The organism is Pseudoalteromonas sp. QJM3NY_22 (genome assembly GCF_056173065.1).
This window is the reverse complement of record NZ_JBWBTZ010000002.1, coordinates 806422-921764: the sequence shown is the minus strand read 5'-3', so window position 1 is coordinate 921764 and position 115343 is coordinate 806422. Positions and strand designations below refer to the sequence as shown.

Sequence of the window (115343 nt, the reverse complement as noted above, 5' to 3'; positions counted from 1 at the left end):
GGGAGCCGACTGCATCAATTACTTTATTTGAGTGTTACACATTATATATTTACGAAATCGTTGTAGCTAAACTCGGCAGTTATTTTCCAGAAACTCAAAAAGTAACATTTACGTCAGGATCGACTGGGCAACCAAAGGGCGTGTGTTTATCTGCAAAGAGTCAAATGCAGGTAGCTCAATCTCTGTGCGATAAAATTAACATTAAAAAGCCTGTTCATTTGTGTTTATTACCGCTTGCTGTATTGCTTGAAAATATAGCCGGTGTGTATGCCCCTTTAAAAAGTGGCGGTACAGTGCATTTAATGCCGTTAAATGAATTAGGCTTTGTTGGAACTGCATTAAAACATCCCGCACAGCTTATTGCTGCGATTGATAAAGTTAAGCCAAATACGCTTATTTTAGTGCCTGAACTATTAGCATGCTTAGTTACTTTTGCAGAAGATGGGTGGCAACCGCCTAGTTCGTTACAGTTTATTGCGGTAGGTGGTGCGCTTGTCAGCGAAATGCTAATAGTTAAAGCGCGTAGCTTAAACTTACCGGTGTACCAAGGTTATGGACTTTCTGAGGCGGCATCTGTCGTTAGTTTAAATACACCCACAAACGATAACCTCCACAGTGCCGGCTCTGTGTTACCTCATATTCAAACCAAAATTGAAAATGGTCAGCTTTTTATAAAAGGCGATTTGTTTTTAGGTTACTTAAACCATCAACCTCACAACAAAAACCAGTGGTATGCAACCGGTGATCTAGTCGATCAGCATCAAAATACCTTATTTATTAAAGGCCGATTAAAAAACCTAATTATTACCAGCATGGGTCGCAACATCAGTGCCGAGTGGCCTGAATCACTATTACTCAGTCAAAGCGGTATTTTACAAGCCGTTGTGTTTGGTGAGGGGCGACCTTTTCTCAGTGCCATTATTTACGCCGATACAAAGCTAAGTAACCCAGTGTTAGCGCAATACATTAACGAAATTAATAAACAACTACCCGACTATGCTCGAATTCAAAAGTGGCATCGTTTAGCTGCCCCATTAAGTGTGCAACAAGGATTATTAACAACAAATAATCGCCCAAAACGAGATGCCATAAGTAAGCAGTACTATGCTGTGTTTGATCAATTTTACCGACTTGGAGAAGTAATTAATGAGTGATTTTTTTAACACCCTTAAAGAGCAAACTAAACAAGAGCAAAACTACCTGCTTACAGCGCCGATTATTCAGCGTGTTTTTAAAGGCGAAGCATCACTTGAAGAATACGCCTCGTTTTTAGCACAAGCGTATCACCATGTTAAGCATACTGTGCCATTAATGATGTCGGTTGGTGCACGATTAACCGACGATCAAGAATGGCTGCGCGAAGCCGTCGCAGAATACATTGAAGAAGAAATAGGTCATCAAGAGTGGGTGCTTAATGATATTGCAGCCTGTGGTTTTGACAAAGAAACAGTACGGTGTAGTCAGCCGCAATTTGCTACCGAAATGATGGTGTCGTATGCGTACGACTCCATTGCACGTAAAAACCCGTTGAGCTTTTTTGGCATGGTGCATGTGCTTGAAGGCACTTCTATAGCGCTTGCTGATGGCGCGGCTTCAAACATTGCGAATACTGCGGGCTTACCTAAAAAAGCATTTAGTTATTTAACCTCTCACGGCGCACTTGATATAGAGCATGTAAAGTTTTTTGAAAACCTTATGAACCAAATAACAGACGAGGCGGATCAACAAGCCATACTTCATGGTGCAAAGCGCTTTTATCGTTTATACGGCGATATATTTCGTGGACTCGATGACGAACCATTTTTTAAAGCAAGTGCACAAGGCAAATTGGCATGAGTAGTTCTTTATGTGTATTAACTGGTGCAACAGGCGGAATAGGGCAAGCGATTGCTAAAGCCCTATATGCAAAAGGGTGGAAGTTACTGCTTGTAGGGCGAAATACCCAAACCCTTGAAAAACTGAGCCGTGCATGCCCAGACAGTGAAGTATTTTCGGGCGATTTAACCGACGATACAACACGTACTAACTTAGCAATAAAAGCCAAGCAACTCGGCGGCGTTAAATTACTTATTAATAATGCAGGTATTAATACAATGCAAAGCCTTGAGCACACAAGTAATGAGCAAATAGATAATATGCTCATTACTAATTTGTCGGTGCCTATTAAATTATGCCAGCTATTTTTAGGACAGTTAGCGTATACCAAAGGCACCATTGTTAACGTGGGATCATCGTTTGGCAGTATTGGCTACCCGTTTCAAACGCTTTATTGCGCCAGTAAATTTGGTTTACGTGGCTTTACAGAAGCGTTATCACGTGAGTTGAATGGTTCAGGCGTTAAAGTGACCTATTTAGCACCAAGAGCAACAGATACATCCATTAATAGCAGTAAAGCGCGGGCAATGAATAAAGAGCTCGGCAATAAAATGGACTCGCCAGAATTAGTTGCTCAAGAGTTATTAGCACTTATAAGTTCAAACCAAACAAGGCGCTTTATTGGTTTTCCTGAAAAATTATTTGCACGCATAAATGGCGTATTCCCAAACGTTGTTGATAACGCTATTGCAAAGCAACTACCTAAAATTAAACGTTTTTTAAGTTAACAAACACACAAGGGCAAAATTATGTATAAATTTACACTCGCATTTTATTTAATACTAACCTCTGTATTTGCAACTGCAGTACACGCAGATGAAGCGCAAGACTTAACCGATATTCAACAAAAGTGGGCAATTGCTAATTACGAACTTGAAAACGATGCGCAAATAGACGCGTTTACGCAACTAAGTGAGCAAAGCGCATTATTTGTTAAAAACTATCCAAGCTCAGCGCAAACACATATTTGGAATGGCATTGTGTTAGCTAGTTTTGCTGGCGCAAAAGGGGGCTTGGGCGCACTTGGTTTAGCAAAAGAAGCAAAAGCGTCACTCGAAAATGCACTCTCGATTGATGGCACTGCATTAAATGGCTCAGCTTACGCAAGCCTTGCAACGCTTTATAGCAAAGTACCTGGTTGGCCAATTGGTTTTGGTGATGACGACAAAGCTGAAAAATTATTTAAACAAGCGCTCGCTTTTAATCTCGAAGGCATTGATACTAATTACTTATACGGTGAATACTTGTATGACGAAGGCGATTATAAACAAGCTAAAGCGCGACTACTTGTAGCGCAAGCTGCTGGGATTCGTGATACTCGGGCAAAAGCAGATAAATATCGTCAACAAGCAATAAGTCAGTTATTGGCAAAAGTAGATAAAAAATTAAAAAGATAAACACATAATGCATTTATTACTCGTTGAGGACGATCATTTAGTGGCGCAAGGGCTTATTCGCTCTTTGCGCCAAGAGGGCTACAGCGTAGAGCACAGTGGCACAGTAAAACATGCCTTAGAGTGCCTTTCTAGTGGTGAGATTGAGCTTGTTATTCTCGATTTAGGATTGCCTGATGGCGACGGCTCGCAAGTTTTAAAGCATATTAAAGCGCAAAAAAAAGTAATTCCGGTAGTTATTTTAACTGCTCGCGGCAGTATTGATGACAAAGTCCAAGGGCTCGATATGGGAGCAGATGATTACCTTGCAAAGCCGTTTGACCCTGCTGAGTTATTTGCTCGATTACGTGTAGCAAGTCGGCGCATTAATCAAACACAATCAAGCTTATTACGCTGTGGTGATGTAGTAATGGATACTTCTGCTCATACAGTTAAACTAAGTGGGCAGTCACTTACACTGCCGCGAAAAGAATACATGCTTTTAAAAGCGCTGATGGAAAATCAGGGAAGGGTACAATCAAAACAACAACTCGAAAACAAACTTTACCAATGGGGTGAAGAAGTTGGCTCTAATGCCATAGAGGTGCATATTCATCATCTTCGTAAAAAATTCCCTAGTGATTTTATTAAAACCTTACGTGGCATTGGTTACGTGGTTGGTAAGCGTTAGAGTGTATTTGTTTTTCGAGGTTGAAAATGTCAATTCGTAAACGTCTGACGTTAATTTTACTTTCAATGATGGTGCTAACTTGCTTTTTAGCATTAGTAAAAGGCTATCAAAAAAGTATGCACCACGGCGAAAGTTTGCTTGATGATGAACTTAAAATAGTGGCTGGCGTTTTAATTGAGCAACCATTGGCACTAAGCACAGATGCAGTACAAGTAAGTAATAATAGCGCTCAGTTATTGTATCAAATTTGGCAAAATAATAATTTACTTAGTGGCTCATCGAGTTTAACGAATAACCAAATTAGTTTTAGCGAGGGCTTTCAAACGGCCAATGTAGCAGGGCAGCGTATGCGGGTATTTGTGATGAGTAAAAACACCCGTAGAGTCATCGTTGCTGAACCTATGGCAAAGCGGTTTGAATTAGCTGAAGCCGTTATTTTATCTGCAATGTTACCAATGCTATGGGCAGTCCCTCTGCTTGCTATTTTTATTAGCTTTTTTGTTAAATACGCATTAGCCCCTCTTACTCGATTATCTAAGCAGTTGGCGTCTCGCCAAGCGAACGACTTTACGCCAATTAACTGGCAAGTAACCGACGAGGAAATTAAACCGGTTATTAATCGTTTAAACGACTTATTTAAACGCGTAGAAACTGCCTACTTACGGGAGCGATTTTTTGCCTCTGATGCAGCCCATGAGTTACGTACCCCGCTTAGTAGTTTAAAAATTAACGTACATAATTTGGCTAATAAACAAAGTAATCTGCAAGACCATCAAGAATTACAAGCTATGTCGCAGGGCATTAATCGCTTAAGTAATATTGTCGAGCAAATGCTAATTTTAGGGCGCACTCAGCCTGAACAATGGCAGAGGCAGTTTAGCGAGCAATCATTGCTAGCGATTACTCAGCAAGTCGTATCGGAGCAATACGACAAAATAGATGAAAAAAACCAAACCATTAGTCTTGAAGGCGATGACTTTATTCTTAATGGTGATGAGTTTACATTAACCACACTCATCGCTAATTTACTTAGCAACGCCATAAAGTACACACCCAATAATGGTCAAATTATAATTAAATTAGTATCAAGTAATGACGACTTTAGTTGGCAAATTGATGATTCTGGTGCGGGTATGACTGAAGAGCAAAAAGAGCGAATATTCAATCGTTTTTATCGCGTAGGTGGCGATCAGCATCCATCAGGCGAGCAAGGTGCCGGTTTAGGTATGGCGATTGTTCAACACATAATTGCTATTTATGGCGCAACTATTCATTTAGCGAATAGCCCTTTAGGCGGACTAACCGTTAAGGTTACTTTTACGGGAGTAAAAAGTGACTAAACGTTTATTTAATCGGTGCCTTTGTTGTTTGCTATTCTTGTCGTTTAACGCGGCGAGTAAAGAGTACCTTATTATTTTAAAAGATCATTTGTTTTATCCCTCGCAAATTACCATTCCCGCGAATAAAAAAGTCAAACTATTGATAGAAAACCAAGATAGCACACCAGAAGAGTTTGATAGCTTTGATCTAAACAGAGAAAAAGTACTCTACCCAAACCGTAAAAGCATTATTTATATAGGGCCGCTTAGTAAAGGGCATTACGAATTTTTTGGTGAGTTTTCGCCCAATACAGCAAGGGGCGTTGTAATAGTTGGTGATGAGGAGGCGCAGCATGCTAATAACTAGTTTAGTCATGAGCCTTAATCAATTGCTACCTGTGGCTATTTTATTAGTGCTACTACAAGTAGTTAAAAAACAAAGCGCTTTAAAAATAGGATCTGCTTTATTAATTGGCGCGCTCATGTCGTTTTTGTACATGCAAAGTGCATCATGGGTGAGCCAGTGGTTTGAACACCAAGGGCTAGAGTACTCACAAATAGGGCTATGTATTACTATATTTATAGCTGTATTAGTATTTGCAATAAAGCAAAAATCAGCGGCTTTTTATATTGCGGTTATAAGCACAATAACAATGTATTTAAGCCACTATATTATTTACCTCACCAGCTTTTGGCAAAGTAATGATGCAGGGCAAAGCTTATTTATTGGCACTTTATTAGGTGTTGGAATTTGTTTAAGTTTTAGCGTATTGCTGTACTTTTTAATGAATGCAATTAAGCACCGTTTTGGTATGTATCCGCTTTTTACTTTGCTTGCTTTTAACAGCGCGGCTAAGTTATTAGTTGCACTGGATTTGGCAAGCCAAATAGATTTAATTACCAACACCGCAACCGTGTGGGATTTACGTGATTTGTTAAACGAAAACTCTGAGCTAGGCCGCGTACTGCGTGCTCTTGTTGGTTACGAGGCTACCCCTGATCTAATGAGTGTACTTATATATAGTACAAGTAGCGTGATATTTTTATCACTTTGTTATGTTATTTCAGCTTCAATATCTAAGGAACGTGTATGAAAGCACTCAACCTATATTTAGCGCTTAGCTTTACCGTTTTTTGTTTGTTGGTATTCTCAATCCCAGTTAAGGCCGATGGTATTGTTGTTGATAAGGTATATCACCCCTATGTTTTACCTTTTGAGCGAGAGTTTGAATGGCGGTTGGTGTCGCACCAAACATATAGTGGCAACATACTAGCGCAGCGTTTGGGTGGTGGCGGTGCTATTAACGATACAATGGCACTAGAAGGTTATATAGTTGGTGAGCGAGACGATAACGGCGACTTTGGTTTAGAAGCTTATGAGCTTGAACTACGCTGGCAATTGATTGAGCAAGGTAAATTATGGGCCGATTGGGGGGCATTATTTGAGTTTGAAAAAAAACATAATGAAGACGTATATGAAGCAACTACGGGTTTTGTGATCGAAAAAGAGTTTGGCAAAACAAGCTTAACTATGAATGCCTTTTTAGTATACGAGTGGGGGCAAGACATTAAAAATGAATGGGAAAGTGAGTTTAGAGCACAATATCGCTATCGATATCGCTCTGCTTTTCAGCCTTCTCTTGAAGTTTACGTAGGTGAAGACTTTGTGGGTATAGGGCCAGGTTTTATAGGTTTACAGCGTTTTGATGGACAAAAACAGTTAAAATGGGAAGCGGGTTTTATCACTGAGGTAAGCCAATCAAAAAAAAATCATAGCTTTAGGCTCGCATTAGAGTTTGAATTTTAATAACGAATAAAAGCGACTTTGGTTGTTTATTACTCTGATTATAGATAGGTACTTGACATGTTTTAAAAAATCTATATAGTGGGCTGCAGCTAGAAAGAAAGCATGTAAGCTATAAATCTCCATTTCGATGTTGTATAAGTAATACTTGTAGTACCGTCCTGAAGTTTTTAAAGTACCATCTCATTTTTTGCTACACCCGCTCTTATGAGCATATTTTTTATTTTATATCAGGATATTACAATGTCTAACATCGTATCAGGTACAGTTAAGTGGTTCAACGAGTCTAAAGGTTTTGGTTTCATCGAGCAAGAAAATGGCCCAGACGTTTTCGCACATTTCTCAGCAATCAAAAGCGAAGGTTTCAAAACTTTAGCTGAAGGCCAACGTGTAGAGTTCACTCTTTCACAAGGTCAAAAAGGTCCACAAGCTGATAACATCACAGCTGTATAATTTTACTTTTTAAGTAAAATGAAAAAAAGCGCTTAAGGCGCTTTTTTTGTGTCTAAATTTTGATGAAAGTTACCTGCGTTTATTAGATTAGATCAACTCCACTTATTTACTCACTATACCAACCTGTATAAATCTTTGAGCAATTTAACGAATTAAACTGCATTATAGCGTCGTTAAATTTTTATTTAGAGCAACTAGATACAAAAATTTTTGCCTAGTTCTAGCGTAATTTTCTTAACGTTAAATAGAACCCATATAGAAATTAATTACCCTGAATTCCATAAGGTAACGCACTTGTTTTTTCCATTTCAGTGAACGCCTTCTGAAGTGCATTAACAACATTAACGTCTGCTTTTTTATTCGCTGCTAAGTAAGCGCCTACAGTGAGTTCGTTTATTCTATATACAAACTTTAAATGGTTGGGTTCAAGTTTTAAATAATCACTTAGCTGTTGCATATAAAGTGGATCGTCTACAACTAAGTCTACTTTTTTAGCGAGCAATAAATCATATGACTTTTGAATGTCGCTAGTGAATACTGCTTCAAAACCTAGTTTTAAAAGAGTCTGTGTAGAGAAGTCATTGCGTTGCATCGCTATTTTGTAGTTTTTAGCTTGCTCGGTACCTTCAATAACTATATCAGTGCGCTCTGAGAGAGCTATAAACCCCAAATCAAATCGTCCCACTTGTGCAATCCAATAAAATTGTTCTTCTCGCTCTGGTGTTCTTGCTAGGCTGTAAATAAAAACGTTGCTTTGCTCGGTTGCTAACTTATAAGCACGCGCCCACGGATACATTTGTATATTAGGTGTTAGCTTAGCCTCTGCAAAGATATCTCGAATTAATTGAGTGCCTTCTCCTGTTACTTCACCATCAACCAATACCTGATTCGGTGGTGCTAATTCTGTAACAACAAGCAGTGTTTCTGTTGCTTGAATATGCACAGAGTAAATAAAAAAAAGAAAATAAATAATATATTTCACAATAGCGAATCGTCATTCAGTTAAATATAGTGATATAAGTGTGGCTTAAAATATTGAAAATACAAAAAATTAATCATAAAAATTAGTGACTAAGATATTGGTTTATTTAAATTTGAGTGTAAATATAAATTGTGTGCTGAGTTATGTTTTCACGTTGTAGCAATCAGCCTAGGAGGCTGTGTAACGACGTTCCAAAATGATTTAACCCGCATGATTTTTATGCCAATTGAACTTGGTATGAAGTATTAAGGGATTGATAACTTGAAATATAAAGTACTAAAACGATAAAAGGGCCTTGCGGCCCTTGGTGAAGTATCGTTCAAGTTAGATAGTACTTTAACCCCTTAAAGCAGCTATCTTCTTGTTTTGCAACACCGGTTTCATCTCAATAAGTTTCTAAGCTAGCGAGAGGAAAAACCCAGCAATTGCTGCGCTCATTAGGTTAGCCATAGATCCTGCTAACACTGCTCTGAGCCCTAAGCGCGCGATATCCTTTCGCCGACTAGGCGCCATACCGCCTAATCCACCTAGTAAAATGGCTATCGATGATAAGTTAGCAAACCCACATAAAGCAAAAGTAACAATTGCTTGTGTGTGCGCGCTTAACGTATCGCGATAATTTATAAAGTCTAAGTAAGCAACAAACTCGTTCACTACTATCTTTTGACCAATAAAGCTGCCGGCTATAATTGCTTCATCCCATGGCACACCTAGTAACCATGCAACAGGAGCAAATACATAACCTAATATTTCTTGAAGCGTTAATGTTGGGTAATCAAACCACCCGCCAATACCGCCTAATAAACCGTTTAACAGTGCAATTAGCGCTACAAAAGCAAGTAACATTGCACCTACATTAAGTGCTAAATGCATGCCGTTTGCCGCACCTGATGCAGCTGCATCAATTACATTTACTGGCTTATCTTCATCATCTAAATCTAAATCAGCTAAGTTATCTTTAGGCGTTTCAGTTTCTGGCACAATCATCTTGGCCATTAAAAAACCACCTGGAGCTGCCATAAAGCTCGCTGCTATTAAATACTTAAGCTCAATACCAATAATAACGTAACCGGCCATTACAGAGCCTGCTACCGTGGCTAAGCCACCTACCATAACTGCAAACAATTCCGATTTAGTCATCGTTGCAATAAACGGTTTAACAATAAGAGGGGCTTCAGTTTGGCCAACAAAAATATTCGCCGTTGCTGAAAGTGATTCAGTACGTGAGGTTTTCAATAATTTTTGTAAACCACCGCCTAATATCTTAATAATCCAATCCATAATGCCAAGGTGATATAGCACAGCAACTAATGCTGAGAAAAACACGATAACGGGCAAAACTTGAATTGCAAAAATAAAACCTAATGTATCTTGTGAGGCAAGTGGACCAAATAAAAATCCAATACCATCATTCGCATAACCAATTACCGATGAAACGGCCGCTGACATGCTCGTTAATACATTTTTTCCTGCTTCAAAAAACAGAACAAAACCGCCAATAACAATTTGCATCGCAAATGCTATGCCAACGGTTCTTAAATTAATTGCCTTGCGATTAGTTGACGCAGCAAAGGCAATGCTTAGCAGCACGCACATGCCAACTAAGCTCATAAATGTTGTCATACAAATGTTTCCCGTTGTTATTCTTGTAGTAAATATTTTATCTTACTTTTAATTATATCAATCGCAACACGGTTCATACCGCCTCGAGTCACAACTAAATCGGCGTTATGTTTCGAAGGCTCAATAAATTGATAAAACATCGGTCTAACAGTTGCTTGATATTGCTCAACAACAGATTGTAAAGTTCTGCCTCGTTGTTCCATATCACGCTGCATACGGCGCATTAAGCAAATATCTAAAGGTGTATCTATAAACACCTTAATATCAAATTCTTTATTAAGCGCTTTGTCACTCAATAATAAAATACCTTCAACAATGAGTATTTTTGCAGCAGGCACTCGGCGAGTTTTTTCGCTGCGTGTATGCTGTGCATAGTCATAGGTTGGTACTTCAACTGAGTTACCACAACGAAGTTGCGTTAAATGCTCAAGCATCAACGCATGTTCAAATGCATCAGGATGGTCGTAGTTCGTTTGCGTACGATGAGCCATCGGCAAATGCGACTGATCCTTGTAATAAGCATCTTCTTCAATAATGGCGATAGCGCCTGGTTCAAGCTCGTTAACCAATTCATTGTATATAGTTTGGCTAAAAAGAGATTTGCCCGACGCAGACGCGCCTGCAATAGCTATAATAGTAGTTCGTGTCACTAAAGTTCTCACCCACACAGAAGGATATATTGTTGGTAGATCACAATAGCAAAAAAGACACGATTAATCTCTTTTGCTTCGCTCAAGAATGCAAATTTATAATGTTTAGGTTTTATGAAACAGGACTTTTGTCCTGTACGGAAAATTCAAAGAGCGGATAAAGTAACCACCTAGAAACAAAGTGAGGTCAAAATGGCAAAAGCAATTATCTTAATGGCAGATAGCCTAGGAATCGGTGCAGCACCAGATGCAGATAAATTTGGTGATCTTGGCGCTAACACATTTGCTCACTTACTAAAAGCATATTACGACGAAACTGGCAGTGCACTGTCGCTTCCTAATTTATCTAAATTAGGATTAATAGACGCATGTGAAGCTGCAGGTGGAGAAACCTGTTTAATATCTGATCGCCAAACACCACAAGGTGCATGGGGTTACGCTAAAGAACTTTCTAGCGGAAAAGATACACCATCAGGTCATTGGGAAATGGCAGGCGTACCTGTGTTGTTTGATTGGGGATATTTTCCAAAAACACAGCCGAGTTTTCCACAAGAGTTTATTGACGAGTTTATAGCTCGCACAGGTATTCCTGGTATTTTAGGCAACTGCCATGCATCGGGAACGACCATTTTAGAACAGCTAGGTGAAGAACACGTAAAAACAGGTAAACCAATCTGTTACACCTCAGCTGATAGCGTGTTTCAAATAGCCGCGCATGAAAAATCATTCGGCCTAGAGAAGCTTTATCAAGTTTGCGAAATCGCACGGGCGCTACTTGATGAAATGAATATAGGACGAGTGATTGCGCGGCCATTTTTGGGTTCAAATAGCCAAGACTTTGCTCGAACGGGTAATCGTCGTGACTACTCAGTACTTCCGCCAGCACCCACATTGCTAGACGTATTAGCAAAAGACGGCGGCGAAGTAATTAGTATTGGTAAAATTTCAGATATTTATGCGCATCAGGGCATAACCCAAAAGCATAAAGCACCTGGGCTTATGAACTTGCTAGAAAAAACCAGCGAAGTAATGAAAAGCGCGCCAGATCGCAGCTTAATTTTTACTAACCTAGTTGATTTTGATGAAAAATTTGGTCATCGCCGTAACCCAGTAGGTTACGCAAAAGCATTAAAAGAGTTTGATGACTATTTACCAACTATACTAAATCAGTTAGACGCAGATGACATATTAATGATCACTGCAGATCACGGTTGTGACCCGACCTTTCCAGGTTCTGAGCATACTCGTGAATACGTACCTGTTATTGCATATAAACCAGGTATGATTAATACACCGTTAGGTGAACGCAACAGTTTTGCAGATATAGGCCAAACCCTAGCACAGTGGTTTAGTTTACCTGCACTTGATTACGGCGACAGCTTTTTAAATGAGCTAACAATGCCAAATAAAAAGGAAAACAATTAATGAGTACTCCGCATATCAGTGCAAACGTTGGTGATTTCGCCGAAACAGTATTAATGCCAGGCGATCCGCTACGTGCGCAATATATTGCTGAAAACTTTTTAGATGATGCAGTACAAGTTACAGGCGTTCGTAACATGTACGGTTTCACTGGTACTTACAAAGGTAAGCCAGTAAGCATCATGGGTTCAGGTATGGGCATTCCATCAATGTCTATTTATGCTCGTGAGCTAATTGTAAGCTTTGGCGTTAAAAATATTATACGTATTGGTACGTGTGGCGGTATTGGCACAGATATCAAAATCCGTGACGTAATTTTTGCACAAGGTGCAAGCACAGATTCTAACGTAAATCGTGCACGTGTACGTGGCTACGATTTTGCTGCAATTGCTAACTTTGATTTACTTTTAAACGGCGTAAACGCTGCAAAAGAGCTAGGAATTGAAGCAAAAGTAGGTAACGTATTTACAACCGACACTTTCTATCAAGCAGACGACTCGTTCTATAGAGATTTAGACAAGTTAGGCATGCTAGCAGTAGATATGGAAACGGCGGGTTTATATGGCGTTGCAGCTGAATACGGCGCAAACGCAATGGCATTATTTACAGTAAGCGACCACGTAATCACTGGTGAAGCAACACCTGCTGATGAGCGTCAAAGCACGTTTAACGAAATGGTTAAAATTGCATTAGAGTCAATAGCTTAAATAATACATAACAGTTCCTTGGTAACGTATTCACTAAGTTTTGGAGACACGCCCAAAGTGAAGTGAGACTAACCTCCAAAGCCGCATCTAATGCGGCTTTTTTTATGCGCGTCTACAAGGCAAAATCTAACTTTTTGTAGACGTAGAGCTTGCTCACGTTAGAAGCGCAGCTTCTCATTACTCTATTACTGATTTAATAATATTAAAGCCAAACGTATTTACAAGGTGCATATTGTTTTGTATAAAAATTATCAGCGCTTTGTATAACTATTACCTAGTTAATGCTCATAGCTTAGTTCTTAAGGAACACAGACCGTGTGACTTCCTATCTTAAAACGGCAAATATCATTGTTTTTCTCAATGCTTTGCCGCTTACAATTTACCGCTAGTAGCTTAAGTACACGGTGTACCTTACGATTACACTGTGTTTGCTCTATGCAATCCAGAATATCATCCAGCCAAAGATAACTGCACTTACTCGCTCTAAATGTCGAGATCGCACACTTAAATATCGTCGCTGCACTATGGCAGATAAAACGCTTGATAAGTGTTTGCAGTATGCTCAGCCAAACCAGCGATTCTGCAATGTGTGGGTCTCTTGTGATGAATCCCTTAAGGTTATTCCATGACTTTAGCTCTTTGAAAAGTAACTCGATTTGCCAACGAGTCGCGTATATATCGAGCAACTCATCAAAGTTAAACTGTGTTTCTTTTAAATTGGTAACAAGGAAAACAGGGCGCTTTTCATCGGGTAGATAAATAAGCCTGTACTCGGGTCCATTTTTCTTCCAGCGTACTGTTAACTCAAGTGGCTGACTAGCACACTTCTTGAGCAAGGTTTTGAGTTTAATATACTTTTCTTTAAGTTCTACACCCGCGCAATAAGCTGATGTGACGGTTGGGTTGATGTTTTTATTCGCTCTGACCAAAAAGTAGCCGCCATCTTGAGATACTTGCTCAAAGTAATCTAAGTCAAAATACCCTGCATCAGCAAGTAATAACGTATCTTCAAGTGTGTGACTACCCGGTAAAAAGGCTCGCTCAGTTTCAACATCAGGACGGATATCTATTTCACAAGGCTGTTCGTTAAATAGGTCATAAGTAAGATGCAACTCAATTGCGGCAGGACTTATCGCAGTAAAGCGACCAGCAAAAACCTGCGCTAATTCATCATGTAGAGCAAATGATGAACCATCTTGCAATAACACTCGCTGTATTCCTCGCTGGGTAAAAAAGGTTTTATCCAGCGTGTTTACAGTCAATTTAGACATCGCTTGAATAACGAGCTCACGGACAAGCTCAGTCAAGGCTGGTTTTCGAATTTGATTATGAAAGGGTTTATAACTTATCGTGCAATTGGCCTGCGTTCGCAGGTTCTGATGGATATCTGACAAGTTAGCGTCTTGCAGGCAAGATAAGCTTTTGAACACAGCTTTGAGCAGAGAAACGATCGACAGGCAACGGTGTCGAACTTGAAATCCGGAGGTTTTTGCAAGCTCAATGAGGTGTTTTTCTGAGATAAGGGCTTTTAATTGATTTGAAACTTGGTTAATCTGCATGTGAACTCTGTTTTTGGTCATGTTTTTATTGGCGTAACTATTTGATCATTAACAGAGTTCAACTTCAAGCTTTCTTAAGATCCAACCTATGAGTTAATGCTAGTGTTTAAAGCACATACATTTTTATAATTTACTGGGTTAACCGCTAAATTGTGGAGTCAAATATGTCTAACTGGGTTGATGCAACTGTAAAAAAAGTAACATGGTGGAACGAAACGCTTTTTAGCTTAACGGTTAATGCCGATGTAGAGCCATTTAAAGCAGGGCAGTTTACTAAGCTTTCAATAATTGAGGGTGATAAACGCATAGCGCGTGCATATTCATACGTTAATTCACCCGATAGCTCAGCTCTAGAGTTTTATCTTATCAACGTAGCTGACGGACTTTTATCACCGCGCTTAGCAAAACTACAGCCAGGCGACAACATATTAATTGAGCGCCGTGCAACAGGTTTTTTTACGCTTGACGAAATTCCACAAAGTGAGCAGCTGTGGATGTTATGCACTGGCACAGCCATCGGGCCATTTTTATCAATATTGCAACAACCTGAGGTATGGCAAAAGTATCAGCATATAAACTTAGTGCATGGCGTACGTTTTAATAGTGATTTAAGTTACCAGCCGCTTATAAATGAGCTTTTAAAAGCTTACCCAGCACAACTTAATTATATACCTGCTGTGAGCCGAAAAGAGCCGTTAGAGGGCTTACATGGGCGTATTACTGATGCAATTCAAAGTAGTCGCCTATTCGATAAAGTAAAGTTAAATCCAGCACCAAATAATGCCCAATTTATGATTTGTGGCAATCCACAAATGGTAAAAGACACAACCGAACTTCTTATAGGGAAAAGCTTTAAGCGTAACAGGCGCAGAGAGCCTGGACATATAACAGTCGAACAGTACTGGTAAGTGGCTGAATGACTACCCGCAAACTCTAAAATTTGTTATGTTGCACCACATTACGCGTTTAGTGTTCATATTAGGAAAGTTATGAAACCGTTATCAATTATTTTAGCTTCATTAATCACCACAGTTGCATTGATTAGTTATGCCTCAGATCAACAACCTGAAGTAACCGAGCCAAAACTCAAAAGTGCAGAGCAAGTTGTTACAAATAAAGGTGACTCAGTCTCAAAAAATACCAACACAGATAACTTTGCAACTGAAATAGAAACTAACGATAAAATTAATACTCTTGAATACAAAGCGCCCGAACTTAAAAAACCGGTAATCGACACCGCTAAAACAGATGATTCAAAAGTATTCGGTAACGAAGCACCACAGCCAGTAGAAAAGCCAAAAAATAAAGTAGAGAAAGCAGTGGCTGTTGCTGAGGCCGAAAAAGCAGTTACGCAAGCTAAAGAGGCACTTACTACTAAGCAGCAAACTAAGGCAAAGCAGTCACGTGAGTCACTTGCCGTGGTTGAGCAATTGGTCAACGCTTACAACGCACGTAACATTGAAGAGTTTATTCGCGTGTACTCTGAAGATGTAGAGTTTTATATTTTCCCAAATGAGCTATTATTTAAAGGTAAAGAAAAACTAATCGCACGTTATGGGCTAATGTTTAAAAAGCTCAAATGTATTCACTCATCGCCAATTAAGCGCATAGTGCATGGTGACATAGTAATAGATCATGAGTTATCAGAAACATGCTCCACTGATAAAAACGTTGTAGATAAACGTTCAGAGTTAATTTCGAGCTATCAAATTAAAGACGGCAAAATAATACGCGTCTTATTTTTCCGTTAAAGGACTGTTATGCAAATAAGTGACGAAAGAAAAATTCGCTTAATGTACCGAGTTGAGCCAGGCTGCTTAGGGCCTGATGGTGCTAACCATATAGAAGATTTTTGCCGTTTTGCTAACAAGCATATTAAATCGCCTTATTACGGCTTGTTTGTCTTTTTACCTCGTTACGATAAACAAAAAGATGAGCGTCAATACAGTGTAAATAGCCGTAACTTATCGCAAGTACAAGCTAAGGCTTACTTAAATCATTTTGATATTGATATAGATAATTTTGAAGAGCAGCTCGACGAGCTGCTCGCTAAAGCAATAGATTTATATTTTAAACGTTAAAATGCACTGCATGCAGCATACTATAAATTTAATTGTATTCCAGACGCTTCACCAGCCACAATTGTATTAAAGCTCTCGTTATCGTGTAAGCTTGCAAATGCACTTTCGTGTAATAGTTCATTACGTAAATTAGGCGAGTAATCTAGTGCCATTTTAATATCGGCTAGGGCATCTGCATGCTCATGTATTAGGGCAAAAGCACAGGCTCTTTGCCAGTACGCGTAGCCATAATCACTATCTATATCAATGGCTTGATTGCATAGTTCAATTGCTTGCGCTGTTTCGTTAATTTCCAGTAGTGCGTCAGCTTTATAAGCTATTGCTTCTACATCTTCTGGTTTACGTTTTAAAATTTCATCAAATATTTCAATTTTATTTGCAAAATCACTTTCTAAATTGGCGCGCATCCATAGCGAATGAACCTCGTTGGTAACCGATATACGTTCTTGGTTACTGAGTATTTCTTCAGAGCGTACACGCAGTTTTTCTTCAAGAATTTTTAATCTGTCTTCGTATTCATCCGTAATTACACTTACGCGTGTATTTACAATATCTTCTACTTTATTTTTAACATCACGTAGCGAGTTCCAACCCACTAAAACCAAAATAGATGCCGTGGCAGTAATAATAAAAAACACATTATTAATGGTATCGGTTGTGTATGTGAGCGCACGATCAGCGGTATCTAGTTGGGCGTGGGTAACTTGTTTAGTTACATCTTCACGTAGCTTTTGTTGATCTTGTCGTACTGCTTTTAGTTCATCTAAAACGTAGCGTTCTAAAAGTGGTTTATACATAGGCTCTTTTAGTTGGCTAAGGGCATGTTGTTGTTCTTGCGCAGTGAGCACTTCTGGCCTTTGTTCTGCTGCGTTCACAGTAGCCAAAAAAAATGTAAAACAAACAAAAAGTAAGGATATGTAATAACGCATTGGTATGCCTAGTTAAATTAATTACGAGTGTAACTTTAACACGCACAGCTAAAAGGCACAAAGCTAGTGAAGCCAAAAATTTTACAAAAAAAAGCCAGTTCAAGGTGAACTGGCCAAAACTGCTAAAACAACAAAAGTTGCAGGGAAATACAGGAGATAAATTGCATACTAACTGAATTTAGCTGAACAATTACTTAACTCAATTCAGTTAGTTAAAATAAGAAGATACACAAGGTATCTGGTTTATAAAGTAAAGGTGTATTGGGCTTAAGTAATACACCTTTATCGTTATGACTATAATTTCATGGTGAAGGGGGATATTCCAATGTGCGCTTGAGTAAATCAAAGCCACTTTTGAGCCCTTCACTGACTAATACGCCGAAATTTTTCAGTGCGATCACAGGTCTTCTAAAAAAGTTAAGATAAATATTTTAATCTCGTATTTTAAATACAGTTAGAAAGTGCAGTAAAAAATATGCACAACTAACTATCCATCAAAATTATAAATGACAACAATCGTTTTAAACAGCCGTTCGGTGCTGGTATAGCATAATTTATAAGCCTATATTAAATACACATAAGTATTTAGGCTGGTGTACTAAGTCATAAACCAACTAAATAAAATAACCGTTACTTTTGTACTATAAGGATTTCAGAATGAGCAACCCTAAAGTAGGCCAGTGTCCGGTCATGCATGGTAGTAATATTAAAACGTCTAATCCAAATACCGATTGGTGGCCAAACGCCCTTAACTTAGACATACTTCATCAACATGATACAAAAACGACTCCATATGACAGCGATTTCAACTACGCTGAAGCATTTAAAACGCTAGATTTAGAAGCCTTAAAAACCGATTTAAAACACTTAATGACACAAAGCCAGCAGTGGTGGCCAGCCGATTGGGGCCATTACGGTGGTTTAATGATTCGCATGGCATGGCACTCAGCAGGATCATACAGACTAGCTGACGGGCGTGGTGGTGGCGGTACAGCTAATCAGCGTTTTGCTCCGCTAAATTCATGGCCTGATAATGGCAATCTCGATAAAGCGCGTCGTTTATTATGGCCAATTAAGAAAAAATACGGCAATAAACTTTCATGGGCCGACTTAATTATTTTAGCGGGCAACGTGGCATACGAATCAATGGGTTTAAAAACCTTTGGATTTGCAGGCGGGCGCGAAGATATTTGGCATCCTGAAAAAGACGTATATTGGGGAGCTGAAAAAGAATGGCTCGCACCAAGCGACGGGCGCTACGCCAATGTAGACAAGCCAGACACAATGGAAAACCCGTTAGCCGCAGTACAAATGGGCTTAATTTACGTTAACCCAGAAGGTGTTAATGGTGTACCCGATCCACTTAAAACCGCAGCACAAGTTCGCGAAACGTTTGCGCGTATGGCAATGGACGATGAAGAAACAGCAGCACTTACCGTAGGTGGGCATACCGTAGGTAAAACGCATGGTAACGGTAAAGCCGAAAACCTAGGGCCAGAGCCAGAGGCTGCCGATGTACACGAGCAAGGTCTTGGTTGGAACAACACCACAACACGTGGTATTGGTCGCGATACAGTAACTTCTGGTATTGAAGGGGCATGGACTACCCACCCAACTAAATGGGATAACGACTACTGTAAACTACTGTTAAGCTACGAATGGGAATTAACAAAAAGCCCAGCTGGCGCTCATCAGTGGGAGCCTGTAAATATTAAAGAAGAAGACAAGCCAGTTGATGTAGAAGATCCATCAATTCGTTTAAACCCAATAATGACTGATGCCGATATGGCCATGAAAATGGATCCAGCGTATCGTAAAATTATTGAGCGTTTTTATAACGATTTTGATTACTTCTCAGATGTGTTTGCTCGTGCTTGGTTTAAATTAACTCACCGCGATTTAGGTCCTAAATCACGTTATTTAGGTGCCGATGTGCCAAGCGAGGATCTTATTTGGCAAGACCCAGTACCTACCGTTGACTACACACTCACAAACGCCGAAATTAGTGATTTAAAAGCAACATTACTTAGTTGCGGCGTTAGCGCTGCTGATTTAATTAGCACGGCATGGGACAGTGCTCGTACTTATCGTGGTTCTGATCACCGTGGTGGCGCAAATGGCGCACGTATTCGTCTTGCACCACAAAAAGATTGGCAAGGTAACGAACCAACACGTTTAGAAAATGTACTAGCTGCACTTGAAAAAGTACAAGCAGGTTTAAATAAGCAAGTTAGCATCGCCGACTTAATTGTTTTAGGCGGAACAGCCGCAGTAGAACAAGCAGCTAAAAGCGCTGGTGTTGATGTAACTGTACCGTTCGCGCCAGGACGAGGGGACGCAACAGACGACATGACCGATGCCGAATCGTTTGATGTGCTTGAACCCATTCATGACGGCTTTAGAAACTGGCTGAAAAAAGACTATGTAGTATCCGCAGAAGAGCTTTTACTAGAGCGTAGCCAGTTGATGGGCTTAAGTGCACCAGAAATGTCAGTATTACTTGGTGGCATGCGTGTGCTAGGCACTAACCACAATGGCAGTCAGCATGGCGTATTTACAAGTAATGTCGGCACCATAAGTAATGACTTTTTTGTAAACTTAACGGATATGGCGTACCGCTGGGAGCCTACTGAAAAAGGGTTGTACAATATTGTAGAGCGTACAAGCGGCGCAACTAAATGGACTGCAACACGTGTTGATTTAGTATTTGGCTCAAACTCGGTTTTACGTGCACTTGCTGAGTTTTATGCGCAAGACGACAACAAAGAACGCTTTGTTCACGACTTCGTAAATGCATGGGTAAAAGTAATGAACACCGACAGGTTTGATATTAAATAATCTGTGCGATGAACATAAAAAAGGGGGAGTAATTAATTACCCCCCTTTTTTATTTATAACGCAGTGGCAAACATATATTTGCAGACGTCGAGCTTGCTCACGCGAGAAGCGAGAGCTTCTAATCATTGAATCACACAACCTAAAAACTACGTTTTACACGCCAGCAAGCTGCGCGTCTACAGGGGTTATGCAAAAATGCCCAAATTCACTATTTACCACCCATAAAAAAACGGCGCTAAATTTAGCACCGTTTTTAAAAGTAATGAGAAAAATTTACGCTTTTTTCTCTTCACAACTTGAAAGGTATTCGTCAAACGTACCCTGGAAGTCGATTACTTTTTTATCTTTAATATCAATGATACGCGTCGCTAATGACGATACGAACTCACGGTCATGGCTTACAAAAATTAGCGTGCCTTCAAAGTCTTTAAGCGCATTGTTAAGCGCTTCAATGGCTTCCATATCCATGTGGTTAGTTGGTTCGTCCATAACAAGAACGTTAACGTCTTGCATCATTAACTTACCGAATAACAAACGGTTTTTTTCACCACCCGAACAGTTGCGCGCTTTTTTATTTGAATCGTCAGCTGTAAACAACAAACGACCCAGCATGCCGCGTACCATTAAATCGTTATGATTAACTGTGCGCCACTGCGACATCCAATCAAACAAGGTTAAATCGTTATCAAAATCTTTAGTGCTGTCTTGCGGGCAGTAACCAAAGGTCGCATTTTCAGACCATTTAATTTCACCCTCTAAACTTTTAAGCTCGTTAACTAAACAACGTAAAAAAGTAGTTTTACCTACCCCGTTTTCGCCAATAACAGCAAGCTTAGCGCCAGCTTCTAGTAGTAGGTCGCCGCCAGTGAATAACTTTTCGCCATCAAAACCATGGCCAAGCTTGTTAACTTCAAGCGCTTGACGATACATTTTTTTACCTTCGTCAAACGAAAGCGATGGACTCATACGACTCGACGATTTAACTTCATCAAGTTTAATTTTATCCATTTTTTTAGCGCGTGAACTTGCTTGTTTTGCTTTTGAAGCATTAGCACCAAAACGGTTAACAAAGTCTTGTAGCTCGTCAATTTCAGCGCTCTTTTTAGCATTTTCAGCTAAAAGTTGCTCGCGCTGCAGCCCTGCTGCTTCTAAAAACTTCTCGTAGTTACCAGGATAAATACGCAGCTCGCCATAATCTATATCGGCCATATGTGTACATACAGAGTTTAAAAAGTGACGGTCATGCGAAATAATAATCATCGTACATTTACGCTTGTTAAGCTCGTTGGCAAGCCACGTAATTGTATGAATATCCAAGTTATTGGTAGGCTCATCGAGTAGCAGTATGTCTGGGTTTGCAAATAACGCTTGTGCTAAAAGCACACGTAACTTCCAACCAGGTGCAACGTTTGCCATTAATCCATAATGAAATTCTTTATCGATACCCGCTTCTAGCAAAATTTCTTCAGCGCGGCTTTCTGCCGTGTAACCGTCCATTTCAGCAAATACGCTTTCAAGTTCAGCTACTTTCATACCATCGTCTTCGCTCATTTCTGGCAAAGAGTAAATACGTTCGCGTTCTTGCTTTACTTTCCAAAGCTCAACGTCACCCATAATTACAGCGTCTACAACGCTATACTCTTCAAAGGCAAACTGGTCTTGGCTTAGGTTACCTACTTTTAACCCTGGAGTAATAGATACATTACCCGCGCTTGGCACAAGCGCCCCGCTTAAAATCTTCATGAAAGTCAACTTGCCGCAACCGTTAGCGCCAATTAAACCGTAACGGTTACCGTTACCAAATTTAGCTGAAATGTTTTCAAACAACGGCTCTGCGCCAAACTGCATCGTAATATTTGCGGTGGAGATCAAAAAAGGTAATCCTAGATAAGTACTGACAGGAGTACGCTGCAGCAACACGCCACAAACAAGAACCAGACAATAGGGTAAATTAGCTGGCGAATTATACAGATCAGCCAAGAGGAAGGGAAGATAAAAGGCGCTTTAAATTAAAGCAAAAACAGATAGCGATAAGTGATTTTACAGCTCAAAACAGTTAATAAGTTTGGTAAATACGTTCTGTGGCCTTTTTATTTTTTTGAATTAATTGATTAATAACCGATAGTTCATCAAGCGTAACCGTTTTTTTACTCAGCATTAAATGCACAGGGGCTTTATTAAAAAATGCCATATTAGTAACCGGTTCAATATTTAATGATTGTTTCAAAAAAAACAGCCCCGACAAAGCGTCTTCAATCACAAAATCTACCCGCTGTTTATTAAGCATTTCAAAGCGTTTATCGGCAGTCGAAATAAGCACAACTTGCTTAGGATATGCTTTTTTAAGTTGCTCGAACTGCGCGCCATAATAACTACCTCGATTAACGGCAATACTAAAGCCTTGGCTAAATAGTTGTTCAATTGAACTTAAATTAGGGGAAAGCGTATTTTTATAAAGCAGCATAACCTCGTCACGGTAGCTTTGGCTAAAATACGCAAATTCGCTTCGTTTTTTAGTTTTAGTTGCCGCAAACATAATATCTATACGGCCTTGCTTTAACTCTTCTTGTGCGCGTAAAGAGCTAGGTAATACGCTAAATTTCAAGCAAAAAGGTGAGCCTTTAAACAACGTTTTTATAACGTTAATTTCAATACCCGACAACACCCCGTTTTTTAGCTCAACATAAGGTGGCCAGTAATTTTCATTTGTGCCAACTTCAAAAGTTTTATTACATGCGTGCGTATTAAAGGTACTTAACAGTAATACAGCAAAAACGACTATTATAGTTTTCATTACACTCCAATTAATTGCGCTTGCGGTTATAGCTGGCAATTAAACATTACTCAAATAGCGCCTTAAGTGCCGTTTGATTGTTTTTTATGTGTTTATTTATTACTTCAAGCTCTTCAACCGACACCGTATCTTTGCTTAGCATTAAATGTATTGCGTCTTTATTTATAAATTTGATATTTTTAACCGGTGCTAAGTTTGAGCTTCGTTTAATAAAATAAGCACTCGCTAGCTCATCTTCAATTGCAAAATCAATACGTTGCTTATTAAGCATTTCGAAGCGCTTGCTCACTGCGCTGGTGTACTCAATTTGTTTTTTATACGTTGTTTTATATTGTTCAAATTCTTCACCGTAATAACTACCAAAGTTAGCGCCTACAGTAAGGCCTTGTTTAAAAATATCTTCTAAGCTATCAACATTGTGCTGGTTATTTTTGTTTTCGTATAAACGCATTACCTCCGTACGGTAACTTTCACTAAAATGAACATATTTAGCACGATTATCGGTATAGCTAGCCGCCCAGCCTAAATCAATTCGGCCATGTTTAAGCTCAACAAAAGCGCGCTTTGAATTAGGCAGTAATTCAACCTCAAAACAAAAAGGTGAGCCGGCAAATATAATGTTAAGTGCATCTACCTCTGCGCCTTGTAATTCACCATTAATACCTAACACATATGGCGGCCAAAATGCATCGTGCGATGCAACACTTAAAGTTCTTTCGCAAGCAAACACAGTAGGCGACACGTTAAAAAGTAAGCAAAGAAATAGGGTTATTAGTTTATTCATTACGCTTCTAACACAATCAATTATTGTTTATTTTTAACACAGTATAAACTAGCTTGAGCATTTTAGTGCTGGGGTTGTATAAAAATGTAAATAGCTCACCAAGCAGAGAAAGGTAGCTGAGCGTTTAAGTTTAAAAATTACACTTATTTTATAAACTTAAGAAATAATATTGTTGCAAACTTTATCAATCTGTACACTACAAATAAATTTATGTATAGCAGAGCAAATTATGTCGCCAACCAAAATACGCAACGATGTTGTAAAACTCAGTGAATTGAGCACTAAAAAACCAGATTATTACTTTATTCAAGGTTATTTAATGGGGTTGGGTGTATTACCACAAATGCTTAACCCTAGTGAGTGGCAACCAGATCTATTTGGAGATCTTAATGTTCAAAATGCGACTGAACTAAAATATTTAGAAAGCTTAATGGCTCTGTATAACCAGTGCATGGAAAAAGTAATTCAAAACGAATTAAAAATGCCTGCTAAGTGTAGCCTATCTAAACAAGATTACCGTGATTCACTAAAACCTAATATGCCCTTACCAAGTTACTGTAAAGGGGTTTTACAGGCGCTTAAACATATAAATAAACGCATGCTCGATGCAGAGCAAAAACAGGCCCTTAATAACCTGAACAGCGTTTTAAAAGCATTTTCTAATGAAAAAGCAGCAGCAAAAGAATTTGGTGAATTTGCCCAATATAACGCCCAAGAATATAAACGTAATTATGTTTATTTTATGGCCGACGCTATTTTTGAACTCCGATTTAGTAACGACCTAACTTTAAGTGATGAAGATGAGGCTGTATTTAACAACAGCTTTTTAGACGAAGAACCAAATGAATTAGATGAGCTTGATGAATTACTTGGACTTGTACTCGCCGATACAGAGCTAAAAGCACTTGAGCCAATGCAAATGTTGCTAGAAATCATGGAAGGTGGGCTTATAACCAAGCAATTTATTAAAGACAACGCTGGGCATTTTTGGGGCTTGCACGAAACTCGTCCTTATATGATGCTTCGCGCGCATCGAGCAAAAATACACGCACTGCATGGTTATACCGTAAAAGCACAATCAGAACTCGAAGAGTTACTAAAGCTAAACCCAAACGATAATCAAGCAAACCGCTTTTTATTAATGAACTGCCTAATTATAAATAAAGAGTGGGAGAAGTTAGAGGCTTTATTAGCCGACTTTGATTTTCAAGAACTACACGCAACAGCAAGCCGTGCGCTAAGTGCTTTTGTAATGCATGGCGATTCAAAACCCGCAAACGATTACAAAAAAATGCTCCAGCAGCAAAATAAACACTTTACCAAAATACTCACAGGGCAAGAAAAACTAAAAGAACAACAGCCATCATATTACAGCCCAGGCAGTAAAGAAGAGGTGGGTGTTTACCTTGAGTCGTTAGGTAAACAGGCATGGATTTCGGTTTCCGCGAGTCTTTTTTGGCTAAGAAAAAAGTAATAACTAAACGCGTAAAAAGTGCTAAGCGTGATTTATGTCGCGCTTAGTACTCACATCAGCGCTTAATAATAACAGCGTATTAATTTAAAAATTTCTACTTATTAAACCTGTATTTAATGCACTTGTTCCTGTAGATTGAACAAATAATGAATGCAGTATTAACAGTGCCTTAGCTGTTAGACGATTAGCCAAGGAGCGGTGAGTCTCGTGTCAAACGCCACACTTACTTATTACGACCAAAATGCCAAAGCCTTTAGCGACTCAACACTAAACGTTGATATGTCGGCGCTTTATGCTGAGTTTTTACCGCACGTTGCACAACACGGGAGTATTTTAGATGCCGGTTGTGGCAGTGCACGCGATGCCGCATTTTTTAAAGCGCAGGGTTTCACTGTAAGTGCGTTTGATGCAAGCCCAGAGCTGGCAGAGTTGGCAAGCAGTTATTTACAACAACTTGTAGCGGTTAAAACATTCCAACAGCTAAATTGTGTAAATCAATACGACGGTATTTGGTGCTGCGCTAGTTTATTGCACGTTCCAAAAGCTGAGTTACCGCAGGTGTTTTTAAACCTACAAAATGCGCTTAAACCCAATGGTGTTTTGTATGTATCGTTTAAATATGGCGAGTCAGAGCGTGTGCATAATGGTCGTGAATTTACCGATTTAAACGAAAATGCTTTAACGCATTTACTTAGCCATACGCAGTTAAAAGCGATTAAACAATGGCAAAGTGTTGACAAGCGACCAGAACGCGAAAGTGAAGTGTGGTTAAATGCGCTTATTAAAGTAGTGCACGTTTTATGATTGGAGCAATGCAGCAACAGCTCGACTTTATTGCATATATACAACGTATGTTGGTCGAAGGTGAATTCACAGCTACTTATAAATATGTGTTACTACATGCAATTGCCGATGTGTGTGTGGAGCAAAAAGAACATAATCCCAATACACAAATGGAAATAAAAATCGACACCTTAGTCGATAAATTTATTCAACTTTATTGGAATCACTCAATACCTTATTCAATCGATTCATCGTCGCTCATTACTAACAGTGAAGACATGCTGCTTAAACAAAACAGCAAAGGCCAAGCAAAATTTATTACCGAGATATTTAAATTACAAAATGCGGGCGTTAAAAGCTATACCGCTTTTAAAAATGCAGATCAATACGAAAAGGTAATAAGTTCACTGCGTGATACTTTCATAAAAGGGCCATTGTGGCGTTTGCAGTTATTATCAGGGCAAGAAGAGTGCTTTTTATATTCCCATACATTAATAGGTGAGGCGCGAAAGCCTAAAAGTATTCGCTTAAATGTGGGTATTGATCAGTGCTTTAGGCGTTTTTACGATTTGGTTGTGCATTTAGCTACAACTGAGTGGTTAGAAAAAGTACAAACAATAAAATCTAATCAATCGTTAATTGGCCCGCAAAGCCAGTTACAAGATTTTTTATTTGGAACTAACCGAACAGCCTTAAAGCAGGTTGCACCACTACTGATAGATATACAAAAAGGATTATGTTTTTACTGTCAGAAACCATTGAACCTTACAAAAAGCAAGGCTAAACCTGATAGCAAAGCACTCGAAATCGATCATTTTATCCCCTTTAAACGTTATCCAAACGACTTAGCTCATAACTTTGTGGCAGCACACTCAGATTGCAATAATAGCAAACGCGATCATCTTGCAGCATTAATTCATCGTGATCGCTGGGTTGAGCAAAACCTCGATATTTATTCGCATGAAATAACCAAACAACTGAAGCCATATTTTTATTGCGATGCAGATAAATCACAATCGGTAAGTAATTGGGCATATCAGGTTGCACAGGCTAACAGCGCAAATTATGGGTCGCGAAAGGTAGTTTTGAAGAAGCGGCTGGTTTTAAATATCAGCAACCAATTTCTGGGCTTAATTTAGTGGCTGAAGAAAAGCCAAAGTATGACGTGTAATACAGAATTTGTAGTTCGTGTTGTAGGCGTGAGTTTATCTCGCGCTGTGTATTGTAGACGCTCAGCTTGCTGGCGTTAAAAGCGAAGCTTTTAAACTTCGGTGTAATTAATGTGTAGGTGCGATTTTATATCGCGCTGTGTATTGTAGACGCGCAGCTTGCTGGCGTTAAAAGCGAAGCTTTTAAACTTCGGTGTAATTAATGTGCAGGTGTGATTTTATGTCGCGCTGTGTATTGTAGACGCGCAGCTTGCTGGCGTTAAAAGCGAAGCTTTTAAACTTCGATGTAATTAATGTGTAGGTGCGATTTTATATCGCGCTGTGTATTGTAGACGCGCAGCTTGCTGGCGTTAAAAGCGAAGCTTTTTAATTTCGACGTAATTAATGTGTAGGTGCGATTTTATATCGCGCTGTGTATTGTAGACGCGCAGCTTGCTGGCGTTAAAAGCGAAGCTTTTAAATTTCGACGTAATTAATATGTAGGTGCGATTTTATATCGCGCTCATAAATTGGTGCTTTGGCGTATGGATTCAATGGATTAAAAACCTCTATTCGAGGTTATATCGCGTTGGCGATGGCAACCAAAGGGCGGCATTTGAGAGATATTTTGACATTGTACGAGGTAATTCGTCCATGAAGCAGGGTTCCTGTCAGCATCCATGCTTCCACTTCCTCGTGCTGCGAAGCTTCGCTTCGGTCACTCGTCACCCACGGCGCACCCGAAGATCACACAGTGTCTTCAACTTACGTTAATGATGTGAACGTAATCAGCGTAGATAAGCCATCCATGGCCAAGCTACGCTTTGTACAGCATCCATGCTGTAAATTACTCATCATCAACTAAGTTTCAGGTGTGATCACGGGGAGTTGGAGTGTGTTGGTAGATTGGTGTTTATAATCAACCGAGTTTATTATTTAAAATTGAAAAATTAATATTAGATAATGGCATTCTAAATGTCATTCAAATTAAAATAAGATTAGTAACAACTACTCTTATATGAATCAATAAGAGGTTTACATGGCAAAGTTTAAACCAAGAGCTAGATTAATAAGATCTATTGGGGATAAGTTAATTAGTGGTCCAGTAGCGGCAATTTTGGAATTAGTTAAGAATTCTTATGATGCTGATGCTGAACAAGTTGATATCAAAATAGAGCCAGGTAAATACAAAAAAGAAGCTCTAGAATATGGTGGAAAAATCACTATTAAAGATAATGGTCATGGAATGAGTTTAGATGATATTACAGGAATTTGGTTAGAGCCAGCAACCGATATAAAATCAAAAAATTCAAAATCTAGATCTGGTAAAAGAAGTGTATTAGGAGCCAAAGGTGTTGGTAGGTTTGCTACTTCCAGAATTGGTCACACTGTTGAGCTAACCTCACTTGCTGAAGTTAATGGTAACTTACAGAAAAGTAGACTTTTTATTAATTGGGAGATATTCGAGCAGGCCAATTACTTGGAAGATATAGATATTATAGTTGAGGATCTAGAAGTATTAGACTCTGATATATCTCCAGGTCTCACAATTGAAGTCAAAAACTTAAAAGATATCTGGGATAAAACACAGATTAGTGATCTAATTCAAGAATTAAGGAGGCTAGCTAAACATGATAAATATTGCATCGACTCATTTAATATAAAGCTTGATTTATCTAGCTTTAAACTTTCTGAAGAAAGGGCTAAATATTTAAAATTGAAGAATAAAAAATCAAAAGAAGTTGATTTTTCGCCTTATGATTTTGACGGAGCAGAGCTTTTTGAACAGTGCAATCGTACTTTAGATAGTTTATTAGACGATGAAGAGTTATCGGACAAAGATCAGTTTATTATCAATCCTTATACCTTAGGAGAGCATTCTGATTATTATGTAAAAGGATCGTTTGATAGTGATGGTCATTTTACAGGTTATTATCAAATAGTAAGAGGTGATAACGAAAAAAAAGATATCACGCTAGAAGCTCCGAGTTACAAAATTAATGAAACTTCGTGTGGTGTTACTGAAGTAACTTTAAAGTTATTCGACTTGGAACCCGAGTCACTTAAACGCTTATTTACACAAATGGGGTTGAATACAAATAGCTTTTCTGTAAAAGAAAAAAGAGAGTTTATAGCTCAAAATACAGGTATCGGTATTTATAGGAACAATTTTAGGGTACGGCCATATGGCCATCACGACCACGATTGGCTTAACCTGGAGAAACGAAGAGTACAAAACCCGTCCTTTCGTGTTGGCCATGGCCAAATTGGTGGTGAAGTAATTATACAAGATGAAGCACAGTCTAGCTTAGTTGAAAGAAGTAGCCGTGAGGGCTTAGAAGAGAACGGCTCATTCAAAAGGCTCAAGAGGTTGTTAAATGAACTGCTTAAGCATATAGAAGCAGAACGCCATACATTTAGAGAAAAAGCTGGCATAAGCCGAAAACCAAAGAAAGACTTTGACTCAGCTTTTGAAATTGCAAAGTTTAATAAAGTTAATGCTGCCATAGATTCAATTGCAAATTTATCAAAAGAGGATAAAAAAGCTATCCAGGCTGAAGTGAGTAAAACTTCGAATGAAATGGAAAAAGTTTTAACAGGGATGAAGGAATATTTACAACTTCTTGAAACGAGGGCTGCATTAGGTAATGTCGTAGCTGAGCTATTGCATGAAGGAAGAGCCTACCTAAGTTCAATTAATGAAACTAAAGAGTTTTTAAATCAATTTGGTTCATATTTTATTGAAGATAATGAATTAGGTGATATTGCAAGAACAGATTTACCAAATGCACTACAGGTACTAGACGGTGGCACACAAGGTATTACTAAATTATTTAAAGATATAGATCCTATATCTGGTAGAAAACGAGGAAAGCCATCTTTTTTTAACGTTTTGGAAGTTATAGAGAATACCCAAAGATTAACGTAACTATTCACCATGGTAAATTATTTTCAAAGGATCTTTTTTAACTATTGACCGATCCCGCCAGTATGCCAAGCTAGGGCTATGACCTAATAGCCCTAGCTTCAATGAATTTAAACAGCATCAACATCGACGAAATCGTTGAGAAAACCAAAGCTCAATTACAAGAAGGTAAAACTCTCACGCCTGCGCTGAAGATGTCTATTGAACTCATTCTGGTTGTCGTTGTTATGTTAGCAAGTAAATTAGGACTTAACAGTAACAATAGCAGTATCCCGCCATCAAAAGACATCAACCGAAAAAAACAAAACAAAGAGAAATCAGCCAAGTCAGCGGGTGGTCAAAAAGGCCGTGCAGGTAAAACACTAACCCAAACACAGACGCCTGATGAGATCAAAATCATCCTAGTTGAACGTGATTTTTTACCGAAAGGTCACTACCGTGAAATTGGCTTTCAAAAACGACAGGTTGTCGATATAGATATCAGGAAAGTGGTCACTGAATACCAAGCACAAATTCTGGAAAATGAGCAAGGTAAGCGTTTTATTGGTGAATTTCCAGAAGACGTTAACAGTCCTATTCAATATGGGGTTGGTGTAAAAGCCCATGCAGTTTACCTATCCCAATATCAATTACTCCCTTACAACCGCATTGAAGAATATTTTTGTGATCAACTCGGTATTCCAATCAGTGCGGGTAGTTTATTTAACTTTAATGAACAAGCAGCGGCCTTGGTAAAGTCCTCCGGCGCAGAAGCCGCGCTCAAGAAAGCCCTGAAAACGACTTATCAAGCCTTACACGTTGATGAAACGGGGATTAATATAGGTGGTAAACGACGATGGCTTCATGGTGCATCAACGACGTGGTGGACGTATTTTTACCCGCATGAGAAAAGAGGGAAAATAGCGATGGATGACGCCGATATTTTACCTCACTTTACTGGGGTACTATGCCACGACCACTGGAAACCGTATTATCAATATACACAGTGCCAACATGCCTTGTGTAATGCACATCATATCCGAGAGTTAGAAAGGGCATGGGAGCAAGACGGTATGCAATGGGCAAAGGATTTGCAAACCCTACTGACTGAAATCAATAAACATCAAATAGATAACCCCGAGCTAGATGCAGACACAAAAGCTCACTATATAGAGAAATATCAACAAATATTGGCTCAAGGTGACATTAAATGCCCTCCACCGGATAGAAACAGCCGAGTAAAAGGCCAGCGAGGCAGATTGAAACGAACAAAGTCTAGAGCGTTGTTAGAGCGGTTAAGAGGTTATCAAGATGATGTCTTACGGTTCATGACGGAAACGGCGGTGCCTTTTAGCAACAACCAAGGTGAGAATGATATTAGGATGACCAAGGTTCATCAAAAGATATCTGGGTGCTTCAGAAGCATGCAAGGTGCAGAGATGTTTTGTTTAATCAGAAGCTACCTCTCGACTTGCAGAAAACAGCATGTATCAGCAAGCCTAGCCCTTGAATTACTCTTCAAAAATCAGTTACCTGATATATTTATTGAAAATGTGGCTGAATAGTTACAGATTAACTAATTATATTCGCAAAGAAAATGATGTTATTTTAGAGATTAGCTGCCCTGATGACATTTTTTGTTACGGTTTTAATGCTGACTTACAAGCAGCTTTAATGAATGTAATTATAAATGCAGCTCATTGGCTTGGTATTATTGAATTGGCAGATAAAGTTATAACGGTTCAAGCTCGTGTAGAAGCTAATAAAGTTATACTTATCATTGAAAATAATGGGCCAATAATAAATGAAATGCATCATGAAAAGTTATTTGAGGCTGGTTTTTCTCTTAAAACACATGGGCACGGATTGGGACTTGTAATAGCAAGAGAGGCTATTAGAAATAGTGATGGCGATATGTATTTTGATAAAGAAGCAGAAATGACTAAATTTGTAATTGAGTTCCCAAGTGTGAGTAAGGAAAGTAGCAATGAAAAAAATTAATCTTTTAATCATTGAAGATAAAAATGAGGAAATTACATCTTGGCAAACTTCAATAAAGCAATTTAACGCATTAGCAACTAATGCAGGTAATAAGTATATTTTCTATGCTGAGTATGCAAAGTCATTTTCTGAGGCAGAAGGTAAGTTAGAGACATTCTCTTTTAGCGCTGCTGTTGTAGACATTCGTTTAGAGGAGGAAGGTGATGCCTCGAATCATGGGAATACGGATGGTTTAAAAGTTATCAAGTCAATAATGACTCGAAAAAAAGCTATAGTCGCTATATATACGGGACAGGAGAAAGACGCTGAGGACGATATTGAGATTAGGCATAAAAAATTTATAAAAGTTTTTGGTAGAGATAGCAAGACCAAGAATCAATTGTTAACTTGGTTTGTAGAAGAGCAACTACAAATATTAGAGTCAATTCTTCATGTAAAAGAACAGTTTAACAATACAATGTCTAATCTATTTTATGATTCTATTTGGCCTCGTTGGGAAGAGTGGGTCGGTAAAGAGGAGGTGAATATTGATGAAATGAACGCTTCGTTAATTAGGCATATGGCTACACACCTCCACGCCTCATATCTAAATAAAGTTACTAATGTACATCCTGAAGAATATTATTTTGTACCCCCATTAAAACAGAGTTGGGATACAGGGGACATTACTGTGTTTGAGGATAAGCACTATATACTCGTAACTCCCCGATGTGAAATCGCTAATAAAAAAAATAATACTTTTCAATTTGTCGAACTGAAATCTGTAGCAGCTGAACTAGAAAAAATAGATCAGAAAATCATAGATAAAAATAATGAATTACTTGAAGTTAACGATGATAAAGAAAATATTGAAAGAGCAATTGCAAAGGAAGAAAATAAGAAGCGAAATATGTTTTCGCATGGTGGTAACAAAAGCTCTTTACATTTCTTACCTAAGATAAAGAAGGACATTGATAATAGTTATGGTCCTTTTCATGCACAATTTGATCACATGATTTTTATTAAAAAAAATGGCGATGAAAAATTGACTAGTTTTAGAGAAAATAAATATGCAAGCCTTTCAAATGAGTTTGTTCCTTCATTAGTGCAGAGGCTTGGTTCTTACTTTAACCGTATTGGTTCTCCTGATTATTCTCATTACTAAGTTTCAGCTAAACGAAGTCAATAAAATAAGGAAGAACTTTGTAAGAAAAAGTCAATAACTGAATGAGTTATCAAAAACTATTCTGAGTGAAACTCTAGCTAAAATTCCAAAAGATAGATGTTATTCCACTTAGTAATCTTTGGAATAAGTTTTTGGACCAATTGATTTTATTAGGTTGATGATAATCTTACCTATCTGCTGTGCCAAATAAGGTGGCACAGCATTTCCTACCTGCACATATTGATTCGTTCTAGTTCCCTCAAAGATATAGTTGTCGGGAAACGTTTGTAAGCGTGCAGCTTCACGAACACTCAAACTTCTACATTGTTGAGGATCGTAATGTACAAAGTAATGCCCATCCTTCGAGATATGGCTTGTAACTGTCGTAGCATATTTACTGGCAACTTGTACCCTAAAGCGGTCTGCGTGTGTTCCTGTATCCCAATTTGCATGGGCTGGAGCTAACTCTTTGGGGAAGTGACGAGATTTAGGTGATGAGCCTTCAATTTGAGCATATGCAGCGCAGTATGCGTAGCGGAGTAAATCATCGACCATGTGCCCTCTGGTTTCATGGTTTAGTACTACGTTTAAGTTAGGGTCTATATACCAAGCTTTTAGTGGATCTGGCATGGTTGGAGGTTTATCGCTTAATTCAGTCTCTATTCTAGACAAACCGGTTTTTGGCTTAAGGCTTAAAGATTTGGTAGATTCTGAGTCAAATTGTTTTTTCAGAATTCGCTTTAACTTAGCTGCATTTTTAGTAACAGCTGTTTCCCAATCTTTTGCGTTATCTTTTTGCTTTGAGAAGCCGCTGCGTAAATTTGGTAAGTCACTAATAGCTTGTTCTACAGTAACTTGGTGTTCGCATAGTTTTAGTGTTTCTGGGGTTGCTTTAATATCCTCACGTACACCAAGTAAAATTACACGATGCCTAGCTTGAGGTATACCGTATTGCTCACAACGAATTAAAAAATCAGCTGTATCTTTGTATTGTGGGTCTTCTGGATTCTCCGCATCAACTACTAATGAGTAGATTTTATATTTTGGAATTTTTTTATGCTTTGTTATTGAACCAGGGCTGCGCAAATCTTCTAATATTTGTGGAAACATGACTTGGCCGTTAACTTTTGCTGTAAGTATTCCTCTTACATTTTCCATCACAAAAATATCAGGCTTCGCTAGGCAAATTACTTCTAAGTATTCTTTATATAAAAAGTGGCGAGTATCCTCTTCTGCAATGTAACTTTTATTCCCAGCATTTCGAGAACGCCCTGCAAGTGAATAAGCTTGGCATGGAGGCCCACCAATTAGTAATTTTGGCCCTTTATGCTCTTTTACAAGATCTTTAATACGCTTATGAATAAGCTTATTATCTTTACCAAGTTCTTTAGCACCATTGAGAGTTTCTTGATTGGCTTCTGTTGCAACATCGGGGTGAAGTTTAAACAACTCATCACGTGTAATTTTTCCGTGCAGATAATTATAGTAATTATCTAATGGCTGAGATTTTGTTTTGAGTGAGCGAAAGAAAGCACGAGTAGTAAGAGTTTTATGGGCATGGAAATCTTTTTCAACAGAAATACCTATTTGAAAAGGTGATTTTCCATCGGAAGTTTGGGCTGCTGAAATCCCTTCGCCAAGACCACCCGGGCCTGCGAATAAATCTATAACAAGAATTTCACCGTTTTCCATAACTTTACTACTAAATAAATTAATGACGTGGGATGATACCAGGCTTATACATAGTCTTAAAGTTTTAAATAGTAGCACTACTACTAATAGAACAAATTAGCAGCACTAATTTAAATTGAGGAAATAATGTGACCCTCGGGACGCCGAGAGATTCCAAAGAGAAGTCGGCGGTTACTTCTCTTTGGTTGCCATCGCCAATGCGATATAAGTAAATTATTTTAAAAGCTTCGCTTTTCGCGCGAGCAAGCTGAGCGCCTACAGCAAATTTTAAGGCTGCTGCTAAGAAAATTTCATTGAGAGTACCCTCGACATTTAATTAGTTTATTACAATTTTTTAATGTATAAATCATATTCTGCAATAAGGTCTTAATAGGAAAAAAAGGAATAAATATGGATATAGGGATTAAGAAGGAACAGCTGCTAGGCATAGCTACACAACAATTTGGTCATTTATATAACCGCTTTGGTGAGGGGATTTATAGCTCGCATGAAACCTTAAAAAAAGGAGATGTGTATTTATTAGGTTTAAACCCGGGTGGATCTGGTGAATGCAAGTTAGGTAATTTTATGGCAGATACACTAGTTCGCACGAGTAATGCTTTTTTAGATGAAGAATGGGAAAAACCCAAAAAGAAATCGACTTCTAAGCAAGGCAACAATAAATATGCAAAAGGATCCGCTCCACTTCAAAAGCGAATTCAAGGTTTACTTGAAGGACTGGACCAAAGTGTGGCTGATGTATGTGCTAGCAATTTAATTTTTACCACTTCAAAATCATCATCTCACGAAGATTATAACTTTGGCTTTGCAGGTACTTTTTGGCCTTTTCATCAAGCTGTTATAGAAATAGTGAGACCAAAAGTAATCATCACTTTTGGAAATGGCAAACTTCACTCACCGTTTGGCTTTTTAAAATCGATGTACTGTGATGAAAGTAATTTAAATACTTTTGAAACCATTCCAGCAGAGCATGGAGAGAGGCAATGTTATGGTTTTAAAGCTGATATTAATGGTAGGTCAACTGCAATAATAGGCTTGCCGCATTTAAGTTACTATAGCCCAAACAAAGAGCCTATTTTAAAATGGATGAAAGAATTTTCAGGTATATAAAGCTGTTGAAATAATGTATTTCAATAATGAACACATGGCGCTATGCGCCCCTTGGTTGCCATTGCCAACGCGATATAAGTAAATTATTTTAAAAGCTTCGCTTTTCGCGCGAGCAAGCTTTGCGCCTACAGCAAATTTTAAGGCCGCTGCTAAGACATTCCCCCTTTCAACTTCACCTGCAAACACATAATTAATGAGTAATTACCTCGCATGGATTCGAGGAAAGCGATGCTTTCATGGCGTTTACGCTCATAATAATTTTGTGTTTAAAGATAAGTGAAATTGAGGGGCTGTGTGATTCTAAGGGGGGACAGCGCTATGCGCCCCTTGGTTGCATCGCCAATGCGATATTCTGAAATCAACGTCATCAATATCATCAGGTTCAGAATTAAACGTAATATAGGGTGTTAAGGAATCCTATCGCAATACCCTCGAAATTTATCAATCATAATAACAAAATCTAAGGATCAACTTATGTTTTGAATTGATTTTTGAATCGTAGGAATATAGAGTGAACCTAAATTAGGAAATTCAAAAGGATTTTGATATGTTAAAAGTACACGTCTGGTTACCTCACGGGAGTATGGTTGGTCATGCTTCAATATCATTTGGTACTACTTACATTAGCTTTTGGCCAGCTGATGATGCTGGTAAAAAAGATTTAAAAATAAAGCGACGCCGTCCAGGGCACTTTATGCAAGCTTTGGAGTTTGATATTGAAAGTGAGGGTAACTGCCGTCCAATAACTGTTACTATTTCAGACGCTAACACTAGTGCCCTAGAAGATTACGTTGTTTCTTTGATGGAAAACATACCACAATACCAGCTAGCTAAATTCAATTGTTCAAATGTTGTTGCGGATTGCTTAAAAGTAGCCTGTGATAAAGAGCCTAGTTTTAAACCTAATGCCGGTGCATATGGTAAATTAGCAAGAACATTAGGGGGGGGCATATGGACACCCCATGAAGTATTACGTTACGCTAAGGAACTTGCAGAAACGGAAAATGCATAGACATGAAAATTATTTATGAGCCCCGCTTTAATTATCAATTAGGGTTACTAAAATACTTGCACCCGTTTGATGGTGAGAAGTTTGCAAAAGTAATTACAGAGCTTGATAGCTTAAATATTGAAATAATCCATCCAATGGGGCCTGTTTCATCTGTCGTGATCAATGAATACCTCAATGAATTAATGAGAAAGTTGGTTTTAAGTAAAACGCTTGTATTTAGGGCTTTGGAAGTTCCTAAAATTCCTTTTGTTAGCTTTGATTTTCTCGATAATAAAATTTTGTTACCTATGCGCTTAGCTGTTGCGGGAACTTTACTTGGGGCTGAAAAAGCATTGGGCTCTGGCGATATTATGTGGAATTTATCAGGGGGCTTTCACCACGCTAGCAACGTTAATATGGAAGGCTTTTGTATTTATAATGATATTGGAATTAGCTATCAACAATTACGTAAGAATGGTCAGTTAAGTGAAACTGATAAAGTATTGATTATAGATGTTGATGCGCATCACGGTAACGGTAATGCCTATTCTTTCAAAGACAATGAAAATATCCATTTATTAGATGTATATAATGCAGATATTTATCCAACCTCTGATTTTACGCGTAACAGAGTCAATTTTTCTGTTCCATTGAAAAGTGGTGTTGAAGGCCATGAATATTTAGAGAAGTTAAATCAAGCACTCAAGTTAGTAAAAGCTGATTATTCCCTAGCATTTGTTATTGCCGGAACAGATGTGTTGGCTATTGATAAATTAGGTGGTTTTAAACTTACCGTTAAAGATGTTGCTGAACGGGAGAAATTCATACTTTCTCACTTGAAAAGTCTTGAAATACCAACTGTTGTCACTGGTGGCGGAGGGTATTCTAAACAAAGTGCTTTAGCTATAACTGCTGCGATTAAAGCATGCTCAGTACTATAAAATACAAATCCAACTAATATCTTTGATTTTGTTACTATTTTACAAGATACTAAAGCCTTTCATTCATTATTCAGATTTTCTAATATAAGTTTTTGCCACAATTTTTAAAACATAATTATCTGGAGTTGACAATGGTTTTTATGGGGGGCCTATAAGCTCCAACTTAAGCAGGGAGTTACTTGCAGTAAAACTTATCTGTATATCAGATCAATATTTGGTTGCCGTCGCCAATGCGATATAAGTAAATTATTTTAAAAGCTGCGCTTTTCGCGCGAGCAAGCTTTGCGCCTACAGATGTTTGAGTGAGCTTTGTTTAAAAGCCAAAGCGCGATGTAAAATCGCACCTACGGTTTCGTTGAGAGTGGTGTTTACATTATTGTAGGTGAGGTTTTATACCTCGCATGGTGCTTTATTAAAACCAAGAACAAAGCGCGATGTAAAATCGCACCTACGCTTTTGTTGAGAGTGGTGTTTAAATTAATGTAGGTGAGGTTTTATACCTCGCATTGTGTTTAGGCGTGTACAAGGTTGCAGCGAGTAAACCCATCTACAAATTAAAAGCTGCGCTTTTCACGCAAGCAAGCTTCGCGTCTACAGCAAATTTTAAGGCTGCTGCTTAGGTAATTCTCCCCCTTTCGACTTCACCTGCAAACACATAATTAATGAGTAATTACCTCGCATGGATTCGAGGGAAGTGATGCTTTCATGGCGTTTACGTCCATATTGATTTTGTGTTTAAAGATAAGTGAAATTGAGGGGGCCGTGTGATTCTAAAGGGAGACAGCGCTATGCGCCCCTTGGTTGCCAACGCCAACGCGATATTAAGTCAATTATTTTAAAAGCTTCGCTTTTCGCGCGAGCAAGCTTCGCGCCTACAGGTGTTTGAGTGAGCTTTGTTTAAAAGCCAAAGCGCGATGTAAAATCGCACCTACGCTTTGTTGAGCGCGGTGTTTGCATTGTTGTAGGTGAGGTTTTATACCTCGCATTGTGTTTAGGCGTGTACAAAGTTGTGGCGATAAAGCCCATCTACAAATTAAAAGCTGCGCTTTTCACGCAAGCAAGCTTTGCGTCTACAGGTGTTAGGTGAGCGTTAAGGTTATATAAGCCAAAGCGCGATGTAAAATCGCACCTACGCTTTTGTTGAATGCGGTGTTTACATTATTGTAGGTGAGGTTTTATCTATGAATCTTTGTTTAGCTCTGTAATCGCTTTAATACTAAATGCGTGCATAGTTATGTAGTGTTGCTTTTTAATGATTGTTTTAACGATACTTTTATCAATATTTAAGTAATCGTGAACAAGAGCATTTCGTAAGCCTATAATTTTACGCCATGACAGTAGTTCTGCCTCGCTCAAAAAGCCTAAATTAGTAAGTTCGCTAAATGTTTGATAGGCGTTGCTACTGGTACTACTTTTGTGCTGCTTAAGCCAATGCTTTGATAAACCAATACACACCTCGGCCATTAACTGTAGTAATCGCTCTGCGGCTCGGTAGTCTCTGCTATTAAGTGAATCGATTTGACTGAGTTCGTCGAGTTCTTGCATATATTCGTCAATATGGCGTGTTACTTCACTTAAATAAAGTGTAATTCCGGTATCAGTCATGTTTACTCGCTATGGTTTCAAATTCGAACTGGCTATATATACGCTGCTGCTCTTTCATCGCTCTAACACTATTATTGCTTATAATTATTTTTCCATATTCAATAACGTTGAAAGCTAAATAACTTGGAATAATATTTATATCAACAATCGAAATAAGTTGTTCGTTAAGGTTGAGTGCATTACTTATTTCAAGCTCAAGCTCTTTTGGTCTAAGGCGCTTATCAAAGAACTCCAGATCAAAGTTTTTAAATGCTACGGCTAAGTCAATGTCACTATGGGGTTGGGCCGTCCCTTTTGCGTGGGAGCCATATAACCAAACCACGTCAATGTCGGTGTTTTGCTGCAAGTACTTAATTATTTTCTGTATAACTTCATTTGCCACGAAAAACTAACCATTGATAAAAACTGTAATAATAACCTATCAGTTTTCTAGTGAACATTAAAATTGATATTTGTTTTATTTAGGGCGTGTTGACCTTTGTGGGGTGAAATTTGTTCAATCTAGGGGCTATTAAATCGCGCCGCGAGGTTTGTAACCTAGTGGGCTCGGTGACTGCTTCTGCTTTACCCTACTGGCTTACATCCATGCAAGAATAAGTAAAAGCCGAGCAACAAAGAGTTAATTGTCCCTAAAAAAACCAAAAGGCAGTGCATGTTTGGTATTTATGCTGCGTTATCGCCTATTTATGGGGAATAACCACACCACACCACACCACATAGACTCTGCCTTGCCTGAATACCAAACAGTCTGCTGCAAAATTAATCACGAAAGGTCACAAGCCCTAATAGCAAGCTGGGCTTCTGCAGTTGCTTAAGTGAGCTATCAATCTCAAAGTGTCATTAACTTAGCTTAAGTAATTTATATTTTAGATTCGATTCTATTGTTTATAAATAAGGTAAAGTTAACTTGTGGACGATAAATATACATTTAAACTCAAAAATAACTTATTTACTTCTGAATTATCCCACATTCATTTATGCATAAAAATAATTAATAAAGTTGCAAATAAGCTGAGTGAGCAAATAATACAATTACCAAATATGGATGCGTTTATTTAGGTTCGAAAAATAAATTAAAACCAAAAGCGCGATGTAAAATCGCACCTACGGTTTTGTTGGGTGTGGTGTTTACATTGTTGTAGGTGAGGTTTACACCTCGTTTTAAATTGCTTGTTTATTTCTTCTCTGTGTAGCGCTTAAAAGTAATGAGGCAATTAACACAATTATTTGCCTCATTGTATGAGGCGAATAATTGACGTAGACTGAAGCTAATCAATTTTAGGACATAAAGACTATGTGGATATGGCAACAGCAAAACTGGCCAAACTTTACGTGGGATTATGCGGCGCTTGCTCCTTTGCTAAGGGAGCTTTCATATAATCAAGGTTTATTAGTAGGGCGTATGGGCGTGCAAACTGCTCATCAAAAGCAGCAGGCCCTTGATACCTTACTTGCAAATATTATTCACTCCAGTGCGATTGAGGGCGAAAAGCTTAATGCATTTTCGGTTCGCTCTTCACTTGCAAAAAAGCTCAATATTGATGAGCAGCCTTACCCAACAACTGTGCAAAGCGATAATCTTGCAGAGATTATGCTTGATGCGATAAATAACACAGACTCAGCGCTTAATTTAGAGCGAGTGCTTAATTGGCATCGCTTATTGTTTGCAGGTGAGCAAAGCTTGTTTACTAAAATTGAAGGCGGGCAATTGCGTGGTGACGAGCCTATGCAAGTAGTGTCGGGGCGCTTAGATAAACCGATATTACATTTTACAGCGCCTCCTAAAGAGCGAGTAAATAAAGAGCTTTCGCTATTTTTTAACTGGTTTAACAAAGCGCAAAATGAACCTCAAATAGACCCTTTTATTCGGGCAGCTATCGCACACTTATGGTTTGTAACAATACATCCACTTGAGGATGGTAATGGGCGTATTACACGGCTTATAACCGATCTGGCATTAGCGCAAGAACATGCTGAGTCAATTCGGTTTTACGCTATGTCGGTGGCTATTTTAGAAGACAGAAAAAGCTACTACGAAGTGCTTGAAGCAACTCAGCGTGGAGAGCTTTGTATTACAAAGTGGATTAAGTGGTTTTTACGTACGCTCAATAATGCGATACACCATACGCTTAATAATATTGAGCAAACAATTTTTAAAACCAATTACTGGGCAAGTAAAGATCAAACAAAGTTAGGTGAGCAGCAAGTAAAAGTGCTTAATAAGTTACTTGATGGCCAATTTGAACAGGGTATTAGTGCGAGTCAGTATCAAAAAGTGGCTAAGGTTAGCCGTGCAACCGCAACACGCCATTTATCGGACTTGCAAACGCTTGGATTCATGATAAAAACCGCCGCAGGTGGGCGTAGTACACGTTACAAGGTTGTCCAATGAGGCAATTAAACACCTATTCACCTCGCCATGTGAGGCGAATAGGGGGTTTAATTGTTGTAGGTGCGGTTTTATACCTCGCATGGTGTTTTATTGAAACCAAGAACAAAGCGCGATGTAAAATCGCACCTACGGTTTTGTTGAATATGGTGGTTTAATTATTGTAGGTGAGGTTTTATACCTCGCATGGTGTTTTATTGAAACCAAGAACAAAGCGCGATGTAAAATCGCACCTACGCTTTGCTGAGCGCGGTGTTTGTATTGTTGTAGGTGAGGTTTTATACCTCGCATGGTGTTTTATTGAAACCAAGAATAAAGCGCGATGCAAAATCGCACCTACGCTTTGTTGAGTGTGGTGTTTGTATTGTTGTAGGTGCGGTTTTATACCTCGCATGGTGTTTTTGTTAAAGCCAAGACCAAAGCGCGATGTAAAATCGCACCTACGGTTTTGTTGAATATGGTGGTTTAATTATTGTAGGTGAGGTTTTATACCTCGTGGGCGCTTTATTAAAGCCAAGGCTAATGTGAACTCCCACCCATAGCTTTAATTTTTGCTTTTTTGATTAGGGGCTGTTGATCTTTCACATTGGTAGCCAAATCATTGCACATGCCAGCGCTAACATACTCTCAAACTGTAATTTCAATTTATCGTACCTTGTCGCTATAGCACGGAAGTGCTTTAGCCTTGCAAAGGCATTTTCAACTAAATGCCTATATTTATATAAGCACCAATCAATATCACCATTACCTGTTTTTGAGTTTTTCTTTCTAGGGATCACTGGGCTTGAGTTTCTCTCTCGAACCTTATTTCTAATGACTTCACTATCATAGCCTTTGTCTGCGATAACAAAATCGCCTTGGGGCAATAATTCAATCAGTTCATTTGCCACTTTACTATCATGAACATCGCCGCCTGTAATAATAAATTCAATTGGTAAGCCATAACTATCAACAGCTAAATGAATTTTACTTGTATTACCGCCACGACTTAATGCTATCGCTTGTTCTTGTTGAGACGCAGCACCTGTACTGTGTTGATGTGCTTTAACATAACTGCCATCAATGAATTCCCACTCAGTGTCACTATTGGCGGATAATGATTTGAACAACCTTATTAATATTCCTTTTTTAGACCAAAGTAGAAATCGGCGGTAAATAGTATTCCATAAACCAAAACACTCAGGGAGGTCACGCCATGGGCAACCAACACGTAAGCGATATAAAATTCCTTCCATCGTTTGTCTGTGTTCAAGCTTGTTATAAACTCTATCTTCAAGCAAAATTGATTTTAGCTTCGACCACAACTTATCAGTGAGCATTAATCGGGGCATGGTAATCTCGTAAGGTTTGTTTTTGGCGAAGTAAATTATACGAGATTACCGCTTACGCACAAAATTCAAACAAAGATCAACAGCCCCTAATTTTAACCACAGTATTTACTACAAAACTATATGCTGATGAGGCCTACTTCCAAACTCGTTGCGATAGCATTAAAAAAGAACGCGAAACTATTCGGTCTAAGTTTAGACATGGATACAGTATTAAAGAAGGCGAGTATTTAACCTCACGCGATAAATTCTTATTTACCCAGCTTGCTAATCACTGCAGTAAGCCTAAAAAGAGTGGTAGCGCTTATCAGGCTACTTCTTCTACCTCAACTCGTACGCCTAATAGCAATTGGTTACTCAATCAAAAAGTATCAAACATGTCTTTGCACAGCGATAGCTATAAAGATGCTGCTAAGCTTGATGCTTGGTCAACATTTTATAAACTACCTAAACGTTGCCGTAAAAAAGGGATAGGGTCGGCCGACTTTGTGTGGTGCAGCGAATATAGGGGTAAGCAAAAAGATCTTTTTGAAGCACAGTGGAAAGAGCACCCATAAATATGTTTAAAACTAAATTACGCGTGGTGTTTGTATTTTTTGTGCTGCTAATTGCGTCGGCGCTTATTGCTAATCATTTTACTGGACGGGTATTTAATTATAGTGACCCGATTGGTGAGGTTAAACGCATATATAACTATCTAGCATCGCAAATAGTTACTGAGCCTTTAAGTACAAAACGGCCCGAAAAAGTAAGCACAACGACATTGCAACATACGTTAGTATCTGCCGATAATCACTTATCACAAGTTAACAATACGCGTTGCGTAGATGTATCGTTAGGTGAGGTTAAATATAAACGTAATGGCGATATATTTACGTGGACCGACAGTGAAGGCGTTCCTCATTTTAGTGATAAAAAGCCTGACTTTGCAGTAGCAACTTACAATCCTGATTTTGTTGAATCGCTAGATTATTTTGATCTTACTTTAAATACACCTAATTTACCGTCGTCATTTAATCAAGAGTTGCGCATTAAGCTCAATACGGTATTTAAGGCGTATGGCCAAGTAATTGGTGTGCATGCGCTTAAAAAGGTGAAACTAAACCTAACGGTTTTGGCTACTCGCAGTGCTTACGAGTCGGCAATAAAGCATCGCGGTGGTGACCCTAAAAACACTGCGGGTATGTATTTTTACGGGAGTAATTCTGCTTTTATTCATTATGATAATGGACAAAGTGCAATGCGTACGTCGGTTCATGAAGCGGTGCACGCCATAAATAAGGCTGTATTGGGCTACACACCAAGATGGCTAAATGAAGGGTTTGCGGAGTACTTTGAGCTGACTAAAAATAATATGCAAACAGGTATTGTTGAACCAAATAGATCGTGGACAAAGAATAACAATATTACTAAAAGTGTATTTACAATTAATTGGTTAATCGGCTTAGAGGATACGTGGAAAAAAGGCGATAACAGCAAGCTTTATGCAAGTAGTTGGGCTGCTATTTATTTTTTAATGGATACACAAGCAGGTAGAGCTTTACTAAAAAATATAATGCTTACTGAGCAACAATCACCGTGTAGTAAGTTGTCTGCAAAAAAGTTAAAAAAAATGCTGTATACGCAATTACCAAATCTTAAGCGTGAGTATTCTCAGTGGTTAAAAATGCCTTTTAGGGCTCATAATTTTTAACTTGTCTGTATATTGATGAGGTTAATGAGCGGATTACGGTTATTTATGCGTCATTCGCAGTAATTTGAAACTAAAACCAAAGCGCGATGTAAAATCGCACCTACGCTTTGTTGAGCGCGGTGTTTACATTATTGTAGGTGAGGTTTTATACCTCGCATGGTGTTTTATTGAAACCAAGAACAAAAGCGCGATGTAAAATCGCACTTACGTTTTTATCGCAGTCAGATCATTCTTTGGTTTGCATTTTTTTAGCGCGTTCTTCTGCGTCAATGAGTGCTTGTGATTTAGGTGCGCGTTTTTTTTCTTCTATAGTTGGCATTTCTGCCGAATTTGGATCCCAGCTTTCATCAAGCGATAAGTTTGCAAATGGATTGCTGCTTGCTTTGTTTACTGTTTCTTTTTTTTCAGCTGCACTCTTTGTTGTTTCATGTTCTGCGTTTATAGGCCTTGGTGCTGCTTTAGGCATTACTTTTTCGCCTGGTAGCGGAGCATTTGGATCGAAGGTGCGTATTTCTGGTTCTTTAAAATTGTGCGCGGAACTAAAGTTGGTAAACTCTGGGGTCGCTACTTTTTTAGGTGTATGTAAATCGTCAGTAGTTTCGCTAGGTTTTAACGGTTCTGGGCTTGCGATAACCGGTTTTAGCTCATTATTTATGAGTGGATTACTGTGCACGGTTGCAGAAGATTGTGTTGTTTGTTTAGGTTGTTTTTTTATAGGCTGGGCATGGGGGTCAAGTTCTTGTACTTGTGGCTCAGTGAAGCGATTGGCCTTGTTAACTTGCGCTTCAGTGGTTTTAGCGGCTGCTGCAAATTCGGTGTAGTTTGGTTCTGATTTTGGTTTTATTTCAGTAAATGTTGCTTCGTTTGTTTGCGCTAATGTTGTAGGCAAGACTTCGTCAATATTATTGTGATCGGTGTTTATTTTTTGTGTTTTATTGGCTTTTAATTGTGGCTGGTTGCTCTTTATTGTTTTATTTTCATCTATTATTTCAGGCGCATTGATTGGCGTTTGCTTGGTTGGCGCATCTTTCGTACTTACGTTTAATGGTGGGGCTATTTTTTGTGATTTAAGTACCTGTGTTTCAGTTACCACAGGCGCAATAATTTCGGCTTTACTTTGTTTAGTGCGACGTAAACGTATTAATACCATCACAGCAATAAGTATTACTATTACAAATAATAAGCTAGGTAAAAGCAGCGAACTTTGATCTATTGGTACAGGTACAATAACCGGTGCTGGTTTTGCTACGGGAGCAGTTATATTTGCTGGTGTTTTAACCTTTACATGTACACTGCTTTTTAGTGGCTGTGTACTTTGTTGATCAATAACTGATTTGGCTTGAGGCTCTGCATTTATTATTACTTCATTATTAATATTTGGCTGTTCAATCGTGTTTTGTTGTTGCTCATTTTCAATACTAACAGGCAGTGGCGTTTGTAGTGTTGCTGGATTTTGTGGCGTGTTAAGTGTTGGCTCCACAACTTGAGATTGCACTGGTGTTATAACCGGAGCTGTTTCTATTGGCGGCTTTGGGTATGTTTGGGCTTGTTTGGGTTTGTTACAGTTATTGTTGTAGTCGCGTATTGCGTTTCTGTATTTTCGACTTGTTTTATCACCACTATTTTGCTGTATTTCTTGTTTTATAAGTATGCACATGGCTTCGTTATATGCTGCGCTGTTAACGCTATAAAATAGGGCAAAACAAAAGGTAAGGCGTGTTAGTAAAGTGATCATAAAGGTAAATAGCGCTTAAACATTAATAGTTCGATTTTAAGCGCAAAACTAAAATTTATCTAGGGGCTGGTTATCTTTCGAGGTTGTATGTCTGGTATTTAGGCAAGGCAGAGTCTATGCAGTGTGGTTGCTCCCCATAAATAGGCAATAACACAGCATAAATGCCAAACATGCGCTGCCCCTAAATTGAACAAATTTTAATCCTGAAAGGCGACAGAGCCTAAAACTTACCGCGTTATTAGTCTATTACCATTAAGCTGCGATACTCGTCGTAGGCAAATTGGTCGGTCATGCCGCTTATGTAATCTTGAATCAATCTACAACGGTAATAAAACTCGTATGCGGCAAAGTGATCAGGTTCCTCTTGCATGGCGTTAATGGCATGTGAGTAGCTGTTTAAGTGCTTTTTAGATAGTTTTTTAACTAATCTTGACTCGATTAACAATCGTGAATCGCCATTGAGCGCACGTTTAAAATCGTCGCTATTTAATAATAGTAATGGTTTATAGCAATCAAGTAGGCCGTTAATGATTCTATAGCCTTGCAGTTCGAGCTTTTCGACTTCTTTGTTTGAAAATACATATTTAAGCGCTACATTTTTTAATGCTTTGGTAACAGCATGCAGGTGGCTTCTGTCCTCTAAAAGGGCATGATTAAAGTCGCCATGATAAATCGGCTCTATGTTTTCGATAAAGCGTTTTGCCGCATGACTCACCAGCGGGTGCAGGAGTGAAACGCGCAAGTATATAAAAAATTCACTGTTAAAGTTATATGGTTGTGCTTTGGCGCGTTCGAGTGCGTAGTCTACGGCTTTATCTACAAAATCTAGGTGTTCAGAATCGTCAATGGTGAGATTTATAAGTGCTTTTTTATAGTGACTTTTAAGCTGAGTGCATAATAGCTCAGTGCTTATAATATCTTTTTCTACAGCGTCTTCAATGTCGGCAAGACAATATGAAATATCATCAGCAGCTTCCATTATATAACTGGCAGGATGACGGCAATAAAGCTCTATGGTTAATTCTTTTTGTAGTGTTTCTACGAAGCTTTTTTCGCTGTAGTAATACCCAACTTTTTTCATTAAGTAGTTTTTATTTTGTGGTATGTCTTTTGTATCAAGGCCTGCTGGGCGGGTGTACTTTAAAATCCCCGCACTTTGACTGTAGGTTAGATTGAGTGTTTGCAAAGAGTGAATAATACGTATGCCTTGCGCATTACCTTCAAAATTACAAATATCCAGTGCAAGGTGTTTAAAAACAACGCCAATGCCTGTATTTGGCTCTTTACAACGTTCGGGTGTAACGCTTAGCAAATTATTATTAAACCAATGATTTATAGCTGCTTCGCCAAAATGTCCAAATGGCGGATTGCCTATGTCGTGCATGAGGCAGGCCATTTCTACTAGGCTTTCTAGTGGGCGTTCTAGTCCTGTTAGGCCGTAGTCTTTTTGTTGTTGGTAGCTTAAATTAGCAAAAATACGCTGCACTATAAAACGACCAACTTGTTGTACTTCAAGCGAATGAGTAAGGCGCGAACGAACGGCTGCATTACGCTCAAGTGGAAATACTTGTGTTTTTTGTTGCAAACGACGAATAGCAGCGCTGTTTATTATACGACCTCGGTCGCTTTCAAGCGCCATTTGCAAGTTAGATGTTGTGCGATACATGCGCGCAGGGGTTATTTTTTTACTAAAATCAATAGTCATCGTTGTCCTTTTTTATTGTAGATGACTGGCAAAGTGAGTGTGCGGTGTCATTCTTTTTTAATATACTTACGTTAATATATACACCTAGATGAGTTAGGTACAGGCGCTTGTATCATTTGCTGGCAGTCAATTGTATTATCAAATCATTATTTTCAGTATTTAGCGCACTTTTAACTAGGCGGGTATTTATAATGAAGCAGTGGATCTTAAAGGTAATATCAATTTGCCTATTAACAGGAATGAGTAATGTTGCACTTGCAGCAAAAGAGCAAACGGTGGTGCTTGTATCAATTGATGGTCTGCGTTGGGATTATATTGAAAAGCACGGTGCGCCAAACTTAAAGGCAATGGCCGATCGCGGCGTTCGCGCTCAAAAGTTAATACCTGTTTATCCTACTAAAACGTTTCCTAATCATATTTCTATTATTACGGGCTTACTTCCTGTCAATCACGGTATTGTTGATAATAACTTTTGCGATAAAGCCCGCAAAAATGAGTGTTACAGTATGGGTAAAGCACTTGGCGATAGCACTTGGGTAAAAGGTATCCCTCTTTGGAATTTAGCAAAAATGCAGGGGCTTAAATCAGCAACGTACTTTTGGCCTGAGTCGGATGCGTTATTTAACGGCATGACCCCCGATTACTTTTACCATTATTCTAAATATAGCGATTACCAAAGCCGTGTAGATCAAATTATTCAGTGGTTAAGCTTACCAAAAGCACAGCGCCCGCGTTTTATTGCAAGTTACTTTTCGTTGGTTGATAGCATGGGTCATGAATTTGGGCCAGACGCACCACAAACTCGAGATGCGGTTAAACAGCTTGATGAGTTGATGGGGCAATTACAAACTCGCTTACGCAAATTAGAGCAAGACGTAAACCTAGTAATTGTATCAGATCACGGTATGACGAGCGTAAACCCAGATAAAAGCATTGATGTAACAACATTGCCTCAAGATGAAAACTTTTTAGTTAAAAATACAGGCCCTCGTTTACTTATTTATACACAACCGAATGCTAAAAATGCTGATATAGCAGGCTATAAAGCGCGTTTAGAAAAAGCGGCTAAAGGACGTTATACCGTTTTAACTGATGAACAATTAGCAGGCTATCATTATAATAAAGGTACGCGTGTGGGCGATATCGTTGTACAAACCACAGCACCTGCGGTGTTTACTAATACTAAAAAGCCGATGTATTTAGGTACGCATGGCTATGCCTATACCGATGACATGGCTGCTACGTTTATAGCTAGTGGCCCTGCTTTTAAAGAAGGAATTAGCTTAGATAAAGTAAGTAATCTTGATATTTACCCTGTGCTTGCAAAAGTAATGGGTCTTAAATTATTAAGCAAAGTTGATGGTGACGGTAAAACGTTAATGCCCGCTATAAAGCAAAAAATGGTTGTACATTAAGCTTTACCAAAAAAGAGCGCTAAGCGCTCTTGGGGGAAGGTTATAATGTTTATTTTTTAAAAGTGGGTAATGGATAACCCACTTTTATAAGCATTTATTTAAAATTGGCAATGCTTGTTTTAGTTGCTGTTACAGTGCGAATAGCATACGACTGGTTAGTTACACCAAATGGTATGTTATTTACACTCCAATTAGGATTAGAGAAGTAGTCGTATTGTGTTGCACTTCCATATACATGTGGATAGGCCATAATACTTGCAAACTCATTTTGTACACCGTGACCCATACCGTCAGTGTATACACCACCAGAAGTATCACCCTGTTTACGTGAATGTGCTAAGCCTTGGTTATGACCAAGTTCATGTACAAACGTAGTTGCACCACAATCAATAGCTGTAATTGAATACATGCGGTCGCTCATTGAGTTGTATAGGTTGCCGTTAGTACCTTGTCCAACCCATGCTAAACCACATGAAATAAGTCCATTTCCAGCACTTTCGCCAGTACCTAGTACGGCAATCATATCGGCTTTCCAATCGCTGCGTAAACCATCTACATAGCTGCTTTCGGTTACCGAATCAAGCCACTGCTCTGATGGTGTAATGGCATAGTCACCTAGGTTTTGTGTACCCGCTAAACGCAGCGTAATACCTACACCATTTTGGCTATAAACCTGATTTGTGAAGGCAATTAGCTGATTGATTTTAGTGTTGATATTACTAGTAGCCGCTGCTGACTGATCTGTATATAAAATACCGATATCAATAGTCTCTGCTTGTGCAACACTTGCTACACATAGTGCTGCTGCAACAGCGGTTGTAGTGATTACTTTTTTCATTATTGTATTTCCTTACTCTTAGTGTGGTTGATTTTTGGTGTTTAAAATATTGTCGCAACGGGTGCGCTCAAATTTTTAATTTGGTTAATTAGCCATCTATTTTTGGTGCAAATATGTCTACACCTTTGTCAATTTTAGGTTTAGGTGCCGTTACGTCATGCTCTATATGATTTTTATATAAATCACGTTTTGCAGCTATCCAGCCATACTTACCTTTACTTTCAAATACGTAATTACCCGAAGGTGCCGTAAATTGCCCGTATACGGCGTCTTTTCCTACGGTTAATACTGTGTTGTGCATTGCGCCATCTACGCCAACTACGCGGCCAAATATACTTTTATCACCGTTGCTTGATTCAATAACATTAGTGATCTCTGCTGTGAACGTTTCGGCTGTTTGAGGAATTGCTAAGTCGAAGTTTTCGCCCGCTTTTAATGCCTGCAATGAAGCTAAGTCAAATTCAATGTAAGCTTCATTATGTAAGTCAGTTGGTAACACTTTTGCATTTATAAGTACTTGTTTTGCTTTATTTGAGAGGCGGTTTACAGCATCGAATTCATTAAATGTCATATTTTGTTTTGGGGCTGAAACCGCTTTGACATTAATAGGATCTTTACTCATATCAATAGGGGCTGGCGCATGTGTATTTTGTGTACGAAGAGTACTAACCGGCACTAAGTCAATTGCTACAGGTGCAATTGGTTCTGCAGTGTGGTCGGTATGAATAAATAGTTCATAAAGTGCAAATGCCGACAAGGGAATGGCAATAATTAAGGCTGCAACTTTTTTCATCTGTTTCTCTTTTAGTGTTTTAAGTTAACTATTTGTTACTTTTTATGGCATAAACTAGATTAGATCAAGCGAATAAATGTAATCAAAAAGTGTTAAGCGCTTTATTTCTAAATCCCTTATTAAACTTATGGTTATTTTTTATAGGTACAAATATTGAGTGATTATGTACTGGTTTTGTCAGTGTTTTAGCGGGCTTTAGATTGTTTGTGATAACTTTTTTATTCTGTTTAATACAATAGTTTTATGTTGGTTTTGTCATTAATTTAGGTAAAAAATAAAAATGAATTTATTTCACTTTTTGTAGCGTAATAGTTAATTGCAAAGAAAATATTAGCCACGTATGTTGTGTACATAAAAATAAATATTAGAGGGATTTATGGCGGTTTCTGATCAGTTGCTTAATCGAATTACAGCAGGACTCGTAGCGGTTATTATTGGTTTTTCGAGTTCAATTGCGTTGATTTATCAAGTAGTAATTACCCTAGGAGGCACTCCTGATTTAGTTGCCAGCTGGATTTTAATGCTTGGTTTGGTTATGGGGCTTAGTTCCATTGGTTTATCGTATTATTATAAAGTGCCGGTATTAATTGCATGGTCTACTACTGGGGCTGCATTGCTTATTTCAAGCGCTCAAGGGTATAACTTGAATGAAGCGATTGGTGCATTTATGTTATCGGCGTTGTTAGTTTTTTTGTCAGGCATAACGGGCTGGTTTGAAAAAATAATGAACCGTATTCCCAGTGAACTAGCATGTGCCATGCTTGCTGGTGTACTTGTTACGTTTGGCATTGACGTGTTTAATTTCATGAACGACATGCCTTTAGTGATTGGCTTAATGGTACTTATGTACTTTGTAGGTAAGCGATTTTTTGCCCGCTTTGCAATGCTTAGTGTACTTATTGTGGGTGTGTTACTGGCGTGGAGTATGGGAAATATTGATACGACTGCATTGCATTGGAAAATGAGCCAATTTACTTACACCGCTCCCATGTTTAACTTACAAGCATGTATTAGCATTGGTTTACCACTTTATATTGTCACCATGACGTCGCAAAATTTGCCCGGTATAGCCGTCCTCAAAGCACATAATTATAAAGTACCTATTTCTGCATCACTTAATGTGACAGGCTTCATTAATATTATAACTGCACCATTTGGGGCATATTCTATAAATTTAGCTGCAATAACCGCCGCTATTTGCATGAGCGAAGAAGCGGATAAAAATCCTGATAAGCGTTATTGGGCAAGTATTGCTGGTGGTGTTTTTTATATAATAATGGCGTTATGTGCAGCAACGTTAGTTGGGCTAGTTGCAAGTTTACCACAAGCACTTATTTTGGCACTTGCAGGTATTGCACTGTTTGGCACTATTGCTAATAGTTTGCAGCAAGCATTGAATGGCTCGCAATATACTGAAGCTGCCATTGTAACATTTTTAGTTACAGCGTCAGATTTAACGCTGCTCTCGGTCGGTTCTGCTTTTTGGGGAATTATCGCAGGTGTGTGCACGGTAATGATTACCCGAAAGGATTGAGTTAATACTTAATTGTTGTAGGTGAGGTTTTATACCTCGCTAATTTTTAAATTTTTACAAGCGCGAAGTAAATTCGCACCTACAAGTTGGGTGTTTGATTGTTGTAGGTGAGGTTTTACACCTCGCTAATTTTTAAGTTTTTACAAGCGCGAAGTAAATTCGCACCTACAAGTTGGGTGTTTGATTGCTGTAGGTGAGGTTTTATAAAATAAAAAGCGGTGTTAATGCTAACACCGCTTAAAAGTCACTATTTATGCGCAGTTATGAACGTTTATAACATCGGTTTTAGTACATCATATATGGCTTCAATGTGATCGTCTCGGTCATTGAGTGCCGCAATGTAACGGTATTTTTCGCCACCAGCTTCTTCAAAAATTTCACGATTTTCGCCTTCAAGTTCTTCAAGTGTTTCGAGGCAGTCAGCACTAAAAGCAGGGCTTATAATCGCTATGTCTTTAATTCCCTCACTTGGTAGGCTTTGAAGTGTTGCATCGGTATAAGGTTTTAACCATTCAGCTTTGCCAAAGCGGCTCTGAAACGTACTAATTACTTTATCTTTATCCAAGCCTAACTTTTCAACTACTAAGCGGGTCGTTTGTAAACACAAACAATGATACGGATCGCCTCGTTCTAAGAATAGTTTAGGCATGCCGTGATACGAAAAAACCAATTTTTGTGGCACGCCGTTGGCTTCTAAATCTTCACTGATGCTGTTTGCAAGCGATTCAATATAGCGTGTATTTTTATGATAGCCGTTTATAAAATGTAGCTCTGGTACCCAGCGCCATTTACGCAGTACGTTTGATACAGCATCAAACGTAGAACCCGTAGTTGGGCTCGAATATTGTGGATACATTGGCATTATAACAATACGTGTTAATCCCTTTTCTCGTAAGGCTTCAAGGCCAGCTTCAATAGATGGATTACCGTAGCGCATTGCCATAACAACTTCGGTATTGGTGTAGCCTTTTTCTTTTAGTAGGGTATTTAACTTAATACTTTGCTGGCGTGTAATATGGGTTAGTGGCGATCCGTTTTCGGTCCATATACTTTCATATAATTTGGCTGAACGCTTAGGGCGGACTCGTAAAATAATACCATGCAAAATAATCATCCATACTAGGCGTGGTATTTCTACAATACGAGGGTCTGATAAAAACTCTCGTAAGTAAATACGCAGTGCTGCAGCCGTCGGCGCATCAGGGCTACCTAAGTTGGTAAGCAATATTCCCGTTTTTTGGTTAAAACGCTGATCGTGGGGATTGTCGGTAACGGCAGAAAATCGCGACACTGTGTGCTCCTTCAAGTAAAGTCATTAATTTATTTTAGACACATTGTAACGAAAAAAACTGCGATTTAGATCAATCATTTAGCGGTTTTAACCATTATTCTAAATGGAGTCGGCTTTTTGGCTTCAAGCTGTTGCAGTTTTTCGATTGATTTGCGGCTAAATACATGGTCTTTTGGTAATAGCATTATGCCTGTGTGGCTATGCAGAGCATGTCCTAAAATCATGTTCTCTTTCAGTTCGCTAGCGTTACAAATAAGTATTGAGCCAGCTGAGCTTTTTTGCTCACGCATTTTTGTTTGACTAGCCTCAAGAGCACGTACAATTTTAGGGTGATAAAATGTACCGCTATAAAGCTTTACAGTATCGAGCGCATGTACATGGCGGTCTTGTTCATTTGCGGCATTACTTTGTTCAAAAGCATCCCAGTAATCACGCGCTAAACCCAACACCATTGCGCCAATCGGTATATCGTTACCGGCTAAACCTTTTGGCATGCCATTCCCGTTATAACGCTCAAACTGATGGTAAATAGCGTCAGAAACATCATGTAAATGTGTTGCTGGCATTAGCATTAATTGTGCTGTGCTTGGGTGCGTATAAAATGTTTTACGCTGCGACTCGCTTAATTTATTGACTGGTTTTTTATAAAGATCAGGATCCATGGCAAGTAACCCTATTTGCGCTAAGTAGCCAGCCATCGGCGCAAGATCGATACTTTTCTGCGATAAATTTAAATAAAGCGCTATTTGGGTGCAGGTATTGGCAATGTTTTGTGCCCTATTTCCATCGAGATAAGGGTTTGCATTTATAAAGTTATATAAAAGCTCGACGGTTGATTTATGCTCTATCTTTTCTCGTTCACTTGCTTCTTCTAATTGTTTTAAAACTTGTTTGATTTGTTTAGTTCGTTTTTCTACGCGTTGTTCAAGATCATTGTTTAATTCGATAAGTTCTAAGTTTTGAGTTTTTACTTGTTCTTCAAGTATTTGATTTTGTTTTTTTAGCTGAAATTTTTCAAGGCTATTATTAATGCTGCCAAGTAGCAGATCGTTTTGCCAAGGCTTTTGGATATAACCGCTTATTTGACCTTGGTTAACTGCGGCTAAGGTTGTTTCTATGTCGGCATACCCTGTTAATAAAATACGCTGTGTGTCAGGCGCTAGCTTACGGGCTTGCTCTAAAAACTGTGCGCCATTCATTTTTGGCATGCGCATATCGCTGATGATTAAGCCAAATTCGTGGCTTTTTAAATGTGTTAAAGCTGTTTCGGGGTTACTGCACGCGATCGCCGTTAGTTTGTTTGTTTTTAGTAAACGGGTGAGTGAACGCAATACTATTTCATCATCGTCAACGCATAGTACATCAATGTGAGTCATGGCAGCTTTTTTAGCTGTGTCTGTCATAGCTTTATCCTTACAAGTCAATAATGTATTTTTTATTTAAGATTACTTTATTAAAGCGTAGCTCAAAAAATCACTCCAGTTACATAATTGTCAAAGATGATTAGGGCGCGTTGAACTTTGTGGATTAAAATTAGTCCCTAGAAAGAACCTTTCGGGCAGCGCATGTTTGGTATTTATGCTGCGTTATCGCCTACTTATGGATAATAACCACACTACATGGCCTTGCCTAAAAACCAAGCAGTCTACTGCAAGTTCAACCACCAAAGAGCAACACGCCCTAAATGTTTATGCTTAAAGTTAATTGCTGAGTAGTCGGCAAGTTAAAAATGCTTGTTTACGCTATATGCTATTTTCGACGAAGAAATAAAAGTAAATAGTGCCTAAGACTAAGTTACGAGTATTTTTTGTTCATTACCCGTCAAAACAGACAATAACCATTATAATTTACATTGTAAACAAAACGTTAAATATGGTAATTTGAAAATTAATACCTGTTTTGTATGTATTTAACGCACTTTTAAGTGTTTTTTTCTTATGTTATAAAATATTTGCATAATTACACCATTTTTGTTTCTTTTTATTTGTATATGTTGCTAGGATGTTTGCACAGGCTGCTAATAAAGTGGTTTAAATAATTTATAAGAACACACAAAAAAACAGGGTCGTCACTATGTCAACATACCGTTTAAATACACTTGCTGTAGCCGTTGCTTTTGCGTTTAGCGCACCAAGCATTGTTAACGCAGAAGAAGCACCAGTGCAAGCTGCTAAAAACATAGAGCAAATATCTGTATTAGGATCGCGTGTATCTAACCGGAGTTATTGTCAAATCTGGTGTATGAGCTCATCTTGATGCTCTGTTTGATCTTGAGTTATTCTTTCGCCGTCTTTAAATTTTACCCCTGTAATTACTTCAGCCAGTAACTTAAACCCTCGCAAGCGGTACCATTTTTTCTCTGCCGACTGCGCGAGTTTAAAAACCATCATTAAGGTGGTTGTCCGGCTGCCACAACTCTTCACTTTATGCGTTCTCAGCCTTACCGTCGCAAACGTTGACTCTATCGGATTACTCGTTCTTATGTGCATCCAATGCTCAGCAGGATAATCATAAAATGCCAGCATTTCATCTTTATCCTTCATCAAGCAATCCGTCGCTTTTGGGTATTTGACTGAGTAATTTTTAACAAATAAATCATACGCTTTATAAGCAGAAGCTCGACTCTCTGCCATCCAGATATCTTGTAAATTCGCTTTGATTTTAGGTTGCATTGATTTCGGCACTTTGTTTAGCACATTCGCGATTTTATGCACCCAGCAACGTTGATGTTGGGTTGTTGGCCATACTTTGGTGAGGGCATTCCAAAACCCCAGCGCACCATCCCCTATGGCCAATTTTGGTGGTATTGTTAGACCCTGTGAGCGCAGTTGATTTAACACTTCAGTCCAGCTCTGCTCAGACTCACGAACCCCGTCAACCACCGCCAATAGCTCCTTTCTGCCCGTTTCATCTACCCCCATAATTACCAGTAAGCACAGCTTATCATCCATTCGAATTTTACTGTAAATCCCATCGGCCCAGATATACACATATCGACGTTTAGCCAAGGAACGTTTAGACCACTGCTGATACTCCGTTTCCCAGGTGGATTTCAACCGAGAGACACTATTGGCCGACAAACCTTTGGCTTGCTCGCCTAAAAGAGACACTAAAGCGGGCTGCATATCACCCGTCGAAATTCCTCGTAAATAGAGCCATGGGATCAGCTCTTCGATATTTTTTGTCCGTTTCAGATAAGGCGGGATCAAGGCACTATTGAATTTAATGCCTTCCTTTTTTCGATCCCTGACTTTAGGTATTTTGACCTCAATATCACCAAGGCCTGTTTGGATCGTACGCTCAGGCTGGTGACCATTTTTGACGATCCGCTGAAGTCCCTCGACGGTCTCATGCTGGTATTGAGCCAATAAAACAGCCAACTCAGCCTCAATCGCTTGAGCTAACAACTGCTGCGCCCCGCTTTTAAGCAACTGCTCTAACGGATTGTCTGGTTTTTCAATGGAAATAACATTATCATTTTCAGTCATTGCGATGTCTCTCTGGTTAATTGTTGATCTGGTCAAGATCAATTAACAGATTACATCGCAATGACTTTTTCTCATACACCAGAAACGACTATAGCTCATCTAACCGCACCTCTACAGAGTCTTCTTCTCCTATTGATTTAATTGACGCGGATGATTTAACTAAAGGTGGTTTTACCGAATTAGGCCAAAGCCTTCAAGCGACAGCGCCTTCATTTAACTTTTCGCGTACACAAGTATCAGACGGTTCTGATTTATTTAGACCCGCAACACTTCGCGGCTTACAACCAGATCAAACCCTTGTATTAGTAAATGGTAAACGTCGTCATAACCAATCAATTTTTGGCCTTAACGGTACAGTTGGTGCAGGCGCTGCGGGTACTGATATGAATGCCATTCCGTTAACGGCGCTTAAAGGCGTTGAAGTATTACGCGACGGCGCTGCAGCGCAGTATGGCTCTGACGCGATTGCAGGTGTTATTAACTTATCTCTTAATAACTCAACCGGTATTACAACGGGTTTTGTACAATACGGCGGCACAAGTGAAGGTGACGGCGACACTATTTCAGCAGGTTTAAATCGTGGTTTTGAATTAGGTAACGAAGGCGGCTTTATTAACCTATCGCTTGAGTACCGTGATGCCGACGGCACTAATCGTGCAGAGCGCGATACAGGTGGTTCGCTTAATGTTGAACCAAGTACGCTAAGTGAAGATGTACGCTGGGGCCAAGGTAACTCAGAAAGTGAATTTACGTCGTTATTTTACAACATGGCATTACCAATGGGCGACGGTGAGCTTTACTCGTTTGGTGGCTACTCAGAGCGCACGGCGCTGGGTAATGGTTTTTACCGTAACTTTAACGAAGCCTCTAAAAACGTAACACAAGTATACAGTGATGGTTTTTTACCGCGCATATATAATGAAGCACAAGATATTTCAGTCGCGCTTGGTTTTAAAGGCGATATAAACACAGATTGGACTTACGATGTATCGGCTGTTTATGGTGAAAACCAATACGATTTTACATCACGCAATACATTAAACGCTTCTTACGCGGCTGAGTATTTATTTAATAACCCAAGTGCAAGCGATACCGATATTGCAGCAAACTCAGGCCCTACTGGCGGTTACTCAGGTGGTTTTAGATTTGATCAAACAACGGTTAACCTTGATGTAAACGGTATTGTAGATATTGGCCGTAGTGAGCCTTTATATGTAACAGTAGGTGCCGAATACCGTAAAGAAAACTACGAAATAGTGCCTGGCGATGAAGCATCATACGCCTGTGGACTAGCAAATATGGATACCTCGTACCCATCAGTAAACGATCCGGATCAATTTGCACAGTGTGGTTTTCAAGCTTATAACGGCCTACGCCCTGAAGCGGCTAACGACAGCGACCGTAACAGCTACGCAGTTTATGTAGACGTAGAAACTATGATCACCGACGCATGGAACGTAAGTGGTGCGCTACGCTATGAAGATTTCTCAGATGCTGGGGATGATTTAATTGGTAAATTAGCAACACGTTATGAATTTTCAGATGACTTTGCAGTACGTGGTGCACTATCTACTGGTTTTAGAGCGCCATCACTTCAACAAAGTGGTTATACAGCTTTTACAACTAACTTAGGCTCAGACGGCACATTAACGCAGTCGTTCACGGCAAACACTGGGACCGCTTTCCCGAGTGCGCTAGGCGTAGATAGCTTAGAGCTTGAAACATCAACAAACTACAGTGCAGGTTTTGTTTACGATGTAACAAGCGAGCTTTCGTTAACGGTTGATTTTTACCGTGTAGAAATTGAAGACCGTATTACACTTGGCAGCTTACTTTCGGTTGACGACGTATCGTTTAGCTCAGAAGCGGTTGCAGCGCTACAAGCAACTGGTGCAGTGCAAGCTAACTACTTCTCAAACTCGGTTGATTCTACTACGCAAGGTGTTGATATTATTGCATCGTACCGCACTGAAGTTGAAGGCGGTAATTTAGGAGTAACCTTTGCAGGTAACCTAAACGATACTAAAATTGACAGCGTAAATGCAGAAGACGGTATTCCTGAAGCGGTTGCTTTTGACGATTTACAACGCAGCTTTTTTACCGACGGACAACCTAGCGAACGTGCAACGCTTACGTTTGACTACGAACGCGATGCCTACACATCAACCATTCGCTTTAACTACTTTGGCGAAACAGACGTAAAATACTTTGGTAACGACCATATTTCATTACCAGGTGAGCTTTCGCCTACGGGTTCATTTAAACCAACAAGTACAGTTGAGTCTGCAGTGTTAGTTGATTTAAATGTTAGCTACCAAATTAACGACATGTTTGCGCTTTCGGTTGGTGCCGATAACGTATTTGACGAAACGCCAGATGAATTAGGTGATGACGAAGTACTTAATTTTATCACCAACGGCGCATTTAAATACCCTGTACGCGCATTGCCATACGGTTTTGACGGCAGAACGTATTATGCAAAAGTAAGCTTTAGTTTTTAATTTATAAAGTAAACTAAAGTAATATTAAGCGCAGTTATTAACTGCGCTTTTTTTATGCTTTTTTATTATAAAAAAGTACCTGTTGGGCATTAAAAATACTTGCGTGGTTGAAAATTAAGCCTACAATCGCCATCTCTTAAATAGGCTAATATAAAAGCCTCTTTATTATTTAACTTTAGTTGATAGGAAATATATGACTAAAAAATCTGTAACTATTCACCATGGTAAATTATTTTCAAAGGATCTTTTTTAACTATTGACCGATCCCGCCAGTATGCCAAGCTAGGGCTATGACCTAATAGCCCTAGCTTCAATGAATTTAAACAGCATCAACATCGACGAAATCGTTGAGAAAACCAAAGCTCAATTACAAGAAGGTAAAACTCTCACGCCTGCGCTGAAGATGTCTATTGAACTCATTCTGGTTGTCGTTGTTATGTTAGCAAGTAAATTAGGACTTAACAGTAACAATAGCAGTATCCCGCCATCAAAAGACATCAACCGAAAAAAACAAAACAAAGAGAAATCAGCCAAGTCAGCGGGTGGTCAAAAAGGCCGTGCAGGTAAAACACTAACCCAAACACAGACGCCTGATGAGATCAAAATCATCCTAGTTGAACGTGATTTTTTACCGAAAGGTCACTACCGTGAAATTGGCTTTCAAAAACGACAGGTTGTCGATATAGATATCAGGAAAGTGGTCACTGAATACCAAGCACAAATTCTGGAAAATGAGCAAGGTAAGCGTTTTATTGGTGAATTTCCAGAAGACGTTAACAGTCCTATTCAATATGGGGTTGGTGTAAAAGCCCATGCAGTTTACCTATCCCAATATCAATTACTCCCTTACAACCGCATTGAAGAATATTTTTGTGATCAACTCGGTATTCCAATCAGTGCGGGTAGTTTATTTAACTTTAATGAACAAGCAGCGGCCTTGGTAAAGTCCTCCGGCGCAGAAGCCGCGCTCAAGAAAGCCCTGAAAACGACTTATCAAGCCTTACACGTTGATGAAACGGGGATTAATATAGGTGGTAAACGACGATGGCTTCATGGTGCATCAACGACGTGGTGGACGTATTTTTACCCGCATGAGAAAAGAGGGAAAATAGCGATGGATGACGCCGATATTTTACCTCACTTTACTGGGGTACTATGCCACGACCACTGGAAACCGTATTATCAATATACACAGTGCCAACATGCCTTGTGTAATGCACATCATATCCGAGAGTTAGAAAGGGCATGGGAGCAAGACGGTATGCAATGGGCAAAGGATTTGCAAACCCTACTGACTGAAATCAATAAACATCAAATAGATAACCCCGAGCTAGATGCAGACACAAAAGCTCACTATATAGAGAAATATCAACAAATATTGGCTCAAGGTGACATTAAATGCCCTCCACCGGATAGAAACAGCCGAGTAAAAGGCCAGCGAGGCAGATTGAAACGAACAAAGTCTAGAGCGTTGTTAGAGCGGTTAAGAGATTATCAAGATGATGTCTTACGGTTCATGACGGAAACAGCGGTGCCTTTTAGCAACAACCAAGGTGAGAATGATATTAGGATGACCAAGGTTCATCAAAAGATATCTGGGTGCTTCAGAAGCATGCAAGGTGCAGAGATGTTTTGTTTAATCAGAAGCTACCTCTCGACTTGCAGAAAACAGCATGTATCAGCAAGCCTAGCCCTTGAATTACTCTTCAAAAATCAGTTACCTGATATATTTATTGAAAATGTGGCTGAATAGTTACAAAAATCTAAAGCAAAAACCGCAAACACCAGCGCGGTAGACACAGGGCGAGGCGTTATAAACCACAATGCACTAGCGGCAATGGTAACCTCTAAGTTATTTAAACCACAAGTAGTTAAAGCTAAAAAAGGCAAAGGTTCGTTTAAACGTAGCAACAAGCATTCAGGACAAGAGTCCTATTTAATCGCGGCTTAAATAGCACCGATCAAATAGGGCTTTCGCCAGAGCAGAACTAACTCACGCGAGAAGCATCGTTTTTAATTTTAAAGTCTGTTTTTCATTTTAAATATGACGAGCTTCACTCGTTACGCCAACAAGCTGCGCGTCTACAGGCTATTCCAGTCTTGTTACTTTTACTTTTATTTTTCCTGCGTTCGCACCATAAAAGCGGCTTAAGTCGTTTGCAAATGGGCAAAATTCACCAGATTTAGTAATTTTAATATCAGCGCCGTCAGCTATTTTAAATAGGTGCTCGTCGTTTTTATTAATCGCTCCTATCAACGAAAACCATTGTGCATGAGGCAATCGTCTAAACGGTTCAAGCACTGCCATTGGGATTTCTTTTACGCCAAGCTTCACATTATCGCGATGCCAACCTATTGGTGTGCACTTTATACCATCGTCAAACCAGTATTGATTTGGATATGGGGTAAAACGGTAAGTAGCGCCTTGCTCTAGCATAAGGCCAGTTGCATTGTATTGCTCACTAGCAAACACTATTACATCTTGGCTTTGGTTAACGCTCAGCACATTCATGTTTTGATTAGCCAGTTCTATATGTTGGCTTAAACCAATAAAGCTAAGCGTGGTGTTGTCGTTATAGCTAATTTTGTAATGCAGTTTTTTAAGCGATTCTGGGCGGTAACTGGTTAGCTTGTTAATACGCTCTGCAACGCTGTGATGCACTAAAGGTTTAAGATTGCTAGCTTCGTTATCTATAAGTACATAGCATTCTCTGTCTACCAGTTTAAATAAGGGGTTAAACCAAAAGTAATTTTGCTGATGACTTAATGCGAGCGGATCAGGAATAACCGTCACATCATCTTGCGCAACTAAGTTGTTATCGGGTAGTAGTGTTGTGTAATCTATATCGCGGCTAGTTAATAACGAAATATTAAGCGGTTGCTCTATTAACCACTCAAGTGCATAACGCAAGCTAATATCGGCTAGGCCATCGCGGTAGTAACCACCGCCAATGTCTGAATGCGCGCCAGCAAACCACAGCTCGGTAACATTATTTTGATGGTTCATTAGTGTGGGTTCAAAGGCGCGGCGTTTTTCGTCAAGCGATACACAGTGCAGAGCTTGAGATACGTTTGTGGCTATGGTGTGGTTTTCAAAAATAACATGTTCAGCGCCGCGCGTTGCTTTACTTACTTTTGATAAGCCAATTGAGGCCACTGTATCAAATACACAAAGGTAGACTCGCTCACATATTAATAACTCCAAACATTTTGCAAAGCGCCTGGCAAGTGCAGCACCTCTACTAAAACCTGTTAAAAGTAGTGAATCGCCTAGTTGGTAATGAGTTTTAAAATCGGTTAAAGCCTGATTTAAAATACTGGCTACATCGTCACCACGAGGTGCAAATGTTTGGTTTAATACACGCTTTAAGCGACTACCTTTAGTGCCTATCCCTTGATAATAAAAACTGAGTTGGTTTGACTGTGGGGTAATGGGGGAGTCTTCTAATTTACCGCCAAGCAGTAAGTGTAATTTTAGAATATTAGAAATACTGGCGTCTTCTTTAAAGTGTTCTGAGCTAAATTGCTCTGCGTCACGGGGCTCATTCCCTGTGCCATCAAAGTTGAAAATTAGCGTTTTGCCCGTCATAACCCAATTTCCTTAGTTGTTTTAAATACTCTACACAGACAATGTTAAAAATTAAAGACAGTGATAACGCTCACTGCCTTTAATTTAAATCGCCTTTAATGTAACTTCATTTTTGGGCGCACTACACGCAGTACTTTTTCGCTTATCCATAATGCAAAGGTTTTTGCACTGCCGTGAATAGCGCGTTGATGCATTCTATAAAGCGATATATACATAAAGCGGGCAATTTTACCTTCAATAAAAAAGGTATTACTGGTGAGGTTACCCATTAAATTACCCACAGTACTGTAGCTTGATAAATTAACAAGTGAGCCATGGTCGCTATACTTAAAGCCGCGTAGTGGTTGCTGTTTTAGCGTGGCGATAAGGTTTTTTTCGACGCACTGCGCCATTTGGTGCGCCGATTGTGCGCGTGGTGGTACTTGCTTACCATCTGCTTGCGTAAATGCGCAGCAATCGCCTAACACAAAAATGCTTTCATCAACGGTGCTTTGTAAAAACTCGTTTACTTGAATTTGGTTGCTGCGGGTCAACTCAAAAACACCTAAATCTTTTATAAAATCAGGCGCTTTTACGCCTGCTGCCCACACCATAATATCGGCATCAATATGTTCTTCATCTTTGGTGATAAAGCCTTGTGCGGTGCCTTCTTTTACTTGCGTTTGCTCACGTACGTTTACGCCGAGTTTTAATAGTTCGCGTTTGGCGCTGGTGGCTATGCGCTCTGGTAATGCAGGTAGAATACGCGGGCCTGCCTCTATTAAATGTATATGTAAACGTTTAGAGGACATATTCGTCAAGCCGTATAGCTTTAATAGCTCAGACACATGGTAAAGCTCGGCAGATAGCTCAACACCGGTAGCACCGCCGCCTACAATGGCGATATTAAGCGATTGTTGTTGATTGTCGTCCTGATGAAGGCGCGTAAAGCTGTCGAGTAATGAATGCTGAAAGCGTTCTGCTTGTTGGCTTGAGTCTAAAAAGTAACAATGCTCTTTTATACCTGGGGTATTAAAGTCGTTACTTACGCTGCCAATGGCAATAACAAGGTGATCGTAGCGTACCGTGCGCCCAGGTAAAATGGTGTGGCCTAATTCGTCGTTGAGCGGGGAGAGAGTAATTGTTTTATTGCTTTGGTCTATATTGCAAAAAGTACCAAGTTGAAAACGGTAATGATGTTTTGCGGCATGGGCTGAGTACACAACGCCATCTAAATCGGGGTCAATAGAGCCTGTCGCTACTTCGTGCAGTAACGGCTTCCATATGTGGGTACGGTTTTTGTCTATTAACAGTATATCTGCTTGGTTTTTTTTCCCTAGTTTATGCCCTAGTTGGGTTGCAAGCTCTAACCCGCCAGCACCACCGCCAATAACGACGATTTTAGGTATTGTAATACTCATAACGTTGCCCTTAAAAATAATATACCCAAATAATCTGTATTATTTTTAGTGTTTTGAGGTTATTTGGGTATTATAAAAATTATTTTGGCAAGCGTAATAACATACTCTTTAGTGAGGTTATTTTGCGCTTAAATAAAGGATATGTCAGCAAAAAATGATGATTAAAGGCATATAAGTTATACTCACTTTTTTATCGCTTAGCTGTGCAGTTAAATCGCTGTTTGAAAAACAACGAAAAGGGTATTTATGACCACGCCATTAATTCAGTCACTTGAACAACATTTTGGTTTTAGCCAATTTAGAACAGGGCAGCAACAAACTATAGAGCAGCTTTTAAATGGTCAATCGTCGTTGGCTATATTTCCGACCGGCTCGGGTAAATCGTTGTGCTACCAACTCACTGCTTTGCACTTACCTAATTTAACCTTAGTGGTTTCGCCTTTACTTGCGTTGATGAAAGATCAAATTAGCTTTTTAAATAGCAAAGGTATTTATGCTGCAAGCCTTGATTCGAGCCAAGATCAAATGCAAAGCGGCACCGTAATGAACGACGTGCGAAACGGTAAAATTAAAGTATTAATGGTCTCGGTTGAGCGATTTAAAAACGAACGCTTTAGAGAGTTTATAAGCCAAATCGCGCTTTCTATGCTGGTGGTAGACGAAGCGCACTGTATATCAGAATGGGGCCATAACTTTAGACCCGACTACCTTAAGCTACCGCGTTACCGCGAAGAGCTTAATATTCCTTTAGTGTTGTTACTTACTGCAACGGCCACTAAAAAAGTAAAACGCGATATGGCAGAGCGATTTGCTATATCGCCTGAGTGCATTGTACAAACGGGCTTTTACCGCGCTAATTTAGATTTAAGCGTGTTGAGTGTTAAAACAGCCGATAAAAATACCGAGCTTACCAACATTGTGCGCGCGCAAAATGGCCCTGGTATTGTGTATGTAACGCTACAGCAAAGCGCAGAGCAAGTCGCTAATGTGCTAAGCGCGCAAGGTATTCACGCTGTTGCTTACCATGCAGGGCTTGAAGATACGCTACGCTGGCAAATTCAAGATGACTTTATGGCGGGTAAAATTAACGTAGTGGTGGCTACCATTGCCTTTGGTATGGGCGTTGATAAGTCGGACATTCGCTTTGTTATACATTATGACTTACCTAAATCGATAGAAAACTACAGCCAAGAAATTGGCCGTGCAGGGCGCGATGGCAATCCATCAAATTGCTACACCCTTGCCAATTTAGATGGGCTAAATACGGTTGAAAACTTTGTATATGGCGACACCCCAGAGCTTAGCGGTATTGAATATGTAATTAACGATATTCGCCAAAGCCACCAGCAATGGGAAATGCAAGAGTACAGCCTTTCAAGCGAAAGTAATATTAGGCAACTGGCTCTTAAAACCTTGCTAGTACAACTTGAAATGCAAGGTGCAATAACGCCACAATATGCCTACTACGCCGATTTTAAATATAAATTTTTGGTTGATAAAAACGAGCTACTAAGCCAGTTTAACGAGCAGCGACAAGCATTTTTAACACAAATATTTAGCCATACCTATTTTAAAAAAATATGGGGTACGCTAAATTTTGACTCGCTTACACAAGCCGCGCAGGTTGATCGAAAACGCGTAGTGGCAGCCCTTGATTACCTAGCCGAAAAAAACCTAATAACGCTTGAAACCAAACGTATTACCCAAGTATACAAAGTGCATGGAGAGGTTATAAATAACCCAGAACTTGCCCAGCAACTACATGACTACTTTACCGATAAAGAGCAAGCCGAAATTAAACGTATTGCTGCATTGATACGCTTTTTTGAGCTGCAAAGCTGCTTAAGTTATAACTTGGCGCGTTATTTTGATGATCAAAATGCACCTGAACAATGTGGGCATTGTAGTGTGTGCAGAGGTCACGCTGTTAAGCTTGAATACTCTATAGAGCCAGCCTATATTGGCGATCAGCTTATTTATCAAAGAATTGATGAGTTTTTAGCGCATATGGCAGGTAAGGGTAATCATAATGTGGGTATTGAAACTCAATGCCGATTTTTAGCGGGGATGAGTGTACCGTTATTTGCGCGTAATAAAGTGCGCCAGCTGAGTGGCTTTGCACTGTGCGAGCAGATGCGTTATGGCGATATAAAAGCAAAACTACTAGCGCGTTAAACTAGTTACTGTATCCTAGTGGCTTATTCAAAAAAGTAAGCCACTATGCCTCATATTGTTATCCCTGTTGAAAATATTTCTGCTACCCCAGAGCCTGTTGCATGTGCTAACTGCCAAGCCTGTTGTTGCCAATTAGAAGTGCGCATAGTAACTGACACCGGCGTGCCTTTTAACTACATTGAATACGATAAATGGGGCAGCGAAGTAATGAAACGCGCTGGTGACGGTTGGTGCCAAGCACTCGACCGCAATACGCTTATGTGCTCCATTTACGAAAATCGGCCATTAGTTTGCCGCGAGTTTGAAATGGCGTCGGGTGAGTGTATTACCGAGCGAGAGCTCGCTGGTCTCTAGGGTCTGTTGAACTTTGCGGATTAAAATTCGTTCAAACTAGGCGCTATTTAATCGCGGCGCGAGATTTGCAACCTAGTGGGCTCGGTAACTGCTCCTGTGTTATTCTACTGACTTACATCCCTGTCTCTTGATCACAACTTTTCTGTCTGCTGAATTGATATTAACAATTCGGCAGATTCGACCATTTCTGCTAATTTCAACCACCCCTTCCAGAGTGCTTTTACGCCAACTCGACCATTTCTTTTACTGTCATACCACCCTCCCAATTTCGCTAAACTATAGTATAGCCAATGGAGAGACGGTACTTTATCCGGCAACACATCCTTTTCAACCTTTGCCCATAGTAATTTCCACGTCATCTCTTTAACACAAGTTGTACATCTCACTTCTTTGTCTAATTCACTCCTTTGCGCCATATTTTGCAGCTGTAATAACCTGACAGCAATAAACGCTTTAATGATCGCAATTCGTAAAATATTATCACTGTGCTGCAAACGTAAATCTTCTACTTCGGTTCCATCTGTTTTCCATGTTTTATGAAACTCCTCTACACGCCAGCGAAGTTCATAGTATCTTACTAATTTCTGGGCATCTTCTGCTGTATTTACGGGCTCTGTCGTATATAAAATCCAACATAATGGATTTTTTTGCGTACTTTCTTTTTCCTGACAGACAATGACATTGACGCTCAATGTCGGTGATTCTTGCCCTTGTACTCGCTTAGGCTTGGCGAGTGTTATAGGTTGATAGCTCAATGTAATTCGGGCCTGACGCGCTTTTCTTCCCGCACGTTGCGCTATATTAATAGTGTAACAACACTGACCCTGCGCTGTTTCTATTAACTGATTGAGATTGCATTGAGGCTCTATTAATTTTCTATTTTCTTTTGCTCTGACTAAAAATCGATGCCCTTCATCTTTTTGGTAAGTCATGTACTCATAAATGTCAGCTTCTCTGTCGCAGATGTTAAGTATATTTGATAATTCACCTGTACGTTTTTTTATATCCATTAATGTTTGTTGCCAGCGATAGCTTTCTTTCTCTTCGTAAGGGCGTTGCTGTTGTTGATCTTTAGTCCCTTTAACCTTTGATTTCCTAAACCAATAGTACTGGTCGAGTAAACCAATAACGTGCTCCGTATCTGCATCAATTGCTAAAGTTGAATGCGCATATAGCGTTCTTGTTTTTGATGGTTTTCCTAATGTATTTGCACAGTTCACATCGCCTAATTCTTTGCAAACACTGTGTTTAAATGTCAATCCTGTCGTATCTTGGATAGCGAGAACCAAAGGCAACTGCTTTACCGCTTCACTCGTTTGTGAGAATCCTGAATCGGCAATCGCTTGAGGGGATATTTTCTCATTTCTAATGAAACGATAAGCGGCTTCAATTTTTGCGGGTGTATCAGAAGCCTTAACAATTGAGCTGTCTGCATTCTCAGCCATATCGCTTGCTAGTAGAGCTAATCGTCGGGTGCGTCTCGGATCTCCTAAATTAGCGTTACCAAAAATTAATTGAGCCCATTCTTCAGAAGTGTTTGTGTGCATATGATAAATCTATGAGTGATGATGATCGATTAGATCACAGACTTAACGATATTCAAAGACTTGTGTATAAGAGACAGACTTACATCCATGTAAGAATAAGTAAAAACCGAGCAACAAAGAGTAAATAGCCCTAGGAAGAACCCTTTGGACAGCACCTGTTTGGCATTAATGCTACGTTATCACCCATTTATGGGGAATAACCACACGGCATAGGCTCTGCCTTGCCTAAATACCAAACAGACTTAGTTTCTCTAGCAGTTCGATGGCTGTCATTCAGTATTTCTTGTTAGTACCTATAATAAGTCCAGGAGCATTATAGGTACTGGCAGCACTTACTCAATACACTGGTCTTATTTAAGCTTCCAGCTAGACGAGAGGATAGAAGATATTCCCGATGGGTTAAGCCAAAACCATCTAAGTATCCCCATAAAAAGAAAAATGCCGGTCAGCTTAACTGACTGGCATTAGGCTTAAAGCCCCTTTGTTTATTACTTACTATAAAGAATTAAACTTTAAAGTAACTAATATATTTCTTAAGCGTGTTTGAAAGGTCAGCTAATGCAACGGCTTCTTGTGCGTTACTATTAAGTGACATACTGGTTTCTTTCGACATACTGGCAATTTCTTCAACACCGGTACTAATTTGCGCCACGGTGGCTACTTGGTTTGATGTTGCTTCAACAATTTCAAGTACGTTACTTAATGAGTCGTTAGCTTGTTGCTGTATTTGGTGTAGTAACTCGTTTGCCTCGTGAGTAAGCGTTAAGCCGTTTTCTACTTGCGGTACAGTGGTTTCCATTGCTGTTACCGACGCTTGCGTGTTTTCTTGTACTTGCAAAATCATCTTTTCAATATCGCCTGTTGCATCACCGGTACGCTGGGCAAGTTGCCTTACCTCATCAGCAACAACGGCAAACCCTCGGCCTGTTTCGCCTGCTCTTGCGGCTTCTATTGCAGCATTTAGTGCAAGCAAGTTTGTTTGATCAGAAATACCGCGTATCACACTTAAAATATCGCCAATGTGCTTTACATGTTCTTGAAGTACATTTACTTGGGTAACCGTTGCTTTTACCGTTACTGATATTTGTTCAATCTCGGCTGCCACTTTTTGCACTGCCGTACTGCCTTGCTGCGATAACTGGGCCGTAACTTTTGAATTGTCTTCAGTTTGCCTTACTGCATCGGCAACAGAATGAATACTGCGACTCATTTCTTCTAAACTACTGACTGCAGAATTGGTATATGTTACTTGTGTATCGGCTGCGCTTAGTGCTTGTTGTGAGCCTGATGCCACACTTGCTGAATGTGTTGAGAGCTCTTCAGATGAATTAATAATGCTATCTACTATGGCTTTTAGCTTAGTTTGCATTACTCCTACTGATGCCATCATGCTGTCGGGGCAACACGAGTGTACATCGCCTCTTAAATCGCCTTGTGCGATAAGTGCAATTACTTCGGCGGCTTCTTGTGGTTCTCCACCGACTGAATTTCTGATCAGTTGGCTAATAATATAAGCGACGCTTGCACCAATGATAATAGCGAGTGCCGTTAGCGAAATCATCCAAATTTCAAACGAGCTGGCAATATCGAGAGTATCAATAGTAGTGGTTTGGTTTGCTTGCGCTTGCAAGTTTATAAATTGATTTATGGTATTAAGCCACTCGGCAAAAGCAGGGCGGGCATCGTTTAATAAAATATTCGAAGCCTCGTTTAAATTACCTGCATTTTTAGCACTTATTACATTTTGTATAAAAGGGAGGGTACGTCGTTCTATTTGGTTAATCTTATTTATAAGAGCGCGCTCTGCACTCGACATATCTGTAGTTAACTCGGCCATAGCGCGACTCGATGTTTGATAAAATGTGTCGAGTTCTTTTATATTATTAAAAACTGTATTTAAATCGCTCTGGTTTGTTATTAACACAACATCGCGAACTGCAATAGCCCTGTCGTGTACACTGCCTCTAAAATTAATAGCGTATCGCTGCTTTACCGAATTTACGTCTGTTATGTGAGTAATATTAGAGTTAATGAGGCTAACACGTGAAATTCCGATAATGGTTAAAATAAGCATCATTGATAAGATCACGCCGAAACCAGTAGCTAAGCGCATATTTATTGTCATGATTTGTCCCAAATATGAAAAGTACTCGTTTTTAAGCTTACCAGTACAATTAAGAAATTTTATAATAATGAATGTATTATGCACCATGACCATTGGTTTTAGCACAATAATAAGTTTTTTTGTAAAAAATATGTATATAAAATTTATGGTTAAGCTATAAAGCTAAAAAAGAGGCCTAAGGCCTCTTGAATTTATCTGTATTAAATCATTTATTAGTCGTACTTTGCTTCTAGTTCATTAGCTGTATGAAACTTTTCATGGCTTTGTAATTGCTCGTCGTATTTAACGAGGTTTTTAAAGTGCGCTAATTGACCTGAGTTTTTAACTATTTCAACAATAAACGACATCATAAAATCAGCGCCCGTTAGGGTATCGCCCACTAAATAACGTTTACCTCCAAGGCGGTCGTTAAAGTAGCTAATTACTTTAGCTGTTTCAGCGTCTGCATAGCCTTCTAAAAACTGTGTTTTAGCGCCGTCTTTTAGTACAAACATTTTAAGTAAAAGCGGTAAAATTGCTGAGCTTTCTGCAAAGTGAAGCCATTGCTGGTAGTCAACATATTCAGCGGTATCTACTTTTGGAGCAAATTTACCGTTACCGTATTTAGAAATAAGGTAGTCGGTAATAGCGCCTGATTCAGCAATAATTAAACCGCCGTCTTCAATTACCGGAGACTTACCAAGTTGATGAATATGCTTTAATGCGTCAGGGGCTAGGAAGGTGTCTTTATTGCGCTGGTAAGCCACAACTTCGTAGTCAACATCTAGCTCTTCTAAAAGCCAAATTATACGTTTAGAACGGGATTTATTTAAATGGTGTAGTTTGATCATGTCAGTCCTTTTGTGGCTTGTAAGGGCTTGGCCTTACAAGCCGGTTAAAATTAAAGTGGGTTATTAATTTTAACCACTGTTTTACCAAAGTTTTTACCGCATATCATATCGTTGAACGCGCCTACTGTATTTTCGATGCCTTCTACCATGTGCTCACGGTATTGAATTTTTCCGTCTTGTAGCCATTTTTGCATGTCTTGTGCAAACTCGTCGTAACGGTCGCCGTAATCATCAAAAATAATAAAGCCTTGCATTTTAATACGCTTGGTAAGCAATTGACCCATTAGCATACCTAAACGGTCTGGGCCTTCTGGCAAGCTAGTTGCGTTATATTGCGATACTAAACCACACAATGGTACGCGTGCAGCGGTGTTTAATAGTGGTAATACGGCGTCGAATACTTTACCGCCCACATTTTCGTAGTAAACATCAATGCCTTTATCGCAGGCTTTTTCTAGTTGCTCTGCAAAGTCATTTGCTTTGTGATCAATACAGGCATCAAACCCTAGTTTTTCAACTGCGTGTGCACATTTTTCGCTACCACCAGCAACACCCACTACTTTACAGCCTTTAATTTTAGCTATTTGACCAACGGTTGCGCCTACAGGGCCTGTTGCTGCTGCAACAACTACGGTTTCGCCTTCTTTAGGCTGGCCAATATCTAGTAAACCCATGTAAGCAGTAAAGCCAGGCATACCCATAATACCTAATGCGTACGAAGGGTTTGCAGGTTCTTTACCTAACTGCATTAAGCCTTCGCCATCGGTAATGGCGTAGTCTTGCCAACCTGTGTAGGCAAGTACCCATTCACCGATCCTAAACTTATCGTTTTTAGACTCTTCTACTTGGCACACGGTTGCGCCAACCATTACATCGCCAATATTAACAGGGTCTGCGTACGACTTAGCATCGCTCATACGACCACGCATATACGGGTCTAGTGATAGGTAAATAGTGCGTAGTAAAACTTCGCCGTCTTTTAATGCTGGAAGCTCTACTGTTTTTAATTTAAAGTTTTCATCTGTTGGAGCGCCATTAGGGCGTGATTCAAGAGTAAGTTGGCGACTAGTTGTAGACATAAAAGATCTCCTATTAAAGTGAATTTACTTAGCGAATGTTTATGCGTTAAATTAATATCTAACCTAAACAATAATGCGTGCTAAGCAGTGTAAATATATATTTTTACCTCAATAGATGAGCTTTGGGCGAGGTACTGGTAATTCAAGTTTTGCAGAGTATTTATTCTAAATGGTTTATTTTAGCTTACTAAATATATGATTGTTGTAAAACACCCCGTTTTTATAAATGGCCTGTTTAAGCACAGCCTCTTGCTCAAAGCCGCTCTTAGTAAGTGCCTTCATAGAGCCAGTATTACCAGCAAACACAGCGCCAAAAATTCTATTTAGGTTAGATTGCGCAAACGCTTCTTCGCAGATAAGTTCAATAGCGCGAGTAATAATGCCTTGCCCCCAATAGGTTTTATTTAGCCAATAACCAATTTCGCCACTGTGGCTGTATTCAAATTCGCCGGGAGTTATGCCAATACAGCCCGCAAATTCCCCATTTACAACAATGGCCTTAATAATACCGTTTTTTGAGCCTTGGTTTATCCACCAATCAGCATCGGCTTGAGTATACGGAAACGGAATTTTTGACGATAAATAACGCGTTACCTGTTCATCATTTAAGGTGTTAATAATAAAAGGCGCGTCTTGGGCTTTAAACTCTCTGAGGGTGATCATATTTTTCCATAAATTTTTAGTATGCACGCTAACTTAGCAATCATTTAAGAGTTAAACAATCAGAACCTAAATTAAACGGTTTACGGCTATTACTTTGTTTTAAAGTCCTCTAATATAAGCAAAATATTACACCTATTTTAGATGCCATTATGCACCCTCACATTAAAGCGCTTTATAACAGCGCCCAAAAACCAAGCCGTTTAATTATTGGTTTAATGAGCGGAACCTCGTTGGACGGGCTTGATGTTGCACTGTGTAAAGTAACGGGCGCAGGCTTAAATACACACATTGAGGTTTTAAATTTTACCACCGTTGACTACAACGACAATTATAAAACTAAAATAAAGCAGGTATTTGCTAAGCGAGAATGCGATTTAGAGCTTGTTACTTTATTGCACCCGTGGGTAGGTAAACTCCATGGCGATATGGTTAACCAGTGCTTACATACTTGGCAAATAAACCCAGCAAATATTGATGTAATAGCGAGCCACGGGCAAACCATTTACCACTGTCCGCAGTCGCAACATAATCACAAAAGCTTTAATAACGGCACCTTACAAATTGGCGATAGCGACCAAATAGCCGTTACTACGGGTATTACAACCATTGGGGATTTTAGGCAAAAACACATAGCCGCAGGAGGCGAGGGCGCACCACTGGCTGTGTATGGCGATTATTTATATTTTTCGAGCGCTATTGAAAGTCGGGTTTTGCTAAATATGGGCGGCATAGCTAACTTAACGTTTTTACCCAAAAATGGTGATGCAAACGGTGTGTTTAGCTCCGATATTGGCCCCGGTAATACCATTATGGATGCCTACGTACAGCAGCATTTTATAGGACTACATTATGACGATGGCGCAAAAATAGCAAAAGCAGGCAAGGTAAATACGCCATTATTGAATGCATTATGTAATAACGCATTTTTTAAACTCCCAATGCCTAAAACCACAGGGCCTGAGGTATTTAACTTAGCGTATTTAAATGCCGCACAGCAACTTACAAATACTCACCATTTAAGCCATGAAGATATAATGGCCACCTTAAATACCTTTACTGCAACCGTTATAGCAAATGCATTAAACGAGTGTGCAGAGCGCGCACAAAATTGTGTGGTGTATGCAAGTGGTGGCGGTATTCATAATCCGTTACTAATGGCGCAACTTACAGCGCTTTGTCCACGTATTAAGGCTTTTAAAAATACTGACGATTTAGGTATAAATCCCGACGCAAAAGAGGCCGTGTTATTTGCTATTTTAGCAAACGAATGCCTAGCAGGAGAGCAGCAACACCTAAGTAATACTGCACAAGGTATCGCGGGAGTCACTATGGGTAAAGTAAGTTTTGCAGACTAATAACTTATAAATCTGCAAAGAGTGCAGCCAGCACTAAAACAGCGATAAAAACGTAGATCCCATACTCGCAAAATAGCTACGAATACCTTGTGGTTTAGTCCGTTCTACATTAACAAAGGGTGCGCAGTAACCTTGTTCAAATGCGTTAATATGCATATCGAATTGTAGGCTGTTTTTTAAAGTTGCGTGTTTACCGTGCAGCATCATTTGCATTACAAAGTATTGGCTTTGTGTAATTTGGCTCAAAGTAAGGTTTACGTAATCACGTTCAAGATCTGCATTAGTGAGTGTGTGCTCACTAAAGTACTGTGCACCACGCGCACTTGGATGTGTTGCGCTAAGCGAAATTATATCGCCCTCATTGACTGCATCAGGCAATACACATTGCAGTGTAATATTATGCGCAGCATTGGCTGTAAGCGATAATTTTTCGTATTCCATGGTGTGGCTCATAGCCGCAGACATCGGATCTTCAAATGATTGCAGTGCAAATGTTAGTTGCACTAAAGGTGTACTCATCTTACTTAATCTTCTAGAGTGTATTCATTTGTCGGATAAAGATTATCGCGGATCAAAGTTACAGAATTATGACTAATTGCATTGATTAGTACAATTATTGAGTGGTTTGATCAAAAAGGATCGGTCCTTTTTTACTCGATTTTGAAATCATTTCTCAATCAGAAATTATAAGGTATGAAGTTAATATTTGACGTGTAGATTCGCCTTGTTTTCACTGGAAGTCTCTGGTGAGAGAGAAATAAATTTAAATATAATCATGTCTCAATGTGTTAGTAAACCTCTTAACTAGAGTTCAGTTAGATACACAGTCTGTTTTTTACAAAGTAGAATATTTGGATATAGTTTCGAAATTAGAATACTCTGATAACTTACATCTAATTAGAGCTTTTGAGAAGTATTGGCTATGATTCCAAGTAACTACATCAAAACATTTTAGTAGCCTTGACGGTCGATTTTTGATGTTGAGTGACCATGCGAGGTCGTAATGATCTAAGGCCAAATATAAGGTAATTATTTAGAAAGAAGTGTTTTATTTTTAACCATATAAATAGGTGTTATTGTATGTCGTCAACAGTGTTATCTGATTCCTTTCGAGGCATTGTCTATTTTACCGCAGCGGCCAAAAATGAAAGCTTTACCGCAGCAGCTGAAGAGTTAGGTATTTCCAAATCAGCATTAGGTAAAAGCATTGCTAAATTAGAAAATCATTTAAACACCAAGCTTTTTCATCGCACAACTAGGAAACTGAGTTTAACTACTGAAGGAGAGGCGTATTTAGCAAGCTGTCAATTGGCATTAGATACCCTTCAGTCAGCAGAGTTAGCGTTACAATCAAAATTATCCCAACCTTCAGGTCGAGTACGAATCGATGTGCCAGCTGCGTTTGGTCGCTCTTTTGTGTTACCTGTTTTATTGAAGCTTGCTGAGCAACATGCACAATTAAAACTAACAGTAACTTTTAATGATAAAATTATTGATCCTCTCGATGCTGGCTTTGATTTAGCTATTCGATTTGGTGCCATTAAAGATAGTGGTGATTTAGTTGCTAGAAAACTGACTTCTCAACATTTGATTTTAACCGCTTCTCCTGCTTATTTAGCACGTTTAGGTACCCCAACGAGTCTTGCTGAGTTAACAAGCCATCAGTGCATAGTGGCTTGGCGATGCGGTAGTTCACTACATTGGTTAATTAAAAATACCGATGGTGATGATATGCGCTTTCATCCTAAGCCCTTTCATCAAATTAGTGATGGTGATGCTATGGTCGATGCTTGTATTGCTGGCGCGGGAATCATTCAGTTCCCTAAGTCTTTGCTTCAGCTTTGGCTAGATGAAGGTAAGCTAGTACCAATTTTGCCAGAGTTAAATCCTGCTTCAACTGAGTTACATATTATTTGGCCAAAAACAAAACATCTCCTGCCCAGTGTCAGGTTTATTATTGACGAATTTGTACGCTTATCAGATGAAGGTAATTTTAATTAATTGTAGAAATTAATGCTACTTAGAGTCTCCTTTTTACGTATTTATCTACTTATGCGTCTTTGTTATGCTGTTTTCGTCATATCGTTGACGAGTTAACACCTATCTAATTAAAGGAGATACCTAATGCCAGTAGTTAATATTCAAATGTTTGAAGGTCGTGATCATGCTAAACAAGCGATAGCAAAAGAAGTGACAGCATCAATAGCTAAACACGCTGATGTTGATCCGCAATATGTTTACGTTATTTTTAATGATGTAAAAACAGAAGATTGGGCTATTTCAGGAGAAATTTTTGCTGAAACGCTAAAAAAATCATCATAGGTATACAGATATAAATAAGCCATTGATGGAGTTAGAACTATAATCAATGGCTCTCTTCTATACTTTTTTTACAAATACCTTTCATTATTGCTTATGCTGAAGATACACAGAAATTGTTTTAATAGAGTCGCAAATTAAAAGCAGCTAGTTTAAACGCTAACGGCGTTGAATTTACTTGCAATAGGCCAGCCATTGACGCGTAAATTCGCCTTGTTTCACTGAAAACCTCTGGCTAGAGAAAATTAATTTAAATATCACCATGATTGAATACGTTAGTAAATCTCTTAACCAGGGGGCAGGTTAAATATTTTTATTTAGAACAATTATGTATACGTGTTTTTGCTAGTTTTAGCGCAATTCTCTTGTCGATAAATAGCCCTCATATATAAGCTGGTTATTTATAAAAAGAGTAATATTCACAAGTGTATAATTTTATATTAGTGCTTTTCTTGTATTATTATCGAGAAAACCCATCCACTAATACATGGTATTTAGCGCCAAATACGTCCAGTCTCTTACGTAAATTGTTATCTGGAACACCGTAAACATTTAATGCATAAATATCAACCAAGGATAAAAAAGCTTTCGCGAATGGCGCAAAACTTTCATCAATATGACTGATGATTGACGCTATATTTTTATATCTCTCAACGATGTGAATTTTTTTCCCATCTTCACTGATATTATATGTGTACGTTAAAGTGCCAGGCTCCTTTTTTACAACATCCACAATTTTATAAATGAGTTCTTTGAACTCTATTAATTTACCTTCTTTCACATCAAGAAAAAAATTGCACGTTATTTCATTTTTCATAAATACTTTCCATAGAGTTAAATTTTATACAGCCTGAAGGAAGAAAATAGTTATTTTCAAGTACAACTATTTAAAAATCATTATAAATGCAGTCTTAAAGTGGATAAATAGGCTCATTTTCGACTCAGAGTGGAATTTTAATCAACAATTATAAAATATGATCTTGTGATTTAATCTGCTCATTGTTGAGCTCAAATTTAAACGTTCAAATAACCTAAAGCTTTTAACCAAACGACCGATAAATTACTTAATAGATTTTAGCGATTAGGGATATTCATGATTAATAATGCATTTGGCAGTTTGGCTAATTTAAACACTTTGCTTGCCCAATCAGTTAATAACACTAACCAAACCTCTGTGACTCCTACGCTACACACCAGCGGCGATCTTCAAGCTATTAATGATTTGCAAACTAACGCGCCAAAAATATCCGATGAGCTACTAAGCCAGCTAAACAGTGAATCGATAGCTAGTAATCAAAAAGTAGAGGACGTTTTAGCGCAGCAGCTTACCTCGTTAGTTACAATTTCAAGCACGCCGAGCGCGTTTAACTATAAACTCTCCGATGAAGAACTCGCCCTGCGAACTGTAATAAGCTCTCAGCATGAGGGATTATTAAAAAACGAAAACAGCACCCAATTAATTGAGCCTAAATTCGGATAATAAGTGCAATTTCTCAGATTAGATGGCCAGCTGTTATAATTCGGCCATTCTCTCGCCAAAGGAAATTGCTTTAATGAAATATAAACAGCTGACACAAGCAGAAAGATACCAGATTTACGCGTTAATAAAAGCAGGAAATAACCAAAAACAGATAGCTGATGAACTCACTCGTTCACCGTCATCTATCTCTAGAGAGTTAAAACGCAATAAAGGGCTTAAAGGCTATCGACCTAACCAAGCCAATAATTTTGCAGAGCAAAGACGCAAGTCATCTTTCAAAGCAAGTAAGTTAACAGATGATGTTACTGACTGGATTAATAAATTGTTGGTTGACGGACTTTCGCCAGAGCAGGTGGCAGGCCGCTTAGCTTTAGAGAAAAAGGTCGTTTTGCATCATGAAACGATTTATCAATATATTTACAGAGACAAGGCTCGTGGTGGTGAACTACATAAGACACTCACTCGTGCATGTAAAAAGTATAAAAAACGCTATGGAAGCTACGATAAACGTGGACAGATAGTTAATCGAGTCAGTATTGATGAACGCCCAAGTATTGTGGATTCAAAGTCTAGGATTGGTGATTGGGAGGGCGATACAGTGATAGGCAAAGGGCGTAAAAATGCCCTTGTTACAATGGTTGAACGTAAAACGTTATATACAGTCGTTCACAGAATTGAAAGCAAGCATGCGAAAATAACAGCCGATGCGCTGATCAAGTGTATGACACCCTATAAAGGTAAGGTTATTACCGTGACTTTAGATAATGGAAAAGAGTTTGCTCACCATGAGCATATTGCACAAAAATTAGAAGCGGATGTGTATTTCGCTCACCCATATTCATCATGGGAGCGGGGCATAAATGAGAATACCAACGGCTTACTTAGACGCTTCTTCCCCAAGGGAACTGACTTTATGTCGCTAAGTGAAGCAGAAATACAGGCGGCAGTTGATAAGCTCAACCATCGGCCAAGAAAAACAAGAGGGTATAAAACCCCTCATGAGTTATTTACGGGGCAATCAGAAGTTCTGGTGGCTGCATAATGATTGCACTTAATACTTGAATTCAAGGAGCGATTAAATACGTCGGTTAAAAATATTCAGGGTGCTTATGCTAATACCAGCGATATTTTATCGAGTTTAGGTCAGCTTGGGCATGAACAAAAAACCTTTTTAGCCTCAAGCCAGCAGCGTGTAGAGCGCTCACTTAATCCATACATGGAAAGCCTCAATCGCGCAAAATACCAGGATGACGATAACTACCTGTTTGAGCTTTCGGTAAAAACTAAAGAAGGTGATGTTATAAACATTACCTTTAACTCATCGCAAGGTTATGACGAAGAAACAGGTGAAGCCGTTGATGACTTTAGTTTAAGTTACGAAGTTAATGGCAATTTATCTGAGGCTGAGCACAAGGCACTCTCGCAGGTACTCGGTGGTGTTGGCGAAATGGCCGATGAGTTTTTTAAAGTGAGTGAAAATTCATTCAACCCTATTATAGTGTCAAGCCAAGCTGATATGAGCTTAGACTTTTTAGCGGGCTTTAATAGTGAGCAGTTAGCCGGTTTTAATGTATCGTTTTCAACAACGCAAAATGATGTGCTTGATACAGGAGAGAACACGCTTGATTTGAGTTACTCCATTGATGAAGCATCAAACCAGCAAGCAGTGGGAAAAACGACATTGATTTTGCACTCGATATGTCTACCATTGGCGGCAAAGACACACAACAAATGCAGCAGTATTTAGCGTCGCTCGATCAAAGCCTAGAAGATAGCCGAGTAAACAGTACTGAAGATGATAAAACATCGGCATTTGGTAAAAGTGGCGATGAGGCAATGCAGCAAGGTTTTGCATTGTTTAAAGGCGCATTTACAAGTATGTCATCAGCTGCTGAGCGTTATAGCAATTTGGAGTCACTTGCAGATCAGCACTTTAATGGCGGGCGCGCCATGGTTGCTGATTTGGTTGATAACATGATTACAAACGATCCCCGTTACCAAGGGCTAGGCGATAAAGCCCCCAATACATTGGGTGGGGGGATTTCTAAGCTCGCTGATTTTGATACTACGTTTTCTTATGCGCTTGATAACGGCGACTATCAGCCTAAAAGTACAATTGAGCTAAGCCAAGCGACTGAACAAGCCCAATTAGGGGATCTTAGCGGTGTAACGCAAAGTAAAAATGTAAGTAGCCACTTTGATTATCAATATAGTCGCCCTGATTATTACGATAAAGAAGAGAGTTATAACGTAGGAACTGCGGTTAAAAATAAAGAACTTGTGGGGCTCGATCAGTCTCACAAAGTTGATGTTGATACAAAAATGTTTGAGTTTAGTCCACAAACAAATCAATACGAGCTGCAAATGGCGATGCAAGAACAAACCGTTAGTAAAAGCAACATTCGCTTAATTGATGATATTTGGCTTGAAGAGAACGAAAACAGCTACAACATGAATAAAAAAGAGCGTGTTGAGAGTGACGAAAAGCAAGACGAGTTTAAAAAAACAAGCAGCCATTCCCATAATAAACTAGTTACCCTAATTGGTGACTTAGATAAGCTAGCTGAGAATAAAAACGTAAGGCGAGAATATTTAACTAACTTATCGCAAGTTAACTTTTTTATGGATAAAAAGTAACGGTTTTGAGTTGTTCACTCCACACTCAATATTGGGTATAGTCGTTAAATGCCTCATTTAATACTTAATTAAGAGTAACCTTATGTTTAAACAATTAATTTTACTGTGCGCTTTAAGCATGCCGCTTGTAAGCTGCGCTGCTACGGCGCCATTTTCGGGCGAGATAAGTACGCAAGCACTGCTAAGCGACTACGATAAATTTAACGAACAATACAAAGTGTTTACGCCAACGGCGCAAGATATAGCGCTAATGCAAAAATTAGCAGGTAAAGAGCTTATTGTATTGTTCGGCACGTGGTGCCACGACAGTGAGCGCGAAGTGCCAAAGCTTATTAAGTTGCTAGATGAATCTAAAGTTACCCTTGCCAGTATTGACTACGTGGCCGTAGGCTACAACAAACGCGATGATGCAGGCATTGCACAGGCTCACGACTTACAATACACACCTACGTTTATTGTTAAACAAAATGGAAAAGAGTTAGTTCGCGTAATTGAAAAGCCAACGGGAACATTAGCGCAAGATTTAACGCAGGACTTATAAATAGAGCTATTTATATTAGAGCTTGTCGGTTTAGCTAATCTGTTTATAAGTTAGATGGTGAGCTGCAATAAATAGTTTATTAATACATTAATGTGTGGGTGGTGCACTTCCAATTAGAATCTAGGAGATTTTTTGTCTTTTCAATTAGAGTGGCTGTCCTGTTTAAATAATTTGAGCCCGTATATAAGCTAGCATCTAAATTTATTTTAACTTTTTCTTTTTGACATTTACGGGGAGTCCATATAAGACCCTAGATAGAGGCTGAACAATATTAGGATGATCTCCAGTTAAACCTGCTTAGTGGCGGTCTAGTTTTGTTAGTTCAATAAGCGATGATGCAACATAAACTGCGTGTTGTGTAAATACTAAAGTGTTAACTGTCCAAGGAGGTTACATGATCGAAGCAACTTGCCATTGTGGAAATATAGCAATAACCACAAAAAAATTACCGAAATCAGTAACCAGTTGTAATTGTTCCATATGTTATCGTATTGCAGCTTTGTGGGTATATTACACAGCGAATCAAGTAGTAATAAAACAAGAATCAAATAATGCTGTATATCTATGGGGTAATAAACTACGTTCGTATCACTCGTGCTCGTTTTGTGGTTGCACCACTCATTACACTCAAAAACGAGATAATGGTACAAATAGAGTTGCAATAAATGCCAGAATGGTAAACTCAGATATTATTAAAGCAGTAAATATCAGATATTTTGATGGTGCGAATACATTTAAATATGTCGAGCAATAAAGCACTCAACAAGAGGCTAAGCTTACCAATAATCGCATATACGCGACTTACAAATCGCGTATACACTTATTGATATAAACATTATTCACTAAACAGGCTTTTTTCGAACGCTTGCGCAGCATGTGAAGACGGTCTGTCTTTATAATGCAGTTGATAAAGCGGCCGAGAGAGTTGCTCGTTATTTTTTTGGCTCAGGCGTGTTAATTTACCTAGCTGCACTAAATCCTCAGTAACTACATTTGGCAATAAAGCGACCCCCATACCTTGAGCGACGGCCCTTGCTATGGCTTCGTTGCTGCCCAATTGCATACTACGCTCTGCTATTACGCCATGTTGGGCTAATAACTTTACCGACATTTCTAAAGTGCCCGAGCCCGGCTCGCGCAGTAGCCAAAATTGATTGTTTAACCATGCTTTTAAGTTTTTAGCGGGCTTAAAGTTACTCGGTATAACAACACTCATTAAATCGTTTTGCCAGTGCTTACTTATTATATGCGGCTCGGTAGGTGTGCCTTCAACCAGTGCTAAATCGATAGTGCATTCAAGTATGGCGTGCTCAATTTGCGCTGTATTAGCCACTTGTACTTCTACTTTTATATCTGGGTACTGCGAGCAAAATTTAGCTAAATAGGGCGGCAGCCAATAGCTGGCAATGGTTGTACTAGTGCCTATAACGAGCATGCCACGCTTAAGCCCTGTGCGTGATTTAATATCTTCAATGGCGGCTTTTTCAATGGCAAAAATGCTACGTGCATGATCATACAAGGCTTGGCCGCCGTCGCTTAAGGTAAGTTTTTTGCCTTTAGATGCACGCTCTATAAGTTGAATATTTAATTGGTGCTCAAGCTCTTTTAGCGCTTTAGATACAGCCGGCTGGCTTATAAAAAGCGCTTCAGCTGCGCCTGAAAAACTACCAAGCTTTGCTACCGTATAAAACACCCGAAGTGCATGCAAGTTCATTGTGCCTCTCAAATCACATAACCTTAAGTTATCGAATCATGATTTTAATGTATTGGAGTTATATTTTGAGCTTTCTTAAAATGAAGTCAATTAATTACGATAACTTTATTAAGGGATGACTATGCTTAGTGCAATTAAAGATATGCCACAGCTTTTTAGTATTAATACTAAGCAATATGGCGATACGCGCTGGTGGTTAGGTATGCTGCTGGTGGTTGTTTTGGCGGGGGCATCTGTTGCATTGAGCAAATTGCCTGTAATGCAAAGTGCGCAATTTAGCTCTTTAACGATTGGTATTGTGCTTGGCATTATTGTGGGTAACAGTGTGTTTTCGCGCATTGCTACGCAAACCGATATAGGTGTTGATTACGCTAAAAGTATATTGCTTAAAGCGGGGGTTGTGTTGTTTGGGTTTAGAATTACTTTTGCGCAAGTAGCGGGCGTGGGCTGGGAAGGCTTATTAACCGATGTTGTAATGCTGTTAGGCACATTTATTTTGGCAGTGCAGCTAGGTAAGCGCGTATTTAAGCTTGATGAACAAACAACCATATTAATTGGCGCGGGTAGTTCTATTTGTGGTGCCGCAGCGGTTATGGCAACTGAGCCGGTTATAAAAGCGCAGGCGCATAAAGTATCGGTAGCGGTGGCAACGGTGGTGGTGTTTGGCACGTTAAGCATGTTTGCCTACCCAATCATGTTTGATTACATGGGATTGAGCGAGCACGCTTACGGTATTTTTGTAGGCTCAACTATTCATGAAGTAGCGCAAGTGGTTGCAGCGGGCACAGCTGTAAGCGCCAATGCTGCAGATACCGCCGTTATAGAAAAAATGCTAAGGGTGATGATGCTTGCGCCATTTTTAGTGGGCTTATCGTTTTGGCAAAGTAAAAAGCATGCTAAAACAAACAATAACGTGCATGGCGGCGAGCAAAAAGCGGGTATTACAATCCCTTGGTTTGCGGTGCTATTTATTGTGGCAAGTGGTGTACATTCGCTATCAGTTATTCCTCAAGTCGCTACAAGCGCAGTTGTTTGGTTTGATAATATATTACTCACCATTACAATGGTGGCTTTAGGCTTACGCACACATGTAGGGGCAATTCGTCAAGCGGGTATTAAACCGCTGTTGCTGGCGCTGTGCTTGTTTTTATTTTTAACATTGGGTGGTTACGCTATTAATATAGGCATTGCTGAACTGTTTTAAACGTTACTTGGTAAAAGTTGATTGGCGGCTTAAATTGGCCAATCAACTTCGTTTAAGGTATCCAGCTGCCTGCTGGTATTTTTATTGCCTTGCCATTTATTAGTGTAAACAGTGTGCGGGTCAAACTGTAACGTTTGTTTTTGTATATTAAAGTGCCTACCACCACGCGGATCTACGCCTACACCTGCTATATATTGCCAATTACCCCAATTAGCGGCTACATCGTAATCAATCAGTTGCTGTTCAAAATAAGCTGCGCCGTATCGCCAATCAAGGCCAAGCTCGTTTACTAAGCAGCTTGCTGCAATTTGCCTTGCTCTATTTGATATATAACCCGTAGCATTAAGCTCATTCATAATGGCATTGACTAATGGGTAGGGTGTTGAGCCATTACACCACGCAGCAAATCGGTTTGGCATAAATGTAGTAAGGGGTTTTGTTTGCTTTTGGCCTTTAAAATTAAACAGGCTTTTACCGGCCTTAAGTGCATGCCATTTAAAATACTCTCGCCATAGCAATTCAAATTTAATCCAGTAGGTAGACTCGTTTGTTATTTGGTTATGTTCGTACGTCTCAACTGCTTTATAAACTTGCCGCGCACTTACACACCCAAAAGCAAGCCAGGTACTAAATTTTGTGGTGTTATTAAAGCCATCAAGCTCGTTTCGAGTTATTTTATAAGTACTTGGCAGCAAGCCTGAAAAGTATTGCTCTAAGTGTGTTTGCGCACTTTTAAACCCGCCATGCATTACTGCGTTGTTATAATTAGTAAGCTTACTAAGCTCAATTGGGTTTGCAGCACATAATGTCATAGGCTGCGGGAGTAAACCCTTAGGTAGAGCTGAGATTGTTATAGGTATGTTTATCGCCTCTACTTTTTTTCTAAATGGGGTAAAGCTTTTAGGCAGCTCGTTTACATCAAACGGTAGGTCACTTTGTTTATAGAGTGTGTCTTGCTGCGTTCCTGTAAATTGTGTATTTGGGCAATGTGCTTTGAGTAAGTTTATTTGGCGTTGCTCGTACAGGCCAAATTGCTCGCTGTATACCACTTCATCTATATTTTGCTCATTTATACGCGCTTTTAAAAGCGATACGGGTTCGCCTTCAAGCACATGCAGGGTTTGCCCACGCTCAATAAGTGCTTGTTGTAGTTCGTACAAGCTTTGCATTAAAAACTGATGTTTATGCACGCCATATGGCTTTTGTTGGTAGTTATTATTTTTAAACCAGTGTGGGTTTATAACAAATACAATATCTAGTGCGCATTGCTGCGACACAAGGTCACTAAAAATAGCATTGTCGGTTAGACGTAAATCGTTTTGTAGCCAATATAAAATGCGTTTGCTCATAGGTTAGCTCAGGTTTTTGTAATCATTAACTTTACGAAGCAAAAGCGGGTAGGGATTAGTTTTGAGGTAGGGCGCGAGCATATTTTGTTAAAAATGTTAACCAAAAAGAAGTTCTTCTCTAAAAGCATCATCATAACAAGCTCTTACACACTTACTTCTTATTGACCCCTTGCTTTTCGTATGCTGCTTTATCATGTTCCTAACGACGCGTCTAAATAGTGCCATATGTTGCGCACTTAATGGCTCATGTATTTGACAGGCATCTTCTTTAAATACGACATCCAGTATCCAGTGTTGCTGATTTTCTATCAGCCAATGTTGTCTTATTGCTTTACTTATCAATATATTGTCTGTCAACGATGTTAGGTAGTAATGTGTGTCAATACTCGTTCTATTACCCTTCGTTCGCTCTCGCTGCACCGCAACGATTGTTCTAACTGATGGCCAGCTCTCTTTAATTTCACTCGGTAATAAACGCGCATCAAGACAATCTATCGTGCGTACTTCTTTTCGCCCATGCCCTTCATCTTGTGTTACATGACTAAGTATCTCTGAGTTTTCAGATTCATACTGGTGTGTAAATGCATCTTGAATCGCGCTATAAAGTTTCTTTTGATTACCCTTTGCTTGCACTAGATAATCTGCATGTCTGCTAATTAGCTGTTTTAGCGTTTCTTTTTGGCAGTGCAAAGCATCAAGTGTAATGACGGTGTTATTGATATCGAGTATTTTCAATAAATCCCGAACTGCCGGTATTTCATTCGTCTTACTGCCAACTGTTTGGTGGAATAATGTGAGACCTGCCTCACAATCAAATGCTGAGACGAGGTGTAATTTATCAGCAATGTGTTTACTTGCTCCGCGAATAGTTTTGCCATCGAAGGCAATGACAGGATGCGCTGACTTAACGCGGTTTTGATTGACCCAGCTATACATCGCGAGTAGTAATGAGTCAGTATCAACGGTTCTAAAAATCCGAGCAATACTATGTCGAGTGGGTATGCCATTTTTGAAAGAACGAAATCCTCTTAACCAATTAAGCTTACTTTCGCCATAGACTTCAATGTCTTGCCAGTTTTCACACCCTGATGTAACGGCAGTAATAATTAGAAAAAGCACATCAACTAAGTTATGGTGCTGATTTATATGTGAACGATTATCTTTGACGAGTTCTAAATGTGAGAAGAGTGACATAATAAGTTTAAGGTGATGAAATTTATGGTATTAGATCATAAAATTTGTTTATTTACAAAGTGTGATCCCGCCCTGAGTTTTGAGGTATTTAAGAGGGTTTTAAAAAGAGGCGGCAAATAATACCGCCTCCTTTAATGTTAAATAGCTGATTTTTGTTTTGCTATCCAATCGTTTATTACGTCTTCAAGTACAGCCATAGGGAGTGAACCTTGGCCAATAACGGTGTCGTGAAAGCTGCGAATATCGAACTTAGCACCTAGTTCTTTTTCAGCTTTTGCGCGCAGTTCGCGTATTTTTATTTCGCCCATTTTGTACGAAAGCGCTTGGCCTGGCCATGAAATATAACGATCTATTTGATCCTCCACCGCACTTTGTGGCAAAGCAGTGTGATCTGCCAAGTAGTCAATAGCCTTTTGGCGGCTCCAACCAAACGCATGAATACCGGTATCAACAACAAGCCTCACTGCACGCCACATTTCGTAACCTAAACGACCAAAATCGCTGTAAGGGCTTTGATAAAAGCCGGCTTCTTTACCTAAGCGTTCGGTGTATAGTGCCCAACCTTCGCCAAATGCAGAGTGGCTAAGTGTGCGTCTAAACTGGGGTACATTTAACTCCATTGCAATGGCATTTTGTAAATGGTGCCCTGGTATTGCCTCGTGAAGGCTTAGTGCTTCTAAATTATACAAAGGCTGTAGTTTAGGTGTTGAGGCCAAAAAATAAGTGCCAGGGGAGCGGTTGTCAGCAGGTGGCATATAAAACGCGCCGCGACTCGCTGAGCCTTTAATAGTAAAGGTGTTACACGGTAAATTATTAAAGTAGGTTGGTAACTTGCCATACATTTTTTGCGTAATAAAGGCTGTTTTTTCAAGTAGGTCTTGCGCGTCTGTTGCGTAAAATTGCTCATCGGTTGCTAAAAATTCTAAAAAATCGCTGTATGTGCCATCAAAACCTACTTCATCAATAATGTTTTGCATTTGCGTTTTTATACGCGCGACTTCTTTTAAGCCAAGCTCATGAATTTGCTTTGGTGTGGCATTGGTTGTGGTGTAGTAATTAACTGCATATTTGTAATACTCAAGCCCGCCTTTAACGCTTGCAATACCCGGCTGGGCTCTACAGTTTGGCATGTAATCGTTTTCAAAAAAGTCGTAAAAATACTGATAAGCAGGGACTACTTTTGAGCTGATTAAGGCCTTTGCTTTATTTTGGTATGTGGCTTTTTGCTCTGCTGTAAACGTGTTTGGTATACGTGTAAAGGGCTCGTAAAGGGCACTGTTTTCAGGTTGCTTAACAATATGCGCGCTAATGCTTTGGCTGTAATTTTCAAAGGTTTTGCAGTAATGAGTAAAGCCTGTTTTTATACCTTCTTTCATTAAATCAATATTTTGCTGATTAAATCGAGGGTAGTCGGCAAGGCTGATTAAAAATGCGTTGTAATCGTCGGGTGTTAAAAATGCCATGTTAGCCGGTGCTTCGGCAAAATAAGTATGCCAGCCACTTAAAAAATTAACCGGAAAATACTTATCTTGATAAAGGTAGCTTTGCTGCTCTGTTTCTCGCTCATATTTAAATAAGCGGTAGTTCATTAGCTGCTCGTTGTTGAGCGTTTTTGGGTCAATGCTGGCTAAGCTTTTTAGTACGCTGTTGTTATAAGCTTGGCGCTTTGCAATGGCTTGCTCGCTCCAATTTGGCAATGTACCGCTGGGTTTCCAGCCGTCTGGGTCGGTACGAAAAAATATTTTTTCGGTTTTGGCATTTTGCCAATGGTTATCAATAATGGTTTTTAAATCAGTGTTACTGTCGGCTAAGCTTGGTAGCGATGCAACCGCTAAGCATATAGCTAGAATACTTTTTTTAAACATAGTCATCCGTTATTGGCGAGTTAGTTATTATTTATCGCGCTTTTTTATTTTAATTTGTGCTCAATATAGTACCAAGTTAACTTAATCAATGCGCTTACTTTTATAACCTGTAACTCTTGGTTTTACTTTTGATTGAACAAATTTCACTGCGTAACTGATTGGCGTACTAGTTTATTGTTTTATCAGCGTTTAGAATGATTAAAACTTATTATAAAAAATGACCGTCATGTTTAATAAAGTAATTACCTTAATTGATGAAGCTAATAACCAAGACCCAAATAGTGAACAGCACAATGGACAAAGCTTTCCTAAAGAAAGTTTATACGCCTTGCGCATGAGCGAAATGTTAACTCGTTTTAAACCAGATGCCGATGAACTCATGCAAATTGCAGTGCGCGGGCAGCATATACAACGCTGGAAGTCGCCACGTAGTGACTTTGAAATGAATAAGCAGGGCTATCATCAATGGCGCAGTGCACTTTATATATTTCATGCTAGCAGTGTTGTTGCGCTCATGAAGCAAGCTGGTTACGGTGAAGCTGAGCAAAACCGAGTGTACGATGCGGTCGCTAAAAAGAATATTAAACGTAATCCAGACAGCCAGCTTGTTGAAAATGTGGCTAGTTTGGTGTTTATTGAACATTATATGCTTGGATTTGCCAATGCAAAACCAGATTACAATGAGGAAAAGTGGATTGGTATAATTCGTCGTACTTGGCAAAAAATGTCAGATGAAGCGCATGAGTTTGTACTTGCAGGTAATATTACATTACCCGCACCACTTGTTGGGCTTATTCACAAAGCACTTGAGTAAAGTAGTATAAGTTAAGTATTAAAATAAAAAGGAGTTTTAAATGCATTGCCCACGTACAAATGCCTCTCTTGAGCCGTTATTAATTGGCGGTATTACTGTTTACACTTCAGCGCAAGGCGGCGTATTTTTTGATAACAGCCAAATTTTTAAATTTAGCTCGCCAGAGCTAAAGCATGGTCAGGTGTTGCTAAAACATTTGAGTGAACATAGCGAGAGTGAATACGATGTATCACTACGAATTAATTGCCCAAAATGCAAAAAAATTGTAATGATGCGCAGGTATTTTTCGCCAGTAAAGGCCGTCGAAATAGATGAATGCCCAGGCTGTGCAGGAATATGGCTTGATAGTGGCGAGCTGGCAAAAATACACGAAAACCACTTAACACCCAAAGAGCGTAAGCTGTTAGCTCATGAAATGGCAACCAATCATGGGTTTATAACTATTAAATCACCTACTTCTAGGTTTACGCCAACTAATAAAAATAAAAGTGCGCATGAAACCACCGTTGAGAACTTGGTTCGCTTAGCTTTACTTAGTTTGTGACTGTTAATAACATGTTAAAACAAAAACGGCGTACTAAAAAGTACGCCGTTTTTATTACAATAAACTAATTTTTAACGAATTTATTTATTACGATTTTCTTTAGCAAATGCACGTATTTTACGCTTTTGCGACAGTGTTACTTTATTAACACGACCAGCAAATGGGTTTTCACCTTCTCTAAATTCAATTTTGATTGGGGTGCCCATAATTTTAAGCGCTTTACGGTAGTAGTTCATCAGGTAGCGTTTATAACTATCTGGTAAATCTTTAACTTGGTTACCGTGAATAACAATACGTGGTGGGTTATAACCACCGGCATGCGCATATTTGAGCTTAACACGACGACCACGAACAAGTGGCGGCTGGTGATCGGCTTGAGCCATGTCCATAATACGACGCAACATTGCAGTACTTATACGTTTAGTCGCTGATTCATACGCTTCGTCAACAGACTCGAATAAATGACCAACACCTGTACCGTGTAGTGCAGATATAAAGTGTAGGCGTGCAAAGTCAATAAAGCCTAAACGGCGATCGAGCTCTGATTTAATACGATCTTTAACATAATCGTCTAAGCCATCCCATTTGTTCACTGCAATTACCAATGAACGACCTGAGTTAAGAGCAAAGCCTAATAAGCTTAAATCTTGATCTGAAATACCATCGCGAGCATCAACAATCAATAACACAACGTTACAGTCTTCGATTGCTTGAAGCGTTTTAATTACAGAGAACTTCTCAACTACGTCGCTTACTTTTTTACGTTTGCGAACACCGGCTGTGTCAATTAACACATATTCTTTTTCATTTCGCGTCATCGGAATGTAGATAGAGTCACGTGTTGTACCAGGCATATCGTATACAATTACGCGTTCTTCACCGAGTATGCGGTTAGTAAGTGTAGACTTACCAACATTAGGACGACCAATAATAGCAAGCTTTACAGGTTTGTCTGCAAATGCCTGGTGATCGGTGTCGCTGTCTTCATCTTCTTCGTAAAGATTAATAAGCTCTTCGTCATCGCCTGTTACGTCTTCGTCTTGTGCAGCTAATTCAGCAATAAGCGGCTGAAGTGTTTGCTCAAGTAATAACGTAATACCACGACCATGGGATGCCGCAATATGATGAATTTCACCTAATGATAATTGGTAAAATTCAGCACAGTTTGAATCTGCATCAATACCATCGGTTTTGTTGGCAACAACAAAACACTTTTTATCTTGCTTGCGTAAGTGATTAGCAATTGCTTGGTCAGCTACGGTCATGCCTACACGAGCATCTACTAAAAACAGAACAATGTCGGCTTCTTCAATGGCTAGCAGAGATTGATCTGCCATTTCGATTTCGATGCCTTCTTCTGAGCCATCAATACCACCCGTATCTACCACGATAAATTCATAGCCATCATAACTAGCTTGGCCATATTTTCTATCTCGTGTTAAACCAGGGAAATCGGCTACGAGCGCATCACGAGTACGTGTTAAACGGTTAAATAATGTGGACTTGCCCACATTGGGTCGCCCAACTAGAGCGATCACGGGAAGCATAAACTACCTCTTTAAAAAACAACAAAAGGCTTCGCAGTGCGAAGCCTTACAAAAAATAATTAACTATTAGCAGGTTATACTAATAGTAGTAAGTTAGTTCGGTATTTTAACCGCACTAACTTCACCATCACGGGTGTATAAAATCAGTTTATCGTCGGCAACAACAGGCTCAATAAAAAATCCTGAACTGTCAAAGTCTTCACGAGATACTAGCTCGCCAGTTTCTTTATTTAACCAATGCAGGTTACCTTCTTGGTCGCCTATAGCTAAATGGCTACCCGCAACTGTAGGGCCTGTTAAGTACCAACCACGTAGAGCGGGTTGGCTCCAACGTTCAATACCTGAATCTTTATCCAATGCGTAAATAACACCATCGCTATCTACTACATAAATACTTTGTGCATCCATTGCAATATCGCGGTAGCTACTGTATTCACGTTTCCAGACAATATTACCTGAGCGAATATCAATAGCGGCTAAGTTACCATTATAAGCAATAGCATATGCGTATGGGCCGCTAATAAGTGGTTGAGTGTCTACGTCAACTAGGCGTTCAAACTCTGATGCACCTTTAGCTACCGCTATCTCTGCGCTCCATGCTGAGTAACCACTTTCTGAAATCAAAACGTTTAACTTGCCTGTTTCAAGGCCAACTAATACACCACCGTTAGCAACGGTTGGCGAGCTTTGTCCGCGCAATGTTAGCGGCGGTACTTCTTGTTCAAAGCTCCAACGCTGCTCACCTGTATCTGGGTGTAGCGCTAATAATTTACCAGACGCTAAATTAACAAAAACTAAGCCATCGCCAGCAGTTGGTTTTGATAGCGATTCACCAGGTACATTTTTACGCCAAACTTCTTCGCCTGTTTCACGGTCAAGGGCTATAATGAAGCCATGTTCAGAGCCAATATAAATCTTACCATAAGCTTGTAAAATACCGCCTGATAATTTTGCTGTACCGTTGTCACTCCATGGCCAAAATGATAAATCCTGACGCACGTCAGTTTCCCATTTTGTGTCGCCATTCGTAAGCGAAAGTGCTTCAACTTGGCCTTCACGGCTAGCAACGTATACAGTATCTTTATAAATAGCAGGCGTTAGTCGAGAGAAATAATGCTCTACACCGTCACCAACTGATTCTTGCCAAACAACGTCAGTTTCAAACTGGTTTACAATTTCAGGAAGTACTAGTTCGTCTTCATCATCACTTGATGAACAACCCATCAGTGTTGCCATACATAGGGCAAGGGTTGCAGTCGTTAATTTTCTCATGCCTAAAACCTTAAGCCGCTGGGCTAGTTACTGCTAGGTCATCTAACTTAACTTGTAATAGAGGGTTACTGGTTAATCCACCTGCATCTACAGCTGCTTGATAAGCAGTGCGAGCCTGATCTTTATTACCTTGCTGAGCGTAAATATCGCCTTTAAGCTCGGCAACGTTTGCGTTAAATGCTTCTGGTAATGGTGCATTTAATGTATTTAATGCATCGTCATATTTAGTTTGTGCAATTTGAATGCGGGCTAAGCGTGTAATAGCAATTGCTTTTAGTTCTGTATTTTGCACATTAGATACGATCCAACTCAGTTTTTCGCTTGCTACATCTAACTTTTGCGCATCTACAGCATCTTTAGCAGCAACAAATGCGGCTAATGTTGCATAGTTTGTGTCTTTATTTTCGCTGATAAACGTATCTGCTGAAGATAATACATCATCACCTTCAACAAGCTTAGTGAAAGAGTTTGATGCTTTCTCAGCTGTTGTGATTTGGTTTTGGTTATACGCTTTCCAGCCATACAAACCACCCAAGCCAACAACTATACCTAGTGCAAGTGAAACGCCGTTTTCACGGAAAAAACGTTTAATGGCTTCTGCTTGTTCTTCTTCTGTTGAATGTATATCCATGTTTACCTCTAATGTCAGCTTAGCCGTTAATAAGCTCAGCTAATAGCGTTTTAGCTTGTTCTAATTCTAGTGTGACTTGTTCTTTACGTTCACGTAAGTACTTTATAGTCACAACGCCTTTTTCTAATTCATCTTCACCGATAATAACAGCAACAAGTGCATCGCTTTTATCAGCACGTTTTAATTGTTTTTTAAAGTTACCGCCGCCAGCATGTACCATAACACGTAAACCGGCTACGTCACGACGTAGTTCAGAGGCAATAATAGGTGCTTGAATACTTGCTTTGTCGCCCATCGCTGCTAAAAATACATCAGCATTGCGACGAATGTCACCCACACACTCAATAGCCTGTAGCAATAATACTAAACGTTCTAGGCCCATTGCAAAACCAACCGCTGGGGTTGCTTTACCACCTAGTTGCTCAACTAAACCATCGTAACGACCGCCAGCACAAACAGTGCCTTGTGCGCCTAAACTGTCGGTTACCCATTCAAATACGGTACGGTTGTAGTAGTCTAAACCACGTACTAATTTTTCATTAACCGTGTATGAGACGCCTGCAGCGTCTAAACGTTCACATAAATTTTCAAAATGTTCTTTTGATTCAACATCTAGGTGCTCAGATAATTTAGGTGCGTCGGTTAATATGGCTTGTACATCTGGGTTTTTGCTATCAAGTACGCGTAATGGGTTTGAATACATACGACGTTTTGAATCTTCATCAAGCACATCTATGTGTTGTTCAAGGTAAGCTACTAATGCATCACGGTAATCGGCGCGCGCTTCGTTAGATCCTAATGAGTTAAGCTCTAAGCGTACGTGCTCAGTAATACCAAATGCTTCCCATAGTTGCGCTGTTAATAAAATAACTTCGGCATCTATATCGGCTGTGGCAATACCAAATGTTTCTAAACCAAATTGGTGAAACTGGCGGTAACGACCTTTTTGCGGACGTTCATGGCGAAACATTGGTCCCATATACCAAAGACGCTGCTCTTGGTTATATAATAATCCATTTTCGTTACCTGCGCGCACACATACAGCGGTGCCTTCAGGGCGCAGTGTTAATAAGTCGCCATTGCGATCTGCAAAGGTGTACATTTCTTTTTCTACTATATCGGTTACTTCACCAATAGAGCGTTTAAATAAGTCGGTTGATTCTACAATAGGAAAACGAATTTCTTGATAACCGAACGATGCTACTGTCTCGCGTAAAATGCTTTCTACTTTCTGCCAAACTTGTGTGTCGCCTGGCAGACAATCGTTCATACCGCGAACTGCCTGAATTTGTTTTGCCACTGATAAATCCTAAATGCTGTTTATGTGTAATAAAAAATGCTTACACAACAAGAATGCTAAAAATTGACCCACTATTATATACCCAAACTACCCCAAGATGCGACTTTCAGTTGGAATTAAAAGCGATTTAGGCAAGGCATTGATTGCAAATAATAGAGGTTCTATTGTTAAAATCAATAACGCAGTATAAATCGCTTTAAAACCAACCCATTTGGCGGTTCACAGACACTTACTCTCATCGTTGTTACTTTTTAAAAGGGATTGCCATACTTACAAAGTAACGCCTTGATATTAAATCCCTGTGAAACGCTGAGTTCTGTATTTTGAGGTGGTTTGGGTATCCACTTGCTATAAAGGTCAACGGCAAACAGCGTTGTTTGCCGCTAAATACGGTATTTATTCGACTATTTTTATGTCGATAGGTGTTTGGTTTTGCTTTTGAGCTATAAAGTCACGTACATAACCTTCGAGTTGTTCAACAATATTATTGTTATCGATACGTGCTTTTTGACGCTCGCCATTAATATATAAGCCAGAACGACGGTTTGCACCAGCAAGACCTATATCACTAACGAGTGCTTCACCTGGGCCATTTACAACACAACCAATTACCGAAACCGATACAGGCTCAATAATATCTTCAAGGCGTTCTTCAAGTTGGTTCATGGTGCTAACTACATCAAACTCTTGGCGTGAGCAGCTAGGGCAGGCAATAAAGTTAATACCGCGTGAGCGTATACGCAGCGATTTTAAAATATCAAAGCCTACTTTGACTTCTTGTACTGGGTCGGCTGCAAGTGATACTCGTAGTGTGTCGCCAATGCCTTCAGCAAGTAACATACCTAAACCAACGGCTGATTTTACCGAACCTGAGCGCATGCCGCCTGCTTCGGTAATACCTAAATGCAGTGGTTGGTCTATTTCTTTAGCAAGTAAGCGATACGCACCAACGGCTAAAAATACATCTGATGCTTTTACTGATATTTTAAATTGGTCAAAATCAAGGCGGCGTAATATATCTACATGGCGCATTGCTGATTCTAATAAGGCTTCAGGTGTAGGCTCGCCGTATTTTTCTTGTAAGTCGCGCTCAAGTGAGCCGCCATTTACACCAATACGAATAGGAATGTTATGCTCGCGAGCTGAATCGACCACGGCTCTAATACGTTCTTCGCTGCCTATATTACCTGGGTTTATTCGTAGGCAATCCACGCCGTATTTTGCCACTTTTAAGGCTATACGGTAATCAAAGTGAATATCGGCTACTAAAGGGATAGTGACTTGTTCTTTAATACTTTTAAATGCATCTGCTGCATCCATTGTTGGCACTGATACACGCACAATGTCGGCACCGGCATCTTGTATTGCCTGAATTTGTGCCACGGTTGCATCTACGTCCATGGTATCGGTATTGGTCATTGATTGCACTGCAATCGGTGCACCATCACCAATAGGTACATTACCTACATTGATACGAGTTGATTTTCTGCGTTTAATTGGAGATTCTGAAAACATAGCGACTACTCTGCTAGTGGTAATTTAAATTTAGCTAAACGATTTTTAGGAAAAGCCGAAATGTCGATAGGCTCACCATCCAAGGTAATACTTACAACGTCATGCTTACCTAGTACAACAGAAAAAGGAGGAGTACCGCTAACCGTCATCTGGTAGCCTGCTTTTTTAACACCAAAAGCTACTTTTTTACCCTCACCGTCATAAACTTCAACCCAGCTTTCATCGTTAAAGTTCATCACGATTGTACTTATACCTGGTGTTTTATCCAGATCAGTAGTTACTGTTTCTACGGGTTGTTCTACTGAATCATTTAATGTTTCGCTTTGCGGTTGTACCGTTTTATTAGTATCTGCTTGTTGTTCTTGTTCAAAAAAAGGAGATTGTGCTGCTTGTCGCTCACTCATAATTGAGTTCTCAACATTAATATTACTTGTTTGTTCTTCAATTGGCGTGGCATTTTGCCAAAACCAAAGTGCAGACGAACCAATGACGATCGCTAAAATAATATAACTCACGAACATTAATCGGCTGTCATTGGCTTCTTTTTCCGTTCGGCGTGAAAAGCTTTGCATGTTCGCGGGTTTAGCCGGCTCAGGTGGGGCTGGCATCATAGCTAGAATAGGCGTGCAATCAACTTTTAATTCTCGGCAATAGTTTTTAATATAACCTTTTACAAACGTAATAGGACCGAGTAATTGAAATTCATCGTTTTCAAGACGCTTTATTTGTAGTTCAGATAGTTTTAACGGCTTAGCAATTGCTTCAATGCTCACATTCGCTTGCTCACGATGTGCTTTTAGTATTTGACCAACCGTTGGTTGTTCGCTCTGTGTTTGCGTATTGTCTTCATTCATAATGTGTATGAGTCTGGATCCACTAGTAAAAGTCTATGCCCTGGCGTAAGTGCTATGTCAGGACTTAATTTATTCCATCGCATTAATTGATCAATTAATACACGCCGCTGGGTAGCTATTTCGTAAAGGGTGTCGCCAGCTTTAATTTCGTAATAAACATTAGGATCGTTTAGGTAAATTTTACTTCCATTCATTACCCGATCCGACTCTTTTAAACCATTCCATTGTAGAAGTTTTTGTAGTTTAACATTGTATCGCACCGAAATGCTAAATAGGTTTTCACCGAATTGAATTACATGAAATGGGATGCTTAAAGTTGGTACTTTAGGGTTAAGCATTGGTGGTTCAATGTGTTCACTTGCCTCATAACTCTTAAACTTTATGTCATTATTATTTTGGCGGCTACTTTCAGCAAACACGTTAGTATCTTTCGTTGCAGTGTAAAAAACAACATCAGAATCATTCTGTTCTATAGGAGCCTTTATTACAGGGGGAGTTTGCTGCGAATTAAAGTTTGCATCTTTAGGGGCGCCAAAAGAAATTATTTTAATGCTGTCATTTGGTTTAGTTAATGTTTTTTCGGCTTGTTTTTGCGATTTAGGTACTTGTGTAGCGGCGACCGTTTTTTGCATCGTATTAGTTAAATTATGACCAGTTGTTAAAGCAAGCATGATAGCCGATGTATCGGTTTTATTACTTGAACTAGTTACTGTTGGTGTCGTTTCTTTTTCTGAAATAGATGATGGGGGCGCGCTTGTATAAGTATTTCCTTTATTAATTGGATTAACAGTACTTGCAATAACTGAACTTGCATTATCCATTTGAGTTTGGGGTGCTAAACTTATGCGTTTGTTATCGTTGGTAACTAAGCTTGTTGAATTATCTCTAGCAATGTGTTTTTTCCGGGTGATTTTTATTTTTGGTTTAACACTAATTTGTCCACCATTACTTGTTTCTTGTAATTCATCAAGTTTAGCTTTTCGGTATTTTTCTCTTAAAATTTCAAATTCGCTTAACCGTACTTTTTGCTCTCGAATTACGTATGCTTCATTACTCGTTGGGTAGGTCTGTGAAATAGTGGTCGCAATTTTTTCTGCATCTTCTATTTTACCCATTCGATTTTTTATTAAATAGTTAAGCATTAAAGCCCGAGATGAAACTTTGCCTGTATCGTCATAACGCTTTAAAAGCTCACTTGCTTTGTGTAAATCACTTTTAGCATAAAACAGTGCAGCTAAACTGATTAAAGTAGACGTTCTTTGCGAGCTGTGGTTCATGGCTTGTTTAAAATAACTTTCAGCATTATCAAAATCGTTAAACTCAATGGCACATAAAGCTAAATTTTCGTAGCTTTCTGCAACACGAATGTAGCTAGGGATTTCTATTGCTTTTAAAAATTGATCAGTGGCTCGGTCGTATTCATTTATGCCACATAAAAATACACCGTAGTTATTTAAGGTATTTGGATCGTCTGGTTTTATGGCGAGTGCTTTTTGGTAGGCTTTATCGGCCAGTGTATTTTCACCAACTTGTTGATAGTAATAAGCTAGAGAGTAATGAACCTCTGGTAAATTTGGTGCAAATTCGGCTGCACGCTCTAGATTATATTTAGCCTGAGAATTATTGCCTGTATTTAGGTATTGTAATGCTAGAGCAATGCGCGTTCGCGCTGCGCCTATATTATTAATTTTATTTTCGACGACGGGTTTGTCACTGCCGTTATAACTATTTTCGGTTACACACCCGCTTAGAGCGAGTGCCGATATAGTTAAAGCAAGTAAAGATCGCATTACCTTATCTCTGTATTTTAATCCATATCTTCTATCTTACCTAAAAGCCTTTATGTTGCATCATATATTTAAAAATAAACGAATTAATATAAAGGCTTGTAACTATTCACCATGGTAAATTATTTTCAAAGGATCTTTTTTAACTATTGACCGATCCCGCCAGTATGCCAAGCTAGGGCTATGACCTAATAGCCCTAGCTTCAATGAATTTAAACAGCATCAACATCGACGAAATCGTTGAGAAAACCAAAGCTCAATTACAAGAAGGTAAAACTCTCACGCCTGCGCTGAAGATGTCTATTGAACTCATTCTGGTTGTCGTTGTTATGTTAGCAAGTAAATTAGGACTTAACAGTAACAATAGCAGTATCCCGCCATCAAAAGACATCAACCGAAAAAAACAAAACAAAGAGAAATCAGCCAAGTCAGCGGGTGGTCAAAAAGGCCGTGCAGGTAAAACACTAACCCAAACACAGACGCCTGATGAGATCAAAATCATCCTAGTTGAACGTGATTTTTTACCGAAAGGTCACTACCGTGAAATTGGCTTTCAAAAACGACAGGTTGTCGATATAGATATCAGGAAAGTGGTCACTGAATACCAAGCACAAATTCTGGAAAATGAGCAAGGTAAGCGTTTTATTGGTGAATTTCCAGAAGACGTTAACAGTCCTATTCAATATGGGGTTGGTGTAAAAGCCCATGCAGTTTACCTATCCCAATATCAATTACTCCCTTACAACCGCATTGAAGAATATTTTTGTGATCAACTCGGTATTCCAATCAGTGCGGGTAGTTTATTTAACTTTAATGAACAAGCAGCGGCCTTGGTAAAGTCCTCCGGCGCAGAAGCCGCGCTCAAGAAAGCCCTGAAAACGACTTATCAAGCCTTACACGTTGATGAAACGGGGATTAATATAGGTGGTAAACGACGATGGCTTCATGGTGCATCAACGACGTGGTGGACGTATTTTTACCCGCATGAGAAAAGAGGGAAAATAGCGATGGATGACGCCGATATTTTACCTCACTTTACTGGGGTACTATGCCACGACCACTGGAAACCGTATTATCAATATACACAGTGCCAACATGCCTTGTGTAATGCACATCATATCCGAGAGTTAGAAAGGGCATGGGAGCAAGACGGTATGCAATGGGCAAAGGATTTGCAAACCCTACTGACTGAAATCAATAAACATCAAATAGATAACCCCGAGCTAGATGCAGACACAAAAGCTCACTATATAGAGAAATATCAACAAATATTGGCTCAAGGTGACATTAAATGCCCTCCACCGGATAGAAACAGCCGAGTAAAAGGCCAGCGAGGCAGATTGAAACGAACAAAGTCTAGAGCGTTGTTAGAGCGGTTAAGAGATTATCAAGATGATGTCTTACGGTTCATGACGGAAACAGCGGTGCCTTTTAGCAACAACCAAGGTGAGAATGATATTAGGATGACCAAGGTTCATCAAAAGATATCTGGGTGCTTCAGAAGCATGCAAGGTGCAGAGATGTTTTGTTTAATCAGAAGCTACCTCTCGACTTGCAGAAAACAGCGTGTATCAGCAAGCCTAGCCCTTGAATTACTCTTCAAAAATCAGTTACCTGATATATTTATTGAAAATGTGGCTGAATAGTTACAAAGGCTTTAAGTATTTTACTAAAAGTTATGCTTGATGAATGTTTACAGTAATCGCATTATCATCACGCATTTTCTTTTTAGCTAAGCGCTTAGTACGATCCACTACATCACCCACTAATTGTCCACAAGCTGCATCAATATCGTCCCCTCGAGTACGACGAACAATACAGGTAACGCCAGCTGCTTGTAATACCTTTGAAAAGCGATCAATACGGCTGTTACTTGAGCGAGTGTACTCATTACCTGGGAACGGGTTAAACGGAATAAGGTTTACTTTAGATGGTGTGCCTTTTAACGTTTGCACGAGTGCATGCGCCTGATCGGTGCTGTCGTTAATACCGTTAAGCATAACGTATTCAACGGTTACGTCTTTATTAGCTTTAGAGCCGTCGATATAACGACGACACGCGGCTAAAAATTCTTCAATAGGGTACTTTTTATTAACGGGCACTAAAATGTCACGCAGTGCGTTATCTGGTGCATGCAATGAAATAGCCAGTGCTACGTCAATTTTCTCTTTTAGTAAATCAAGTGCAGGTACAACGCCTGACGTACTTAATGTTACGCGGCGCTTAGATAAACCAAAGCCCCAATCGTCCATCATTAGTTCCATTGCTGGCACTACGTTTTTAAGATTAAGTAAAGGCTCGCCCATACCCATCATCACAACGTTAGTTACTGGGCGCTTTTCGCTATGGCCATCAAGGCCTATATCTTTAGCTACACGCCAAACTTGGCCAATGATTTCAGATACTTTTAAGTTACGGTTAAAGCCTTGTTGAGCAGTAGAACAAAAAGTACATTCAAGCGCACAACCCACTTGTGATGATACACATAAAGTAGCGCGTTCTTTTTCAGGGATCCAAACAGCTTCTACTTCTTGGCCACCTTCAAGTATAAGCGCGTACTTAATAGTACCGTCGCTTGCTTGTTGGCGCACAGTGATTTCTGGTGCAACAATTTCGCACTCAGCTTTAAGCTTTTCTTTAAGCTTTTTATTTACGTTGGTCATTTCGTCGAAGTTATCTACGCCAAAATGATAAATCCATTTCATCACCTGGTCACTACGAAACGGTTTTTCACCGAACGATGCAAATAGCTCGCGCATTGCATCTCGGTTTAAATCTAATAAGTTAATCTTTTTTTGCTCGGTCATGAAACAACCTCAATCGGTGACGGTGGAGATAAAATTTACGAGGACGAATTGTACACAATTCACTCACTTTAATCATTAAGTAAAACATTATTAGTTTACTGATTAATACTTTACGTAATGACTAAAAAAGGGCCCGAAAGCCCTTTTCAATATGTTAACGAATTCGAATTAACGAGTACGTGAACAAAGCTCTTCGTCAGCGAAGAAGTACGCGATTTCGCGAGCAGCAGATTCAACAGCATCAGAACCGTGAACAGCATTTTCGTCGATGCTATCAGCGTAGTCTGCACGTAAAGTACCAGCTAGTGCTTCAGCAGGGTTAGTAGCACCCATGATTTCACGGTTTTTAAGAACAGCGTTTTCGCCTTCAAGAACGGTAACCATTACTGGACCAGATGTCATGAAAGATACTAAAGCACCGAAGAAAGGACGTTCGCTATGTTCTGCGTAGAAACCTTCAGCTTTCTCTTGTGAAAGGTGAACCATTTTAGCTGCAACGATTTTAAGGCCAGCAGATTCGAAACGGTTGTAGATAGCGCCAATGTGGTTTTTAGCAACTGCATCAGGTTTTACGATTGAGAAAGTACGCTCTAAAGCCATCTTTATGCTCCAATAATTTTAAGTAAAAGTGTGAATATTAACGGGCGCGAATTATACGCGTTTTAAGTGAAAAATCCTAATTTTATTAAAAACCAGTTTGATTGCAGTTTTGTGATCTTGATCAAAAGCACAATGCTTGGCGGATTTATAATGCCGCGCTCGTAAATTAATTAATCATGCAACCGACTTATACTCGGTTCGATGTATGGAGCGCACATGTCACCCATTATTTCTTCAACGCCTTTTACTCCTGAACTATTATGCCCTGCAGGCACTTTAAAAAACATGCGCTACGCGTTTGCTTATGGCGCAGATGCGGTTTATGCGGGGCAACCCCGCTATAGTTTGCGTGTGCGCAATAATGAGTTTGACCTAGACACGCTGCAAATTGGTATTAGTGAAGCACATGCGCAAAATAAAAAGTTTTATGTGGTGTCTAATATTGCGCCGCATAACGCTAAAGTAAAATCGTATTTACGTGATATAGAGCCAGTTATAGCAATGAAACCCGATGCGCTGATTATGTCAGATCCTGGTTTGATCATGCTGGTTCGTGAAAAATGGCCAGCCATGCCTATTCACTTATCGGTACAGGCTAACGCCGTAAACTTTGCAAGTGTGCAGTTTTGGGCAAAGCAGGGCATTGAGCGGGTTATTTTATCTCGCGAGCTCTCGCTTGAAGAAATTAAGGAAATACGCACGCTTTGCCCAAATACTGAGCTTGAGGTGTTTGTACATGGCGCATTGTGTATGGCGTATTCAGGGCGTTGTTTGCTCTCCGGTTACATTAATAAACGCGACCCAAACCAAGGTACATGTACTAATGCATGTCGCTGGGATTATGATGTTAAGCCAGGTGTTGAGAACGAAACTGGCGAAATGGTGCATAAAATTGACCCCAAACAGGTGATTCCTACTCTGGGTGAAGGCGCGCCAAGCAACGATGTATTCATGTTAGAAGAGCAAGGTCGCCCTGGTGAGTATATGCCTGCGTTTGAGGATGAGCACGGCACGTATATTATGAATTCCAAAGATTTACGCGCTGTGCAATACGTAGAGCAGTTAACAAAAATGGGTGTACATAGTTTGAAAATAGAAGGGCGTACTAAGTCATTTTATTATGTGGCGCGCACAGCACAAGTTTATCGCAAAGCAATAGACGATGCGGTTGCAGGCAAGCCGTTTGATGCGGATTTATTTAAAACATTAGAAAACTTAGCGCATCGTGGCTATACCGAAGGCTTTTTAAAACGCCATGCCCACCAAGATTATCAAAACTATGAATACGGCCACTCTGTATCAACTAAGCAGCAATTTGTGGGTGAAGTACTTGGGCGCTGCGAAAATGGATTAGTTGAAATAGACGTTAAAAATAAATTTTGCACAGGTCACTCTTTAGAGCTTATGACACCACAAGGTAACATTACTTTTAAGCTTGAATATATGGAAAACAAAAAGGGCGAAAGTATTAGCGATGCTAAAGGCTCTGGTCACATTGTAAAAATACCGCTAGATGAGGGCGTTAACTTAGCGCACTCTATTTTAATGCGTAACCTAGATGAAAACCAAGATACCCGCAATCCTTTTAAACAAGCGGTTTAAGGGGTATAAGTAACACCAAAAATCGGTGTTTTGGTGTTACTTCATAATCTATTTCAACTACCCATTAAAGGCTTATTTATGGCGTACGTATTATCAAGCTGTTGTTCTATTAAGCTAATCGTTTGTTTATTTACGTCGAGTGTTTTAGCGGTGTCTTTAAAGTTTAAAATAATCTCTGCTATTTCAGATATGATAACTTGTACTTGTTTCCAATTAGCATAACCTGCTGCAGAGGCCAGCTTTTGAATCGCTTTTAGTGGTGGGTTTTTTCCAAATCCAGCAAACGAAGTCGCATGCTCGTTAAAAGGGTGAGGACTAAAAGTGACATCATAAAAAGGCGCTAAATCCCACTCACCAGAATCTTCTTGTAAAAAAGCCCAGTTTTTACTGTGGTCGTCTTGGTTACAGCTAAATAAATTAAACATAGCCCGACGAAATTGTAATTGCCCCGCAGCAGGTGATTTGCATAAAACACGGCTCGCTTTAATTAAATCCTCATAATCTAATGTAGGTGTGCGAAAATCAGCATCTAGCAAGCCACATGCACTATGCATATGTTTGCAGCCCATTTTATCACCCAGTAATTTAAACCTATCGAATCGCTTTAAGGCAAGCCATTGCTTTGCACCGGTTCCTTCTGGAGCGGTTACCAGTAATCGTTGAGGTGGGTTTAATCCCGCTTGTTCAGCTAAATCCAAATACACAGCTTCACATAACCCTTCCTCATGTCCTAAAGCGAGGTTTTTGGATGTGAATTTTATTAACCAAGCATCATCGCCCGTTTTAGGCTTTGTTCTACATTCTTGTACATTATTGTCAGGAAAATAAATTTGAGCTTTAGGGCGTGCACCGCCGGAGCTGCCAGCAGCCACTAACGCAGAAAGTACTTCTTCTGTCTGTCCGTCAAATATTGCTTGGGCTTGTTGACCCAATGTAGCAAGACCAGCGTCATCGTCATTTGTGCCATCATAATGAGTTTCAGGTGTAAACGATAATGCGCCCATAGCACAATGGCCAACAAAAGATAAGCGGTCCATTTGGGTCACAAAGTTAGGCATTATGTTATTTTGCCTAAAGACACGGTTCTGTAGTAGTAACCCCCACCCATCAGGTAAACAATCAGAAAAGACCCCATGCAATCCATTATGTGGGCTTTTGGGTGCTAACTGAACATCTCTATTGAAGGCGAGTGAGAATGGCGAAAGATTACCATATGTGTCTAAATAACTTTGGTCGAATTGAAAGTAAACACCTTGCCTATTTTGAGCAAGTACACCAACCATTAACTCTGTTGAGTCTGACAGTGTACGTTTTACTTCTAGCTTTTCTATGGGTTTAAAGGCCATTGTTTAATACCTGTTCAATAGACGTTGGCGCATTCTTGCCTTGAGTTGGCGCTTTTGTTAAGTCATATAAACGAGTTAAATCGTCGAGTGTTTGCCACAAAAGCAATAGCTGCCTGAATGAAATAAGCCCTGTAACCTCAAACTTTTTTATTGTAGAAGCAGGTACTGTGCTTTTTTTAGCTAACGCCTCGCGTGACATTTTTGCTTTTTTGCGACGTTCTTTTAGGTGCTCAGCAAAAGCCAGCTGCACATCACCTTCGCTTAATAATAAATAATTAATAACAGAACCTCGCGAACTTGATTGGACATTACTGTGTCCAAAATTGCTTTTTTATGAGTTTAATAGATATTATAGTATCCATTTTTGGGTTGTAAAGTTAATGGTTGAATGCGAATTAACTAATATGATTTTTATTGATAGAGATCAACAAGAAAACGCAGAATAAAATGCATAATTTACGGCTGCAAATTTATGCTAGAAGTACTAGAGGTTAGAGAGTGGCTTTACTAATTAACAGCAAATGCATTAACTGCGACATGTGCGATCCAGAGTGCCCTAACGAAGCCATTTACATGGGCGCTAAAATTTACCAAATAGATGCCAATAAATGCACTGAATGTGTGGGGCATTATGATAAACCTACTTGCGTAAGTGTTTGCCCTATTGACTGCATAAAGCCCGATCCTAATCACCGAGAAAATATAGACGAACTGGCTGAAAAATATGTCAGGCTAACGAGTTAGTTTATTAATTGGTTTTTATGTGTAATGGGTTACGAAACTCAAATTGCGACACAGTCGCAACAATCAAACTGCTCGCAGATTGCGTATTGTGACTAATAAATATCTCCTCATATATTTTTAATTAAGCCTCAATAATTCGCGCTATTTACGGTATGATAACTCAATAATTTGTATTGATATTCTGGTCTGAGATAGCTATGGAAACCGCACCTAAAAAAACCGCCACAAAGCCCGCTACTAAAAAAGTTGCTAAAAAAACCACAAAACAAGCACAAGTCGGGTTTGAAGAATCGCTTTGGGATGCCGCCAATAAACTGCGAGGCAGTGTTGAATCAGCCGAATATAAGCACATTGTTTTAAGCTTAATCTTTCTTAAATTTATCAGTGACAAGTTTGAAGTACGTCAAAAAGCCATTATTGCTGAGCACGGCGATGAATACATCGACATGGTCAACTTTTACGCAATGGATAACGTGTTTTATCTACCAGAAGACGCCCGCTGGTCATACATTCAAACCAACGCCAAGCAAGGCGATATTGCCGTAAAAATAGATACCGCACTGCACGGCGTTGAAAAAAACAATAAATCACTCGCCGGCGCATTGCCCGATAACTACTTTTCACGCTTAGGGCTTGATGCCAGTAAGCTCTCGGCACTAATCGACACCATTAATAATATCGACACCATTGCCAACCAAAACGAAAAAACAGAAGAAGACTTAGTTGGCCGTGTTTACGAATACTTTTTAGGTAAATTTGCTGCATCTGAAGGTAAAGGCGGAGGCGAGTTCTATACGCCAAAATCAATTGTTACCCTTATCGCCGATATGATCGAACCGTTCGAAGGTAAAATTTACGACCCCTGTTGTGGCTCGGGCGGTATGTTTGTGCAATCGCTTAAATTTATTAATAGCCATAACGGCAATCAAAAAAATGTGTCTATTTATGGGCAAGAATACACTAACACCACCTATAAACTGGCTAAAATGAACCTCGCCGTGCGCGGTATTTCGGGCAATTTAGGCGATGTAGCCGGCGACACTTTTTTTAAAGATCAACACCCCGACCTAAAAGCCGATTACATAATGGCAAACCCACCATTTAACCAAAAACAGTGGCGCGCCGATAACGAATTAGTTGACGATGCCCGCTGGGCAGATTACCCAACGCCGCCTACTGGTAATGCCAACTATGCGTGGATAATGCACATGATCTCAAAACTCAGCGAACATGGCACCGCAGGCTTTGTGCTGGCTAATGGCTCAATGAGTTCTAACACCAGTGGCGAGGGTGATATTCGCCAAAAAATAATCGAAAACGATTTAGTCGATTGCATGATAGCCCTACCAGGGCAGTTGTTTTACACCACGCAAATTCCGGTGTGTTTATGGTTTATAAGTAAAGATAAAAAAGGCAATAACGAAAAAGGCCTACTAAAACGCCGCGACCGCCAAGGCGAAACGCTATTTATAGACGCCCGCGAAATGGGCTCTATGGTTAACCGTACCTTAAAAGAACTCACCAACGACGACATAGCTAAAATAACCCAAACCTACCATATTTGGCGCGGCGAAGAGCTAACCACTGAAAGTGCGAAGCCAGAAAGCGCACAAAAAGAGCAAAGCGCAGATAAAGAGCAAGAACAAGAGTACAAAGATGTCGCCGGTTACTGTAAATCAGCCACCCTTAGCGATATAAAAGCGAACGACTACGTACTTACCCCCGGGCGCTATGTAGGCGCTGCCGATATTATCGACGATGGTATCCCGTTCGAGACTAAAATGAGCGAACTTAGCCAAGCCCTTTATAGCCAAATGAGCCAAAGCGATGCGCTAGACAACGCTATTCGACAAAACTTAGAGGCGCTGGGTTATGGAAAATAGTAACGCATTAGATAACCCCGCCATATTAATAGAAATTAAACAGGTTATCGAGCAAGCGCGTAAACAGGTTAAACAAACCGTTAATCACGCTATGGTGAACGCCTATTGGCAAATTGAACGGTTAATTATTGAACAAGAGCAGCAAGGAGCGACACGAGCTGAATATGGAAAAACACAACTTGCGTTGCTCTCAACACAATTAACCGCACAATTTGGTAAGGGATATTCAACTCGAAACTTACGCAATATGCGCAGTTTTTATTTAGCCTTTTTAAAATGGCAGACAGTGTCTGCCAAATTGAGTTGGTCGCATTATTCAACGCTTATCCGCATTGAAAATGAAAATGCCCGCTTATGGTATATGCATGAGGCCAGTCAACAAAACTGGAGTGTACGCGCGTTAGAATGTAAAATAGGTACGCTGTATTACGAACGCTTATTGTCTAGCAAAGAAAAGCAACCCGTAGAGCAAGGTACAATAAATAACCTACAACAGTTCATACTAGGGCTTGGTAAAGCGATCCTAAAAATCGAGGACACGCATAATTATGCAGAGCGATGCAATGGAAAATAAACATCCTTTATTGCTTGAAATAGAAAAAGGTGAAAGCAAAAATTTAGAATTTAAAGTGCAATTACCAACCAGCAAAGAGTGGGTTAAAAGCATTATCTCGTTTGCCAACTCTGCAGGTGGAAAGCTGGTTATAGGCGTTTCTGATAATAGAACGCTTATAGGTTTGCAACATTTTGACCTATTTGAATTGATGGATAAAATTAGTTCAACAATGCATGAACTGGTTGCGCCTACGCTATTACCTAATATTTATATAGAGAATGTTAACGGGGTTGAGTTATTAGTGATAGAGGTGCAGCGCGGAGCATTACTCCCTTATTATTTAAAGAGTAAAGGCAAAGAGCTGGGTTGTTATCAACGTATTGGTGCGACTAATCGCGTAGTCAGTCAAGCGCAAGTGATAGAGCTTGAACGCCAGCGTAACCATATTAGCTTTGACTCACTTATTAACTATGAAGTAGATTTATCAACCCTTGATTTAACGCCACTTAAACAACATTTTGCAGCGCATGGTAAACCATTAACGCCAGAAAAATTATTAAGTTTAAAACTGGTCAAAAACGATAATAATACGCTTTACCCCACACATGGCTTGCTAATTTTACTGGGCTTTTATGAGCATGTAGAAATAAAATGTAGCCGATTTAAAGGCACTACCATGTCTATCTTTTTAGATAAAAAAGAGTACACGGGTGATCTTTTTCAGCAAATAGAAAACGCAGAACTATTTATAAAAAACCATCTTCATTTACGCGCAGAGGTACAGGGGCTGCAACGCACCGATACCTTTGAAATACCATTCCCAGCAATTCGAGAAGCATTACTCAATGCGGTAATGCATCGAGATTACAGCAATTTTGGACGAGATATAAAAATAGGTATCTACGATGATATTGTAAATATTGTTTCTCCAGGCGGTTTACCAAATGGATTAACTATGCTTGATGCGTTAAAGGGGCGTTCTGAAATTCGCAATACGGTGATTGCGAGGGTATTTAAGGAACTCGATTTAGTTGAGCAATGGGGCAGCGGTATACAAAGAATAAAAGAGTATTGCACCAAGTCGAACATCGGTTTACCTGTGTTTTCTGAGTCAGGTGATTTTACTGATTGGGAGTTTCCAAGAAAAACCTTCCATAGTAGTGAAGTGCTAATAGCGAGCGATGGAATAAATGATGGAATAAATGATGGAATAAACGATGGAATAAACGATGGAATAAATTATGGCGTAAATCTTCAAGCTGTTATTCCAAAAAATATTCAACCATTGCTAACGTGTATTAAGCACTCGCCTTCATTGTCTACAAAAGTATTCGCTAAGCAGCTTAATGTGGGCACGGCGACGGTTGAACGTCATATTAAATGGTTAAAAGACCATAACGTAATAAAGCGGATCGGCTCAAACAAAGGCGGATATTGGCAGGTGTTAAACAATGAAAAATAATAAATATAAACAACTCGCACTTAGCCAACGCTTTTATAGTGAAATGAAGCAAAGCGATGAGCTTGATAAAGCCATTCGTAAAAACGTGGAGGCGTTGGGTTATGGGGAATGAGCTAACGATTGGTGAGACTTGTTATGTTACAGATGGTGCTCATGCAAAGGTTAAGCGCCAAGAAAGTGGTATTTTATACTTAACATCTAAGAATATTACTAATGGTGAGTTAAAGTTAGATAAAGTGGATTGGATATCTGAGGTTGACTTTAATAAACTATTTTCAAATACCACTAAATCACAACGCTTGTTGCAAACCGGCGATGTACTGATGGGAATTATAGGCACTTTAGGTAATGCTTATTTATACAAAAGTGATGATAAATTTGGTATTTCTAGTTCTGTAGCAATTTTACGAGCTGATCCAACAAAATTAATGCCTGAATTTTTATATTACATTGTAACAAGTGAAAAATTTAAGAGAACGGTTGAAGCGTATAAAGGCGGCTCAGTACAAGGTTATACGAATATAGCAACATTAAAATCATTACCAATTCCTAATGTAACATTAAGTGAACAAAAAAAAGCTGTTACAGTTTTGTCCAGCCTAGATAAAAAAATACAGCTCAACAAACAAACCAACCAAACCCTAGAACAAATGGCGCAGGCGTTGTTTAAAAGCTGGTTTGTTGACTTTGATCCGGTGTTCGACAACCTACTTGCGAGCGCTTATTTTAACTTAGAAAACCTTGAAACTAGTCAGCCTGACGAGCTAAAACAAAAAGCACAGCGCCGTTTGATGGCACTGAACAGCTTAGAAAATGCGGCCGAATGCAAAGCGTCACTCATTGCGCTCGCTCACGAGTTACAAGCACAGTTACCAACAAAAGAAGCAACACAATCAGCAGTGCAAGTATCAGAAAAAGCCGCTGAAACATCCGTTAAAGCAAACTTTAGCGCTAACCCTAACATATTAGCCCAACACGCCAACACCCACGCCCACTTCCCCAATGAGTTCGTACACAACGAACAACTAGGCTGGATACCAAAAGGCTGGGAAGCTTCGAAACTGAAAGAGTTTGGTAAAATTATTACAGGTAAGACTCCACCTAAAAAGATAGATGACGCTTTTGATCTTGAAGGTAAAGGAGTTCCATTTATTACTCCTTCAGATGTAGAAGGTGATGTGTTTACAGTAAATGTTATAAGGCATTTGACTGAAAGTGGAGTGGGTTCTGTCAAAAATAATATTGTGGACGCCGAGAGTGTGTGTGTTACTTGTATTGGTAGCCAAATGGGTAAAACTACCATCGCTCCTGAGAAGTCTGTAACCAACCAGCAACTAAATTCTATTGTTTTAGGTAAAAAACATTTTCGAAACTATATTTTCTTAAATTTGAGAATGAGAAGAGAAGAGTTATTTAACTTGGGCAGTAGCGGTTCAACTATGCCAATACTTAATAAAACATCATTTGAAAATTTAAGTGTTTTGCAGCCAAATGAATCTAGTCTTAAAGCGTTTGATGATATTACAGAAAGCTATTTAGCTAAAATACTTCTTAACTCTCAAAATAATACAAGATTAACTACTATGAGAGACACTCTTTTACCCAAACTCATCTCTGGCGAATTACAAATACCCGATGTAGCCATTGATGAAGAAGTAGTAGATTAAACTTAGCTAAGCGTTTAAAGGTCAAAATAAAAAGAATAAGGGTGTTTGATGAAATTTACTGAAGCCAAATTAGAACAAGCGGTGGTTGAGCTATTAGGCGAGCAAGGCTACCCGCATTTATTGGGTGGTGAGCTTAGCCGCAGTAATAGTGATGTATTAATTAAAGACGACCTCCGTGCTTTGCCAATTAACACAATGAGTGAATAAGAATTAGTATGTTTGATTTAAATGAAATAGAGCAACGCGTGGCCAGCAAAACTTACGATTTGGGTTATGGTTTGTACGCATCAAATAATGTCAGTAAGTTACTTATTGTGGGTGATCAAGCAATGGCGAGCGTGGCGGGGCAGTATAAATACAAAGTCACCTTAGAAAATAGTGCAAGCGGACAATGCGTGGCAAGTTGTACGTGCCCCGCAGCCGATTATCAAGAGGTATGTAAACATGCCATTGCAGTGGCGCTCAAAGTAAACAGTTTATCTGCTACTGAATTAGCCAACGCAAACGCCGATGCTACAACACAAGGCAACGAACGCGGGGCATTAATGGCGTGGTTTTTAGATAAACCGGCTAAGGAACTTACCGATATAATCATGGGTTTTTTAGATGAGTCAGAGCATGAATTCGATAAATGGGTATTTATGATGTCAAACGACAAGCAAGCCATGAGTACAGGTGAGCTAAGCAAACTTATCACTAAAGCCTTGCCTAAAAAATCAGTATGGGGCTGGAATGAAGTACGTAGCTATTTTGCTGATGCTGACTCACTGTTTGAAATGATATTTCCTGCGATAGAAAAACTGCCCGTTGATCAGCAATGGCAGTTGAATTTTAAAGCCTTGGTGCGCTTAAACACCGTACTTGAAGAAATTGATGACTCCGGCGGCTTTCGCTTTGATTTAGAAGGGCAACTTAACCAAAACCTGAGCGAGCTTTTTAATCAACTGCCTTGGTCTGATGAGCAAAAAGCGCAGTGGATTTTTGAACACTTTGAAGATTACAAATACGATGTATTCCCGAGTGTACCGCATGACTTTGATATAACACCCAGTGTAAATAACTTGTTTTTAGCACTGTGTACAACGGCAATAGAAAAGCGACTACACGCGGGCGTTGACTTTAGTGATTGGAGGCAAAAAAGCGCGCTTACACGCCTTACGTCGATATTAATAAAACAAGCGCAAGGGCAGGATGATTGGCAAGCGCAACTGCGTTTAATTAAACTAACAGCCCATGACTCGTCGGATTATTTAAAAATAAGTACGCTTTGCAAAGACCGTAATGAGCTATTAGATGCCGAGTACTATTTAAAGCAAGCGTATCAACGGGCAAGTAAGCCACATGAAGTGCTTGCATGTAAACGCGATGAAATAGAACTTCGCCTTGAATTGTCAGAATTTAAAACCGCATGGGCAATCGCGTGGCAGTTATTTGTAGATAACCCGAGTTTTAATGGCTTTAAAGATTTACAAACGCTACAACTAAAAACCGGCATCATTGATGCCCAGTTTACGCAAAAAGTAGAGCAGCTATTGCTTTCTTTGTCAGAACAAGGGGCTAAATCAAACCAAGGGGCTTATCGCTTTACTAATTATCCGAGTGAATTACTGGATTTTTATATTGATCAAAATGACATTGAAAAAGCACGTTCATGGGCTGCAAAACATGAGGTTAAGCCGAGTCAATTGATAACGTTGGCTGGTTTAATTATGGCGCAATACCCACAAGAGTCGATTGACTTGTATCACAAATCACTTAGTAACATAATTGGACAAACTAATAATGACGCTTATCGAGAAGCAACTAATTTATTAATTAAAATAGAAAAAAGCTTAAAAGACAAAAATGCCGACTGCACACTATTATATGAAATGATTACTACATTGGCTAAGAAGTTTAAGCAAAAACGAAATATGATGAAGTTGTTGCGAGAATACTTCCCGCATTGTAGCTAAAAATAAACGTTTAAAAAATAATAACTAACATGAATAAACCAGCGGACGGTGCTAAATAGATGAAATTTACTGAAGCCAAATTAGAACAAGCGGTGGTTGAGCTATTAGGCGAGCAAGGCTACCCGCATTTATTGGGTGGTGAGCTTAGCCGCAATAATAGCGATGTATTAATTAAAGAAGACCTCCGTGCTTTTTTAACCAAGCGTTACGCTAAAAATAATATTACCACCGGTGAAGTAGACTCAATTATTGCAAAGCTTGAAAAGCTACCTGCTAGTGATTTATACGAAAGCAATAAAACCTTTTGTAAGTGGTTGAGTGATGGCTTCTTACTTAAAAGGGAAGTACTTACACGTGAGCGTGGAATGGTGGCAGGCAGTGCGGCGCAAAAAGATTTATATATTCAACTACTCGATTACGACAACGTTGAGCAAGGTATTAAAAGTAGCCTAATAGCAGGCAGTGCGATGGCACAAGCTGCTTTAGATAATGTGAATGAAGCGAGCGTTACCTACCTGCAAGACGGCAATATTTATCGCTTTGTTACCCAGTTAGAAATACAAAGCCCCACAAGCTACGACAATATTGAACTGCGTATTCCCGATGGCATTTTATATGTGAATGGTTTACCACTAGTTGTGTTTGAATT

General features: G+C 39.4%; 103 protein-coding genes (2 of these 103 only partly in view). 60 read left to right on the top strand and 43 right to left on the bottom strand.

Annotated features, from left to right (window positions below):
* The 10 genes from AC0VZ4_RS24495 to AC0VZ4_RS24450 all read left to right on the top strand — a co-directional run.
* Window positions 1-1154: the 3' portion of an AMP-binding protein gene (locus AC0VZ4_RS24495; RefSeq protein ID WP_475441900.1), read on the top strand. The gene continues 316 nt to the left of window position 1, outside the view; only the last 1154 of its 1470 coding nucleotides appear in the window; the start codon falls outside the window, past its left edge; it ends in the stop codon at window positions 1152-1154.
* Entirely contained in the window at window positions 1147-1836 is a 690-nt protein-coding gene (locus tag AC0VZ4_RS24490) for a TenA family transcriptional regulator (protein WP_475441899.1), read from the top strand. Before AC0VZ4_RS24495 ends, AC0VZ4_RS24490 begins: the two co-directional genes overlap by 8 nt.
* Complete coding sequence (locus AC0VZ4_RS24485; RefSeq protein ID WP_475441898.1) at window positions 1833-2603, top strand: SDR family oxidoreductase; 771 nt, start codon at window positions 1833-1835, stop codon at window positions 2601-2603. The genes AC0VZ4_RS24490 and AC0VZ4_RS24485 overlap by 4 nt, the downstream gene beginning before the upstream one ends.
* A 21-nt stretch (window positions 2604-2624) precedes the next feature.
* Window positions 2625-3272, top strand: a complete 648-nt coding sequence (locus AC0VZ4_RS24480; protein ID WP_475441897.1) for a tetratricopeptide repeat protein — start codon at window positions 2625-2627, stop codon at window positions 3270-3272.
* A gap of 7 nt (window positions 3273-3279) precedes the next feature.
* A complete protein-coding gene (locus AC0VZ4_RS24475; RefSeq protein WP_024605199.1) occupies window positions 3280-3939 on the top strand; it encodes a response regulator in 660 nt (219 codons plus the stop codon).
* A 26-nt stretch (window positions 3940-3965) separates the two neighbouring features.
* Window positions 3966-5279, top strand: a complete 1314-nt coding sequence (locus AC0VZ4_RS24470; protein WP_475441896.1) for an ATP-binding protein — start codon at window positions 3966-3968, stop codon at window positions 5277-5279.
* Window positions 5272-5625, top strand: a complete 354-nt coding sequence (locus tag AC0VZ4_RS24465) for a cupredoxin domain-containing protein (RefSeq protein WP_033028663.1) — start codon at window positions 5272-5274, stop codon at window positions 5623-5625. The genes AC0VZ4_RS24470 and AC0VZ4_RS24465 overlap by 8 nt, the downstream gene beginning before the upstream one ends.
* On the top strand, window positions 5612-6352 hold the full coding sequence (locus tag AC0VZ4_RS24460; protein ID WP_033037956.1) for a hypothetical protein: 741 nt from the start codon (window positions 5612-5614) through the stop codon (window positions 6350-6352). Before AC0VZ4_RS24465 ends, AC0VZ4_RS24460 begins: the two co-directional genes overlap by 14 nt.
* Window positions 6349-7065, top strand: a complete 717-nt coding sequence (locus AC0VZ4_RS24455; protein ID WP_475441895.1) for a hypothetical protein — start codon at window positions 6349-6351, stop codon at window positions 7063-7065. Before AC0VZ4_RS24460 ends, AC0VZ4_RS24455 begins: the two co-directional genes overlap by 4 nt.
* A gap of 240 nt (window positions 7066-7305) precedes the next feature.
* Window positions 7306-7515, top strand: a complete 210-nt coding sequence (locus AC0VZ4_RS24450) for a cold-shock protein (protein ID WP_002959120.1) — start codon at window positions 7306-7308, stop codon at window positions 7513-7515.
* Between the two features lie 262 nt (window positions 7516-7777).
* Here AC0VZ4_RS24450 and AC0VZ4_RS24445 read toward each other — a convergent pair whose 3' ends face one another.
* The 3 genes from AC0VZ4_RS24445 to udk form a co-directional block, all read right to left on the bottom strand.
* Window positions 7778-8497: a substrate-binding periplasmic protein gene (locus tag AC0VZ4_RS24445; RefSeq protein WP_244958579.1), complete on the bottom strand. Its 720-nt coding sequence runs from the start codon at window positions 8495-8497 to the stop codon at window positions 7778-7780.
* A gap of 396 nt (window positions 8498-8893) precedes the next feature.
* A complete protein-coding gene (locus tag AC0VZ4_RS24440) occupies window positions 8894-10120 on the bottom strand; it encodes a NupC/NupG family nucleoside CNT transporter (protein WP_007376641.1) in 1227 nt (408 codons plus the stop codon).
* A gap of 17 nt (window positions 10121-10137) precedes the next feature.
* Complete coding sequence (gene udk / locus AC0VZ4_RS24435; RefSeq protein ID WP_007376640.1) at window positions 10138-10770, bottom strand: uridine kinase; 633 nt, start codon at window positions 10768-10770, stop codon at window positions 10138-10140.
* Window positions 10771-10962: 192 nt separating this feature from the next.
* Here udk and AC0VZ4_RS24430 point away from each other — a divergent pair, with 192 nt between their 5' ends.
* Entirely contained in the window at window positions 10963-12195 is a 1233-nt protein-coding gene (locus AC0VZ4_RS24430; protein WP_033028666.1) for a phosphopentomutase, read from the top strand.
* Window positions 12195-12899 carry a purine-nucleoside phosphorylase gene (gene deoD / locus AC0VZ4_RS24425; RefSeq protein ID WP_475441894.1) on the top strand — a complete coding sequence of 235 codons (705 nt, stop codon included), beginning with the start codon at window positions 12195-12197 and terminating at the stop codon, window positions 12897-12899. Before AC0VZ4_RS24430 ends, deoD begins: the two co-directional genes overlap by 1 nt.
* Before the next feature lie 299 nt (window positions 12900-13198).
* Here deoD and AC0VZ4_RS24420 read toward each other — a convergent pair whose 3' ends face one another.
* On the bottom strand, window positions 13199-14458 hold the full coding sequence (locus AC0VZ4_RS24420; RefSeq protein ID WP_475441893.1) for an IS4 family transposase: 1260 nt from the start codon (window positions 14456-14458) through the stop codon (window positions 13199-13201).
* A gap of 164 nt (window positions 14459-14622) precedes the next feature.
* Here AC0VZ4_RS24420 and AC0VZ4_RS24415 point away from each other — a divergent pair, with 164 nt between their 5' ends.
* The 3 genes from AC0VZ4_RS24415 (at window position 14623) to AC0VZ4_RS24405 (ending at window position 16539) form a co-directional block, all read left to right on the top strand.
* Window positions 14623-15366 carry a ferredoxin--NADP reductase gene (locus tag AC0VZ4_RS24415; protein ID WP_475441892.1) on the top strand — a complete coding sequence of 248 codons (744 nt, stop codon included), beginning with the start codon at window positions 14623-14625 and terminating at the stop codon, window positions 15364-15366.
* An 81-nt stretch (window positions 15367-15447) separates the two neighbouring features.
* Complete coding sequence (locus AC0VZ4_RS24410) at window positions 15448-16209, top strand: nuclear transport factor 2 family protein (protein ID WP_033037960.1); 762 nt, start codon at window positions 15448-15450, stop codon at window positions 16207-16209.
* Between the two features lie 9 nt (window positions 16210-16218).
* Window positions 16219-16539 (top strand): hypothetical protein, encoded by a 321-nt coding sequence (locus tag AC0VZ4_RS24405; protein ID WP_007379036.1) that lies wholly within the window; start codon window positions 16219-16221, stop codon window positions 16537-16539.
* A 20-nt stretch (window positions 16540-16559) separates the two neighbouring features.
* Here AC0VZ4_RS24405 and AC0VZ4_RS24400 read toward each other — a convergent pair whose 3' ends face one another.
* A complete protein-coding gene (locus tag AC0VZ4_RS24400) occupies window positions 16560-17468 on the bottom strand; it encodes a tetratricopeptide repeat protein (protein WP_033016400.1) in 909 nt (302 codons plus the stop codon).
* A gap of 657 nt (window positions 17469-18125) precedes the next feature.
* Between AC0VZ4_RS24400 and katG the strand changes: the two genes are divergently transcribed.
* On the top strand, window positions 18126-20306 hold the full coding sequence (gene katG / locus AC0VZ4_RS24395) for a catalase/peroxidase HPI (protein ID WP_475441891.1): 2181 nt from the start codon (window positions 18126-18128) through the stop codon (window positions 20304-20306).
* A gap of 273 nt (window positions 20307-20579) precedes the next feature.
* On the opposite strand, the gene AC0VZ4_RS24390 is transcribed toward katG, so the two are convergent.
* From AC0VZ4_RS24390 to AC0VZ4_RS24380, 3 genes are all read right to left on the bottom strand, one after another.
* The gene (locus tag AC0VZ4_RS24390; RefSeq protein WP_475441890.1) at window positions 20580-22178 is read right to left on the bottom strand and encodes an ABC-F family ATPase; all 1599 of its coding nucleotides are present in this window, start codon (window positions 22176-22178) and stop codon (window positions 20580-20582) included.
* 184 nt (window positions 22179-22362) lie between these two features.
* On the bottom strand, window positions 22363-23100 hold the full coding sequence (locus AC0VZ4_RS24385; RefSeq protein WP_008136841.1) for a substrate-binding periplasmic protein: 738 nt from the start codon (window positions 23098-23100) through the stop codon (window positions 22363-22365).
* 46 nt (window positions 23101-23146) lie between these two features.
* Entirely contained in the window at window positions 23147-23884 is a 738-nt protein-coding gene (locus AC0VZ4_RS24380; protein WP_475441889.1) for a substrate-binding periplasmic protein, read from the bottom strand.
* Between the two features lie 229 nt (window positions 23885-24113).
* Between AC0VZ4_RS24380 and AC0VZ4_RS24375 the strand changes: the two genes are divergently transcribed.
* The 7 genes from AC0VZ4_RS24375 (at window position 24114) to AC0VZ4_RS24345 (ending at window position 33339) form a co-directional block, all read left to right on the top strand.
* Complete coding sequence (locus AC0VZ4_RS24375; RefSeq protein ID WP_475441888.1) at window positions 24114-25358, top strand: UPF0149 family protein; 1245 nt, start codon at window positions 24114-24116, stop codon at window positions 25356-25358.
* A 207-nt stretch (window positions 25359-25565) separates the two neighbouring features.
* A complete protein-coding gene (locus AC0VZ4_RS24370) occupies window positions 25566-26162 on the top strand; it encodes a class I SAM-dependent methyltransferase (RefSeq protein WP_008136844.1) in 597 nt (198 codons plus the stop codon).
* The gene (locus tag AC0VZ4_RS24365; RefSeq protein WP_475441887.1) at window positions 26159-27280 is read left to right on the top strand and encodes an HNH endonuclease; all 1122 of its coding nucleotides are present in this window, start codon (window positions 26159-26161) and stop codon (window positions 27278-27280) included. Before AC0VZ4_RS24370 ends, AC0VZ4_RS24365 begins: the two co-directional genes overlap by 4 nt.
* Window positions 27281-28328: 1048 nt before the next feature.
* Window positions 28329-30218: an ATP-binding protein gene (locus AC0VZ4_RS24360; protein ID WP_475441886.1), complete on the top strand. Its 1890-nt coding sequence runs from the start codon at window positions 28329-28331 to the stop codon at window positions 30216-30218.
* 101 nt (window positions 30219-30319) lie between these two features.
* Window positions 30320-31759, top strand: coding sequence for an IS66 family transposase (gene tnpC, locus AC0VZ4_RS24355; RefSeq protein WP_475439950.1), 1440 nt, complete (start codon window positions 30320-30322; stop codon window positions 31757-31759).
* Window positions 31746-32195, top strand: a complete 450-nt coding sequence (locus tag AC0VZ4_RS24350; RefSeq protein ID WP_475442211.1) for an ATP-binding protein — start codon at window positions 31746-31748, stop codon at window positions 32193-32195. The genes tnpC (AC0VZ4_RS24355) and AC0VZ4_RS24350 overlap by 14 nt, the downstream gene beginning before the upstream one ends.
* Window positions 32182-33339 (top strand): hypothetical protein, encoded by a 1158-nt coding sequence (locus AC0VZ4_RS24345; protein WP_475441885.1) that lies wholly within the window; start codon window positions 32182-32184, stop codon window positions 33337-33339. Before AC0VZ4_RS24350 ends, AC0VZ4_RS24345 begins: the two co-directional genes overlap by 14 nt.
* Window positions 33340-33468: 129 nt before the next feature.
* On the opposite strand, the gene AC0VZ4_RS24340 is transcribed toward AC0VZ4_RS24345, so the two are convergent.
* Window positions 33469-35031, bottom strand: coding sequence for a DNA cytosine methyltransferase (locus tag AC0VZ4_RS24340; RefSeq protein ID WP_475441884.1), 1563 nt, complete (start codon window positions 35029-35031; stop codon window positions 33469-33471).
* A 390-nt stretch (window positions 35032-35421) separates the two neighbouring features.
* On the opposite strand from AC0VZ4_RS24340, the gene AC0VZ4_RS24335 reads away from it, so the two are divergent.
* The 3 genes from AC0VZ4_RS24335 (at window position 35422) to AC0VZ4_RS24325 (ending at window position 38073) form a co-directional block, all read left to right on the top strand.
* Window positions 35422-36141 (top strand): uracil-DNA glycosylase family protein, encoded by a 720-nt coding sequence (locus AC0VZ4_RS24335; RefSeq protein ID WP_008136853.1) that lies wholly within the window; start codon window positions 35422-35424, stop codon window positions 36139-36141.
* Between the two features lie 547 nt (window positions 36142-36688).
* Window positions 36689-37153 carry a hypothetical protein gene (locus tag AC0VZ4_RS24330; protein ID WP_306724026.1) on the top strand — a complete coding sequence of 155 codons (465 nt, stop codon included), beginning with the start codon at window positions 36689-36691 and terminating at the stop codon, window positions 37151-37153.
* A gap of 2 nt (window positions 37154-37155) precedes the next feature.
* Window positions 37156-38073 (top strand): histone deacetylase family protein, encoded by a 918-nt coding sequence (locus AC0VZ4_RS24325; RefSeq protein WP_475441883.1) that lies wholly within the window; start codon window positions 37156-37158, stop codon window positions 38071-38073.
* A gap of 1179 nt (window positions 38074-39252) precedes the next feature.
* Here AC0VZ4_RS24325 and hepT read toward each other — a convergent pair.
* Window positions 39253-39678 carry a type VII toxin-antitoxin system HepT family RNase toxin gene (gene hepT, locus AC0VZ4_RS24320; protein ID WP_475441882.1) on the bottom strand — a complete coding sequence of 142 codons (426 nt, stop codon included), beginning with the start codon at window positions 39676-39678 and terminating at the stop codon, window positions 39253-39255.
* The gene (gene mntA, locus AC0VZ4_RS24315) at window positions 39671-40060 is read right to left on the bottom strand and encodes a type VII toxin-antitoxin system MntA family adenylyltransferase antitoxin (RefSeq protein WP_033037881.1); all 390 of its coding nucleotides are present in this window, start codon (window positions 40058-40060) and stop codon (window positions 39671-39673) included. Before mntA ends, hepT begins: the two co-directional genes overlap by 8 nt.
* Before the next feature lie 912 nt (window positions 40061-40972).
* On the opposite strand from mntA, the gene AC0VZ4_RS24310 reads away from it, so the two are divergent.
* A complete protein-coding gene (locus tag AC0VZ4_RS24310) occupies window positions 40973-42070 on the top strand; it encodes a Fic family protein (RefSeq protein WP_475441881.1) in 1098 nt (365 codons plus the stop codon).
* 578 nt (window positions 42071-42648) lie between these two features.
* Here the strand turns inward: AC0VZ4_RS24310 and AC0VZ4_RS24305 are convergent.
* Window positions 42649-43398: an IS5 family transposase gene (locus AC0VZ4_RS24305; RefSeq protein WP_475439649.1), complete on the bottom strand. Its 750-nt coding sequence runs from the start codon at window positions 43396-43398 to the stop codon at window positions 42649-42651.
* Window positions 43399-43772: 374 nt separating this feature from the next.
* Here AC0VZ4_RS24305 and AC0VZ4_RS24300 point away from each other — a divergent pair, with 374 nt between their 5' ends.
* Both AC0VZ4_RS24300 and AC0VZ4_RS24295 read left to right on the top strand, forming a co-directional pair.
* Entirely contained in the window at window positions 43773-43952 is a 180-nt protein-coding gene (locus AC0VZ4_RS24300) for a hypothetical protein (protein WP_475441880.1), read from the top strand.
* 2 nt (window positions 43953-43954) lie between these two features.
* On the top strand, window positions 43955-45088 hold the full coding sequence (locus tag AC0VZ4_RS24295) for a DUF1570 domain-containing protein (protein ID WP_475441879.1): 1134 nt from the start codon (window positions 43955-43957) through the stop codon (window positions 45086-45088).
* 226 nt (window positions 45089-45314) lie between these two features.
* Here AC0VZ4_RS24295 and AC0VZ4_RS24290 read toward each other — a convergent pair whose 3' ends face one another.
* Both AC0VZ4_RS24290 and dgt read right to left on the bottom strand, forming a co-directional pair.
* The gene (locus AC0VZ4_RS24290) at window positions 45315-46823 is read right to left on the bottom strand and encodes a cell wall anchor protein (protein ID WP_475441878.1); all 1509 of its coding nucleotides are present in this window, start codon (window positions 46821-46823) and stop codon (window positions 45315-45317) included.
* Between the two features lie 238 nt (window positions 46824-47061).
* On the bottom strand, window positions 47062-48528 hold the full coding sequence (dgt, locus tag AC0VZ4_RS24285; protein WP_475441877.1) for a dGTPase: 1467 nt from the start codon (window positions 48526-48528) through the stop codon (window positions 47062-47064).
* Between the two features lie 191 nt (window positions 48529-48719).
* Here dgt and AC0VZ4_RS24280 point away from each other — a divergent pair, with 191 nt between their 5' ends.
* Complete coding sequence (locus AC0VZ4_RS24280) at window positions 48720-49943, top strand: alkaline phosphatase family protein (protein ID WP_475441876.1); 1224 nt, start codon at window positions 48720-48722, stop codon at window positions 49941-49943.
* A 94-nt stretch (window positions 49944-50037) separates the two neighbouring features.
* Here the strand turns inward: AC0VZ4_RS24280 and AC0VZ4_RS24275 are convergent, their stop codons facing one another.
* Window positions 50038-50781, bottom strand: a complete 744-nt coding sequence (locus AC0VZ4_RS24275) for a M12 family metallo-peptidase (protein ID WP_007378991.1) — start codon at window positions 50779-50781, stop codon at window positions 50038-50040.
* 88 nt (window positions 50782-50869) lie between these two features.
* On the bottom strand, window positions 50870-51574 hold the full coding sequence (locus AC0VZ4_RS24270) for a hypothetical protein (RefSeq protein WP_475441875.1): 705 nt from the start codon (window positions 51572-51574) through the stop codon (window positions 50870-50872).
* 376 nt (window positions 51575-51950) lie between these two features.
* On the opposite strand from AC0VZ4_RS24270, the gene AC0VZ4_RS24265 reads away from it, so the two are divergent.
* The gene (locus tag AC0VZ4_RS24265; RefSeq protein ID WP_475441874.1) at window positions 51951-53108 is read left to right on the top strand and encodes a benzoate/H(+) symporter BenE family transporter; all 1158 of its coding nucleotides are present in this window, start codon (window positions 51951-51953) and stop codon (window positions 53106-53108) included.
* Window positions 53109-53379: 271 nt separating this feature from the next.
* On the opposite strand, the gene hemH is transcribed toward AC0VZ4_RS24265, so the two are convergent.
* Window positions 53380-54399, bottom strand: a complete 1020-nt coding sequence (hemH, locus tag AC0VZ4_RS24260) for a ferrochelatase (RefSeq protein WP_337121116.1) — start codon at window positions 54397-54399, stop codon at window positions 53380-53382.
* Between the two features lie 74 nt (window positions 54400-54473).
* Window positions 54474-55802 (bottom strand): response regulator c-di-GMP phosphodiesterase, NosR family, encoded by a 1329-nt coding sequence (gene nosR, locus AC0VZ4_RS24255; RefSeq protein ID WP_475441873.1) that lies wholly within the window; start codon window positions 55800-55802, stop codon window positions 54474-54476.
* 670 nt (window positions 55803-56472) lie between these two features.
* Between nosR and AC0VZ4_RS24250 the strand changes: the two genes are divergently transcribed.
* Window positions 56473-56655, top strand: coding sequence for a hypothetical protein (locus tag AC0VZ4_RS24250; RefSeq protein WP_475442231.1), 183 nt, complete (start codon window positions 56473-56475; stop codon window positions 56653-56655).
* Here the strand turns inward: AC0VZ4_RS24250 and AC0VZ4_RS24245 are convergent.
* Window positions 56628-57887 carry an IS256 family transposase gene (locus AC0VZ4_RS24245; RefSeq protein WP_475439694.1) on the bottom strand — a complete coding sequence of 420 codons (1260 nt, stop codon included), beginning with the start codon at window positions 57885-57887 and terminating at the stop codon, window positions 56628-56630. The two genes, AC0VZ4_RS24250 and AC0VZ4_RS24245, sit on opposite strands and share 28 nt — an antisense overlap.
* A 20-nt stretch (window positions 57888-57907) precedes the next feature.
* Between AC0VZ4_RS24245 and AC0VZ4_RS24240 the strand changes: the two genes are divergently transcribed.
* The 3 genes from AC0VZ4_RS24240 (at window position 57908) to arfA (ending at window position 62339) form a co-directional block, all read left to right on the top strand.
* Window positions 57908-60388 carry a TonB-dependent receptor plug domain-containing protein gene (locus AC0VZ4_RS24240; RefSeq protein ID WP_475441872.1) on the top strand — a complete coding sequence of 827 codons (2481 nt, stop codon included), beginning with the start codon at window positions 57908-57910 and terminating at the stop codon, window positions 60386-60388.
* Window positions 60389-60701: 313 nt separating this feature from the next.
* Complete coding sequence (gene tnpC, locus AC0VZ4_RS24235; RefSeq protein ID WP_475439674.1) at window positions 60702-62141, top strand: IS66 family transposase; 1440 nt, start codon at window positions 60702-60704, stop codon at window positions 62139-62141.
* Between the two features lie 60 nt (window positions 62142-62201).
* The gene (arfA, locus tag AC0VZ4_RS24230; protein ID WP_083832848.1) at window positions 62202-62339 is read left to right on the top strand and encodes an alternative ribosome rescue factor ArfA; all 138 of its coding nucleotides are present in this window, start codon (window positions 62202-62204) and stop codon (window positions 62337-62339) included.
* A 138-nt stretch (window positions 62340-62477) separates the two neighbouring features.
* On the opposite strand, the gene AC0VZ4_RS24225 is transcribed toward arfA, so the two are convergent.
* Together AC0VZ4_RS24225 and AC0VZ4_RS24220 are read right to left on the bottom strand one after the other, a co-directional pair.
* Window positions 62478-63977 (bottom strand): phospholipase effector Tle1 domain-containing protein, encoded by a 1500-nt coding sequence (locus AC0VZ4_RS24225; RefSeq protein ID WP_475441871.1) that lies wholly within the window; start codon window positions 63975-63977, stop codon window positions 62478-62480.
* A 95-nt stretch (window positions 63978-64072) separates the two neighbouring features.
* Window positions 64073-65377, bottom strand: coding sequence for an NAD(P)/FAD-dependent oxidoreductase (locus AC0VZ4_RS24220; RefSeq protein WP_096794238.1), 1305 nt, complete (start codon window positions 65375-65377; stop codon window positions 64073-64075).
* A 246-nt stretch (window positions 65378-65623) separates the two neighbouring features.
* Here AC0VZ4_RS24220 and AC0VZ4_RS24215 point away from each other — a divergent pair, with 246 nt between their 5' ends.
* Together AC0VZ4_RS24215 and AC0VZ4_RS24210 are read left to right on the top strand one after the other, a co-directional pair.
* Window positions 65624-67552: a RecQ family ATP-dependent DNA helicase gene (locus tag AC0VZ4_RS24215; RefSeq protein WP_475441870.1), complete on the top strand. Its 1929-nt coding sequence runs from the start codon at window positions 65624-65626 to the stop codon at window positions 67550-67552.
* 45 nt (window positions 67553-67597) lie between these two features.
* Window positions 67598-67906, top strand: coding sequence for a YkgJ family cysteine cluster protein (locus AC0VZ4_RS24210; protein WP_475441869.1), 309 nt, complete (start codon window positions 67598-67600; stop codon window positions 67904-67906).
* A 131-nt stretch (window positions 67907-68037) separates the two neighbouring features.
* Here the strand turns inward: AC0VZ4_RS24210 and AC0VZ4_RS24205 are convergent, their stop codons facing one another.
* The 5 genes from AC0VZ4_RS24205 to AC0VZ4_RS24185 all read right to left on the bottom strand — a co-directional run bounded on the left by AC0VZ4_RS24205 (window position 68038) and on the right by AC0VZ4_RS24185 (window position 74150).
* Complete coding sequence (locus AC0VZ4_RS24205) at window positions 68038-69453, bottom strand: IS4 family transposase (protein WP_457934785.1); 1416 nt, start codon at window positions 69451-69453, stop codon at window positions 68038-68040.
* A 505-nt stretch (window positions 69454-69958) separates the two neighbouring features.
* On the bottom strand, window positions 69959-71578 hold the full coding sequence (locus tag AC0VZ4_RS24200; RefSeq protein WP_475441868.1) for a methyl-accepting chemotaxis protein: 1620 nt from the start codon (window positions 71576-71578) through the stop codon (window positions 69959-69961).
* Between the two features lie 212 nt (window positions 71579-71790).
* Window positions 71791-72408: a glutathione S-transferase family protein gene (locus AC0VZ4_RS24195; RefSeq protein ID WP_475441867.1), complete on the bottom strand. Its 618-nt coding sequence runs from the start codon at window positions 72406-72408 to the stop codon at window positions 71791-71793.
* Between the two features lie 50 nt (window positions 72409-72458).
* Complete coding sequence (locus AC0VZ4_RS24190; protein WP_475441866.1) at window positions 72459-73487, bottom strand: NADP-dependent oxidoreductase; 1029 nt, start codon at window positions 73485-73487, stop codon at window positions 72459-72461.
* Between the two features lie 174 nt (window positions 73488-73661).
* On the bottom strand, window positions 73662-74150 hold the full coding sequence (locus tag AC0VZ4_RS24185) for a GNAT family N-acetyltransferase (RefSeq protein WP_475442210.1): 489 nt from the start codon (window positions 74148-74150) through the stop codon (window positions 73662-73664).
* Window positions 74151-74299: 149 nt separating this feature from the next.
* On the opposite strand from AC0VZ4_RS24185, the gene AC0VZ4_RS24180 reads away from it, so the two are divergent.
* Window positions 74300-75505, top strand: a complete 1206-nt coding sequence (locus AC0VZ4_RS24180) for an anhydro-N-acetylmuramic acid kinase (RefSeq protein WP_475441865.1) — start codon at window positions 74300-74302, stop codon at window positions 75503-75505.
* A 33-nt stretch (window positions 75506-75538) separates the two neighbouring features.
* On the opposite strand, the gene AC0VZ4_RS24175 is transcribed toward AC0VZ4_RS24180, so the two are convergent.
* Window positions 75539-76024 carry a hypothetical protein gene (locus AC0VZ4_RS24175; RefSeq protein WP_337121123.1) on the bottom strand — a complete coding sequence of 162 codons (486 nt, stop codon included), beginning with the start codon at window positions 76022-76024 and terminating at the stop codon, window positions 75539-75541.
* Between the two features lie 561 nt (window positions 76025-76585).
* On the opposite strand from AC0VZ4_RS24175, the gene AC0VZ4_RS24170 reads away from it, so the two are divergent.
* Both AC0VZ4_RS24170 and AC0VZ4_RS24165 read left to right on the top strand, forming a co-directional pair.
* A complete protein-coding gene (locus AC0VZ4_RS24170) occupies window positions 76586-77506 on the top strand; it encodes a LysR family transcriptional regulator (RefSeq protein WP_475441864.1) in 921 nt (306 codons plus the stop codon).
* Between the two features lie 123 nt (window positions 77507-77629).
* Window positions 77630-77827: a tautomerase family protein gene (locus AC0VZ4_RS24165; protein WP_007377422.1), complete on the top strand. Its 198-nt coding sequence runs from the start codon at window positions 77630-77632 to the stop codon at window positions 77825-77827.
* 457 nt (window positions 77828-78284) lie between these two features.
* Here AC0VZ4_RS24165 and AC0VZ4_RS24160 read toward each other — a convergent pair whose 3' ends face one another.
* Window positions 78285-78641, bottom strand: a complete 357-nt coding sequence (locus tag AC0VZ4_RS24160; protein ID WP_475441863.1) for a putative quinol monooxygenase — start codon at window positions 78639-78641, stop codon at window positions 78285-78287.
* Between the two features lie 276 nt (window positions 78642-78917).
* Between AC0VZ4_RS24160 and AC0VZ4_RS24155 the strand changes: the two genes are divergently transcribed.
* The 6 genes from AC0VZ4_RS24155 (at window position 78918) to AC0VZ4_RS24130 (ending at window position 83236) form a co-directional block, all read left to right on the top strand.
* Window positions 78918-79304 carry a hypothetical protein gene (locus tag AC0VZ4_RS24155; protein WP_475441862.1) on the top strand — a complete coding sequence of 129 codons (387 nt, stop codon included), beginning with the start codon at window positions 78918-78920 and terminating at the stop codon, window positions 79302-79304.
* 73 nt (window positions 79305-79377) lie between these two features.
* Complete coding sequence (locus tag AC0VZ4_RS24150; protein ID WP_475441477.1) at window positions 79378-80346, top strand: IS30 family transposase; 969 nt, start codon at window positions 79378-79380, stop codon at window positions 80344-80346.
* A gap of 3 nt (window positions 80347-80349) precedes the next feature.
* Window positions 80350-81051, top strand: a complete 702-nt coding sequence (locus AC0VZ4_RS24145) for a hypothetical protein (protein ID WP_475441861.1) — start codon at window positions 80350-80352, stop codon at window positions 81049-81051.
* Window positions 81003-81941: a hypothetical protein gene (locus AC0VZ4_RS24140; RefSeq protein WP_475441860.1), complete on the top strand. Its 939-nt coding sequence runs from the start codon at window positions 81003-81005 to the stop codon at window positions 81939-81941. Before AC0VZ4_RS24145 ends, AC0VZ4_RS24140 begins: the two co-directional genes overlap by 49 nt.
* Window positions 81942-82023: 82 nt before the next feature.
* The gene (locus AC0VZ4_RS24135; RefSeq protein ID WP_475441859.1) at window positions 82024-82482 is read left to right on the top strand and encodes a thioredoxin family protein; all 459 of its coding nucleotides are present in this window, start codon (window positions 82024-82026) and stop codon (window positions 82480-82482) included.
* 394 nt (window positions 82483-82876) lie between these two features.
* The gene (locus AC0VZ4_RS24130) at window positions 82877-83236 is read left to right on the top strand and encodes a GFA family protein (RefSeq protein WP_337121128.1); all 360 of its coding nucleotides are present in this window, start codon (window positions 82877-82879) and stop codon (window positions 83234-83236) included.
* An 81-nt stretch (window positions 83237-83317) separates the two neighbouring features.
* Here the strand turns inward: AC0VZ4_RS24130 and AC0VZ4_RS24125 are convergent, their stop codons facing one another.
* Window positions 83318-84196, bottom strand: coding sequence for a LysR family transcriptional regulator (locus AC0VZ4_RS24125; protein ID WP_475441858.1), 879 nt, complete (start codon window positions 84194-84196; stop codon window positions 83318-83320).
* A 121-nt stretch (window positions 84197-84317) separates the two neighbouring features.
* On the opposite strand from AC0VZ4_RS24125, the gene AC0VZ4_RS24120 reads away from it, so the two are divergent.
* On the top strand, window positions 84318-85400 hold the full coding sequence (locus AC0VZ4_RS24120) for a YeiH family protein (RefSeq protein WP_475441857.1): 1083 nt from the start codon (window positions 84318-84320) through the stop codon (window positions 85398-85400).
* 29 nt (window positions 85401-85429) lie between these two features.
* Here the strand turns inward: AC0VZ4_RS24120 and AC0VZ4_RS24115 are convergent, their stop codons facing one another.
* The 3 genes from AC0VZ4_RS24115 to AC0VZ4_RS24105 all read right to left on the bottom strand — a co-directional run bounded on the left by AC0VZ4_RS24115 (window position 85430) and on the right by AC0VZ4_RS24105 (window position 89808).
* Entirely contained in the window at window positions 85430-86749 is a 1320-nt protein-coding gene (locus AC0VZ4_RS24115) for a DASH family cryptochrome (protein WP_475441856.1), read from the bottom strand.
* A 96-nt stretch (window positions 86750-86845) separates the two neighbouring features.
* Complete coding sequence (locus AC0VZ4_RS24110) at window positions 86846-87943, bottom strand: ISAs1-like element ISPsesp1 family transposase (RefSeq protein WP_475439755.1); 1098 nt, start codon at window positions 87941-87943, stop codon at window positions 86846-86848.
* Between the two features lie 137 nt (window positions 87944-88080).
* Complete coding sequence (locus AC0VZ4_RS24105; RefSeq protein WP_475442209.1) at window positions 88081-89808, bottom strand: DUF885 domain-containing protein; 1728 nt, start codon at window positions 89806-89808, stop codon at window positions 88081-88083.
* A gap of 226 nt (window positions 89809-90034) precedes the next feature.
* Here AC0VZ4_RS24105 and AC0VZ4_RS24100 point away from each other — a divergent pair, with 226 nt between their 5' ends.
* Together AC0VZ4_RS24100 and AC0VZ4_RS24095 are read left to right on the top strand one after the other, a co-directional pair.
* Window positions 90035-90622: a DUF4202 domain-containing protein gene (locus AC0VZ4_RS24100; protein ID WP_475441855.1), complete on the top strand. Its 588-nt coding sequence runs from the start codon at window positions 90035-90037 to the stop codon at window positions 90620-90622.
* 40 nt (window positions 90623-90662) lie between these two features.
* The gene (locus AC0VZ4_RS24095; protein ID WP_007377433.1) at window positions 90663-91166 is read left to right on the top strand and encodes a TFIIB-type zinc ribbon-containing protein; all 504 of its coding nucleotides are present in this window, start codon (window positions 90663-90665) and stop codon (window positions 91164-91166) included.
* Between the two features lie 80 nt (window positions 91167-91246).
* Here AC0VZ4_RS24095 and der read toward each other — a convergent pair whose 3' ends face one another.
* The 7 genes from der to pilW all read right to left on the bottom strand — a co-directional run bounded on the left by der (window position 91247) and on the right by pilW (window position 100075).
* Window positions 91247-92713 (bottom strand): ribosome biogenesis GTPase Der, encoded by a 1467-nt coding sequence (gene der / locus AC0VZ4_RS24090; protein WP_033017497.1) that lies wholly within the window; start codon window positions 92711-92713, stop codon window positions 91247-91249.
* 93 nt (window positions 92714-92806) lie between these two features.
* Window positions 92807-93985 carry an outer membrane protein assembly factor BamB gene (gene bamB, locus AC0VZ4_RS24085; protein WP_008139563.1) on the bottom strand — a complete coding sequence of 393 codons (1179 nt, stop codon included), beginning with the start codon at window positions 93983-93985 and terminating at the stop codon, window positions 92807-92809.
* Between the two features lie 10 nt (window positions 93986-93995).
* On the bottom strand, window positions 93996-94616 hold the full coding sequence (locus AC0VZ4_RS24080) for a YfgM family protein (protein ID WP_033037917.1): 621 nt from the start codon (window positions 94614-94616) through the stop codon (window positions 93996-93998).
* A 19-nt stretch (window positions 94617-94635) separates the two neighbouring features.
* The gene (gene hisS, locus AC0VZ4_RS24075) at window positions 94636-95916 is read right to left on the bottom strand and encodes a histidine--tRNA ligase (protein ID WP_475441854.1); all 1281 of its coding nucleotides are present in this window, start codon (window positions 95914-95916) and stop codon (window positions 94636-94638) included.
* A gap of 396 nt (window positions 95917-96312) precedes the next feature.
* Complete coding sequence (gene ispG, locus AC0VZ4_RS24070; RefSeq protein WP_475441853.1) at window positions 96313-97431, bottom strand: flavodoxin-dependent (E)-4-hydroxy-3-methylbut-2-enyl-diphosphate synthase; 1119 nt, start codon at window positions 97429-97431, stop codon at window positions 96313-96315.
* A 5-nt stretch (window positions 97432-97436) separates the two neighbouring features.
* Window positions 97437-98285, bottom strand: a complete 849-nt coding sequence (locus AC0VZ4_RS24065; RefSeq protein WP_475441852.1) for a RodZ domain-containing protein — start codon at window positions 98283-98285, stop codon at window positions 97437-97439.
* A complete protein-coding gene (pilW, locus tag AC0VZ4_RS24060) occupies window positions 98282-100075 on the bottom strand; it encodes a type IV pilus biogenesis/stability protein PilW (protein ID WP_475441851.1) in 1794 nt (597 codons plus the stop codon). The genes AC0VZ4_RS24065 and pilW overlap by 4 nt, the downstream gene beginning before the upstream one ends.
* A gap of 203 nt (window positions 100076-100278) precedes the next feature.
* Here pilW and tnpC (AC0VZ4_RS24055) point away from each other — a divergent pair, with 203 nt between their 5' ends.
* Window positions 100279-101718: an IS66 family transposase gene (tnpC, locus tag AC0VZ4_RS24055; RefSeq protein ID WP_475440309.1), complete on the top strand. Its 1440-nt coding sequence runs from the start codon at window positions 100279-100281 to the stop codon at window positions 101716-101718.
* Between the two features lie 30 nt (window positions 101719-101748).
* Here the strand turns inward: tnpC (AC0VZ4_RS24055) and rlmN are convergent, their stop codons facing one another.
* Window positions 101749-102879 carry a dual-specificity RNA methyltransferase RlmN gene (gene rlmN / locus AC0VZ4_RS24050; protein ID WP_008139552.1) on the bottom strand — a complete coding sequence of 377 codons (1131 nt, stop codon included), beginning with the start codon at window positions 102877-102879 and terminating at the stop codon, window positions 101749-101751.
* Between the two features lie 168 nt (window positions 102880-103047).
* Window positions 103048-103479: a nucleoside-diphosphate kinase gene (gene ndk, locus AC0VZ4_RS24045; protein WP_007377442.1), complete on the bottom strand. Its 432-nt coding sequence runs from the start codon at window positions 103477-103479 to the stop codon at window positions 103048-103050.
* 216 nt (window positions 103480-103695) lie between these two features.
* On the opposite strand from ndk, the gene trhP reads away from it, so the two are divergent.
* Window positions 103696-105081, top strand: a complete 1386-nt coding sequence (trhP, locus tag AC0VZ4_RS24040) for a prephenate-dependent tRNA uridine(34) hydroxylase TrhP (protein ID WP_475441850.1) — start codon at window positions 103696-103698, stop codon at window positions 105079-105081.
* 53 nt (window positions 105082-105134) lie between these two features.
* Here the strand turns inward: trhP and AC0VZ4_RS24035 are convergent, their stop codons facing one another.
* Together AC0VZ4_RS24035 and AC0VZ4_RS24030 are read right to left on the bottom strand one after the other, a co-directional pair.
* A complete protein-coding gene (locus AC0VZ4_RS24035) occupies window positions 105135-106427 on the bottom strand; it encodes a type II toxin-antitoxin system HipA family toxin (protein WP_475441849.1) in 1293 nt (430 codons plus the stop codon).
* Window positions 106417-106677 (bottom strand): helix-turn-helix domain-containing protein, encoded by a 261-nt coding sequence (locus AC0VZ4_RS24030; protein WP_475441848.1) that lies wholly within the window; start codon window positions 106675-106677, stop codon window positions 106417-106419. Before AC0VZ4_RS24030 ends, AC0VZ4_RS24035 begins: the two co-directional genes overlap by 11 nt.
* A 248-nt stretch (window positions 106678-106925) precedes the next feature.
* Between AC0VZ4_RS24030 and AC0VZ4_RS24025 the strand changes: the two genes are divergently transcribed.
* The 9 genes from AC0VZ4_RS24025 to AC0VZ4_RS23985 form a co-directional block, all read left to right on the top strand.
* Window positions 106926-107171 carry a YfhL family 4Fe-4S dicluster ferredoxin gene (locus AC0VZ4_RS24025; protein ID WP_077535518.1) on the top strand — a complete coding sequence of 82 codons (246 nt, stop codon included), beginning with the start codon at window positions 106926-106928 and terminating at the stop codon, window positions 107169-107171.
* A gap of 197 nt (window positions 107172-107368) precedes the next feature.
* Window positions 107369-109054, top strand: coding sequence for a type I restriction-modification system subunit M (locus tag AC0VZ4_RS24020; RefSeq protein ID WP_475441847.1), 1686 nt, complete (start codon window positions 107369-107371; stop codon window positions 109052-109054).
* Window positions 109044-109628: a DUF1016 N-terminal domain-containing protein gene (locus AC0VZ4_RS24015; protein WP_475441846.1), complete on the top strand. Its 585-nt coding sequence runs from the start codon at window positions 109044-109046 to the stop codon at window positions 109626-109628. The genes AC0VZ4_RS24020 and AC0VZ4_RS24015 overlap by 11 nt, the downstream gene beginning before the upstream one ends.
* Entirely contained in the window at window positions 109618-111072 is a 1455-nt protein-coding gene (locus tag AC0VZ4_RS24010) for an ATP-binding protein (RefSeq protein WP_475441845.1), read from the top strand. The genes AC0VZ4_RS24015 and AC0VZ4_RS24010 overlap by 11 nt, the downstream gene beginning before the upstream one ends.
* Window positions 111062-111184: a hypothetical protein gene (locus tag AC0VZ4_RS24005; RefSeq protein ID WP_475441844.1), complete on the top strand. Its 123-nt coding sequence runs from the start codon at window positions 111062-111064 to the stop codon at window positions 111182-111184. Before AC0VZ4_RS24010 ends, AC0VZ4_RS24005 begins: the two co-directional genes overlap by 11 nt.
* Window positions 111174-112739, top strand: coding sequence for a restriction endonuclease subunit S (locus AC0VZ4_RS24000; protein ID WP_475441843.1), 1566 nt, complete (start codon window positions 111174-111176; stop codon window positions 112737-112739). The genes AC0VZ4_RS24005 and AC0VZ4_RS24000 overlap by 11 nt, the downstream gene beginning before the upstream one ends.
* Before the next feature lie 48 nt (window positions 112740-112787).
* A complete protein-coding gene (locus AC0VZ4_RS23995) occupies window positions 112788-112946 on the top strand; it encodes a hypothetical protein (RefSeq protein ID WP_475442230.1) in 159 nt (52 codons plus the stop codon).
* An 8-nt stretch (window positions 112947-112954) separates the two neighbouring features.
* Window positions 112955-114694: an SWIM zinc finger family protein gene (locus AC0VZ4_RS23990; RefSeq protein ID WP_475441842.1), complete on the top strand. Its 1740-nt coding sequence runs from the start codon at window positions 112955-112957 to the stop codon at window positions 114692-114694.
* Between the two features lie 59 nt (window positions 114695-114753).
* On the top strand, window positions 114754-115343 hold the beginning of the coding sequence (locus tag AC0VZ4_RS23985) for a type I restriction endonuclease subunit R (protein ID WP_475441841.1). 2749 nt of this gene lie beyond the right edge of the window; the window shows 590 of its 3339 coding nt (coding positions 1-590); it begins with the start codon at window positions 114754-114756; its stop codon lies off the right edge, out of view.

What these genes read in the sequence shown, in the direction of transcription:
- AC0VZ4_RS24490 (WP_475441899.1), top strand. Translation starts at nt 1,147, where the DNA reads ATGAGTGATTTTTTTAACACCCTTAAAGAGCAAACTAAACAAGAGCAA.
- AC0VZ4_RS24485 (WP_475441898.1), top strand. Translation starts at nt 1,833, where the DNA reads ATGAGTAGTTCTTTATGTGTATTAACTGGTGCAACAGGCGGAATAGGG.
- AC0VZ4_RS24480 (WP_475441897.1), top strand. Translation starts at nt 2,625, where the DNA reads ATGTATAAATTTACACTCGCATTTTATTTAATACTAACCTCTGTATTT.
- AC0VZ4_RS24475 (WP_024605199.1), top strand. Translation starts at nt 3,280, where the DNA reads ATGCATTTATTACTCGTTGAGGACGATCATTTAGTGGCGCAAGGGCTT.
- AC0VZ4_RS24470 (WP_475441896.1), top strand. Translation starts at nt 3,966, where the DNA reads ATGTCAATTCGTAAACGTCTGACGTTAATTTTACTTTCAATGATGGTG.
- AC0VZ4_RS24460 (WP_033037956.1), top strand. Translation starts at nt 5,612, where the DNA reads ATGCTAATAACTAGTTTAGTCATGAGCCTTAATCAATTGCTACCTGTG.
- AC0VZ4_RS24455 (WP_475441895.1), top strand. Translation starts at nt 6,349, where the DNA reads ATGAAAGCACTCAACCTATATTTAGCGCTTAGCTTTACCGTTTTTTGT.
- AC0VZ4_RS24450 (WP_002959120.1), top strand. Translation starts at nt 7,306, where the DNA reads ATGTCTAACATCGTATCAGGTACAGTTAAGTGGTTCAACGAGTCTAAA.
- AC0VZ4_RS24440 (WP_007376641.1), bottom strand. Translation starts at nt 10,120, where the DNA reads ATGACAACATTTATGAGCTTAGTTGGCATGTGCGTGCTGCTAAGCATT.
- AC0VZ4_RS24430 (WP_033028666.1), top strand. Translation starts at nt 10,963, where the DNA reads ATGGCAAAAGCAATTATCTTAATGGCAGATAGCCTAGGAATCGGTGCA.
- deoD (WP_475441894.1), top strand. Translation starts at nt 12,195, where the DNA reads ATGAGTACTCCGCATATCAGTGCAAACGTTGGTGATTTCGCCGAAACA.
- AC0VZ4_RS24420 (WP_475441893.1), bottom strand. Translation starts at nt 14,458, where the DNA reads ATGCAGATTAACCAAGTTTCAAATCAATTAAAAGCCCTTATCTCAGAA.
- AC0VZ4_RS24415 (WP_475441892.1), top strand. Translation starts at nt 14,623, where the DNA reads ATGTCTAACTGGGTTGATGCAACTGTAAAAAAAGTAACATGGTGGAAC.
- AC0VZ4_RS24410 (WP_033037960.1), top strand. Translation starts at nt 15,448, where the DNA reads ATGAAACCGTTATCAATTATTTTAGCTTCATTAATCACCACAGTTGCA.
- AC0VZ4_RS24405 (WP_007379036.1), top strand. Translation starts at nt 16,219, where the DNA reads ATGCAAATAAGTGACGAAAGAAAAATTCGCTTAATGTACCGAGTTGAG.
- AC0VZ4_RS24400 (WP_033016400.1), bottom strand. Translation starts at nt 17,468, where the DNA reads ATGCGTTATTACATATCCTTACTTTTTGTTTGTTTTACATTTTTTTTG.
- katG (WP_475441891.1), top strand. Translation starts at nt 18,126, where the DNA reads ATGAGCAACCCTAAAGTAGGCCAGTGTCCGGTCATGCATGGTAGTAAT.
- AC0VZ4_RS24385 (WP_008136841.1), bottom strand. Translation starts at nt 23,100, where the DNA reads ATGAAAACTATAATAGTCGTTTTTGCTGTATTACTGTTAAGTACCTTT.
- AC0VZ4_RS24380 (WP_475441889.1), bottom strand. Translation starts at nt 23,884, where the DNA reads ATGAATAAACTAATAACCCTATTTCTTTGCTTACTTTTTAACGTGTCG.
- AC0VZ4_RS24375 (WP_475441888.1), top strand. Translation starts at nt 24,114, where the DNA reads ATGTCGCCAACCAAAATACGCAACGATGTTGTAAAACTCAGTGAATTG.
- AC0VZ4_RS24365 (WP_475441887.1), top strand. Translation starts at nt 26,159, where the DNA reads ATGATTGGAGCAATGCAGCAACAGCTCGACTTTATTGCATATATACAA.
- AC0VZ4_RS24360 (WP_475441886.1), top strand. Translation starts at nt 28,329, where the DNA reads ATGGCAAAGTTTAAACCAAGAGCTAGATTAATAAGATCTATTGGGGAT.
- tnpC (WP_475439950.1), top strand. Translation starts at nt 30,320, where the DNA reads ATGAATTTAAACAGCATCAACATCGACGAAATCGTTGAGAAAACCAAA.
- AC0VZ4_RS24350 (WP_475442211.1), top strand. Translation starts at nt 31,746, where the DNA reads ATGTGGCTGAATAGTTACAGATTAACTAATTATATTCGCAAAGAAAAT.
- AC0VZ4_RS24345 (WP_475441885.1), top strand. Translation starts at nt 32,182, where the DNA reads ATGAAAAAAATTAATCTTTTAATCATTGAAGATAAAAATGAGGAAATT.
- AC0VZ4_RS24340 (WP_475441884.1), bottom strand. Translation starts at nt 35,031, where the DNA reads ATGGAAAACGGTGAAATTCTTGTTATAGATTTATTCGCAGGCCCGGGT.
- AC0VZ4_RS24335 (WP_008136853.1), top strand. Translation starts at nt 35,422, where the DNA reads ATGGATATAGGGATTAAGAAGGAACAGCTGCTAGGCATAGCTACACAA.
- AC0VZ4_RS24330 (WP_306724026.1), top strand. Translation starts at nt 36,689, where the DNA reads ATGTTAAAAGTACACGTCTGGTTACCTCACGGGAGTATGGTTGGTCAT.
- AC0VZ4_RS24325 (WP_475441883.1), top strand. Translation starts at nt 37,156, where the DNA reads ATGAAAATTATTTATGAGCCCCGCTTTAATTATCAATTAGGGTTACTA.
- hepT (WP_475441882.1), bottom strand. Translation starts at nt 39,678, where the DNA reads ATGACTGATACCGGAATTACACTTTATTTAAGTGAAGTAACACGCCAT.
- AC0VZ4_RS24310 (WP_475441881.1), top strand. Translation starts at nt 40,973, where the DNA reads ATGTGGATATGGCAACAGCAAAACTGGCCAAACTTTACGTGGGATTAT.
- AC0VZ4_RS24305 (WP_475439649.1), bottom strand. Translation starts at nt 43,398, where the DNA reads ATGCCCCGATTAATGCTCACTGATAAGTTGTGGTCGAAGCTAAAATCA.
- AC0VZ4_RS24300 (WP_475441880.1), top strand. Translation starts at nt 43,773, where the DNA reads ATGTCTTTGCACAGCGATAGCTATAAAGATGCTGCTAAGCTTGATGCT.
- AC0VZ4_RS24295 (WP_475441879.1), top strand. Translation starts at nt 43,955, where the DNA reads ATGTTTAAAACTAAATTACGCGTGGTGTTTGTATTTTTTGTGCTGCTA.
- AC0VZ4_RS24290 (WP_475441878.1), bottom strand. Translation starts at nt 46,823, where the DNA reads ATGATCACTTTACTAACACGCCTTACCTTTTGTTTTGCCCTATTTTAT.
- dgt (WP_475441877.1), bottom strand. Translation starts at nt 48,528, where the DNA reads ATGACTATTGATTTTAGTAAAAAAATAACCCCTGCGCGCATGTATCGC.
- AC0VZ4_RS24280 (WP_475441876.1), top strand. Translation starts at nt 48,720, where the DNA reads ATGAAGCAGTGGATCTTAAAGGTAATATCAATTTGCCTATTAACAGGA.
- AC0VZ4_RS24275 (WP_007378991.1), bottom strand. Translation starts at nt 50,781, where the DNA reads ATGAAAAAAGTAATCACTACAACCGCTGTTGCAGCAGCACTATGTGTA.
- AC0VZ4_RS24270 (WP_475441875.1), bottom strand. Translation starts at nt 51,574, where the DNA reads ATGAAAAAAGTTGCAGCCTTAATTATTGCCATTCCCTTGTCGGCATTT.
- AC0VZ4_RS24265 (WP_475441874.1), top strand. Translation starts at nt 51,951, where the DNA reads ATGGCGGTTTCTGATCAGTTGCTTAATCGAATTACAGCAGGACTCGTA.
- nosR (WP_475441873.1), bottom strand. Translation starts at nt 55,802, where the DNA reads ATGACAGACACAGCTAAAAAAGCTGCCATGACTCACATTGATGTACTA.
- AC0VZ4_RS24250 (WP_475442231.1), top strand. Translation starts at nt 56,473, where the DNA reads ATGTCAACATACCGTTTAAATACACTTGCTGTAGCCGTTGCTTTTGCG.
- AC0VZ4_RS24245 (WP_475439694.1), bottom strand. Translation starts at nt 57,887, where the DNA reads ATGACTGAAAATGATAATGTTATTTCCATTGAAAAACCAGACAATCCG.
- tnpC (WP_475439674.1), top strand. Translation starts at nt 60,702, where the DNA reads ATGAATTTAAACAGCATCAACATCGACGAAATCGTTGAGAAAACCAAA.
- AC0VZ4_RS24225 (WP_475441871.1), bottom strand. Translation starts at nt 63,977, where the DNA reads ATGACGGGCAAAACGCTAATTTTCAACTTTGATGGCACAGGGAATGAG.
- AC0VZ4_RS24220 (WP_096794238.1), bottom strand. Translation starts at nt 65,377, where the DNA reads ATGAGTATTACAATACCTAAAATCGTCGTTATTGGCGGTGGTGCTGGC.
- AC0VZ4_RS24215 (WP_475441870.1), top strand. Translation starts at nt 65,624, where the DNA reads ATGACCACGCCATTAATTCAGTCACTTGAACAACATTTTGGTTTTAGC.
- AC0VZ4_RS24210 (WP_475441869.1), top strand. Translation starts at nt 67,598, where the DNA reads ATGCCTCATATTGTTATCCCTGTTGAAAATATTTCTGCTACCCCAGAG.
- AC0VZ4_RS24205 (WP_457934785.1), bottom strand. Translation starts at nt 69,453, where the DNA reads ATGCACACAAACACTTCTGAAGAATGGGCTCAATTAATTTTTGGTAAC.
- AC0VZ4_RS24200 (WP_475441868.1), bottom strand. Translation starts at nt 71,578, where the DNA reads ATGACAATAAATATGCGCTTAGCTACTGGTTTCGGCGTGATCTTATCA.
- AC0VZ4_RS24195 (WP_475441867.1), bottom strand. Translation starts at nt 72,408, where the DNA reads ATGATCAAACTACACCATTTAAATAAATCCCGTTCTAAACGTATAATT.
- AC0VZ4_RS24190 (WP_475441866.1), bottom strand. Translation starts at nt 73,487, where the DNA reads ATGTCTACAACTAGTCGCCAACTTACTCTTGAATCACGCCCTAATGGC.
- AC0VZ4_RS24185 (WP_475442210.1), bottom strand. Translation starts at nt 74,150, where the DNA reads ATGATCACCCTCAGAGAGTTTAAAGCCCAAGACGCGCCTTTTATTATT.
- AC0VZ4_RS24180 (WP_475441865.1), top strand. Translation starts at nt 74,300, where the DNA reads ATGCACCCTCACATTAAAGCGCTTTATAACAGCGCCCAAAAACCAAGC.
- AC0VZ4_RS24175 (WP_337121123.1), bottom strand. Translation starts at nt 76,024, where the DNA reads ATGAGTACACCTTTAGTGCAACTAACATTTGCACTGCAATCATTTGAA.
- AC0VZ4_RS24170 (WP_475441864.1), top strand. Translation starts at nt 76,586, where the DNA reads ATGTCGTCAACAGTGTTATCTGATTCCTTTCGAGGCATTGTCTATTTT.
- AC0VZ4_RS24165 (WP_007377422.1), top strand. Translation starts at nt 77,630, where the DNA reads ATGCCAGTAGTTAATATTCAAATGTTTGAAGGTCGTGATCATGCTAAA.
- AC0VZ4_RS24160 (WP_475441863.1), bottom strand. Translation starts at nt 78,641, where the DNA reads ATGAAAAATGAAATAACGTGCAATTTTTTTCTTGATGTGAAAGAAGGT.
- AC0VZ4_RS24155 (WP_475441862.1), top strand. Translation starts at nt 78,918, where the DNA reads ATGATTAATAATGCATTTGGCAGTTTGGCTAATTTAAACACTTTGCTT.
- AC0VZ4_RS24150 (WP_475441477.1), top strand. Translation starts at nt 79,378, where the DNA reads ATGAAATATAAACAGCTGACACAAGCAGAAAGATACCAGATTTACGCG.
- AC0VZ4_RS24140 (WP_475441860.1), top strand. Translation starts at nt 81,003, where the DNA reads ATGTCTACCATTGGCGGCAAAGACACACAACAAATGCAGCAGTATTTA.
- AC0VZ4_RS24135 (WP_475441859.1), top strand. Translation starts at nt 82,024, where the DNA reads ATGTTTAAACAATTAATTTTACTGTGCGCTTTAAGCATGCCGCTTGTA.
- AC0VZ4_RS24130 (WP_337121128.1), top strand. Translation starts at nt 82,877, where the DNA reads ATGATCGAAGCAACTTGCCATTGTGGAAATATAGCAATAACCACAAAA.
- AC0VZ4_RS24125 (WP_475441858.1), bottom strand. Translation starts at nt 84,196, where the DNA reads ATGAACTTGCATGCACTTCGGGTGTTTTATACGGTAGCAAAGCTTGGT.
- AC0VZ4_RS24120 (WP_475441857.1), top strand. Translation starts at nt 84,318, where the DNA reads ATGCTTAGTGCAATTAAAGATATGCCACAGCTTTTTAGTATTAATACT.
- AC0VZ4_RS24115 (WP_475441856.1), bottom strand. Translation starts at nt 86,749, where the DNA reads ATGAGCAAACGCATTTTATATTGGCTACAAAACGATTTACGTCTAACC.
- AC0VZ4_RS24110 (WP_475439755.1), bottom strand. Translation starts at nt 87,943, where the DNA reads ATGTCACTCTTCTCACATTTAGAACTCGTCAAAGATAATCGTTCACAT.
- AC0VZ4_RS24105 (WP_475442209.1), bottom strand. Translation starts at nt 89,808, where the DNA reads ATGTTTAAAAAAAGTATTCTAGCTATATGCTTAGCGGTTGCATCGCTA.
- AC0VZ4_RS24100 (WP_475441855.1), top strand. Translation starts at nt 90,035, where the DNA reads ATGTTTAATAAAGTAATTACCTTAATTGATGAAGCTAATAACCAAGAC.
- AC0VZ4_RS24095 (WP_007377433.1), top strand. Translation starts at nt 90,663, where the DNA reads ATGCATTGCCCACGTACAAATGCCTCTCTTGAGCCGTTATTAATTGGC.
- der (WP_033017497.1), bottom strand. Translation starts at nt 92,713, where the DNA reads ATGCTTCCCGTGATCGCTCTAGTTGGGCGACCCAATGTGGGCAAGTCC.
- bamB (WP_008139563.1), bottom strand. Translation starts at nt 93,985, where the DNA reads ATGAGAAAATTAACGACTGCAACCCTTGCCCTATGTATGGCAACACTG.
- AC0VZ4_RS24080 (WP_033037917.1), bottom strand. Translation starts at nt 94,616, where the DNA reads ATGGATATACATTCAACAGAAGAAGAACAAGCAGAAGCCATTAAACGT.
- ispG (WP_475441853.1), bottom strand. Translation starts at nt 97,431, where the DNA reads ATGTTTTCAGAATCTCCAATTAAACGCAGAAAATCAACTCGTATCAAT.
- AC0VZ4_RS24065 (WP_475441852.1), bottom strand. Translation starts at nt 98,285, where the DNA reads ATGAATGAAGACAATACGCAAACACAGAGCGAACAACCAACGGTTGGT.
- pilW (WP_475441851.1), bottom strand. Translation starts at nt 100,075, where the DNA reads ATGCGATCTTTACTTGCTTTAACTATATCGGCACTCGCTCTAAGCGGG.
- tnpC (WP_475440309.1), top strand. Translation starts at nt 100,279, where the DNA reads ATGAATTTAAACAGCATCAACATCGACGAAATCGTTGAGAAAACCAAA.
- rlmN (WP_008139552.1), bottom strand. Translation starts at nt 102,879, where the DNA reads ATGACCGAGCAAAAAAAGATTAACTTATTAGATTTAAACCGAGATGCA.
- ndk (WP_007377442.1), bottom strand. Translation starts at nt 103,479, where the DNA reads ATGGCTTTAGAGCGTACTTTCTCAATCGTAAAACCTGATGCAGTTGCT.
- trhP (WP_475441850.1), top strand. Translation starts at nt 103,696, where the DNA reads ATGTCACCCATTATTTCTTCAACGCCTTTTACTCCTGAACTATTATGC.
- AC0VZ4_RS24035 (WP_475441849.1), bottom strand. Translation starts at nt 106,427, where the DNA reads ATGGCCTTTAAACCCATAGAAAAGCTAGAAGTAAAACGTACACTGTCA.
- AC0VZ4_RS24020 (WP_475441847.1), top strand. Translation starts at nt 107,369, where the DNA reads ATGGAAACCGCACCTAAAAAAACCGCCACAAAGCCCGCTACTAAAAAA.
- AC0VZ4_RS24015 (WP_475441846.1), top strand. Translation starts at nt 109,044, where the DNA reads ATGGAAAATAGTAACGCATTAGATAACCCCGCCATATTAATAGAAATT.
- AC0VZ4_RS24010 (WP_475441845.1), top strand. Translation starts at nt 109,618, where the DNA reads ATGGAAAATAAACATCCTTTATTGCTTGAAATAGAAAAAGGTGAAAGC.
- AC0VZ4_RS24005 (WP_475441844.1), top strand. Translation starts at nt 111,062, where the DNA reads ATGAAAAATAATAAATATAAACAACTCGCACTTAGCCAACGCTTTTAT.
- AC0VZ4_RS24000 (WP_475441843.1), top strand. Translation starts at nt 111,174, where the DNA reads ATGGGGAATGAGCTAACGATTGGTGAGACTTGTTATGTTACAGATGGT.
- AC0VZ4_RS23995 (WP_475442230.1), top strand. Translation starts at nt 112,788, where the DNA reads ATGAAATTTACTGAAGCCAAATTAGAACAAGCGGTGGTTGAGCTATTA.
- AC0VZ4_RS23990 (WP_475441842.1), top strand. Translation starts at nt 112,955, where the DNA reads ATGTTTGATTTAAATGAAATAGAGCAACGCGTGGCCAGCAAAACTTAC.